The organism is Streptomyces sp. rh34, from assembly GCF_002551245.1.
Taxonomy (GTDB): domain Bacteria; phylum Actinomycetota; class Actinomycetes; order Streptomycetales; family Streptomycetaceae; genus Streptomyces.
On record NZ_NTGZ01000006.1, the window covers coordinates 1 to 82,156 of the forward strand.

At 69.4% G+C, this 82,156-nt stretch carries 63 protein-coding genes and 6 pseudogenes; 36 read left to right on the plus strand and 33 right to left on the minus strand.

Translation table 11 applies throughout. The features are described from left to right. The 6 genes from CR470_RS02750 to CR470_RS02775 all read right to left on the minus strand — a co-directional run. The coding region (locus tag CR470_RS02750; RefSeq protein WP_097866034.1) for a TIGR02677 family protein at nucleotides 1-1,384 on the minus strand (1,384 nt) is incomplete at its 3' end. A gap of 117 nt (nucleotides 1,385-1,501) precedes the next feature. Further along, nucleotides 1,502-6,046, minus strand: coding sequence for a sacsin N-terminal ATP-binding-like domain-containing protein (locus CR470_RS02755; RefSeq protein WP_097865985.1), 4,545 nt, complete (start codon nucleotides 6,044-6,046; stop codon nucleotides 1,502-1,504). After that, nucleotides 6,033-8,912, minus strand: a complete 2,880-nt coding sequence (locus CR470_RS02760; protein WP_097865986.1) for a pPIWI_RE module domain-containing protein — start codon at nucleotides 8,910-8,912, stop codon at nucleotides 6,033-6,035. The genes CR470_RS02755 and CR470_RS02760 overlap by 14 nt, the downstream gene beginning before the upstream one ends. A 68-nt stretch (nucleotides 8,913-8,980) precedes the next feature. Beyond that, nucleotides 8,981-12,427, minus strand: a complete 3,447-nt coding sequence (locus CR470_RS02765; RefSeq protein WP_097865987.1) for a signal recognition particle — start codon at nucleotides 12,425-12,427, stop codon at nucleotides 8,981-8,983. Beyond that, nucleotides 12,420-13,616, minus strand: a complete 1,197-nt coding sequence (locus CR470_RS02770) for a restriction endonuclease-related protein (RefSeq protein ID WP_097865988.1) — start codon at nucleotides 13,614-13,616, stop codon at nucleotides 12,420-12,422. The genes CR470_RS02765 and CR470_RS02770 overlap by 8 nt, the downstream gene beginning before the upstream one ends. Beyond that, nucleotides 13,613-15,238: a PD-(D/E)XK nuclease family protein gene (locus CR470_RS02775; protein WP_093436639.1), complete on the minus strand. Its 1,626-nt coding sequence runs from the start codon at nucleotides 15,236-15,238 to the stop codon at nucleotides 13,613-13,615. Before CR470_RS02775 ends, CR470_RS02770 begins: the two co-directional genes overlap by 4 nt. Before the next feature lie 139 nt (nucleotides 15,239-15,377). Here CR470_RS02775 and CR470_RS02780 point away from each other — a divergent pair, with 139 nt between their 5' ends. Genes CR470_RS02780 through CR470_RS02795 form a run of 4 tightly spaced genes read left to right on the plus strand, consistent with a single transcriptional unit; the run spans nucleotide 15,378 to nucleotide 20,303 of the window. Further along, a complete protein-coding gene (locus tag CR470_RS02780; protein ID WP_097865989.1) occupies nucleotides 15,378-16,277 on the plus strand; it encodes a hypothetical protein in 900 nt (299 codons plus the stop codon). A 53-nt stretch (nucleotides 16,278-16,330) separates the two neighbouring features. Next, entirely contained in the window at nucleotides 16,331-17,455 is a 1,125-nt protein-coding gene (locus CR470_RS02785; protein ID WP_097865990.1) for a hypothetical protein, read from the plus strand. After that, nucleotides 17,452-18,963, plus strand: a complete 1,512-nt coding sequence (locus tag CR470_RS02790; RefSeq protein ID WP_097865991.1) for a hypothetical protein — start codon at nucleotides 17,452-17,454, stop codon at nucleotides 18,961-18,963. The genes CR470_RS02785 and CR470_RS02790 overlap by 4 nt, the downstream gene beginning before the upstream one ends. Next, entirely contained in the window at nucleotides 18,960-20,303 is a 1,344-nt protein-coding gene (locus tag CR470_RS02795; protein ID WP_097865992.1) for an AAA family ATPase, read from the plus strand. Before CR470_RS02790 ends, CR470_RS02795 begins: the two co-directional genes overlap by 4 nt. Before the next feature lie 742 nt (nucleotides 20,304-21,045). Here CR470_RS02795 and CR470_RS02800 read toward each other — a convergent pair. Next, the gene (locus CR470_RS02800) at nucleotides 21,046-24,861 is read right to left on the minus strand and encodes a CHAT domain-containing protein (RefSeq protein WP_143663757.1); all 3,816 of its coding nucleotides are present in this window, start codon (nucleotides 24,859-24,861) and stop codon (nucleotides 21,046-21,048) included. 226 nt (nucleotides 24,862-25,087) lie between these two features. Further along, nucleotides 25,088-26,023 carry a hypothetical protein gene (locus CR470_RS02805; RefSeq protein ID WP_097865994.1) on the minus strand — a complete coding sequence of 312 codons (936 nt, stop codon included), beginning with the start codon at nucleotides 26,021-26,023 and terminating at the stop codon, nucleotides 25,088-25,090. A 982-nt stretch (nucleotides 26,024-27,005) separates the two neighbouring features. On the opposite strand from CR470_RS02805, the gene CR470_RS02820 reads away from it, so the two are divergent. Beyond that, nucleotides 27,006-27,755 (plus strand): transposase family protein, encoded by a 750-nt coding sequence (locus tag CR470_RS02820; protein WP_097865996.1) that lies wholly within the window; start codon nucleotides 27,006-27,008, stop codon nucleotides 27,753-27,755. A gap of 231 nt (nucleotides 27,756-27,986) precedes the next feature. Here the strand turns inward: CR470_RS02820 and CR470_RS02825 are convergent, their stop codons facing one another. Further along, complete coding sequence (locus tag CR470_RS02825) at nucleotides 27,987-28,490, minus strand: hypothetical protein (protein ID WP_097865997.1); 504 nt, start codon at nucleotides 28,488-28,490, stop codon at nucleotides 27,987-27,989. A gap of 340 nt (nucleotides 28,491-28,830) precedes the next feature. Between CR470_RS02825 and CR470_RS02830 the strand changes: the two genes are divergently transcribed. From CR470_RS02830 to CR470_RS02840, 4 genes are all read left to right on the plus strand, one after another. Then, nucleotides 28,831-29,469, plus strand: coding sequence for an endonuclease NucS domain-containing protein (locus CR470_RS02830; protein WP_257138369.1), 639 nt, complete (start codon nucleotides 28,831-28,833; stop codon nucleotides 29,467-29,469). After that, the gene (locus CR470_RS40255; RefSeq protein ID WP_257138370.1) at nucleotides 29,453-30,025 is read left to right on the plus strand and encodes a hypothetical protein; all 573 of its coding nucleotides are present in this window, start codon (nucleotides 29,453-29,455) and stop codon (nucleotides 30,023-30,025) included. The genes CR470_RS02830 and CR470_RS40255 overlap by 17 nt, the downstream gene beginning before the upstream one ends. A 130-nt stretch (nucleotides 30,026-30,155) precedes the next feature. Next, on the plus strand, nucleotides 30,156-30,725 hold the full coding sequence (locus CR470_RS02835) for a hypothetical protein (protein WP_107489437.1): 570 nt from the start codon (nucleotides 30,156-30,158) through the stop codon (nucleotides 30,723-30,725). A gap of 98 nt (nucleotides 30,726-30,823) precedes the next feature. Beyond that, nucleotides 30,824-31,642: a hypothetical protein gene (locus tag CR470_RS02840; protein WP_257138372.1), complete on the plus strand. Its 819-nt coding sequence runs from the start codon at nucleotides 30,824-30,826 to the stop codon at nucleotides 31,640-31,642. A gap of 20 nt (nucleotides 31,643-31,662) precedes the next feature. On the opposite strand, the gene CR470_RS02845 is transcribed toward CR470_RS02840, so the two are convergent. Both CR470_RS02845 and CR470_RS02850 read right to left on the minus strand, forming a co-directional pair. After that, the gene (locus CR470_RS02845; protein ID WP_257138374.1) at nucleotides 31,663-32,109 is read right to left on the minus strand and encodes a hypothetical protein; all 447 of its coding nucleotides are present in this window, start codon (nucleotides 32,107-32,109) and stop codon (nucleotides 31,663-31,665) included. 41 nt (nucleotides 32,110-32,150) lie between these two features. Beyond that, nucleotides 32,151-36,647 (minus strand): nucleic acid/nucleotide deaminase domain-containing protein, encoded by a 4,497-nt coding sequence (locus CR470_RS02850; RefSeq protein ID WP_097866035.1) that lies wholly within the window; start codon nucleotides 36,645-36,647, stop codon nucleotides 32,151-32,153. Nucleotides 36,648-36,937: 290 nt separating this feature from the next. Here CR470_RS02850 and CR470_RS02855 point away from each other — a divergent pair. The 17 genes and pseudogenes from CR470_RS02855 to CR470_RS39035 all read left to right on the plus strand — a co-directional run. Continuing rightward, nucleotides 36,938-37,312 (plus strand): annotated as a pseudogene (locus CR470_RS02855) (hypothetical protein); the annotation flags it as partial. 158 nt (nucleotides 37,313-37,470) lie between these two features. Continuing rightward, nucleotides 37,471-38,196 (plus strand): hypothetical protein, encoded by a 726-nt coding sequence (locus tag CR470_RS02860; protein ID WP_097865999.1) that lies wholly within the window; start codon nucleotides 37,471-37,473, stop codon nucleotides 38,194-38,196. A gap of 91 nt (nucleotides 38,197-38,287) precedes the next feature. After that, complete coding sequence (locus tag CR470_RS02865; protein ID WP_097866000.1) at nucleotides 38,288-38,953, plus strand: hypothetical protein; 666 nt, start codon at nucleotides 38,288-38,290, stop codon at nucleotides 38,951-38,953. Nucleotides 38,954-39,048: 95 nt separating this feature from the next. Continuing rightward, nucleotides 39,049-39,489, plus strand: a complete 441-nt coding sequence (locus tag CR470_RS02870) for a hypothetical protein (protein ID WP_097866001.1) — start codon at nucleotides 39,049-39,051, stop codon at nucleotides 39,487-39,489. Nucleotides 39,490-39,568: 79 nt separating this feature from the next. After that, the gene (locus CR470_RS02875; protein WP_257138375.1) at nucleotides 39,569-40,837 is read left to right on the plus strand and encodes a type IV secretory system conjugative DNA transfer family protein; all 1,269 of its coding nucleotides are present in this window, start codon (nucleotides 39,569-39,571) and stop codon (nucleotides 40,835-40,837) included. Continuing rightward, entirely contained in the window at nucleotides 40,834-41,064 is a 231-nt protein-coding gene (locus CR470_RS02880) for a hypothetical protein (protein WP_097866003.1), read from the plus strand. The genes CR470_RS02875 and CR470_RS02880 overlap by 4 nt, the downstream gene beginning before the upstream one ends. Beyond that, nucleotides 41,061-42,233: a DnaB-like helicase N-terminal domain-containing protein gene (locus CR470_RS02885; RefSeq protein ID WP_179892110.1), complete on the plus strand. Its 1,173-nt coding sequence runs from the start codon at nucleotides 41,061-41,063 to the stop codon at nucleotides 42,231-42,233. Before CR470_RS02880 ends, CR470_RS02885 begins: the two co-directional genes overlap by 4 nt. A gap of 152 nt (nucleotides 42,234-42,385) precedes the next feature. Then, a pseudogene (locus CR470_RS40260) lies at nucleotides 42,386-42,487 on the plus strand (DNA cytosine methyltransferase); the annotation flags it as partial. A 121-nt stretch (nucleotides 42,488-42,608) separates the two neighbouring features. Further along, nucleotides 42,609-43,514: pseudogene (locus CR470_RS02890) on the plus strand (DNA cytosine methyltransferase); the annotation flags it as partial. 93 nt (nucleotides 43,515-43,607) lie between these two features. Beyond that, nucleotides 43,608-44,207, plus strand: a complete 600-nt coding sequence (locus CR470_RS02895) for a DUF4913 domain-containing protein (RefSeq protein WP_097866004.1) — start codon at nucleotides 43,608-43,610, stop codon at nucleotides 44,205-44,207. Next, nucleotides 44,204-44,980 carry a glycosyl hydrolase gene (locus CR470_RS02900; RefSeq protein WP_097866005.1) on the plus strand — a complete coding sequence of 259 codons (777 nt, stop codon included), beginning with the start codon at nucleotides 44,204-44,206 and terminating at the stop codon, nucleotides 44,978-44,980. The genes CR470_RS02895 and CR470_RS02900 overlap by 4 nt, the downstream gene beginning before the upstream one ends. Further along, on the plus strand, nucleotides 44,977-45,453 hold the full coding sequence (locus CR470_RS02905) for a type II toxin-antitoxin system RelE family toxin (RefSeq protein ID WP_097866006.1): 477 nt from the start codon (nucleotides 44,977-44,979) through the stop codon (nucleotides 45,451-45,453). The genes CR470_RS02900 and CR470_RS02905 overlap by 4 nt, the downstream gene beginning before the upstream one ends. Continuing rightward, nucleotides 45,450-46,115 carry a hypothetical protein gene (locus tag CR470_RS02910; RefSeq protein ID WP_097866007.1) on the plus strand — a complete coding sequence of 222 codons (666 nt, stop codon included), beginning with the start codon at nucleotides 45,450-45,452 and terminating at the stop codon, nucleotides 46,113-46,115. Before CR470_RS02905 ends, CR470_RS02910 begins: the two co-directional genes overlap by 4 nt. A gap of 71 nt (nucleotides 46,116-46,186) precedes the next feature. Beyond that, on the plus strand, nucleotides 46,187-46,582 hold the full coding sequence (locus CR470_RS40265; protein ID WP_257138376.1) for a hypothetical protein: 396 nt from the start codon (nucleotides 46,187-46,189) through the stop codon (nucleotides 46,580-46,582). A 382-nt stretch (nucleotides 46,583-46,964) separates the two neighbouring features. After that, complete coding sequence (locus CR470_RS02920) at nucleotides 46,965-47,816, plus strand: winged helix-turn-helix transcriptional regulator (protein ID WP_097866008.1); 852 nt, start codon at nucleotides 46,965-46,967, stop codon at nucleotides 47,814-47,816. Between the two features lie 115 nt (nucleotides 47,817-47,931). Further along, complete coding sequence (locus tag CR470_RS02925) at nucleotides 47,932-48,882, plus strand: DUF317 domain-containing protein (RefSeq protein WP_097866009.1); 951 nt, start codon at nucleotides 47,932-47,934, stop codon at nucleotides 48,880-48,882. A 141-nt stretch (nucleotides 48,883-49,023) separates the two neighbouring features. Beyond that, nucleotides 49,024-49,242 carry a hypothetical protein gene (locus tag CR470_RS39035; RefSeq protein WP_143663758.1) on the plus strand — a complete coding sequence of 73 codons (219 nt, stop codon included), beginning with the start codon at nucleotides 49,024-49,026 and terminating at the stop codon, nucleotides 49,240-49,242. 109 nt (nucleotides 49,243-49,351) lie between these two features. Here the strand turns inward: CR470_RS39035 and CR470_RS02930 are convergent, their stop codons facing one another. From CR470_RS02930 to CR470_RS02955, 5 genes are all read right to left on the minus strand, one after another. Next, on the minus strand, nucleotides 49,352-50,545 hold the full coding sequence (locus tag CR470_RS02930) for an alcohol dehydrogenase catalytic domain-containing protein (RefSeq protein ID WP_097866010.1): 1,194 nt from the start codon (nucleotides 50,543-50,545) through the stop codon (nucleotides 49,352-49,354). Nucleotides 50,546-50,624: 79 nt separating this feature from the next. After that, the gene (locus CR470_RS02935) at nucleotides 50,625-51,182 is read right to left on the minus strand and encodes a type 1 glutamine amidotransferase domain-containing protein (protein WP_097866011.1); all 558 of its coding nucleotides are present in this window, start codon (nucleotides 51,180-51,182) and stop codon (nucleotides 50,625-50,627) included. A 108-nt stretch (nucleotides 51,183-51,290) separates the two neighbouring features. Then, complete coding sequence (locus tag CR470_RS02940; protein WP_097866012.1) at nucleotides 51,291-51,704, minus strand: GlcG/HbpS family heme-binding protein; 414 nt, start codon at nucleotides 51,702-51,704, stop codon at nucleotides 51,291-51,293. Between the two features lie 207 nt (nucleotides 51,705-51,911). Then, nucleotides 51,912-52,217 (minus strand): putative quinol monooxygenase, encoded by a 306-nt coding sequence (locus CR470_RS02945; protein ID WP_097866013.1) that lies wholly within the window; start codon nucleotides 52,215-52,217, stop codon nucleotides 51,912-51,914. Between the two features lie 644 nt (nucleotides 52,218-52,861). Further along, entirely contained in the window at nucleotides 52,862-53,125 is a 264-nt protein-coding gene (locus tag CR470_RS02955; RefSeq protein WP_097866014.1) for a hypothetical protein, read from the minus strand. 219 nt (nucleotides 53,126-53,344) lie between these two features. Between CR470_RS02955 and CR470_RS02960 the strand changes: the two genes are divergently transcribed. The 4 genes from CR470_RS02960 to CR470_RS02975 all read left to right on the plus strand — a co-directional run bounded on the left by CR470_RS02960 (nucleotide 53,345) and on the right by CR470_RS02975 (nucleotide 54,762). Further along, the gene (locus CR470_RS02960) at nucleotides 53,345-53,692 is read left to right on the plus strand and encodes a DUF317 domain-containing protein (protein WP_097866015.1); all 348 of its coding nucleotides are present in this window, start codon (nucleotides 53,345-53,347) and stop codon (nucleotides 53,690-53,692) included. Nucleotides 53,693-53,792: 100 nt separating this feature from the next. Continuing rightward, on the plus strand, nucleotides 53,793-54,005 hold the full coding sequence (locus CR470_RS02965) for a hypothetical protein (protein ID WP_097866016.1): 213 nt from the start codon (nucleotides 53,793-53,795) through the stop codon (nucleotides 54,003-54,005). Nucleotides 54,006-54,093: 88 nt separating this feature from the next. After that, a complete protein-coding gene (locus CR470_RS02970) occupies nucleotides 54,094-54,423 on the plus strand; it encodes an esterase (protein ID WP_179892113.1) in 330 nt (109 codons plus the stop codon). Nucleotides 54,424-54,525: 102 nt separating this feature from the next. Then, nucleotides 54,526-54,762 (plus strand): MarR family transcriptional regulator, encoded by a 237-nt coding sequence (locus CR470_RS02975; RefSeq protein ID WP_097866017.1) that lies wholly within the window; start codon nucleotides 54,526-54,528, stop codon nucleotides 54,760-54,762. A 335-nt stretch (nucleotides 54,763-55,097) separates the two neighbouring features. Here the strand turns inward: CR470_RS02975 and CR470_RS02985 are convergent, their stop codons facing one another. The 13 genes and pseudogenes from CR470_RS02985 to CR470_RS03045 all read right to left on the minus strand — a co-directional run bounded on the left by CR470_RS02985 (nucleotide 55,098) and on the right by CR470_RS03045 (nucleotide 68,105). Beyond that, the gene (locus tag CR470_RS02985; RefSeq protein ID WP_097866018.1) at nucleotides 55,098-55,502 is read right to left on the minus strand and encodes a hypothetical protein; all 405 of its coding nucleotides are present in this window, start codon (nucleotides 55,500-55,502) and stop codon (nucleotides 55,098-55,100) included. 106 nt (nucleotides 55,503-55,608) lie between these two features. Beyond that, nucleotides 55,609-57,075, minus strand: a pseudogene (locus CR470_RS02990) (mobilization protein); the annotation flags it as partial. Nucleotides 57,076-57,107: 32 nt separating this feature from the next. After that, nucleotides 57,108-57,617, minus strand: coding sequence for a topology modulation protein (locus CR470_RS02995; RefSeq protein ID WP_097866019.1), 510 nt, complete (start codon nucleotides 57,615-57,617; stop codon nucleotides 57,108-57,110). A 187-nt stretch (nucleotides 57,618-57,804) separates the two neighbouring features. Beyond that, entirely contained in the window at nucleotides 57,805-58,941 is a 1,137-nt protein-coding gene (locus CR470_RS03000) for a hypothetical protein (RefSeq protein ID WP_097866037.1), read from the minus strand. An 88-nt stretch (nucleotides 58,942-59,029) separates the two neighbouring features. Then, the gene (gene fxlM / locus CR470_RS03005) at nucleotides 59,030-61,099 is read right to left on the minus strand and encodes a methyltransferase, FxLD system (protein ID WP_097866020.1); all 2,070 of its coding nucleotides are present in this window, start codon (nucleotides 61,097-61,099) and stop codon (nucleotides 59,030-59,032) included. Nucleotides 61,100-61,120: 21 nt separating this feature from the next. Continuing rightward, nucleotides 61,121-62,386, minus strand: a complete 1,266-nt coding sequence (locus CR470_RS03010; RefSeq protein WP_097866021.1) for a lanthionine synthetase C family protein — start codon at nucleotides 62,384-62,386, stop codon at nucleotides 61,121-61,123. Beyond that, nucleotides 62,383-65,478, minus strand: a complete 3,096-nt coding sequence (locus CR470_RS03015) for a lantibiotic dehydratase (RefSeq protein WP_257138378.1) — start codon at nucleotides 65,476-65,478, stop codon at nucleotides 62,383-62,385. The genes CR470_RS03010 and CR470_RS03015 overlap by 4 nt, the downstream gene beginning before the upstream one ends. 109 nt (nucleotides 65,479-65,587) lie before the next feature. Continuing rightward, nucleotides 65,588-65,767, minus strand: coding sequence for an FxLD family lanthipeptide (fxlA, locus tag CR470_RS03020; RefSeq protein WP_097866022.1), 180 nt, complete (start codon nucleotides 65,765-65,767; stop codon nucleotides 65,588-65,590). 190 nt (nucleotides 65,768-65,957) lie between these two features. Further along, nucleotides 65,958-66,611 (minus strand): hypothetical protein, encoded by a 654-nt coding sequence (locus tag CR470_RS03025; protein WP_097866023.1) that lies wholly within the window; start codon nucleotides 66,609-66,611, stop codon nucleotides 65,958-65,960. Further along, nucleotides 66,608-66,811: a DUF5999 family protein gene (locus CR470_RS03030; RefSeq protein ID WP_097866024.1), complete on the minus strand. Its 204-nt coding sequence runs from the start codon at nucleotides 66,809-66,811 to the stop codon at nucleotides 66,608-66,610. The genes CR470_RS03025 and CR470_RS03030 overlap by 4 nt, the downstream gene beginning before the upstream one ends. Before the next feature lie 44 nt (nucleotides 66,812-66,855). Beyond that, nucleotides 66,856-67,092, minus strand: a complete 237-nt coding sequence (locus tag CR470_RS41235) for a DUF6302 family protein (protein WP_373561383.1) — start codon at nucleotides 67,090-67,092, stop codon at nucleotides 66,856-66,858. A 47-nt stretch (nucleotides 67,093-67,139) separates the two neighbouring features. Next, the gene (locus CR470_RS03040; RefSeq protein ID WP_097866026.1) at nucleotides 67,140-67,592 is read right to left on the minus strand and encodes a DUF6415 family natural product biosynthesis protein; all 453 of its coding nucleotides are present in this window, start codon (nucleotides 67,590-67,592) and stop codon (nucleotides 67,140-67,142) included. A 39-nt stretch (nucleotides 67,593-67,631) separates the two neighbouring features. Continuing rightward, the gene (locus tag CR470_RS03045) at nucleotides 67,632-68,105 is read right to left on the minus strand and encodes an ATP-binding protein (protein ID WP_097866027.1); all 474 of its coding nucleotides are present in this window, start codon (nucleotides 68,103-68,105) and stop codon (nucleotides 67,632-67,634) included. Nucleotides 68,106-68,280: 175 nt separating this feature from the next. Here CR470_RS03045 and CR470_RS03050 point away from each other — a divergent pair, with 175 nt between their 5' ends. Continuing rightward, nucleotides 68,281-69,672, plus strand: coding sequence for a helix-turn-helix domain-containing protein (locus CR470_RS03050; protein ID WP_257138379.1), 1,392 nt, complete (start codon nucleotides 68,281-68,283; stop codon nucleotides 69,670-69,672). After that, nucleotides 69,669-70,549: pseudogene (locus CR470_RS41240) on the plus strand (phosphotransferase family protein). The gene CR470_RS03050 and the pseudogene CR470_RS41240 overlap by 4 nt, the downstream one beginning before the upstream one ends. Nucleotides 70,550-71,491: 942 nt before the next feature. On the opposite strand, the gene CR470_RS03060 reads toward CR470_RS41240, so the two are convergent. Continuing rightward, nucleotides 71,492-73,036, minus strand: coding sequence for a recombinase family protein (locus CR470_RS03060; RefSeq protein WP_097866029.1), 1,545 nt, complete (start codon nucleotides 73,034-73,036; stop codon nucleotides 71,492-71,494). Between the two features lie 67 nt (nucleotides 73,037-73,103). Further along, complete coding sequence (locus CR470_RS03065; RefSeq protein ID WP_097866030.1) at nucleotides 73,104-73,526, minus strand: secondary thiamine-phosphate synthase enzyme YjbQ; 423 nt, start codon at nucleotides 73,524-73,526, stop codon at nucleotides 73,104-73,106. Nucleotides 73,527-73,680: 154 nt separating this feature from the next. Here CR470_RS03065 and CR470_RS03070 point away from each other — a divergent pair, with 154 nt between their 5' ends. Further along, nucleotides 73,681-74,811 (plus strand): NAD(P)-binding domain-containing protein, encoded by a 1,131-nt coding sequence (locus tag CR470_RS03070; protein WP_097866031.1) that lies wholly within the window; start codon nucleotides 73,681-73,683, stop codon nucleotides 74,809-74,811. Nucleotides 74,812-74,866: 55 nt separating this feature from the next. Here the strand turns inward: CR470_RS03070 and mltG are convergent, their stop codons facing one another. Continuing rightward, nucleotides 74,867-75,727 (minus strand): endolytic transglycosylase MltG, encoded by an 861-nt coding sequence (gene mltG, locus CR470_RS03075; RefSeq protein ID WP_097866032.1) that lies wholly within the window; start codon nucleotides 75,725-75,727, stop codon nucleotides 74,867-74,869. Between the two features lie 545 nt (nucleotides 75,728-76,272). Continuing rightward, nucleotides 76,273-78,090 carry an ABC transporter ATP-binding protein gene (locus tag CR470_RS03080; RefSeq protein WP_097866033.1) on the minus strand — a complete coding sequence of 606 codons (1,818 nt, stop codon included), beginning with the start codon at nucleotides 78,088-78,090 and terminating at the stop codon, nucleotides 76,273-76,275. Nucleotides 78,091-78,203: 113 nt separating this feature from the next. Between CR470_RS03080 and CR470_RS03085 the strand changes: the two genes are divergently transcribed. The 3 genes and pseudogenes from CR470_RS03085 to CR470_RS03095 form a co-directional block, all read left to right on the plus strand. Further along, nucleotides 78,204-78,692, plus strand: a complete 489-nt coding sequence (locus CR470_RS03085) for a MarR family winged helix-turn-helix transcriptional regulator (protein WP_179892112.1) — start codon at nucleotides 78,204-78,206, stop codon at nucleotides 78,690-78,692. Between the two features lie 33 nt (nucleotides 78,693-78,725). Beyond that, nucleotides 78,726-81,671 carry an FAD-binding and (Fe-S)-binding domain-containing protein gene (locus CR470_RS03090; protein ID WP_097866039.1) on the plus strand — a complete coding sequence of 982 codons (2,946 nt, stop codon included), beginning with the start codon at nucleotides 78,726-78,728 and terminating at the stop codon, nucleotides 81,669-81,671. 249 nt (nucleotides 81,672-81,920) lie between these two features. Beyond that, nucleotides 81,921-82,156, plus strand: a pseudogene (locus tag CR470_RS03095) (gfo/Idh/MocA family oxidoreductase); the annotation flags it as partial.

The following is an 82,156-nucleotide window of genomic DNA, read 5'->3' on the forward strand; positions in this document are numbered from 1 at the left end:
CGCCGGTCGTGGCCCGTCGCCGGCCACCCGCGTCCGGCCGGGCGGCCAGCGCCCGGCCCAGCAGATCGAGGAGACGGTCGAAGGCCGCGGGGTCGAGGGTGCTGAAAGAGGAGAGCCGTACCGGGCCGTCCGTCTCCAGCGCCTGCCAGGCGCGTGCCAGCTCCGCTCGCTCCGCCCGGGCCCGCTCGGCGCGTTCCGCCCTGACCGCCGCAACGTCCCGCACCGTGGCCGTACGAGTGAAGCGTTCGGTCCGTCCGCTGGTCCTCAGCAGGGCCGACACCTGTACCGGCGGCGCCTCGGACCAGGAGTGGGACGAGGGGATCAGCTCCGGGTCCGGGTGGGCGAGGTGGGCATGGCGGGCCGGGCCGAGGCCGAAGGCGGCCGACCACAGCCGGTGCAGGTCCTCCTCGTCGGGAGCCGCAGCGAACCAGCGCGCGAGCTCGCGGAAGTCCTGTACGGCGCTGGAGGGGCGGCGCCGGGACTCGTTGATCCGCTCCAGCACCTGCAGGAGGGAGACGATGGCGCGCCGGGCGATGTCGTGCAGCTGCTCGATCCGGGGGCGCGCCCCGTCGCCCGGCAGGAACCAGGCCCTCAGCCCCGCCCAGCGCGCCCGCCGGCTCTCCAGCCAGCCGGCTGCCGGGTCCTCTCCCGGGGTCGGAGGCAGCTCGGCACCGCGCAGGGCCCGCTCACGCAGCACCGCGATGCCCCGCTCCTCCACGCGGGCCACGGCGGCGGCCACCGTCTCGCCGCGCCGGTCGAGATTGACCAGGAACTCCTGGAGATACGCGACGGTGGCGGCCTTCACCTCACGGAACACGTCCAGATCCACTCCTTCGGTGCGAAGGAGCCTCTGCAACTGGCCGTTGAAGGCCTTGGTGTTCTCCACCAGGCCCTCGAGATGACCCTCCAGCTCCCGCAGGGTGCTGAAGATCCGTCGGTCGGCCGCGGCAGGCTCGCCGGACAGCACGGTCAGCTCGTCGAGCCGGTCGGCGATCGCCTCCAGCACCGCCGTCTGCAGCGCCCCTGTGGAGGCCAGCACCTCCAGGGCGTGTCGCACCCCGGCGAGCGCGGCCTCGCCCCGACGGGTCAGCGAGTAGTGCAGGTTGCGCCGCTCGTACTCCTCGGCCGTGCGGTAGTTCTGGGCGTGGTTGTGGACCACGTCGAGGAGTTCCCACTTCACCAGCCGTTTCAGCGTCTCGTGCAGTTCCTCGTCCTCGAGGTCCGAGACCCAGCCCACCGCACGCAGCCGCTCCCGTACGCCGTCGAGCCCGAGCGCGGTCTCCAGGTGCTCGCCGGCCACCCCGAAAGCCTCGAGCACGGCGCCGTTCAAGTCGGCCGTCTCCCCCGTGGTGAACCGGAACATCTCCGGCGGAACCCTGCGCATACTGGTACGTCCCCTCCGCCGCCACCCCTGCGGCACTTCGGCGCCCACGTTAAGGGGCGGTCCGAAATCACGTTCTCAAGTCGCTGTCATCATTCTCATGGCAGTCACGGCCGAGGATTACTCCGTGCTCTCGAACGGGTAGACAAGGCTCTGCGCGCCCCGGATGCCGGAGACGAGTACGTTGCTGCTCGGACGGTAGGGCAGGTGCTTCAACGGCTCCAGGATGATCCGTACGGTGACCGGTGCGGCTCCGGCCTCCAAACCGGAGACGACCACAAGGAAGAAGTCGTCGCTTTCGATCGCCCGCTGGAACTCCGCAGGGGTGAGCTGGATCGTGTCCGGCTCGGCACCGCCGTACGTCTTGAGTTCGTAGAACCGGGCCAGCTCGTCCACTGCGTCCGCCCCCAAACCGTGCTGAGCCCTCAGGTCACGCAGCTCGGTCTCGTCCAGCGCCAGAGCCCGGCGTACGAGGTCCAGTGCCGCCTTCTCCTGCTCCACGGCCGTATAAGGACGTGCGGCGGTGCGCTGCTGGGGGACGGCCGAGCCGGGCCGGGACTGGGGCAGGCCGGCCGGGCCCTTCTTCGGGGCGGTGCCCGTCGCGGGCCCGGCACCGGATTGCGGTGCCGTGAGGTTTCCCCGGTCCACGACGAGACGGAGGGTGGCGGGATCCACCAGTCGGCGGAACGAAGCGGGGGGCCGCACGGCCGGGACGGAAGGGTCCCGGCCGTGCGGGATCGCGGGTAGTGCGGGCGCCCGGCCACTGATCGTCGACGAGGCTCCCGCAACCGGACGCCTTTCCCGTCCGTTCATCCGGCCACGTCGGTCCGCCTCTTCCTGCATCTCCATGAGTCGGCGATCGCGTTCGGCGACAGCGGCTTCCTGTTCACGGCGGACCTGTTCCTCCGCGAGGCTAAGGTCCACGGCGGTGCGGCCCCGCTCCGCCCGGTCACACGCGGCGGTCCAGGCGAGGGCCGCCGCCCTGCGGTGTCCAGGGAACTTGGTGGCGATCGAAGCACCGCCCGCAGAGGGCCGGTTCACCGCTGACAGGTCACGGACGTACAGGGTGCTGGAAGCCCAGTCGACACCGGCGTCGACGGATACTTCCACCGGAGTGCCGGACAGTTCCACCCGGCAGATCAGGTCCGGTGCCACGCTCACCGTGAGTGTCGCGAGTCCGTCCCAGGAGCCGTCCAGGCCGCGGGCCACCTCCGGGGCGTTGCGTTGCAGGTCCTCGCGCAGATGGGTGACAGCCGCGCGGACCAGTTCCGTCGCGTCCGGATCGTGCGCAGCGACACTGGAGCTGTGCACACTGAGTTGCTCCACCCCGATCCACGTGAGGCGCAGGGCTCCGGCCAGTGGACGGAACTGCTCCAGCTCTGCTCCCGGCCGCCACACGGCGTGGTCGCGGCCCAAGCCGTCGGCGACCATGGGGTCCTCGACCGCGTACACAGGCCGCTTGCTCAGCCATCCCTTGCTCGTGACGAGGGGAAGTCTTCCCAGCCGCCCGGCTGTCAGCTCCTCCGACCGGACGGCAGAGGGGCGACGGAGCATCTTCAGGGTCTCCAGGACTACCGATTGAGTGGTTCCCTCCGGAACGTTCCGTCGCTCCCTCCTGTCCTGCTGCGCCAACTCCCTGATCACCTTCACAGCGTCGTCGACGGTTGGCCGACGCGCCCCGAGCCGCGTCCAGAACGCCTCGCCACCGGTGAACACGGGAGCAAAGGCCCGTGACGCTCCGAACAGTGGCTCGCCGATGAGGCACTCGCCCGGGCGCCGCCAGCCGGAGTTCGTGAGGACCAGCCCTTCGCCTGTGGTGAAGGCGCGAAGGACTTCGCTGAACGGCATCTCTCCCGATCCACCCGAAGTCCCGCTTCCGGTGACGCTCTCGGCCAGGGCCTCGTAGACGATCAGTGCGCCGGGGGCGTTTCGTTCAGCCCCGTCCTTCTCCTCACGACGGAGCCGCCGCAGGCACTCGACGAGATCGCGGGGGCGGGCGTCTCCGACGACGTCCAGGGCTCGGAGCACCTCGATACGCCGATGTGCCTGCTCCTGGATGTCCGGATGTAGGAACTGGGCGTCCCCGTCCCCGTAGACGGCCACGGTGCCCGCGGTGCGGTTACGGAGCCGGAAGGGGCTCGACGGAGTGCCGTTCCGGTCGTCCAGCCAGGCCACCTCGCGCAGTTGCCAGAGCCATAGGGCGGCCGTTCGGCCTCGGTCGTGCCATGTGTGGTAGTCGAAAGCCGCACCGACCTCGGCATGTGCGGAGAAGCGACTCCATGAGCGGCCGAGTACGTGGAGAAGCGCGGCTGCCCTGCGTCGGCGACGTGCAGAGTCGTCGTCTTTCGCGATATCGGTTGCCACGGCATACAGGTCGGGGCAGTCGTAATCATTGAGGGTGTAGGTCGCGCGAAGAGCCTCCAAGGCTTTCGTGCGTGCCTTCGAACCCGAGGCGAGGTATGAGGGAAGTCCTCTGGCGCCCCGTTCGAACCGTGAGTGCTGCCCGGGACAACTACGCGGCCTTGGGGCCGTCTCAGCACCGAGCAACCGGAGGAATCTCAGGGCTCCGGTGCTGCCGCCTTGCAACACCTTGGCGTAACGCGATCGCAGCCACGCCGGGCCGGAAGTCGAGCCGGCGGCGAAGGCGAAGCTCTCGTCGTGCTCGGCGCTGTCGATCCCGGACGGAAGATAGGCTCGGGCGGGTGCGATCTCCACGTCCTCCCGCGTTCCGTCGGTGGTGTAGCGGTGGCCTTGGAGCCGCACTGCTAGCCCGACCTTCCTGCCCCACAGCTCACGGCGGCTCTCCGGTACGTGTGCGAAACCGTCCCGCAGCGCCACGAGTTGCTCATCCGTGAGGACAAGCCCAGCTCCACCTCGCGCACCCCCGAAGTCTGCGAGACGCTGAATCACCGCTGCCGGGTCGTCGTCGTTGATCAGTACCCCTTGCTTGCCGAGCCATTCCCGGACCGACCGCGCGTCGTCGGTGTCGGCCAGAAAGTCCGGGTGGATCTCACGGGTGAGCCCCAGTTCGACTCCCAGCCCACGAGGAGTGGCGGCGAACAGCACGGGTACAGAGCCGCGCATGCCGTACTGCGTACCGGAACTGTCCACAAGCCAATCACGTGACGACAGGAGGTCGCTCCAGCCCGTTTCGATGACTCGCGCGACCAGCCGGACCGTCGCTCGTGCTGATCGGCTCCCGTCGCCAAGGAGGTCCAGCGTGTCGTACACCTCGACCCGGGCCGGTGCGCCGACACCGTTCTCCTCCCAATCCGACAGCACCTCCCGCCACCTGCCGTCCGGATCTCGCATCGCTCCGGGCAGCGCGGCGGGCACATCAGCCAGACGGGCGACCTCCTCCTCGGTCACGGCACCTTCGAGTTCTTCGTCCTCCACGGCAAGCGACTCGAGATCGAGGAGCCCCTCCCCCGGGACCTCCAGGAGCAGCTTCGCGGACACCAGACGCCGGGCGTGGTCGAGCAACCGCTGTTCCATCACGGCAGCCGGATTGTGCCCGTCACGGACGCGATCCGGCAGGGGAACAGCACTCCAGGCGTTCACCGGATCCTGCCGGAACTGCCGCAGAACGGCTGCCGTCCACAGATCGGCCACCAAGGGAACGAGCGCACGGTTCCACGGGGTTTCGTCGAGCGCCTGCCGGCTGGCGAGCGGGTCGAACTGCGCACTCGTCCAGAGGGCCGGCCCGATCTCCTGAACCGGCAGACCGACGTGGATCCGTCCGGGACCGCCGTGTCCGAGCGGGAGGGCGACGGCGAGAGTCGTGGTGGGTCCGGCAGCCTTGTGCGCCCTGTCGATGCCCGAGGGACTGGGCACTGTGGTACGGCACACCAGCCATCGAGTTCCAGTGGACGCGCGGGCGAGGTGCGTCCCCACCTCTGCCGGTCCACCGCCGACCTCGGCCTCGAAGCCAGGTCCGGGCTCCCGGGATAGAGCGAGCCGGTGCCGGACGCCGCCCTGCGTATCCAGGTGCGTGATGTCGGATACGTGGTCGAGGAAGAGCAGCGCGCCGGAGGTCCAGGCAGCGAGCCACCCGTCGACGCTCTCCGCGTCAAGCGCACCGGGTGCGAAGGGAACGCGGAGCACGGTCCAGGCGTCGTCCGCGAACCAGTCGGGTACGACAAGCGGTTCGGCGACGGAGACATAAGGATCGCCGATGCGCACCCGGTAGTGGCCACTGTGCACTTCCAGATGGGGAGAGAGCGACTGCAGCGTCATCAGCCCGATGCCGAACCGGCCTGTGGATTCGGCTTCGTCCGCCTTGCTGGACAGCCACGGCATGGCCAGGGCCACTACGTCCGGCAACCGCACCGGGGCACCGTTATGGGCAACAAGAAGGTCTCGCTCCCTGGTGAGGATGCGCACTTCTGAGGCACCGAGATCCTCCGAATTCTGCACGATCTCGGACAGGCCCTGCAGTGGATCACTCGAAAGGTTGCCCGCGTGGTCCCGGGTCCGGCCGAAGGCGTGGCGAACCATCCCGGGCAGTGTCGCGAACCGTTTGCCCAGGTGCTCGACGGCTGCGGCCGTCGCTTCACCGCCCTCCGGCTCCGGTACGGCGTTCGCGTCCCGCATTTTCTCCTGATCGAAGATGCGGTCGGCGAACCCGACGGCCCGCGCGGCCGCCTTCGTGTCACGCGTTCCCATGTGCCTGGTCCTCGTCGTCCTCATCGGTGTCGAAGTCGAATGCGAGCTGCCCTGGGCCGTCTTCGACGCCGGTCCCTACGACCGGCCCCGCTGTCGGGTCCACGGCCTCCTCCTCGTCGTGCGGCAGCGCGTACTCGTCCGCGAGCCGTGCGAGGTGAAGAGCAAGCGGCAGGCCGAGCACGTCCCGGTAGTCGTCCTTGCAGATGCGCTGTTGGTGGACGAACGCGGCCCATGCCTCGGGGTCGTCGCCGGGCTGAAGGCAGGCCAGGGTGAGCTCCAGTAGCTCGGGGTTCCACGCGTTCACCGTCGGCCGGTGGGCGCTCCGGCCGGCGGGGTTGACGTGAGGGGTCAGCTTCGCATCGTCGTTCGTCAACTTCGTCTGTGTGCTCGCCTTGTCCGCCGTGCTGTAGAAGACGCGGCCGGGGGCTCCGGGCTCGTCGGGCACCCACAGTCCCATGCCGAAGCCGCCCCGCTGTTGCCCGGCCAGCTCTTCCTCGCGCTCCTCCCGTTCCGCCCACCACTGGGGCGTCTCGTCACGGCCGCTGTCAGCGACCCTGACGACACGAAGGTGCTTGCCGTAGAGACCGATTCGCTGCGCGGGGCCCCCGTCGAGGCCGATCCGATCCACCTCGAGCCCGCCGTTGGTGAGCCACGGCCAGCGCTTGCGCACGTCTTGTGCGTGGGACAGGACCAAGGTCGGCGTGCCGCGCAGACTCGCCAGGGTCCTCCTGATGAAGGCAGCCGTGACTGCCGACTGCTGCGCCGAGGTCCTCAGGTCATTCCCCCGCACTCGTCCGGTCAGGATCCGGAGCAGGTCCGGGTAGGACATCCACTCGGAGGTGTCCGCGGTCCGTCCGAGGACACATGGTGCGTCCGGCCGGAGCAGCACGGCGATCGGGGTGAACTGTGCCCTGCCCGTGGGACCGTCGACCCGGCGCTCGACCAGATGGAAGGCCACCTGGTTCAGACCGGAAGGGATGCGATCGCCGAGAGTGTGCTGGGGCACCAGGCGCATCCCGGTCTGACGAAGGCCGTCCGCCCAGGCCGCTTCGGCCCGCAGGGCAGCGTCCTTCTCGGCGTCAGCCGTGTCCATTGCGGTGTCCAGTGGGCGGATGAACTGGGTGACCAAGCCTGCGTCCGCGCACCCGAGCCGGATCGCGTACTTGGGGTCGGTACGCCTCGCGGGACCTTGGAACGCTTCGCTTCCTTCCAGCTCGACAAGGGCGATCCGAGCCCCGGGCACCTGCTCCCTCAGGCGGGTCATCGCCTCGGCGACCCGTCCGCGCCGCTCACGGATGGCCTGGTCGTGTTCCTGTCCCGCGCGCGGCGGCCGGTCCTCCGCTCCGAGAGGGGATCCCAGCTCGCCCAGGGGGTGGGCGTGGAGCCGCACGGTGAGCTCCTCGGCCTCCCACACCCATGTCTCCGGTCCTCGTTCACGCCGAAACTCTGTGAGTCCGAGCGCGCTCTCGGCGGTGGCGACGAGCCTGTCCCGCTGGTCGTCGGTCTGGTGAACCAGAAAGCCGACGAGATCGGTGCCGTCCAGCGTCGCGGCGAGCGCCGCACGCCGCACCCGCGCGTTGTCCGCCGCGGTCCGTTCCGTCCGTTCCAGGAGGGCGGCGAGCTCTTCGGCGGTGCCGTTCTTTGGCATGGAGGGCCGCTTCGTGAGCTGTCTGACAGGCGGGCGACCGTACCGGCTGCGCTGGAGCTTCGGGGCGGGGACGAACTCGGGGGCCAGCGCTTGCTCGGCCCACTCGATGAGACGGCGGCGTTCGCTGGGCATCAGTCCGGTCCCGATGGGGTGTCTGCCCATGGCGGCCTGGTGGCCGACCGCCAGCCTGATGCCGTCCTTCCCGTCCCCGATCCAGTGGTCGGCCTCCTTGACCAGTCGATCCACCGACGGGAGCCCGTCGAGCGCGGCGACGGCGGCGAGCATGCCACTGGGGCCGCCCTGCCTCCAATCCGTGGTTCCGTTGCGCCACTGCAGCATGGCAACCGAGAGTCGCCGGGACACCGGTGCGTCCGGCACGAGCGAGATCTCTGGCAGTAGGTAGACCGAGACCCCCTTGCGGAAGGGCATCCAGACCTTTCCGGTGACGAACCGGCGGATTCCCGCGCTGAGGTGAATCCGAGGAACCGGCGAGAACGGGACGGTGCGCACGCCGACGCGAAGGGTGGCCGCGTAGTACGACGGCTTGCGCTCGCCGCCCCTACCCGCGGGTCGGTATTCGATCGGCGGCCACGACATCAGTTCCGCGCTGCTGCTTCCGGCGTCGTACCCGCCGCCGGCGCCGGCGACCTGGTGGAAGGTGAGTTGCCGGCCTCCGTGCTCGTAGGCACCCTGACGTGCGATGCGTGCGGCCAGTTCGTCGGGGAGCAGTCGGTACACCAGACGGGTGGGCTTGGCGGTGCCACCGGGAGAAGGCTGTTGTTCGAGCAGGTCGATGGTGTCTGCGCGCCAGGTCAGGCTTCCGGTGTCCAGCTCGCGGAAGCACTCCGCGAGCAGACGCCGTGCGTCCGGATCATCGGGATGGCGGGGGAGGTTTCTGAGCCAGGTGGCGGCGTAGAGGTTGGTCACCGGGGTGGGAAACGGCTCGGTGCAGTAGAGCCAGGGGGAGTCCGTTCCGAAGGTGGCGTTGGACGCCACGGTGACGACGTCCGGGGCGGTGGTGCGGATCAGCTGGTTGATCTCCCGGGTGGGGATGCGGCGTGGGCCGTGCCATCGGCCTTCCGGCCGGCCATGGTCACGCAGCTGGCCGAGCGGCTCCTCCCAGTGAGCGGGCAGCGAGAGGGTGTGCCGTAGGACGGGGAAAGGCCCCTGTGTCGGGTCAGGCATGTACGAGGCGGTCCGTACGTGCTGGTACGCCATCTTGTGAGTCTCCTGATCGGAGGAAGGTGCGTAAACAGGTTCGGGGTGCGGATGGGCAGCCGCGGGTCTCAGCCCATGTCGACGAGGGCGCGGTAGAGCGGCTCGTACAGCTCGCGGACGAGCGACTTGTCGATCAGAGAGGGTTCCGGCGGAGCTTCGGCACCTTGAGCGACGATGCCGGGCTCGTCGAAGTAGGGGGCCAGCACGGCGCGCATGCTCGCCAGCAGGCTGGTGTCCGGGGTGTCGACAGCCTCGAATCCCGCCTCGCGGGGTGAGAAGGCGGCGTCCACGAAGGCCACCCTGGCAGGCACACCGCCACGTACGAGGCGGCCGATCACCTGCCACATCACGACCAGCTGGTCCCAGGTGAAGGCGACCTTCTCGTCGTCCCGGAGACTGGACCAGGCCATTCGGCGGGTGAGGTACCGGTTCCACTGGCGGCGGGCGCGACTACGGAACCCGATGGCGGCCTGGTGCGGCGTGGCAGCCGCGAGCGTCGCCTGTGTGAAGACCCTTCCGGTGTCCCGGAGCTGGCGTACCGCCCAATCGTTGATCGACTGGATGGCGAGGGCGATGTCGTCGGGCCGCGGGTGGGGCCGGGCGAGGAAGTAGACGCTGCCGATCGCGGCCTTGCCCGTGCTCAGCACGATGTTGTGCCCTCGTTCCACCGCGAGCAGCGGCGCGATCAGGAGTTCGCCGCCGATCTTCGCGAAGGAGTGCACGTCACCTCGGGTGAGGGTGCGCACCGCGGGGTCCTCCGGCAGCCGGGCCCAGGCGGTGTCGGCGTCCGCGTCGTCCGAGACGAGCTGGACGACACGGCCGTTCCACTCGGGGATCCCGTTGAGGTACTCGGCCGCGCGCCGCGCCTCGTCGTAGCTGCCGACGAGGAGCAGGATGCGGCGTCGATCCTGGTCGGGGATCTCGTCCAGCTCGGTGTCGAGCATGCTGGACGCGCCGGGCAGGCTGCGGTCAGGAACCGCGAGCTGCCGGAGCATCTCGACGAGCGCCTGGGGCCGCTCCTTCGGGGGGCAGCCCGACAGCCGCAGGGGCCGCGGCCCTTCGCTGCCCGGCCAGTGGAGGAACTCCTTGCGGAACTCGGTGCCGAGGACGGCCTCGACCTCCTCGTCCCGCGGGCGAAGCACGGCTCCCACATCGGCGTGCAGGTGGTACCGGCTGGAAGTGCCGGCCCAGCTGGTCGCGGACATGAGCAGAACGTGGGGGGCGGGTCGACTGTCCACCCGACACAGGTCGCCCATTCGCATGAGGAGTTCGCGCCCCACACCGTTGCAGTGGAAGAAGCGCAGCTCACCGCTGCGGTCACCGTCGCGCTCCGAGTCCGTGAGGCGAAACTGGAAGCCGAGGACATTGCCCATCGGTGATTCGGGGATGACCGCCTCGTAGTCCTTCGGAGGTCTGCGGGAGAGGACGTTTGACGCATTCTCGAGGTGGAGTGCGGCCTCGACGCGCGGCCACAGGATGGTCATGAAGTCGAGTCGGCTGTGGAGCGCGGCGAGGAGCAGGGTGAACTCGAAGCGTCGGGCCTGTACGTCGATCCGGTCGAGGACTCCCGAGTCGTGGCCCACGACAGCCGTGAGGGTGGAGCGGAGCCGTTCCCGGGTGCGGGCGCCCTGGGGGGCGTGGAGCAGTTCGAGGGCCAGGCGGACGAAGGTGTTGACCAAGGGGGTCACCTGGTCGCCGTCACCAGTGCTCTCGTGTTCGTGCAGGGGGTCATCCCGGAAACGCAGCAACGCCTCGTCCAGCAGTCGTGCCGCGGGCGGTGGTTGGTCGCCCGCGTCCCGTCCGGGGAACCAGCTGTCGATCAGCAAGTTGTGCAGGGTGAACGCGCTGAAGTAGTCGACGCTGATCCACTGCCGCAGCTCCCCGTCCTTGACCAGGAGCGAATAGAGCCGGTCAGTGGCGGCGCTCACGGTGTTGACGGCGTTCGTCCAGTCGTCGACGTCGCGTTCGGACAGCTGGAGCCGCCCGTCTCGGGCCATCTGTTGGAACTTGTGGACGGCGACCTCGTCGAACCATGAGTTCGGGTAGGTGCCGACGAGGGTGCTGGCCGGGGCGAACACGGTGTCGAGCTGCATCTGCACGCGGTCCGCCTCGTCGACGATGATCAGGTCGCTGAGTCGGCAGGCGAGTTCCAGGTAACGGATCTGCTCGTCGTGCTGGTGCTGGGGCACGGAGCTATGCACCAGCCCGGCAGGGGTCGCAACCCAGACGCGGGCATCGACGAGGTCCCGGGCGCCGCGATGTCTCGGACAGCGGTTCCACAGCGGGCACAACTTCCGCTGGGGCTTGGGGCACGACCTTCGGCCGGCCGGGTTCTCCGCTTCGACCAGTGGATCGTCCGGGGTCTCTTCCTGGTCCACAGCGGGGTACAGCCCGAGGCACGGGGCTTCCCTGATGCCGAGGGGCCTGCGTGCCTCCATGCCGCGCAGCACGTCCACGGGGCAGGCACTGCTCAGGTATGCGAAGCCGGGGTGGTCGTGTCCCAGCATGGTGTCGGCGCCCGCCACCGCGGTGCGGCGGTGCAGGCGTCCGATGTTCCGCTCTCGCGTGGAGTGGCCGAGGATGGGTGCCGCCGCTACCCCGAGCCGCTTGAACAGCTCCACGACGGCCAGGGTTTCGGCGACGTCGCCGACGACCAGGGTGACACGGCGCGACGTCCGAGTGACCAGGTGGTAGGTGAGGATGTCACGGAGGGTCGACTTGCCCGCACCGACCATGCCGACCAGGTGGAGCAGCTGGTCGATCCTGAGGCGCTCGCCCCGCGTGAACCGACCGAGGGCCTCGTCCCGGACGAGTAACCGGACACGGCTCAGTCGACCGCGCCATCCGCTTCGGGAGCCACCGATGACCTCCTCCTTCGCGTCCATGGCTGCGGCCGCCGACTCGAGTTCTTCCCAGGTCACGTCCACGGGTTCCCCGCGCCCGGCGGGTGCCGCGTCGAGGGCGTGCGACCTGGGGAGGGCGCCGAGCAGCAGGTCGTCGGTGATCTCGACCGAGTGGAGCCGGTCCTGGGCCCGGAAGGTGTGCTCGCCCGACCCAGCGAGCGGAACACGGCGGGTCGCGAACTCGGGTCCTGTGGTGAGCAGCCCTTCGAACACCTCGAAACGACGCGCTGCCCGGGCGGGTACGCGTTGACGCGGGACCGCGTCGACGCTTTCGAGGTCGTATCCGCGCAGCTGCTGCGGCACGCGTAGGTACGACTCCAGCGCTTCAGACCAAGCGTGTCCGCGTCTGAGGACCCACAGGTGGTGGCGGGCGCGCAGGATGCGCAGCCGCTGTTCGTCGGAGCGGACGTCCCCGAGCGCTTCGCTGTGGGGGTATCCGCCGAGGAGGGGCCACACGTCGAGTGCGGCGCGCGTGGGCGCCACGCTCTGCAGCAGATAGAGGCCCAGTTCGACGTCGAGGAGATCGGCGACCCGGAACGCACCGAGGTCATCCGGCCATACATCGGTGAGCTGGCGGGAGCAGCGACGGTGCCAGCTGCTGCGATCACGCATGATGGTCTCCTTGGCGGCGAGGGGATCCGGCGGCTTCCGTCCGGTCGGCGATCTGCTCGGCCACGAGACGCAGGAAGGTCCGGTCGTCGAGCAGGGTGATGTTCCCTGCCAGATCTTCGGGAAGATTTCGGCGGAACTGTCGTCCGTACGCCTCGTTCTCGCGGAATCGATAGCGGGGCACGACCAGGAAGGCTCGGTCGAAGGGCGGGTCGGCCCGGAAGCGGGTGAGTGTGCGTGCGAGCAAAACCGGGTTCACCCGGTCCTTGACGTCCACGGCCCAGTACCCGCCTCCCGGCAGCGGGACGCGCAAGTCGTACGCGTCGAACTGGGGCCACATCTCGGCGTCGATGCCGAAGCGTCTCTTGAGGGTTGACCCGATGTCGTTCTCTGCCAGGCCCGGACTGGTGACGAACATCCGCAGGGGGCGGCTGAGCTGGTGGAGCCCGCTGCGGTCGGGACGTACCGGAACGGGGACAGCCGCGGTGGCGTCACGGCGGCAGCGGTCCAGCTCGCAGCGGTGACCTCCGCCGGGCAGTGGCACCATCAGGCAGCGGCAGCGTCCGCACTGCTGGTACCCGCCGTCGCGTCGATAGGTCGCAGGGACGGGTTCGTAGCACTGTCTGATGACGTGGTGGAGCAGGAGTCCGCACTCCGGGTCCCCGCCGAGCAGGGCGAGCTCCGCGCCGGTGAGTACGGGCCGGGTGGTCAGCAGGGACCGGAAGGCGGTGTACGCCGCAGGATCGCCTGCTGCCCGGCATACGGTGAGTGCCTCCAGCATGCGCTGGTTCTCGAAGATCTCCGCGGCGGGGTCCGCCGCATCCACCTCCCACTCGAGGCAGAGCTGGTGCGGCAGTCTCGTCTGGGGATCCACGAGCGTGCCGGCGGCCCCACGGGCTTCGGGAGGCAGGTCCAGCGGCCAGCCCGTCAGCGGTCGTTCGCAGGCCCAGCGCACCATCTCGGGAATGCTGCCCGGCGGTTCGACTCCGTGTCGCAGGCAGTGCAGGACGAGTCGGTTGTAGGCGTTCTGGACCTGGGCCGGATAGATCGGGTGGGGCACGCCGCGCTGCCGGGACAGACGGACCAGCGCACTGGCGATCTCCCGGAGCAGGGGTTCGTCCGAGCCCGCGGACGGTCGGGAGACCAGGCCGGATCGGGCTGCCCCGGAGTTCGGTGGGGTCTGGGTGATCATGCCTTCTCCTCCGCGTCGGCAGGGGCTTGGGCGCTCGGGCACCACCGCGAGACCGGGCACTGGTGGCAGTGCCCGCCCGGCCGTGCCTCCCACGCACGGTCCTCCCGCCAGGGGCCGGCGTACCGTTGGAGCACCGCTCGCGCCTTGGCCAGGCGCTCCGCGTCCATCGGGTCGATGACGTGGGGGTCGGATCCATCGGGACGGAGGACCTCCAGTTCCACCCTCGATCCGGAGGGGTCACCGCCCAGCTCCCCCTGGGCAAGCAGGACGACGGCCAGGGCGAGCTGCGGATACGCGTCCAACGGATCCTTGCCGATGCGGGCAGGAGTGCGGGTGGTCTTGAGCTCCCGCCATACCCAGGAACCGTCCTCCCTGTAGAGCAGGTCGGGTTTGGCCACGACCAGCGCCTGGGCCGCCGTGTCGTGAAACACCCGGGTCGGTTCGCATTCGACCCGCTCGATGGCCTCGGGGAGCTGGAAGGGGCACGAGTCCACATGCTGCAGGAGCATGGCGCGGCCCGTCTCCGCCTCCTCGTCCGGGACCCTCCACCGGCCGGCGGTCCAGTTCTCCCCCGGCGGGGGCATGTCGCCGCGCGTGCAGGGAATGGGGCCGGTGCGGCGGTGGAGCGCCTCGACCCAACCGTGCACGGCCTGGCCGAGCTTGGCCGCGTCGCTGTACTCGCCTGTTTTCGGCAGGTGCAGGAAGCGCAGCAGGGACTGCGCAGGGCAGGCGGCGTGGTACCTGAGGTCGCTGATGGACACCTTCCGCAGCGGTAACCGGCGGGAGGACAGTGCCAGTACCCCCGGAGACCGGGGCACCGCCTCACACCCGGTGAACTGCTTGCAGTCGAAGCAGGCCGCCCCGGGGCGCTCCGGACCGCCCCTGACCACATTCCTCACGTGGGGGCCGCCGTGCGCCTCGTAGTACGCCTTGGCCTCCTCCGCAGTTCCGTCGAACTGAACGGTCCGCGATCCGTCGCCCAGGCCGATCTCGATGATCCTGACCCTCGCGACGGGCCCGGGAGAGCCGTGGATCACGAACTCCTGGTTCCAGCGGCGCGGCCACGCCGCGTCGGCTCCGAACGCCGCGGTGTACGCGGCGACCGCGATCTCACCCCGGCTCGACGCACGGGCGTCCCCGTGTCTCAGCCGCCGGTACTCGCGCACCGTGCCGTCGGCCGACTGGTAGCGGCGCCACCATGCGTAGAGCTCCCAGCGCCGACCATTGTCCTTGCGCACCGCCCAGTACGGCTGGACGGGCACGAAGGCGTCCGGCCCCTGGCTCGTGTACTGCCGCACCGCGTGCTCCACGTAGGTCCGATGCCCCTCGTGCAGAGCAGGCCGGTGGCCGGACAGGGCTCCGAGCGCCTCGTCCACCGTGGCGCCGCCGAACTCGATCCGGTCCAGTGCCGCGCACACGGGACCGAGCGTGAAGGTCTCGTGCTCTTCCCGGGGAAGCTGCGACGGCACCCGCGCCCGAAGTCCTGGCCGGGCCTTCGCCGCGTCGCGGGCCAGGCAGACGTGCGGCTCGTCCGCTCCCCCTCCTGTGCCCGGCCCGATCCGGACCGGCCCCTCGTCCCCCGTCATCCACTGCGGCACACGCCACGGCACGTCGCACGTCATGTCGTTCCCCCTCCCGGCCGAAGCACGGAGTTAGACCGGCCGTCGTGAACCCCGAGGCCGTGCCGCCGAGCGTAGCGCACAACTTTGGAACTCTTTGGAGAAACTTGGAAATCAAAGGGATCGGCGGTACAGTGCGCCCATGACCGCATCGCTGGAGGAGCTCGAGGAACGCCTGTCGCGCCTGCGCGCCCTCCTGCGAGAGGCTCGACGCGCCCGCGACAACGCGGCCACCGCCCGCATCCGCGCCGAACTGCGCGAGGCGGAGGCCGCGTGGGAGCAAGCCCTCGACGCCGAGGAGGCGGAGGGGGCCGCGCCACCTGCCGCGGCTCCTTCCTCACCCGCCGGGTCCCCGGCACCTGCCACCACCGCCGGGACCGCATCCTCGTTCCGGCTCCAGGCCCACGGGAAGCAGTCCACCCACGGCGCCGTCCCGGTCCGCGAGCAGGTGCACCAGGCACTCACCCTGCTCGGCGCTCCCGCGTCGCCCAAGCTGATCTCATCCGTATACCAGGCCTTCTTCACCGAGCCGCTGGTCGCGACGAAACTCGCCTCCCTCCGCCGGGACGAGGAAAGGTCCTTCACCGCACAGGGCTACGCCCGCCCCTACTACATCTGTGCCGCCCTCACCCACGACCGGCTCACACCCGCCCGCGGTCTCCTCGCCGTATCCGTCTGGCCCCTGGAGCAGCGCATCGTCGGCCCACTGAGCCCGCGTGCCGACTTCCTTGTCCACGCCATCGGCACCGCCGAGCAGATCCTGCGGCTCGACGTCGCCGGGCACGCGCCCTCCGGCGCAGCCCGCCAACTGTTGCGCCGTTTCGCGCTCAACATCCCCGGCGCGTACGACGACGAGGAAATCGACCCCGAACGCGTGATCTCCGCAGCACGCACGGAGGCCGCAGTGCACCAGGAGGCGGACTACTCCCTACGTCGCACGACCGCCGACCGCGCACGCGGCCAACTCACAGAAGTACAGCAGCTCTTCGGGGCCCCGCCCCTGCACGATGCCCTGCGCGGTTCAGCCGGCTTCACCATCTGACCGACTACCGGATTCCTCCGGTGCCGCCACAGAATTCCGCGTAAGAAGAGAAGATGCCTCCGCAGCACCCCTCTCCCCCCTCTCCGGGAAGGCTCGCCGTCCTGCGCGGACCGCGGCCCCCGCAGGAGTACACGGCACGCAAGATCACCGCCCTCACGGCCAACCCGGCCTGCTCCCGCCGCGCCGTACTCGACGCAGCGGGCGTGGACAAGGCGTTGCTCGCCCAACGCCTTGGCCATGAGCCGCGTTTCGGCCAGTCCCCCTTCGCGATCCGGCGCGAGCAGAGCTTCGAGGCCCTGGTCAAATGGGGCGGCTACGCGGAGCTCATCCGCCTGCTCCGGGAGCAACTCGACGTCCCCGTCGAGGAAGCCGCGGTAGCCGATCTGACCGAGGTGGGCGGCGACACTTCGCTCGCGGTGCGGGCGGGCGAGAGTCGGCGGCTTCTGAACCGCCTGGCGGCCGGCGCCGACGAGCGGCTGATTCTGGACCGCCCCGTCCTGACCCTGGAGGTCGCCGGTCAGACCGCCCACGTGATACCGCAAGCCCTCAGCCACCGCACCGGCGGACGGTTCTACGTGGTGGAGATCCGCTCCTTCCCGGCCATCGACGGCCAGGCGAACCCCTCGGCGGTCGCCCAGACCACGAAACAGGCCGCGGTCAGCGTCCTCGCCCTGCGACAGACCTTCACCGAACTCGGCCTCGATCCCAAGGCGATCGCCCACAGGTTCCTTCTCATCTGCCCTAAGGACTTCTCCAACCGGCCCTACGGAAAGCTGATCGACCTCCGCCAGGAACTCGATGCCCTGCGGTTCCAGTTATCGCGTCTGCGCCGGGCCGAAGACCTGGCCCACGCCCTCTCTCCCGACGCGACGCTCGACGCCGAACGGCCGAAGGCCGAGATCGACGCCACGATGCGGGAGCTGGACGCAAGCTTCACCCCCGACTGCCTCTCGTTCTGCGAGATGTCCCGCTACTGCCGGGACGAGGCCACTGACTGCGCCTCCCCGGCCCGACTGGGTGGAGTGGTGCGCAACAGTCTTCCCGGCATCGACTCCACCCGGACCGCCCTCCGCCACCTCGACGGCACCAGCGCCCCGGGCCCCGCCGAGGAGGCGGTCATCATCCGGCTGCGGGCCGCCGAACGACTCCGTCGACTGCGTGGAGGTGCGACCGCGTGAGCGTCATCGCCACGGTGGCCGCCCTGCGGGCATCCACGTCGGAATACGCCGAGCGGCTGACGACCGTGCGCCACGAGCATGTGGACGACACCCCGTTCGTCCTCATCCCGCTCACCCTCGCCGGCGAGGCCTGCGCGCCACTCGCAGCTCTCGCCGGGACGGATCCCGACCACCCGGCGCTTCTGACGGTTCGCCGCCCCCACGACCGAACCGAGCGCTTCGGCTTCGTCGAGAGCCTCGCGGACCTCCTCCTGCCCTACTTCGAGGAATGCCGCGCCGCGCCGAAAGAGCCGTACACGGTCGGGCGCGGCAAGGATAAGGAGGAGCGGGAGCGGCCCCTGCGCGCACCCCAGCTCCTCGTCCCGAACGCTGGGGGGATCACGTACGTCCGGCTGCTGGGCCGTCTGACCCGGCTGCGCGCGACAGATGGTCCACATGCCGTCTCCCCATCCGTACCCCTGCTCGGAAAGTGGCTGACCTGGTTCGCCGACCGGGCCGAGTTCCCGGATTCCGCCCTGCTCCAGGCCATGACGCGGTCCCTCTCTGCCCACTGGGCCACCGGGCAGAGCCCCACCGAGAACGCGAACCTGGCGTCCCTGCTCGGCTGGATCGATCCCCCCGCCGGATGCACCGGGGCCGAGACCGCCCGGGAGCGCGAAGACCCCGCGGCGTGGCCGCCCGCCGGGCCGACGACCGACCCGGTCTTCGACCGCACGCTCGACGAACTGATCACGAAGTACAACGGCGCAACCGGAGAGCGGGCGCGGGACGCCGCCGCTCGCACCATCGACCGCGAGCTGCACGCCCAGATGCTGCCGACCTGGCAGCTGATGTGGCACGGCGTCCGCCTGTTGCGCGAGCTTCCCGCAGGGGACCACGTCGCCGAACGGCGGGCATACGACCGGCGTCTGTTCGGCGAGTACGCGACCTATCTGGACGATGACGGGCGCCCACAGGCCCGCCGCGATCACGCGGTGGGCGCAGCCCGCCGCCTCGCCCGTATGGAGGAGGCCCAGGAGCGGTACGACGCCGAGCGCGCGTATGACGATCCGCTGGTGATGGCGGAGTACGAACTGACGGGCGAGGCGTTCACGGGCGTGGTCACGGCCCGGGAGGAAGAGCGCACCATCCCCGGGGCGCGGCCCGGATCCCCTCTGTGGCGCCCGACGATCACCGTGCACTGCGAAATTCCCGTGTCCATGGCGGCGGGAACGGCGGTCAAGTCCCCGGCAAGACCGAGGCAGAAGGCCGAGATCCTAGACGTCGCCCCCGACGGAGCCGGGTCCGCCGTGCTGATCCAGCTGAACGGCGGCTTCGGCAACAAGCGCAAGCCGCCCGCGCCTGAGGGGACCATGGCCGACCTCGGCGAGACGATCACCTTCACGTCGATCGATCCCAAGAACATGCCGTCCTCGCTCCCGGCTGAGGAGGACACCCCCTGGACCCACGGCGGTCCGCCACAGCCGTACGAACCCACCGACGAGGACGCGGAAGAGGTCTGGGAATGACAGCCACTCCGGAACCCGACAGCGGCACGTCACCCGGCGCCCTCGCCGACCGGGCGGTCGCCGACGTGCTGTCCGGCCTGGACTCGACCACCGGACGCGGCATCGTGGTGGACTCTCCACCAGGCGCGGGAAAGTCCACGCTGGTCAAGCGCGCCACCGGCCACCTGACATCGGCCGGCCATCAGGTGATGATCGTCGCGCAGACCAACGAACAGGTCGACGACCTGGTCGACAACATCGCCCGGGAGTACTCGGACCTCCCCGTCGGCCGCCTGCACAAGAAGGACTTCGTCCTGCCCGAACGGGTGCGCCGGCACGCCAACGTGCGGGGCAGCAACGAGGCACCCGCCCTCCGCGAGCTGCCGGTCGTCGTCTCCACTGCCAAGAAATGGTCGCACGTCCCCCGCGAGAAGTGCGCGCCATGGCGCTGGGCCATCGTGGACGAGGCCTACCAGATGCGGTCGGACGCGCTGCTGGCGACGGCACCGCTGTTCTCCGAGAAGGACTCACAAGTCCTCTTCGTCGGCGATCCCGGGCAGCTGGATCCCTTCGCCACAGTGGACACCGACCGCTGGCAGGGACTGACCTGGGACCCGCTGCGCAACGCCGTCGACGTAGCGCTGGCGCACAACTCCGACCTGCTGCGGCACGAACTACCGGTCTCCTGGCGGCTGCCGGAGATGGCAGCCCCTCTCGTGCAGAGGGCATTCTATCCCTTCTACTCCTTCGTCTCCGGTACCAAGGCGGCTGACCGCGTCCTCACGTACGGCACCGCACCTCACCGTGCAACACCGTCGGACGCCGTCCTCGCCTGCGCGGCAGGGTCGGGCTGGGGTCTGCTGGAGCTTCCGGGTCGGCACACCCTCGACGATGACCCCGAGGTGGCCGAAGCCCTGGCAGAAACAGCGGCCCGGTTGTTGGAGCGAGGCGCGCTGGTGAACGGAGAGCCGCTCACCGAGTCCCGCATCGCGATCGGCGCCGCCCGCACGATCCAGGCGGACTCGGTACGGTCGCGATTGGAGACGCGGGGTCTCACGCGCATCACCGTGGACACCGCCAACCGTCTCCAGGGCCGCGAGTTCGACGTCACACTGGTCTGGCACCCGCTCTCCGGCCGTCAGGATGCATCCGCCTTCCACCTGGAGACCGGGCGCCTGTGCGTTCTGCTCTCCCGCCACCGCTTCGCCTGCATCGTCGTGGCCCGCGCCGGCATCACCGACCTCCTGGACCGACATCCCCGCAGCAGCCCGGTCTACCTCGACGTACCACCGAAGTTCCCGGACGGGTGGCGGGCGCACCAAGTGGTCATGAACTACCTGGAGAAACAAGCTCGTCCATAGCTGTGGGCCGCCCTTCAGCTCGCCCTGTGCGTAGGCGCAGCGCGCATCACGCACGCCAGTGGACAGGATGAGATGTCTACGCTGCCAACACCGGCTAAACGTCCACGTGGCACCAAGCTGCCAGCACTACCGAACGCGTCCGACTGCAAGGGCGTCGAGTAGCGGAACTGCCCGAACCGCCGGGCTGGTGAACAGGGTCGCCGATCGTGCCCTGTTTCCGGCCCTCAGTGAAGGCTCCCCTAACGGCGGGCGGGTGCATGCCCGAAACCGGCATACCCGAAGTTGTCTAAGTTGGTGACCCTCGACTCCACCAAACTCCGTTAAGGCAACCCCGAGGATAGCCCTCACCTGTCGGCTTCGGTGATAGAAGCCCTGGGCGGCGCGCGCAGGGGCGGGTGGCCTCGTTACCCTCGTCAGCCCTCTCACCTCCGCTGAGGAACGCAAATCGCCGCGCGACGAGAGACCCGGGCCGTGCGCCGCGACCGAGCCTCAACTTCGCTGCCTCATCACGAAGCCGGTGAACGGCAGCTATAGCGCACCGCCTTTCAGCAAGCGCGGGCAGTTGGTCGAGGACATGGCCCAACACCAGGACCCATCCACCAGGTGCGGCGACCGTCGCCGTAGCGCGACCGACCGGTTCCATACAGGCTCGATCACCGCGCACTCACGATCAGTCGAGACCAAGGTGCAAGCGGCATCGACAGCAGTATGCATGTCGATGCCGCGTTTCCACTGCCCGCGTTCAGATCCCGGCGTGCAGGTGGGCCGCCCAGAGGTAGGGGGACTTGGGATAGCGATCACGGACCTTGCGCACAGCGTGGTGCAAAGCACGGGCCGCCTCATCCGTGTCGAGGCCACCATGCTGGTCGGTGCAGCCGCCGAGCTCAGCGTAGAAGTCAGCTGCAATATGCGAGGCAACCTCGTCGTTTATCTCCCAGAGGGTGCCGATGACGCGGGGAAAGCCCGCGAGCTGAAAGGCCGATGTGAGATGGATGGCCTCGTCGATCAGCTCCGCGGATCCCATGAACGCTGTTCGGCACGCTGACAGGTAGGCCAGTTGAGCCGAGTCCATCTTCATTCCTGCAAGGCTCGCCACCGTGAGCGGATCACGTTCGTGGTCGTGCAGAAGCAACAGGCTCTGTGACGGGTCGTCGGGGTCGTGGGCACCGTGGCACGCGAAATGAACGATCCCGGAATCGGAGAGGGCCTTCAGGACCCGAGCCTTGGTCGGTCGTGCATCCGGCCCGGGGACGGTCATGCCGTCAGCCTCTGCACCCGGCGCCATGAGGAGCGTCGGCTCGGGCAGCAGGTCGCACAGCAATGCGGCCTCTTCCGAGACGTGGGCCAGGCGACCTTGAACGCCTGGAGTTGTGGGCATGGCCACGATCAGTGATCGGCTCACGGACGGCGCGGAGGTCTGATGACGGCGCGCGTGGTGCAGTGCGCGGATCGTGGTGGTGTACGAGGAGACGACACGGTCCATGACTGTCGGCGGTTCCCCGGCTCTCGAGTCCGCGCGGAGCGACTCGGAGTGATGGCCGGCAGCGTGCAGAGGTAGCAGCGAGAGGAGCCCGCCAGGCGCCCACCAGACGCGGGGCCACGACCGCCCGGGAGAGGGCTCACCAGTGAAACCAAGGCTACGCAAGACCGGTTCGGCCGCCGCGTCCCACAGCCACTCCAAGACAGCGTGGAGCGTCGCTTGCGCCTCCTTTCGCCTCAGGGGCGACATGCGCGGATCCGCAACGGTTTCCAGGGCTCTATGGAAGGTCTGTATCTGGTCGATGACGAGGTCGTACGTGAGATCGGGCAGGTTCAGGGACTCGATGCCATCGGATGTCAACAGCAGTGCATCGCTGCGGTAGCGGCTGACGTTGAAGCTCACCACCGGGCCGGGGGCGGCTTGTGCCAGGAGCTCACTGAGGGCGGGGTGACGAGCGAAGCTGGCGAATCCGTCCTGCGCTCGGATATTGCCCAGCGTGGCGTGAAGTTGGTCGGCGCGGCTGCGTCGTTGCTCCGCGGCATCGACCGCACGTAAGGTGGCGCTGGCTTGTCCGTCGGGCTCCGTGAGGGAAGTTGAATCCAGCGGCCGGTCCAGCTCGTCCCGAAGTACCTCGAAGCGATGGGCCAGGTCAGGATGGCGCTCGCGAAGCTCTGCGAGGTCACTCCGCATGTCCAGCGCCTGGCTATGGAGGACGCCGCGGCCCACCTCGATCAACTGCATTGCTCGCGATGACCGATCGGCGGGCGTGCCTTCGCGAGAAGCAAGAGCCAGTGCCGCCGCATCTCCGGCCAGCCCGGACCACTTGCCCATGGCGTGCTGCTGGTCACCACGGCTCAGTCGGCGGTCTGCCACTTCGGGCAGCAGGTGTACGGCGGTGGTCAAGAGATCGGCTGCGAGATCAGGATCCGACCGTCCGGTCATTGAGGCCGCTGCCTGAGCAGCACGAATCCGAATCGAGGGCCTGGACCCTTCGGCTCGCGCACCTTCCACGTGGGCAGCCAGGGCGTCATCAAAGTCGTGTCGTGAGTGAGTCCGCTGATACCGGCTGTGCAGGGCCGTCGCGAGCTGGAACAGGTAGTCGGCGCGCTCTGGATGCTCCGCGGGCGACATGTCGAGCGCGGCCTGGCACGCAACCACTGCCTGATCCAGGTCCGCTATAGACCCGGTCTGCTCGAACCTGCTGGCCAGCACACCTCCCAGCAAGGACAAGTACCTGGGGCGCTCGGGGTGTTGGAACGGGACAGTGGCGGTCGCATCCCGTCCCGCCACGACCGCGCCGTCCAGGTCCCCAAAACCTCCCGTGCGCTGGAAGCGGGCATGCAGGGCGGTGCACAGATTCGCGAGGAAACGAGGGCGATCAGGGTTGCTTGCATCCACAACCATGAGGACCTCGCGGTTACCTCGGATCACCTCGTCGAGGTCTTCAAGGTCCCCGTTCCGTTCGTAGCGTTGCAACAACACCGCGCCGAGATTGGACAGCATCGCCGCCAAGGCGGAGTGGGCGCGAGGTGCCGTCTTCACAGCTCCGTGTGCAAACTCGACCGCGGCATCCAGGTCCGACGACGCCCCGGTGTGCTTGAACCGAGTCCACAGCATCAGACCAACGTTGGACAGACGGGTCGGCCGGTCGACGTGACCTTCCGCGGTGGCCTGCGCAGAAGCGCGACTCACGCTGATCGCCTCGTCCAGATCGACCATATGACCAGTGCGTTCGAATCGCTGCCAGAGGGAGGTGGCCAGGTTGTTGATAACAGCGTTGAACTCGATCTGCTGCGGGGCTATTTCTCGAGAGGCGGCGCGGTTCGTTTCGATCGCCGCATCGAGGTCAAGACTGTCGCCGCCGAGTCGGTATCGTGCCAGGAGAGCTCGCCCAAGGCCAGAGAGACGAAGCCCGCGAGCCCGGTGCCCAGGCGGGAGTATCTCTAGCGCCTCCGCCAACACGTTGACAGATTGGTCCAGATGGACTGCTTCCCCGGTGCGCTCAAATCGAGTCAGCGCGATGTCGCCGAGCCCGTACAAGAACCTAGAGCGCCCAGGGTGTTCCTCGGGAGCAGTCTCGATTGCGGCCTGGCAGCACTCCATCGCGTTTTCCAGATCCGCCGAAGCACCGGTGTTTTCGTATCGGGCCCGCCAGGCGTTCCCAAGATTGTGGAGAACTCCTGCCTTCTCGTGGTCGTCAACAATGAGATCAGACGCTTCCTGGAGGGCTTCGATTGCCGCGTCCAGGTCCGATAGAATACCTTTCTCTGCGAACTTGCTCTGCAGCGCGGCGCCCAGATTGTTGAGTCCGCCAGCCCGGTGGGCGGGGGAGCCCGCGGCCGCTTGGACTGCCAATCGGGCGATCTCGATCGCATCGTCCAGGTCCGCCGCCGTACCGCGATGGGTGAAGCGCCCCCTCAACATGCCTGACAGGTTGGACAGCATGACCGGCTGGTTAGGATGCCCCGTCGCCACGCTCTCCACTGCGCCCAAGGCAGCGTCAATCGCCGCTTCCAAATCCGCTGATTCGCAACCTGTGTCAAAGTGGGATTTCAGGATGACGGAAAGATTGGACAGAGTTTCCGCGTGCTCGCTTTCTCCGCGGGGCACAGCTGCCGCGATGCGCCGCAGGAGATCGGCGAATCTTGAGCGCAGCTCCGGGCTCGGCGAAGCGTTCATCTTTTGCTGGATCCTCCAGGCAAAGCCAAGCGCTCGCTCAGCTACATCTGGAAGCAGCTCGTCCGGCAGGTCTTCCTCATCCGCGCCTAACACGAAACAGGGCGTGAACTTCGTGACGGCCTCCTGTCTGTCCCGTTGGCCGGCTCCTTCGGGAAGTGCTCGGTACCTGAAGGCGTGCAACCAACCGAGGGCGTAATGCCCTTCCAGGTCGGCCTCATCATCTCGGAGTATCGCGGCGAGTTGGCGAGCTTCCACCAGTGCTTCTGGCTCTAGCACCACGCCAAGGTCCTGCTCGCGAGAAAGCCGGTCCAACCGTAACCCGACTACGGCAATCCGCTGCTCCAGTTCGTGTTCCCTTGTGAAGTCCTGATCACGCCCCTGCGTGAACCGTCCTGTCACTTCAATTCTCCAATAGTTCTGAGTACTGGGGACAGGTCTACCGAAAGGCTGTCCCGTATCTACGGGTGCTACTCGGTCGAGTCCAGTGTGGGCTGATTAACCGAGGTCTCACTGCAGGTGGCAAGCCGGACCGCAATAGGGAAATCCGGCTCTCCGGCGGAACCCTGGCCAGCCCGAATCTGAGTTACGGAACAGCCTTGAAGCGAGCCTCTGAAATCGGCGGAGCTCACGAAGCCGGTTCCGTCGCAGGCACCGGGCTGCTCAGCCGTCGCATGACCGCGCCACCGAGCAGAGGCCCCATCGACTGTTCCTCGATCCGCAGCTTGTCGGCCAGGTCCGCCAGGTGAAGGCGCGCAGATGCTTCCAGCAACGTGGCGTAGGTATCCGACGCCGCGCGGAGACGACGTGCCGAAATGACCACCAGCGTGGCAGCGAGCGGTGCCGCGGGCCACCACCACCAGGCCAGCGCCAGATAGAGCAGGGCCCATCCACCGAGGACGGCCGCTCGCGTCAACGCGGTGCGGGCCCTGCCGATCTCACCGCGTATCTCTTCCGGCAGCACGAGCCAAAGGTGTGGCCAGAGGATGAGGAGATTGGCGTGTGCGTCTCGGTCCAGCCGGACCGCGGCGGCGTGGATCCGATCACCGCTCCAGGTCGGTCGTTCAGGCCGTTCAAGGGCAATCCGTTCGCGCCTGTGGGCCGCGCGGTGACGCTCCCGGGGCCCGGGGCGGTCGGCCGGTCGTGGAGCGAGTTCCAGAAGCCGTAGGGCTTCGTACTCCGCCTGTGCCGCGTCCCAGCGACGCTGTCGGCGTGCCACGTGACGCTCGACCAATGCACCGAACAGCCACGGCCAGGCTTGCCAGCCGGCGGCCAGGGCTGCACGCTCGACAACGGAGCCGAGGGACTGGGCGGCCAGACCGGTGGCGGCCGCACCGGCCAGGATGGCAGCGAGCAGCACAACCTGGCCTCCCACCGTGGTTACTTGGGGGGCCTGGGCCGCATCCGAGATCGTGTGAGTGAGCAGTTCCACGTCCAGCGCAGCGCTCTGCCCAAGGGTGTGCCCAGCTGCGGCGATCGCCAGGTAGAGCGCGCCTGGCATTACGAGAAGGGTCAGCCACCGTTCAGCCAGCTTCTTACTGAGTTCGCCGAGAAGCCCTCCCATTACGGAAGCCTCTGCCGGATCAGCACCGTCTCGGCGGAGGCGAACTTACAGCGTGGCAAGTCGTCATCCACCTCATGAGTGGATCGACCGATGCATAGCTGCAAGGGGCATCGGTACACGACGTCCACATCAGCGACACCGGCTGGCATCACACCGCGGCCCGTTCCGCCGTAGACCCCCGACGGGTCGCCTGCGCGTCGAACTGCTGCGTGCAGAGCGTCCAGAAGGGCGGTGAGCGGGACGTTGTCCGCGGCCGGACCACCGACTACCGCTCCGACAGCGCGCAAGGCAGCGTCGTCCTCATCGAGGAGCGCGGCGAGTTCGTCCCGATGGCCACACACATACGACAGCGCCTTGGCTACTCTCAGTCCGCCTACCTCCGCCTGGCTCGTCATGCAGAACCCCGCCCCCATCCTTCTTGATCCACCAGGCAGCCATTCTTGCTCCAGATGTGAAGGCGCACGCCCGGGTTCGCCAAACTGCCTCGGGCAGAGCTACGAAGGCGTCGAGGTCCCTGCAAGGACGGTTCAGCCGATCCGCTCTGCCCGATCGGTCTGCGGGCGGACGGCGCACCAGCTGCCACGCAGCGGTTACACCGCGCCACCTCACGCAAGTTCGCCTATCCGCGCAGCGACTCCGACTGAGGTCCCGCTGGGCGCCGCCTGGGAGCCAACCCGCTCCCCTAACGACCTCGTGCACGGTTAGCGGTGGGACGTCGAAGGGGTCGGCCTTGGTGCTCACGTCTGCCGAGCCAGGATCCGGTCTACTGCTGGGACAGCAGGCCGGCGACGGCTTGGACGGAGCCGTTCATACGCTCGCGGCGGCAAGTACGCCATCGCAGGAACCGTCACCCAGTGAGCGTTTTCAGCGTGGCCACTGATCGGGTGACGGAGCGGTGGGAAGGTCGGGTGCGCAACGGACAGGGCCCCCGTGCAGTTGAGGGAGGTGTTCGAAGTCTCAACTCAGCAGCACAGGAGCCCTGTTGGTTCCCTATCCTGCCGCACTCGACCTGCCGCACGCCCTGGTCGAGTGGGTCACGATGCTTATCGTCACCCGGGAGGGTGACCGGCGGTGCAAACTACCGCCGCACCGCCGAGCGCTCGTCGCACTCGTGTACCTGCGCCGCCACGACACCCTGGCCCGTATCGCGGCGGGCTTTGGGATATCCGTCGGCACCGCCCACACCTACGTCAGTTCCGTCACCGGCCTGCTCGCCGACCAGGTGCCCGGTCTGCTGAAGACGCTGCGGGCGCACGACCCGGCCTTCGTCCTCCTGGACGGCACGCTCGCCGAGTGCGACCGCGTCGGTGACGGCCAAGCCGACTACTCGGCGAAGCACAAGCGGCACGGGGTGAACCTGGAGGTCGTCACCGACCCAGCCGGCGAGATCCTGTGGATCTCGCCCGCCCTGCCGGGCCGGACCCACGACCTGACCGCCGCCCGCACCCACAAGATCCTCCGGATCTGCGAACGCCAGGGCGTCCCGGTCCTGGCCGACATGGCCTACATCGGCGCCGGCGACTGGGTCACCACCGCCAAGCGACGCCCGCCGGGCGGTGAACTCGCCCCCACCGAGCGGACCCGGAACCGGGCCCTGTCCGCAGCCCGGGCACCCGTCGAACGCGGCATCGCACGGCTGAAGTCCTGGCAGATCTTCCGTAGATCCCGCATCAGCCCCAACCGCATGACCGTCATCGCCAGAGCGGTTCTCACCCTGGAGAGGCAACACTGAAAACGCTCAGTGCGAGGTGGTCACGTGCCGGCAGTTCGGTGATGTGGTCCACCGCATGGTCGTCGGGGAAATCGTGGTGGGCCGCACGCCCACCAATCCCAGCCATCCGGAGATCCCTCAAGAACGGCTGGAACTACCCTAAAAGAAAATGCAGTTCAACGGAGCAGATCGCCTTCCTGACGAATGGGTGTGCCTACCAGAGAACAACGGAACGCACATCCCTCACCCTTGTCACGCGGATTCCGCCTCCGCTGCGGCCCGGCGGGCCAGTCGGTGCGCTTCGGGAAGGGCTTCGGGTGCCGTAAGAGGAAGACGCACCGCATGGGCATTGTCGGCTTGGACGTTGCGCGCGGCAGCAAAGCGACAGCCGTCCGCGGCGTGGCCGGGAAGACGGAAGTCCAGGTACGTACGGTCCGGACGTACGTAGCAGTAGGCGCCCACTCTGCGTGGCCCTGGAACGTACAGCTTCACATAGCTGGTCTTCTCAGTACCGAGTTCGGCGACGGCACCGTGATCGCGAACTTCCGTTTCTACGAACGAGATGAAGAGATCGGCGTGCTGGGAGGGGGCACGCGTGCGCAGCAGGGTGAGCACGTCGCGATCCAGCACAGGTTCGGTCCGCGCCTCTGCCGCCTGCGAAGTGCTGTGCAGACTGAAATCGGCCCCGTGAGCGGCCAACGCATCAATCAGCGCGGGCAGTTCCTCGAGGCTCGCGTGAATGCTTACCTTGATCATAGGAATCGGCTCCTTCAGCTCGTGCGGGTACCTTGCGGCAGCCAACCGAGAGCAGCATAGCGGCAGCAGATGGCTCACTACTAGCAGTTGACGGACTGCTGTTCGTTTACTCTTCGCGGCCGCCGCAGCTGCGATCACCAGGGCTGTCTGTCGTGTCCGATATCGCGTCCATGTGCGCAGCGTTTTGCGGCCAGGCGGGCGTAGCCGGCACCGGCCGGGACGCTGGGCCCGCGCCGGGGGCGGTGGACACGATGCTGCAGAGCCGCTCAGGTCAGCGCCCCTGACGTCGCTTCTCACAGGCCGACCCTGTGGAGAATCCTCTCCACAATACGGCGTCGCCGTGAATGCCCTGGAAATGAGCAAGCCAATCTCGGAATCGGCTCCAGAAGGTGCCGAGGCCGATCTGGTGCCCGGTAAGCAGGACTGTTTGAGGAGCGATCCGGCCCACGTAAGCTCTGAACGTCGAGCGTCGCGCTGCCGGTTGCACCAGGAGGCCATCGTGGATCACCTCTTCACCGTCATGGGCGAGGCGGCCACACCGATCGCGCGCACCGGGTTGGCTGCGGAAGGCCTCCTTGAGAGGCAGCACTTGCAGGAGTGGGTGATCGCGCACCCGCAGGTGCTCGGGGAGTCGGTGCTCGTCGTTACCGCGGAGTACGACCGATGGGCCGACACGGACGGCGTGCCGGCGCGCGACCGGCTGGACGTCCTGGGACTGGACGCAACAGGGCGCCTCGTCGTGGTCGAGCTGAAGCGCGGAACGGCTGATCGGGACGTGCACCTCCAGGCGATCACCTACGCCGCCCTCGTGTCCCGGTTCGACCTCAGCACCCTGACCCAGGCGCACCGCAACTTCCTGTCGCGCAGGGGACAAAACCTCGACCTCGATGCATGCAGGCAGCGCCTGCTCGATCATGTGGACGGGGAATGGAGCCCGGAGCTGCTCCAACGCCCCCCGACAGGTGATCATCGCCGCTGACTTCCCCAAGCAGGTTACCCACTCCGTGGTCTGGCTGTCGGAGATGAGCCTCGACATCGACCTCATTCAGGTGGGGCTGTGGAAGGTGGAGGGACACGTCGTCGCCGGCTTCACCAAGGTCTATCCGACCCCGGAGGTAGAGGAGTTCACACTCGCACCTGCCCGGGTCGAAGGCGAGGCAGCAGCCAAGAAGCTTCGGCTGCGCGGGATCGATACCACCCTGCTCCGGGCGGAGGAGCTGCGGCACGAATGGGACGGCGTCATGGCACTCATGGACGGTTCGCAGCCGAGCGTGCTCCACCTCTACCAGGAGCGCGCTGAGGAGCACCGCAACACCGAAGGATGGCACTACGCACACGAACTGTCCTACCAGGGACCGGCGTTGGTACGCGTCGGCGAGTACCTAGCTCACCGGGCGGACACCGAACGACCCGCGCAGACCGAACGGGCGCGTGTCGCCCTGACCCGCTCCACGCACGACACCCCTGCCGTGTCACCCGCTTCACCCCAGGTCCCCCCGGCTTCGCATCCGCCGACTCCCCGTCGCTCCCGGTGATCCCTAGCACGTAGTCACGGCAGCACCAAACCGCCCGATCACCGGATCCTCATGAACCACCACACTCCTTCAAGCTCCACGCCCCCGGGGGCTCACGCCGTCCGACAGGGCGTTCGCAACGGAGAACTCCATGCACCACGAAACCCCGCTCCCGCCCGCCGAGTCCGATCCGCGCCGTCTTCAGTCCTCCCTCTGTTCCGCGCTCGGGCAGCGCGGCCTGGAGTGCACCGTCGAGTACGGCCTCAGCGACTACATCGTCCACGCCGAGCTTCCCGACGGTAGTTCGCTGATCATCTCGCCCCCGCAGGAGCCGCCCTCCAAACACCCCGAGTCCCCGGAAAGCTGGCTGGTCACCCGCCACCGGTCCGCCGAGCCTGCCGTCTACGAGGTGATCTACGACTCCGAGCCAGACGGTCCGCATCCGCATGCTCACCACGGCGGCAGCGTGCCGGATCTCCTCTCCGCCGTCGACACCCGCCTGGACCAGCTTGACGTACCGCCACGCCAGGAGCAGGAACGATCTGGCAAGGAACGCGCCGCCAACGTGCTCCCGCCCGACGTCACTCCATCCCGGGCGAGTGTCGCTCTCGCCTCTTCGCCGTCGATCGGCCAGCACGTGCTGCCGACCGGGCCTCCGCCGGAGTTTTCCGCGCGGGCCGCGCCGCCGCCGGCTCGTCCCTCATCCGCCCTCGGACTCTGACCGACCGCGATCCAGGGAGTCCCCCGTGCACCGCATCCCCAGAACTGATCCGCCCGTCGCCCGCACCTGCAACTGCACCCGCCTCGGATGGATCTGCCATGCCCAGCCACTACGACGTGCTGCCCGACCTGGCCTTCGGCCACCACCCCGTCCACGGCATCGTCGCCGCGAACCCGAAGAACCTCGCGGCCAGCACCTGGATGCTCAGGGGATTCGACTTCCATCCCGTCCCCGACCAGCCGACGTTGTACGCGCTGGCCGACCAGAACCGTGACGGACACGGCCGTACGAGCCGGGCCATCGAGCTGCTGCGCAAGGCCGGCTACCAGGTCGATGTGGACGTCGCACTTGACCCTGCACCGGCGCCCGACACGGCACAGGTACGCGACCGCGGTCCGCTCGGTGAACCAGACGTCGCCTTCGCCAATCACCCGCAGCTCGGCATCGTCGCAGCCCTCGACGACCGTGTCTCCGGCCTCAGCGGGCTCGCGCTGGTGGAGGACGGCTGGCGGCACAACTCGAGCCTGGACATCTACCCGCTCCCCGCGACCACCGATCGCGACGAGGCGCTGGGGAAAGTCGCCGACGCCACGGTGGCCCTGCGCCGTTCGGGGCTCCAGGTCGCAGTGCAGCCCCGCCTCGCTCAAGAGGTGACGGCTCGGCCCCGCCCTGCTGCCACGCCGGCCGTCGGCCGTGAACGCGGTCGTGGTCCCGCCCGCGCGTCTCCGTTGAGCGCCGCCGCGCTCGCCGCCAGCCCGGCCCGTGCCGGTACCCCGGGCAGGGCGCCGGTCCCCGCCGCCGTCACCACAGCGGCGGTCCGGCCGGTCGGCCCTGCATCGCGTACTCCCGCGACCGCTGATCCAACTCCTCAAGCACGCGCCACCAGGACGATTCAGCAGGCTACGAGCTCTTGCTAACGTCGAGACTGTTAGCTCGATCAGGGGTTGACGCGGATGAGATAGGGGTTCATGTCGTCATCGGCGTCCACGGCATCGAACCCGGCGGACCCAAGAATCGCGATCAAGGTTGCACGCATTTGCTCTACAACAAAGCTGAAATGCCTGAAGATCGGTGAATCAATACCACCTTCCAGGGCGTTCTTTGCCGCGCTTTCATTCAGGGATGAACTTGCATTCCATTGGACGAAAACACCTCCCCTGGAGTCGCTGGCCGGATCAACCGAGACCATAGCACCCTGAAGTTCAGTTTCCTGATCCACGTTTCGTTGCACGACAAAACCGGCTGATGCCAACGCCTCGGCCACCTTGGCGGCTCGTTCGTTCCGTTCGGCGATCTCCGCCTCGCTTGCTCTCATAGTTTCGAACATCAAAGCTCCGTTGGTGTTGTTGTGAAGGGTGAGCGGGCGGCCCAGCAGGCCGCCCACTCACCTCTAGTATGTGCGATGCCACCTGATCAAGCTGGTGGCTATGGGCGTCCCTGCTTCTGGATCATGTCGGCCAGCAGTCCCTCGAATGCACGATTCATGGTGCCGTTCGATCCCCACTGAACCGACCACGTGATTTCCGCCCCTTCTTTGAGAAGGTTCTCCAGATTGGGTCCGCATACGGGACACGGCTGCCGTTCGGTATAGAGAGCACTGATCTGCTTCGGCGAGAACTCTTTCACCGCCAGCTGCTCAAGAATATGATCCTCGGCGTGAAATCCTCCGCCCTTACTGAAACCGACCACGAGATCTCCGGTTTCCGCGTCATTCCAACCGGGAACTTTTGCGACGGCCACATTTCTGCCGGCCCATACGCCGAAACCTGCTTCGATCCTCGATCGGTAAGCCATGTTGGAGAGTTCGGTGCTGTTGTACGCGATCAATCCGTCACAGGAGTATTCGGGAACCGGAGTTCCGATAGTTCCCATCGGGGCAATGGAGACAGCACGCGAATTTATACCGTGGGCGGCTCGCGAAACCTTCCGGCAAGAGGCGTAGAATTTTTCCGCCATCTTCCCGGCAATTCCGGTCAGAGCCTCGTCGGAAAGCCTGAGGACGCTCAGGGCCTTCCATGCGTCGAGAAAACCGATGCCGGTCCTGGCAGCGCCGTCCACAGCACGGATAGCATCGGCGATGGGGCGGAGGATCTTTCCGGCGAACAGAGACGCAACGTCCACCATGGCCCAGGCGCAGCCGCCCCAGCTTCCGTTCTGACCGCCGGGTGTGAGTTTCTGGGCGCAGCGGATCCAGCTGCCGAAGAGGATGTCGACGGGGTCGACGCCCTGCTGGTACTCCGCGATCGTGATGGTGTGGGTGACCTTGGTTTTCAGGGTGTCGGTTTTGGTCTCGCCCAGGTACAGCGTGTCGTTCGAGAAGCACGTGTTGTCGAAGACTTCCACGGCACAGAGGTATAGGTCGAGTTCGGCTTTGTAGCTGATCTCCTGGGTCATGGTGCAGTCGCCCTTGTAGGCGATCTGATCCCAGAAGCCGTCGCAGCCGTCGGTCTTGTTCAGGACCTTTGGCTTGCCGACCTGGTCGATCTTGTTGATGACGTAGAAGAGGCCGCCGATGGATCCGCCGGCTGTGTCCGGGACGGTGCCGGTTTCGACCTGGCTGGCGTTGCCTGCGTCCTCGGTCTGCTTTGCCGCTTCTTGGGCGGACTCGGCATGTTTCTGGGCGTCCTTGGCGGCTTCCTCGGCTGCTGTGGCGGCGGCGTCGGCTCGGTCGGCTGCTGCTCTGGCCTGGTCGGCCGACTCGTTCGCCCGGGTGGCCGCTGCGCGGGCGGCATCGGCGTCCAGGGCTGCGGCGTCCGCGGAAGTGCGGGCTGATTCTGCGTAGCCCTCTGCGCGGCCAGCGGCCTTGTCTGCGGCTGCTGCGTCGGCAGTGGCCTGGGACTGGTACCCGATGGTGCGAGCCAGTGACTGCTGCGCTTTCGCCGCTGCCATGGCCGCGCCGGCCGCGTAGTCCAGTGCCTCCTTGGAGTAACCGCGGGCGTCCGCGGAGTGCTTGGCAGCGTTCGCGGCGTGCTGGTAGGCGGCCTTGGCATCACCCTGCGCCTGATTGGCGATGCTCTGGGCGGCTGCGGCTTCCTGCGCCGCATTGAGGGCATGCGCGTTCGCGACAGCTTTCTGCTGCTCGGCGATGGTTTTCGCCGCCTGGCCGGACAGGACCACAAGGGACGCGGCGGAGTCCTTGGTGACGTAGGGCGAGCCGAGCTGGATGGCGTCGTTCGCGGGAGCCGCTACCTGCGCGGCAGCCTTCCCGGCATCCACCGCGGCCTGAGCGGTGACGTAGGCGAATCCGGCTGCCTTGGCCGCTGCGGCGGTGGCTTTGCTGGCCTCGGTCTTGGCCGCGTCGGCCTGAGCCTTGGCCGTCTTCGCCTTCGTCTCGGCCTCGTTGGCCATCTTGACCGACAGGGCGGCAGCGGCTGAGGCTCGCTCGGAGGCGTCGATGGCGTCCGCGGCGGCGCTGGTCGCGGTACTGACCGCGGCGTCCGCCCGCAGCTTCGCTGCCTTTGCCCCGTCCGCTGCGGCCCGGGAGCTCTTCGCCGCCGCCTCCGCACGGGTCGCCGCGGCGTCCGCGTCGGCCGCGGCCTTCGTGGCCGCGTCGGCGGCGGTTTCAGCCCGGCCAGCTGCTGCCTCGGCGTCGTCCGCGTGCCGGTCGGCCTCATTGGCCGCCGCCCGCGCGGCGTCCGCCGCATCGCCCGCGTCCAGGGATTCGGCGTAGGCGTCCTTGGCGGCCGCCTTGGCCCGGGCCGCTTGCGCCTTCTGCTGCGCGTCCCAGGCGTCGTCGCGCAATTCTTCGGCCCGGTCGCGGGCGGTTTCGGCGTCCTTCTTCCTGGCCACCGCGGTGGCCTCCGACGCCTCGGCCTTGCCCTTGGCAGTCTCGGCCTTGGCCGCTTCGGCATCCGCCGTCTTGCGGTGCTGTGCCGCTTCGGCCTTCTTGAGGTCGGCGGCTTCCTTCTCCTTCTTCGCCGTGGCCTCGTCGGCCTCGGCTTTCAGCCGTTTGGCATGCGCATCGGCCGCCGCAGCTTTGGCGTCCGCCTCCGCCGCCAGGGACGCAGTGAGCTTGGCCTCGGCCAGCTCCTTTTCCTTCTTGGCATTGTCACGGTGCGCCTTGGCCGCGTCCGCCGCCGCCTTGGCCTGCAGTTCGGCCCGGTAGGCCGCCTGCTTACGGAACTCAGCCTTGGACTGCGCGGCCTGCGCCAGCGCCCGCTGAGCGATCGTCTCACTGTCCGCCGCAGCCGCCCGGGTGGCCGCCTCAGCGGTCTCACCCGCCTTCGACAGTGCTGTGACAGCCGCAGCCGCACCCTGGGTGACCTGAGCCTTCTGCTGGCCCACCAGCAGACCACGGCCCCTCGGCGCCCCGTTGGCGTCCGCGATCGCATACGCCGCCTGCTCGGCAGTGACGCTCGCGCTCTGAGCGGCTGCCGCCGCCGTCACCTGACGCTTCAGCTCCGCCAGCTCGGCCTTCGCCCCCGCCCGCGCCGCACTGAGCCGCTGCGACGCCTTCGTGAACTCCGCCGCCGGGGGAACACTGCCGTTGTGGCCGTCATCTGGACCATTCGTGAGCAGCGTGAACTGCACCTGTTGCAAGGGATCGGTACTGCAAGTGGTCGTGCTCGCGTTTCCGGCCGCCTGGCCGAAGTGCTTCAGGCAGCTTCCGGAGCCCAGGTTCTCCAGGTTGGCGCTCGCCCGGACGCTGAACTTCCACGCCTGAGCGGCGGTTCCGTTGCAGGTCAGGATCTGGACTCTTCGATTGCTGGCGCGGTCGAGGCATCTCCCCGACTTCACGTGCTTGAGGCTGTAGCCCTCTCCGTAGTGCCCGTTGACACTCCACGTTTGGCCTTCCTGTGTGGCGCAGTTGATGCCCCCAACGCCCGTGCCGTTCGCAGTGCTGGAACCCACTGTGCCAAGGCACTTGCCGAACGTGCCCGGGATGCGGACGTTCATCGGGGAGGAGCCGACCCAGCCGATGCCTCCCGAGGACCAATAGTCCTGCCAACGGGTGATGTGGTCGGCGACCCACGCGTGGCCGAGCATCCGGCCCATCGACTCAGAGGCTTTGGTGAGTGCCTGGACGGCGTTCTTATTCGCAGTCAGGATGTCGTTGCGTTTGACCGCCTGCGAGCCGATCTCCTGCTGCCATTCCGTCGCTGCGGTCGCGGCGACTTCACTCAGGACCTTCTGCGGGTCCATCGGATCACGCCACGCACAGGCAGCGAAACGGGACTTGATGTCCTCGACCGCTACCCGGTGCTCAGCAGTACCCGGCGCCGGGGCCTTGTTCACGAAGCCACCAGAGCTCAAGAACAAGCGCGCGTTGTCCGCACCCATCGGCTCGCTGGAATCACCCAGGAGGTGCTCGTAGGCTTCGTTCAGCGCGACCTGCCGGCCCCAGTCCGGCAAAGACGGGTCAGGCTCACTGCCGTACAGCGGCTGCCCCAGAGCCTTGACCGCCGCTGCGGTCTTAGCGTCGGCCTGTGGGGTCCCGTCCTCGTAGAAGTCGCTCTGGCTCTTCCAGAACCGGTCGGCGATCCACGCCGTAAGGCCGGTCTGGGAGTGGAAGTCCTCACCTTCGTCGCCGCTGGTCCCGGGCGGCCACTCGAAGTCGGCGATAGACTTGAACCCGCCCGGCGTCTCAAGCCCGGTTATCTTCCAGCTGTCGTGAAGTGCGTTGAGCCGGTTCACTTCGGCAATAGCGGCGGCCTTGTCCGTCTCATACGCGGCCCCGAGCGGCGTGCCCCTCCAGTAGTTCCGGTCAGCAAGCTCGCGCAACCGCTCAGGACTCTGGTTCAGGCCGTCCTTCGCCGCGGCAGCCATAGCCGCTCCGCCCAGCCGCAGCGCGTCGCTCATCAGACACTGGTCTTGCCGCAGCTGCTCGGCGGGGGTGGTCTCGTTCCAGTCATAGTCGGCGGCCAACTCGACAGGGGGCGCCTCGGGGCTGCTGCTTGCGCCAGCCCCGGCCAGCAAAGCCATGGCCAGCACGGGCGGGAGCAAACGGCCGGTCAAACGTGAGACTCGAATCAGGGGTCCATACGACCCCGCGGGTCTGTAGCGCAAGAGAAAACCATCTCTGATAAGGAGTCGACCGCAGGATTCGCGAACGGCCGATATGGCCACACGGCCTCGGTCCCCCCGAACCAGACGGTCCCTCAAACTGCAGGCTGACTAGAACAAAAGCCCGGTCCGGGCGGAACGTTACACAGGGGACCGGATCTTGAACAGAGGGTTATAAGGCAAACACGGAAGCCCGGCAAGCCCTAAGCACCGACTGCTGGCGCGCCTCCAGGAAGGGCGACGAGCAGGACAAGGCCGCCTGGCTCAAGGCGAAGCGCGCCGAGGAGCAGGCGGCGTCCGAAGCCTGGTCCGAGCAGTACCGGATGCCTCCCCCGGAGGGGACCGAGCGGGCCGTTCCCTGGGGCGTGCGCTGTCGTCACCAGATCCTGACCAACGCCTACACCGCACTGGTCACCGAAGGCACGACCAGCGAAGCGGAGTGGGCGGAGATGGAGGAGAACGCTCGTACGGTGACCCGTGCCGGGTGGTGGATAGACCAGAGGTCGGCCGAGCCCGAAGACCTCACCGAACTGCTCCGAGCCGCCACCGGGGCCGACCGACCGACAGAGAATCCCTTCTCCTGACCGACCGCGTGCCCTGCTGCGGCGGGGCACCCGGCTGACCGCCACCGTGCGGCCTCTACCAGCGATTCCCGGCCGGACCAAACCCCGGATCTGCCGGATGCTCTGCCCACTGGCCCACCTCCAACGGGTCCTTCGCTCCCTCTGCCCCGGAGACTTCCGTGCCTACCTCGATCACCATCACGTCCGAGTTCAGCGGCAGCGTCGTTGCCAAGGGCGCTACTGATGACCTCTCCGCGCAGCTCCTCCGTCACGCCGGTTTCAAGCAGATCGACGACTGGCACGGCCGACGCCATCGCCTGCCCACCACCACTCCGCTCGCCGACCAGGTCGCCATCGCCAAGCATGCTGCCGAAATGCTTCGAGCCGCTCGCTATGACGTCACCCTTCCGCCGTCCCTCGACACGGCCCGGATGAGCCCTCCGGTGCATGCGCTGGGGCCCTACGCCGCCGGAGCCGAACTCCTCAGCATCACGGACCAGATCCGTGCGGCCGAAGACGGAGCCAGCCTCCAGCGAGCAGTCGACCACCTCCTTCACCCCGAGCACGGTGCGCTGGAGCGTGTCCGGGAGGCGCTGGAAGCAGCGGGAGAACAGGTCAACGACCTGGACGACGACGCGTATGCGCTCGCCGACCGGTTCGGCTTCGCCTCGGAGTTCGTCAGCTCGGCCCAGTCCGAACTCCTCGACTCCGAGGCCGAGCTACGCCGCGTCGGCGCCGCTTCGACGAGCTACTCCCCAGCACGGACCGTCCGTGATCACCGTGGTGCCGCTCTCGCCACTTCTCCTGCGGCGAACCAGGCCAAGGTCTCCTCGGCGTCCAGTTCCCAGACGGCGCCTTGCTCTGCGACGGGTCACCCACCGCGCGCCTCAACCCCCCGACGGTGACCCCGGCCGCCCTCTCCGCCGTCGGCCACCAGTACGTCGCGCGCCCCCGCTCGACTCACCCGTCAAGGACCACTCACCCGAAGAGGCAAACGTGCCCGAGTACTACTCCAGCATCGGCGAGGCCGTCGGTGCGGCCATGCAGCACAACATCCGGCTCGCCCACCGCAGCGCGGCACCGGGCTCCGACAAGCCGCTGCAGGTCAGGCACCTGCCCAGCGCTTCCGCCGATCCGTACTCGGTTCGCGGAATGATCTCTCGCCTCCACGAGGACGCCTCGCCCGATGAGGTGGCGGGCATCATCGAGGAGGTCAACGGCGCACTGGTCGGGGCTCTGCCCGAGCTGACCGAACTCGTCGCCTCTGCCGCCGACTGGACTCGCGCCCGTCTCGACTTCGACGACCCGCATCACCATCCGACTTTCGAGACGTGGACCCGACTGGCAGCCGCGTACGGGATGCTCCAGGACGTCCGTGAGCAGTTGGAAGTCGCCGAGGACGGTCTCGCTGCCTGTCCCGCAGAGCGCACGGACCCCCGGCACCACCAGATGGTCAACGTCTTGCGCAGCCGGGAGTTGCTCGACGATGTCCTCGGTGCCGAGGCTGCTCCTGCGCCGTCCGCTGCCCGGAACGTCGATTCAGACCGGCAGCGGGCGGCCCGCGCCTCCTCGCCACACGCCGGAACATCGCCGTCGACCGGCAGTCCGTCGGCCACCGCAGCACCTCCGCCCGCGCCTCGTTCTGCCGGCCGACCCCGCTGAAACGTTCCGCTTCAGACGTCCAGGAGTACCCCCGTGAGCTGCACGAGAGCCGGGCGCGCCCCGCCCCTGCCCGCTCGCACACCCAAGGAACCGCCGTGCCTTCCCCGCGCACCAGCGCGCCCTCGACCACCACCGGGTCGGACGCGCTCCTCTACCTCCTGTTCGGCATCCTCGGCTCCGCCATGGCCTTCGGCTTGCTGGCCTGGCTGACCGGAAATCTCACCAACACCTTTGTCGGGAGCGGGACATGGGCCCCCTTCCGCGTAACGGAAGCGCTGCTGCACCCGGAGGTGCTGTGGCCGGCCCTGAGCACCAGCATGCTGATGGTCGGCGCCCGCGTCGTCCCCGCCCTGTTCACCGTGGCCCTGGTCGTCACCGCTGCCGTGCTGTGGATGCGCTGGCGTGCCGGGTCCAAGTCCGGCCTCGCCCGCAAGGCGGACCTGGCGCCGCTGCTGGACAAGGAGATCGTCGCCAAGGCGAAGAGCCTGCGCCCGAGCCTGGGCGGCCGGGAGAGTAAAAGAGGTCCTGCCCGCTGACCGCGGCATCCTGCTCGGCACCCTCGACCCCGGCCGTGCGGAGGTCCGCGCGTCCTGGGAGGACGTGATCGTCGCGATCATGGCCCCGCGTTCCGGCAAGACGTCTGGGCTGGCGATCCCCGCGATCCTCTCGGCACCGGGCCCGGTCCTGCTCACCAGTAACAAAGCCGCGAACGACGCCTTCACCACCACGGTGGACGCCCGTGCCGAGGTCGGCACGATCTGGACCCTCGATCCGCAGCAGATCGCCCACCACCCGCGCGAGATGTGGTGGGACATCCTCGCTGACGCCCGCGATCTCGCCGGGGCCAAGAGGTTGGCGGGGCACTTCGTGACCGCGAGCGTGGACGAGTCCAGCGGCTCCGACTTCTGGTCCACCGCCGCGAGCAACACCCTCGGTGCCCTCTTCCTCGCCGCCGCGTCCCACCGGCGGCCGATCACCGACGTCCTGGCCTGGCTCGCGATGCCGGCCGACCGCACCCCGGTGGACCTGCTCACCGACGCCGGCCACCATGCGGTCGCCGCCCAGCTCCAGGGCACCGTCTCCGGCGCGACCGAAACGCGCGACGGCATCTATGAGACCGCGAGGCAGTACGCGAGCTGCCTGCTCGACACGGACGTCGCCGCCTGGGTCACCCCCAACGATGACCTTCCCGAGTTCCAGCCGTTCGCCTTCGCCACGTCCCGCGACACCTTGTACCTGCTGAGCAAGGACGGCGGCGGCAGCGCGTCCGCGATCATCGCTGCAGCGGCCGACGCCGTGATGCGCGCGGCCGTGATCGTGGCCGAGCGCTCCGGCGGGCGACTCGACCCGCCCGCCCTGTGCGTCCTCGACGAGGCAGCGAACGTCTGCCGCATCTCGGACCTCCCTGATCTCTACAGCCACCTGGGCAGCCGAGGCGTCATCCCGATGACGATCCTGCAGTCCTACCGTCAGGGCCAGCGGTGCTGGGGCGAGGCCGGTATGGACGCCCTGTACTCCGCCGCCACCATCAAGATCATCGGATCTGGCATCGACGACGCGGACTTCGCCGACCGGCTCAGCCGTCAGGTCGGCGATCACGACGTCCAGACCACCTCGGTGTCGACCAGCGAGGGCGGCAAGTCCACCTCGGTGAGCATGCGCACGGAACGGATCCTTCCGCCGGACGCCATCCGCGCCCTGCCCAAGGGCAAGGTTCTGCTGCTGGCCACCGGCATCCGGGTCGCCATGCTCAACCTCAAGCCCTGGTACAAGGAGCCCTCCGCCAAGGTGGTCGGCCCGGCTTCCGCTCGCGCCACGAAGGCCATCACCGAGCGTGCTCTCGCGAAGAGCATCGGCCAGGACGATCTCGGACAGCCGGCATGAGCGCGCCCACACCACAGCAGGGGCGGTTGGCCCACGCTCCGGTCGTCCTGCGCGGTGGCCGGTGGTGGCTTGACGGCGAGGCAGGCTCGGTTCCCGCCTCCGATCCCGCCTTCACCGCCGTCCTGGACGACTTCGCGCTGTCGGTGGCCGCTGCCGACCAGGCAGTCGCCAACCTCCTCATCCGGCAGGACGAGGCGCCCTGCGCTGATCCCGGAGGCCGGCGGTGAACCCGCTGATGAGTGCCGAGCAGGCGGTCCTCGGTGCCGCACTCCTCGACCCCGAGCAGCTCGCGCACCTGGAGTGGCTCGCTGCGGACCACTTCTATCGGCCCGTCCACCAGGCGCTGTTCGCCGCCCTCCGCAAGCTGCGCAACGACGGGCATCCCGCGCTCTCGGCCGATGGTCCGTTGCCACTGTCGTGGGTGACCGACGCGGTCGAGGAGGCCGGACAGCACGTGCGCGGGCTGACCGCGGCGTACGCCCACACCCTGATCCAGGCGTGTCCCCGAACAGAGCACGCCCCGGTGTACGGACGCATGGTGCTGGAGGGGGCGATTCACCGCACCGTCGCCCAGCACGCGATCCGTCTCCACCAGGCGGCTCGGGCCGACGCCGTCCAGGGCGAGGTCGAGGGAGCCTTGCGCACGGCGGACGTCCTGACCAGCGTACTCACCGACCTTGCACGACGCTGGGGAACCGACCCTCGACCGGTCCCACCCACCGCCGGGCCCTCTGCCGCCACGGACATCCCGCCTCCGGCGCAGAACGGCCAGGTCGCCGAGGACGAGCGGTTCCTCCTGGCCGTCCTCGCCGAACAGCCGGGGGCCATGGGCGAGGTGGTGGCCTGGCTGCGGCCGGGGGACTTCGCCGACCCGACCCACGGGCAGCTCTACCGGTGCCTGGGCGCGCTGCACCACCGGGGCGAACCCATCGACCGGATCACCCTGCTCTGGGAGGCCCAGCGACGCGGTCTGCTGGCCGACGGCACAGTGTCGAGCGAGCAGCTGACCGCCGTCTGCGAAGGCATGGTCCCCGGCAGCGCCGACTGGTTCGGACAGCGGGTGATGCGCTCCTCCGTCACCCGCACCGCCGCCGCCTCCGCGCGAGCCATCCGGACCCTGGCCCAGGACGAGTTTCTGGGGCCCGGCCGACTGATCAACCACGCCCTGCACGAACTCGGTCCGCTCGACGAGGTACGTGCCCGTTGGGCCACCGCGAACAGCAGTCCGGCTCCGAAGACCACGGCATCCGCTCCGTCGGCGGCCGAGCCGCCGCCCGACCGAGTGAAGGCCGCCCGCGCCCGCAGCACGCCCCGCCCAGGCGCTGCACCTTCAGCCCCGGCCAGCCATCTCCCCACGCTGTCGACGGCCCGACCACCCTCGCGCGGCCACCCTTGAGACCCCCTCCCCACCAGCCTCTTCTGCCCCTGGAACTCGTCTTGATCTATCCCATCTCCGCGCCCGCGCTGGACCTACGTCCCACGGCCCCGAGCCTCGCCGCCCCGTTGATCGGGTCTCTCTGCTCGGGGTACGGCGGCCTCGACCTGGGCGTGCAGTCCGCGCTCGGCGGCACGCTCGCCTGGCACGCCGAGGTAGACCCGAACGCCTCACGCATCCTGGCCCGCCACTGGCCTGGCGTCCCGAACCTGGGCGATATCACCGCCGTCGACTGGCGCACCGTCCCCCGGGTGTGCGTCCTGACGGCCGGCTTCCCCTGTCAAAGACGTCTCGGTCGCCGGCCGCCGGGCCGGACTCAACGCCCAGACCCGCTCCGGGCTCTGGCTGCACGTCGCCCGTGCGGTCGCAGCCCTCCGACCCTGCCTGGTTGTGATCGAGAATGTGCGCGGCCTCCTCACCTCCCCCGCCGGTTCCCCTGGCGACGTGGAATCCTGCCCGTGGTGTCTGGGAGACACCGCAGGTCAGCCTGCTCTGCGGGCACTCGGTGCCGTACTCGGATCCCTGGCCGACCTCGGGTACGACGCGAAGTGGCTCGTGCTTCGTGCCTCCGACGTCGGGGCCCCACACCGCCGCGAGCGGACCTTCCTCGCCGCATGGCCCGCCGGGCACCCTGCTGAAGACGCCGACCAGCAACATCGGGAAGAACGGCGGCAGCCAGCATCCATCGAAGCGGAAGAGCGGGGGGCACGGTCCGAACCTGGCCGACGAGGTCGAGTGGCTGCTGCTGCCGACCCCGAAGGCATCGGACGGAATCAAGGGTTCGCCGAACCAGCGGCACGGCAATGGCGACATGACCCTGCCCAGTGCGGCTGCGTCTCTGTTGCCGACGCCGAGGGCCAGCGACACGGGCACCCCGGCCCGCCGCCCCGGGAAGGGATGGCGACCTCCCCTGTCGGCGGTGGTCCTGCCCCTCTGGGCGGAGGAGACGCCGGAGGCGGGGGCGCGGACCGGCGATGGGGAGCGTACGGATCCGCCATCACCCGATGGGAGAGCCTCACCCGCCCGGCCCCGGCCCCCACGGACACGGCCGGTCGGCTCCGCGCGGACTTCGTGGAGTGGATGCAGGGCCTCGACGCCGGCTGGGTCACCGCGACTCCGGGGCTCGGCCGTCCAGCGCAGCTCACCGCGCTCGGCAACGGCGTCGTCCCACAACAGGCTTCGCATGCCTTGCAGTTGCTGGCACCACCCTTCCCCCGCTGTCCCCGCTGCGCCGACCGATAGCGCTCCACTACCGCGTTCTTCCGGCCGGACCAAACCGCTGATTCTCCGGATCCTCTCGGGCATGTCGCCGTCTCACAGATGGAGCACACCCCCATGGCCGACACCAGCCCGACCTCCCCCGGCCCCGAGCCGTACCGCGTCCCCGACGCAGACCTCGACGACCTCGCCAGCACCCTCGCCAAGACCATGGCCGAGGTCAGGCAGCACGGCGTCATCCTCGACCGCCTCGGCTCCGAGCCCGAATCCGGCGCCATCCAGCCGCCGGACGGCGCTCCGGAAGCCGAGGCGGCTGACGGGAAGACGCCCGACGGCCCCGCTTCGGTGTTCATCCTCGCCCTGGGCGGCAAGGAATATGCCGTCGAACTCGCTGCCCTCAGCGACTGGGTGAACTACCTCTTCCTGCCGGTGTACGGCCGGGAGATCAGCACGAGCCGTCCCTGGTGCGCGCACTGGCACGAACACCCCGAGGCCGTCGCCCGGCTCCACGCACTCTGGCTCGCCTGGCAGCAGTTCACCGACACGGAGGCCGGCCTGTCCGGCCCCTCGACCTGGCACCGCGACCACCTGGACCAGACCCTGGCGCACCTGCGTGCACCCGACGGACCCTTCGCGGCCTGCACGACCAGCGCAACTCGCCCCAACCACCGGGCGCTGGCCACCCCGGCGCCCGAGCAGGCGGGGGTGGCGGCGTGAACAACACCCTCGACTTCGACCTCGACGATCTCGCGCCGGTCGACGACGACTCCGAGGAGGCGATGGAGGCCCTCTGGTTTGGCGACTTGACGGTGCTGTCCCAGCACCACACCAAGCCCAACGGTTCGCACAGCTTCGTCCTCGCCCACGACCGATCGGTCACCTGGGGGATACCCGGCGAGCCACAGCTCGTTGCGATCGCGGTCGCTCGGGATCTGCGGCAGTCCACGTTCACCTTCGAGACGAGTCACCACGCCACGGCGTCCTTCGCCCAGAACTGGCTGGCAGAACGCGGCTGCCCGCTCGACCGGATCGCCCTGCGCGGTGGCGACTACATCGAGCCCGCCGACGACCTCACCGTCCAGGTGGAACAGCAGATCCAGAAGTCGGGCACCCGTTACGAGGTCCTCGACACCTACACCTCCGACGACAATCCCAGCGAGGCGTGGACACTCGTCAACGACTCCCAGGCCACCCAGGCACCGGTTCGCCTCTTCTTCGAGGAGTGGAACCACGATGCCGGCACGTACACGATGCGCGAGGGCGCCTTCCCCGACGTCGGCGTCGCCCAGACCTGGCTGGACGAGCGCAGCGAACCGCTGCCCGCTCCGGAGTACAGCGACCACAACGGTGCTGTCGTCCGGGCCCGCATCGCCCGCATCGCCCTCTCCCGGTCCGCCGGTACCTCTCTGACACCGCAGACCGGTCTCGACGCGCCCCGCGCGACAGCGGCGGTACCGGTTCAGCGCGCGGTCCAGGGGAGGCTGCTGTGAGCCGCGCCCGCTTCGCCTTCGCCGCGCACCCTGACGCCATCGCCGACCTGCGGAAACTCCCCTCTGGAATACGCGATTTGGCCTTGCTGGAGCTGCAGAACCTGGTCCACGGAAGCGATGACTGCTTGCCGTTGAAGGGCCGTCTCGCCGGCTTCCACAAGGTGTACGTCGACCCGGAGGTCTCTTACCGGCTGGTCATCCAATTCCGCCAGGCCCCGCCGACCTCGACCCACAAGCGCGAGATCTACCTCGTAGCCGCTGGCAGCCGGAAGGACTACGCGGTCTACCGCGCGGCCCACCTGCGGAACAGCCCCCAGCGAGAGGTCGGCCAGGACTCCGCCACGGAGGCCCGCGTGCAGGCCGCCCGGTCTCGCTCGACGCTCACCACCGAACGGCCGACAACGGGCCGCGCGACTGCCCCGTCACCAGCGCCACCCTCGGCCACTGCTTCTCGAAAGGTCGCCCAGCGATGACCAACGACCGTACTGCGCTCACCCGTTCAGAGCTGGCGGATCTCCTCACCGAGGCCGCTCAGAACGTCGGCGGCATCCCTGCCGCCGAGTACCCGACGGCTGCCGCCCGCTCCTACCTGCATCCCGTCTTGGGTCCGCTGGCCGCTGGGCCCCGCGTGATCACCGAGCTGAACGACCGGTTCGAGGGCTTCGTGGCAACCGAGCCACGCCCCGCTGGTTCGGCGGGCCTGTTCGCTCTGGCCTCCTACGCCTCCGCGCTGGGGTGGCTCACCGAGTCGTTCGCCGAGCTGACCTCCTCGGTCGATGAGATCTGTACCCGCGTGGGCATACCCACGGAGCCATGCGCCCCGATCGTCGCCGCGCCCGGTGGTACGGAGCGGGACGACGAGTTCGACTTCGGCTTCAGCGCGCTTGAGTTGGAGGCGGTCCGCAGCGCAGCCGAGGCCGCCGGCCTCGCGCCGGACTACTACGTCGAGGCTCTGTCCCAGTCGCTGCTCGCCGCGGCCCGGATCACCGACGCCTGCATGGAGATCTCCAGTGGTCTGCTCGATGACGCCGATCTCCTCCGCGAAGCTAGCGACCGCCCTCGGCTCGGTAACGATCCCGGGAGCCTGCCCGCTCTGGTCCGCTCCCTGCTCGCCCGGATGGAGACGACGGAGTGAACCCGTACGACGCAGACACACACCCTGGGCCTTACCTCGTCGTCGAAGTGCTCGGTGTCGGGGATGTCAGCGTGCACGCCCTCGCACATGGTCCGGAGGAGCCGCTGCACCAGGCCGCTACACGCGTCATCGAAGCCGCAGCGGCGTTGGACGAGCGACACGAGAGCGTGCGCGATGCGGTCCAGCGCGCTCAGCGGCTGCTCGAAGGCACTGGTCGGGGTGAAGTCGGCCGAGCCCAGGTCTCGTACGCGCTGCTGCGCACAGCTCTCCCGGACCTCGGAGACGGCCTGGCCCAGCAGGACCGGGCATACAGCCAGCTCGTCGAGTCCCTGTCCGCCTACCGCCGGCTTCTTCCCTCGTCCGAGCCTGCTCAACACGCGAGCAACAAGAGCCACGGGCAGGGCCAGAAGACGAGGCCCCACCGGGACGACGACTGGGCCGTCGCCGGGGAGCGGACGGGCTGGTAGCCCTCGAAGCGGTTGCGGCCGGAGGTGTTCGCTTTCGCCGCAACGCGATCGGCGAGGACCCGTACATCTCGCGGGAGAAGGCCCAGTGGCAGGAGCCGGCGGTCTTCCCGCAGACCGTGCAGCGGCTGGTCGCCGACGGGCTACTGCATCAGGACACCACCGAGAACGTGTACCGGCCCGGCCAGCTCCTCTCGCTCACTTCGCAGGGGGAAGCCGCCCTGCGTGATGGTCGCGCGACGACCTCCCGGGTGTCCGCCGCCCTCGGCCGCACCACCACGCAGACCACGTCAGGCACGCCTCCGACCCGGCCGCCGTGCCCATCGCCAGGACCTCCCTCGCGACCCCCCGCTCACGCTGACCTCATCCCGACAAGGACCCCACCATGGCTACCCCCGGCCTGCCTCCCACCTTCTCCATCGCTTCCATCGACGCCCAGCGCGTCGAGGAGGCTCTCGCCCGGATCGGGCCCAAGTGGACCACCTGGACCGCGATGACCCTGGCCCAGGTGAGGGGCCCCGTGCGCGTCCGCGACGTTGCTGCGCAGCTCCCCTTCGTCAGTGAGCAGTTCGTCGGCAAACGGCTGGCCACGATGCACGCCGACGGACTGGTGGTCCGCGGCTACGACCGGCGGGGCGCGCCGTACCAACTCAGCGCGCTCGGCACGTCTCTGGCCCCCGTCCTCCGCACGGTCTCGGACTGGTCCCGCACCCACCTGACACAAGAACCGATGGCCGAAGCCGAGCGTGTCGAGGACGCGCTGCGCCGCCTGCATCTTCGGCACTCGACTGCCGTGATTCAGGCCCTCGACTCGGCTGACGGCCAGATGCGGTTCGTCCACATCGCTGAGGCGGCCGGTCTGGACTACGGCCTCGCACGGCAGCGACTTGTCCGGCTTCAGGCCGATGGCCTGGTCACGCGGACGGGCTCCCGGCACGGAGACCCGTACGTGCTCACCGATGCCGGCCAGGCGTTGGGGGCCGTCTACGCGAGTGTCGAGCACTGGAGCCAGCCCTTCGCGCTGCGAAGTGGAACAGCGGCACCGCGTCCGGCAGCGGCAGCAACGCGCACCCACGTCGGCATTCCGCTGGGGGCGGGAGCCGACAGCGCCCGGACCGTGGCGGCCCTACGGCGTAGCACCGCCACGTCCAACGTCATGTTCAGCCACGCGCCACAGCCGCAACCGCGGGTGCCGGCGGCCGTGACCGCTCGGTCGGCACCGGGCCGGGGCCGGTGATGGGAGTGAGAACTAGAGGCCACCTGCCGCCGCCACGGCATCCGCGTGCGCTCCGGCGGCTCCCGCCGTTGCTCACGCAGATCCGTTCGCCTCCTTCGCTTCCGGAGACTCGACCATGTACGCCCCTGATGACCCGACCCGGTACCAAGAGGTACTGGTCAGCCCCATGTATCTGGCTGGTTCCAACGGGACCGGCGAGGCTGGCTTCGCGCCCGTCGCCCACTGGCCCCATCAGTACCTCGATGAGGGCCCCTGCCAGCTCCTCGTGACCTCTCCCGACCAACGGATTCGGATCGGCTGGCTCGGCGACGACTTCGAACTGTGGAAGATCAGCGCAGCCGAGGACGCCTTCTCGGCGTCTCGCTGGACGGCGACGTTCAACCACGTCACCCCGGCCGAGATGGTCGCCGGCCTCACCGCCGCACTGGTCCAGGACTACGACGAAGCCATCGCCTCCGACACCCTCGGCCGCTTCTTGGCAGGGCCAACCGTCCCCTGGAGGGACACCGTCCGGCCGCTGACCGATGCCGGCTGGAACCTTGACGGAGCTGCTGAACTCGGCACCGTCGAGATCATCGCTCCTGACGACCAAGCGGGCATCCTTATCGATCGGCGCGGATACGGCTCCGACCGCACGACCGTTGAGCTGTGGGCTGGCCCGCCGGGCTGGGGCACTCGTGCCGAAGCGACGTTCACGGCCCGCACCCCATCGCATTTGATCGCCGCAACCGCCGCTGTGATGGCGAAGTCGACCCCGGTGGTCCGTGAACGCCACCAGGTCGACCGGCGGATGCAACACCTTGTCACGATGACCCCTGTCGCTTCGGCCACGCCGATCGCCGAGGCTCAGGTTTCGCGCGCTCCGACTCCGCTGGACGTACGCCGCACCGCGGTCACCCAGGCCGTACACCGTGCCGCGCGGGCACCACGCACAGCAGCCGACCTCCGGGTGATGGCCGCGCAGAGTCGCTCCACGGGGGCGGCGCAGAAATGGACGGGACACCCCGCGCCCGCGACCCCTGCCCGGCTGCCGGCCAACTCGCCGACGCCCCGGCGCGGACGCTGAGAGCCCATCTTTGAACCCCTGTTGATCTCGTACACGCACAGTCCCGGCTCTGCGAAGGGCTGGTCTACGCTCACCGCGTGGGCCTGTGTTTGGAACTCCTGATCGTCGACTGCGCGTACATAGAAGCAGCGTCGGCCGAGAATGCGGGCAGACCTGGTGGAGACCGCTGCGTTCCGCAGTGGCGACGTCCGGGAGGCCCGACGGCCGGAGGGATGGTCCTGGCCTGAGGCCCACGGCAGCCCCTGGTACGCGCGCTACGAGTTCCGCAACACGCTCACCTCGTACAAGCCGCACTTCTGGGCCGGTGAACGCTGGGACACCCCCTCATCCGCCCCTGCGAACTCACGAGCGACGGCGTAGTGAGCAGGCCGTCGCCCGAGACGAAGCGACGGACTGCCCATTCTCACGCCTGCTCGGTGCGGCAACGTGAGGGGCGGCGAGGTAGGCATTGTTTCTCGGATCGCGGGCCTCAGGCGGGAATGAGGCCGTGGGGGTCGATGATGAACTTCTCGGACGCTCCCGCGTCGAAGGTCGCGTAGGCGTCGGGGGCGTCGTCGAGGCTGATCACCTTCGTGTTGAGCATGGCGCTCAGGTAGGGCATGCGGTCCCACAGGATCGCCATCATCAGCTCGCGGTTGTAGTGCATGATCGGTGCCTGCCCGCCGGCGATCCGCGGCGACTTGGTCCATGCCTTGCCGAAGTCGATCGGGTACGTTCCCTCTTGCTCGGCCTTCGACTTCGCGAGCGGGTCGGCGCCGTAGACGCCGATGACTCCGGTGGCTCCGCCCGCGCGGGTGGCGTCGATCACCTGGTTGATGGCGTGGGCCGGGTCCATGTCCTTGGCCTCGCTGCCGATGCCGTGTGCCTCGGTGCCGACGTAGTCGACTGCGCAGTCGACCATGGGTTCGCCCAGGATGGCCTCGATCTGGTCGGTGAGCGCTGTGTCCTGGCTCAGGTCGATCGTCTCGCAGCCGTTCTTCTTCACCAGTTCCAGGCGGTCCTTGTGGTAGTCGCCGACGATGATGCAGGACGCCCCGAGGAGGCGCGCCGCTGCTGCGGCGCAACGGCCGACCGGGCCGGCGCCGGCGATGTACACGGTCGAGCCCGGCTTGGCACCGGCCTCCATGAGACCGTGGAACGCGGTGGGCAGGATGTCCGAGAGCAGCGCCAGGTCACGGATCTTCGCCATGGCCTGGTCCCTGTCCGGGAAGCGCAGGAGCTGGAAGTCGGCGTAGGGGACGAACAGGTACTCGGCCTGGCCGCCGGTCCAGTCGCCCAGGTTGAAGCCGTACGCGCCGCAGGACACCTTGGGGTTTGTGGTCTCGCAGACGTCGGTCCGGCGCGCCCTGCAGTTGCGGCATCGGCCGCAGGCGACGTTGAACGGGACGGAGACGAGGTCGCCCTCACTGAGGAACTCGACGTCGGGGCCGACCTCGATGACCTCCCCGGTCATCTCGTGCCCCACCACCATGCCCTGGGGCACCGGGAAGGATCCGCGGTAGATGTGCAGGTCGCTACCGCAGATGTTGGTGGCGACGATCCTGAGGATGACTCCGTGCGGGGCCTTCTTCCCGTTCGGCATCTGAAGCTTCGGGAAGTCCAGGGACTCAACACGCATGTCTTTCGGGTTCTGAAAGGTGACAGCACGGTTGCTGCTTGCCATGACGATCTCCTCTGCTGATCCACGGCGACTCGGCCGTGGGGGTGCCGGATGTCATTCGGTGGCTTGCGACTTCTCCGGGTCAGGCGGGTTGCACTGCGGCGGCGAAGCGTTCGATGATCGCCTTGCAGAAGGCGGGGAGGTCCTGCGGGCTGCGGCTGGAGATCAGCTGGTCGTCGATCACGACCTCCTCGTCGACGACCTCGGCGCCGGCGTTGCGCAGGTCAGTACGAATGCTGGGCCATGAGGTGAGGCGGCGCCCGCGTAGCACGCCAGCCTCCGCCAGTATCCAAGGTCCGTGGCAGATGGTGGCAACGGGCTTCCCGCTCTCTACGAACGCCCTCACGAAGGCGACGGCGTCGGGGTCGGTGCGCAGCTGGTCGGGGTTCATGGTGCCGCCGGGCAGCAGGAGCGCCTCGTAGTCGCTCACGCGGGCGTCAGCGACCGTCTTGTCCACGGTGAAGGTTCCGGCCGGGTCGATGTCCATCTGGCGCGCGTTGATCTCGCCGGTGTGGAGGGAGAGGAGTTCGGCCTGCGCTCCAGCGCCCAGCAGTGCGCCGAGAGGCTGTTCGAGCTCGACGCGCTCAACGCCGTCCGTGGCCAGGATGGCGACCTTCCAGCCGTGCAGTTCGTTGGTCATGGTGCGTGGTTCCTTCCGGTTGTCGGCGGGGGACCGGTTCGGGTCCGCGCTGCCGTCGAGGTGGAGGAGGACCTTGGTCCAACCGTCCTCGCGGTGGTCGGCCAGTCGTCAGAAGGCCGTCGCCGCAGCCTCGGCCACGGTCTGGTCCTGCTCACCGCTGCCGCCGCTGACGCCCACGGCGCCGACGATCCGGCCGCCGTGCCGCAGCGGGACACCTCCCGCGAAGATCATGACGCGTCCGTTGTTGGATGCGTTGATCCCGAAGAACTGCTCACCGGGACCCGCGTTGGCGGCCAGGTCGGCGGTACTGATGTCGAAGGCCCGGGACGTGAATGCCTTACTGATGGAGATGTCGACGCTCCCGATCCACGCCTCGTCCATCCGGATGTGCGCGACGAGGTTGCCACCGACGTCGACGACGGCGATGTTGCTCGGCGAGCCGATCTCGTCGGCCTTGGCCTCCCCCGCAGCGAGGACTTGCCGGGCGTCCTCCAGGGACACGGACTCCATCTTGATGGTCATGGCAAGGTCCCTTCTGCTGTGGGTACGCGGTTGTCGCCTGGTGTATTCCGACCCCGCGCTCCGCCTACCGAGCCGAACCTCGCGTGCTCCGATGCGCACGGCAGGCCCACCCCATGACGGCCCAATCGATCACCGGTGCGGCAATTCGGGCGCCGACCGGGACCAGTCCGACGCGCTCGCCGGCGCGTGGACCAGGCAGTTTGGTCTTCAGGGGAGTTTGTGGGCGAGGACGTCGAGTTGCTCGACGGACGGCGGTTGGGCGAACAGCTCACCGGCTCGTTCCGTCAAGGCGCTGCCCAGACGGCCGGCGAGGTGGGCCTGGCGTGCGTCGTCGTGAGGGAAGGCGTCGAAGATGGCGAAGGTGGACGGGCTCAGGCGTACGGCGAACCAGGCGACGGTGTCGGGCTCCTCCAGCACGATGGCAAGACCGTCGCGGAGAAAGGCGGCGACCTCTTCCTCCTTGCCGGGCTGGGCCTCGACCTGTACGTGCAGCGCGACGTTGATGTTAGCCATGAGGGGGCTCCTTTCGGGTGCTCGGTCGCCCGGGAGCGGCCGGGCACTGCCGTGACCGGTTGGCGTCGAAACGGGTCTCCTGTACGGCCGCGCCGATGCCTGGCGGCGGATGAGGTGTGGCTCTTGCTGACCCCCGGCCCGCCCGCGGCGCCAGCCTGGTGACAACGCACGGCCCAGGACGCCCCACGATCGCAGCTGGGGCGGGCTCTCGCTCACCGAAGGTGCTCCTCGCTGGTGAGGCCGCCGAGCCGTGCCCTACCAACCCTCCCACTGCGGGCCGCGCTGTCAAATCCACGGCATACGCGATGGGTGAGAATGAACCGTCCACCAGGACCGTCTGCACGCCCTGTCCCGGCGTGGGTACGTGCCGGACTTCTACGAACTGGACCGGATCACCGAAACGGCAGTCAGCCTCCGCGTCGCCCACGCCGAGAGCCGTGCGTACCTCCAGGCGATCCGGCGCGTGGTGGAGGCTCGGGAGGCCGCCGCACCCGAGGTTGAGGCACCGGCGGTTCGGCTGGCTCAGGCCGCTGTCGCCCGCTCCGGGAAGACGCGGCACGCCCCGGGGGCCGCGCCCGAACCGTCCTCTCCGGCGGCGGTCGTAGGGCCGTCAGCGCCCACAACGGGGCCCCGACGTTGAAGGCTTAGCTCCGATTCTCGTCGCGGTGGCCCTCTTCGGCCCGGGGGCCCACCGCGCGGACCAGCTCCTCCACCGTCAGCTCCACGCGCCGGCCTTCGGCGACCCGGCGCTCCACCGTCTCCTCGTCCGGCCACCGGTCGGGCTGTGCGCCGACTCCCCACTGGCCGTCGGCGACCATCGCGATGTCGCCCACGGTCCAGGGCCGTCCGGCGGCGCGGATCTTGCGTTCCAGTCCGGCGCCGTCCCAGTGTCTGCTCGCCTCGGCCATCCCCTGCTCCCCTTCACCGACGTGCGGTCCCTCACCGCAACCCAGGTACGACAACCGCGGTCGCAGATCCATTCCCGTCCCGGCGACCGCTCGCTGGTGGTCTCCAGTTCGCCCACGGCAGACGGCATCCCCGGGGAAACGACTACGCACTTCGGCATGCCGCATGCCAACGTACGGGTGTCGGGAAAACCGCAGCTCAACGAAGGGATCCATCTAACCGTGAGCCCCTCTTCCACCCTCCTTCCGGCCGTTATCCGCCCCGCAGCGGATGCTCTCAACTGGCTCTCCGCCGACCACGGTGCGGGCGCGGTGCTCGATCTCCTGGACGCACTCGGGTGGGCGATCGTCGACACCCCCGAGGCCAACGTCCACGCGACCAGCCCCGACGGTTGTGTCTACGTCGACTGGCTCCCCGAGGCCCCGTCGGCCTGGCAGCGCAACATCGTCTGGCACGTCCGGGTGCAGCCCGCAGATGGCGACGCATGGGTCCAGGAGTTCGGTCTCCACACCCCCTCCGAGGCCGTTGCCGGATTCCTCGCCGCCTTGGTCACCAACTCCTCGTGCTGACTGCCAATCAGGCTCCGCTCATACATCCACCGACGGCTCGACGACTCCCCGTTGTCAGGCCGACCAGCCCTCTCAATGTCCACCGTTCACGGAGACTCCCTTGCCCCAGTACCTGACCGTCGGCCGCCTGCTCCGCCAGTTCCAGGAACTCGACCCCAATTTGCCGGTCCGTCTCGCCGTCAACCCCGACTTCCCCTTCGCCCACTTCGTGGGGGCCAAGGTCGTCGTCCGCGACGGCAAGGCGTACATCGCCGATGACGGTCAGGAGGACTACCTCCCGGTGGGGGCGCGCGATGCCCTCACCTGGGCTTGATCGCTTCCCTACCATCACGGAGGCTTCCATCTCGTCCCTCTCGCGTCCCGCGCCTCGTCTCGCGCTGCACGATGTCGCCGTGCGCCCCATGCCGTACGGCGTGCACAGCGCGCTTCTCCAGCGCATCTCCGCCCGCCCCGACGGCCCCATCGACATCACCTGGCTCGCTGCCGAAACCCCCCAACTTCCCCTCGGGCGCATCCGGCTGCGCTGGGAGCCCGCTTCGCGCAGCGGCTGGGACGTCACGACGTACCTGGGGCTGACCACGGCCGAGGTGCTCCTCGGTTCCTGGCCCGCCGCCCCGGACGACTGGCCGCGCCTGGTCCGTCCGACCCTGTACGAGGTGACCGGCCTGTGCGCCGCCCTCTCTTTCGCGACCGACGCCCTCGACCTCTCCAACCGGCTCTCCGGAGTGTGACCGAGGGTCGCCGAAGGCCGCCTCATGCCGCTCAGGCAGGGGCGGCCTCGTCGTGCGTCCACTCGTTCGTTGCGTACGCTCGACCTGACGAAGGAGAACACTATGGCCGACGACCAGAGGCTCTGGGGATACCCGGAGGTCGCCGCCCACCTGGGTATCAGCGTCGGCGCGACCCGCAGCCGTAAGAGCCGGGGCAGCCTGCCCTCGCCCGACGATGACAGCGTTCCGGACCGTCCCCGCTGGAAGCCGTCCACGTTCCAGAACTGGAGGCCGGTCGGCCGGGGATTTCGCAGCAACCTGCACAGCTCCCCCCGACAGGAGACCACGTCGACCGACTGACCGAGCGGGTGCTCGCCCGTAGGCTGCGGGCATGACGCCCGACTCGCAGATGCCCTCGCCCCGTTCCCCTCGACCGACAACGCCGTACTCGGGTTGATCGTCGGCGGAGCCATCGAGTCAGTCCGTAGCGGCGAGGCCACCGTGGAGGAGGCCATCCTGCATGCGGCGGTCCACGGCTGGTACGAGGGACACGTCCAGGGTGAAGACGAATGCCCGGGGTGCGACTTCCGGGGTGGGCTGGCGAAGGAAGGCGCACGCGGCTGAACCTCACCTGCACGCCAAGGGGCGCCACTGACATGCCGGTGGCGCCCTTCGGCGTTCCGTCTGGTGCTCGCCTACTCCAGGTAGATGCCGGCGAATACGCCGTCGAACCCGAGCGCGGTCAAGCCCGCCTCGACACTCGGGTAGGTCGTCCCGTGCGGGCCGCCGACCAGGGCATCGAAGTCGGCGCGCCTGATCTCGGGCTCGAGCCACTGGTTGCCGCACCGGCAGCGGACCCAGACGTTGCGACCATGGTTGATGAGCAGCCAGTCGCGTCGGGCACGGCAGGCGGAGCACATCACGGGCATGCCGTCGAGAGCGAGTTCGCGTGAGTGGCCGACGCAGCGAATTACCCCGGGGCCGTCGGCCGACCGCGTCTCGGCCTGGAGCTCCAGCAGGGGGTCGGTACCAGTGGGCAGGACGGGCAGGACGGGTGCCGGCTCCGTGGTGCGGGTGGTGGTTCTGAGCACGAGCGTCATCTCCCGGTTGTCGGTCCTGTCTTCATCCGTAACAGCCGGTGGAACCGGCTGTCCATACATTTCGCGGCGTCCGCTCGGCCGGTGGTCTCCGTCCGGTTCGACGTGGTCAGCGACGTGGCGAGCGGCGGTTGGGGTCTTGAGCAGTTCCGAGCGGTACGGCTGCCGTCGCGCTTCGTTCACTGGTGCGGCTGCTCGGCGTAGTGGCCTGTCGGGTGGCGGCCTGCGGACGACGGGCACTGTCACCCGGGTGTGCCGGGAGCTGGGCGATGCGCCGCAGACGCCAGACTAGGACGTCGTTCACGTCGTCGGCGCTGTCGAGTTCGCGCATGTCGATGGCCTGGCGCAGGAGGGCTTCGGAGTCATGGCCTGCCCGCTCGGCCTGGGCGAGGGTGGCGACCAAGGCGTCGGTCCTCGCTTCCGTGCCTCCTGCCCGTACGAGCTTCTCGGGCAGGACGGCGCGAAGGGTGGCCTCGTGCATGAGGCGCTGGGCGTCAGGAAGGGCGCGGCCTTGGTCGTGCAGCATGCGCATCGGGGTGGCAGCGGCCTGGCGGTAGGCGGTGCGTAGGTGCGCGGCGGCTTGTCGGGAGGCGTGGGCCTGCTGGGCGTGTCCGCGGGCGGAGTGCCAGCGGGCGGCGGCGAGGGTGACGAGGACGAGGGTGGAGACGAGCATGGCGGTGGTGCCGCCGTCCTCGCCTCGGCCGAGCGCTCCGCCGGCCTGGACAATGCCTCGGGCGGCTGAGCGGAGGGCTCGGGTGTCGGCGCGTTCGGCGCGGACATGACTGCGGGTCGCCCGTTCGAAGGCGCGAGCTGCGGCGGCCAGCTCGGTGCGGGTGGTGGCCGGTGAGGTCTGGGCCACTGCGTCGAGGAGTTCTCCGACGCCGACGAGCTGGGGGGCGGCCTCGCCGTCCTCGTCGCGTTCCAGGAGCACGGCTGAGCGCTCTGCGATGACGGTGGCGTTGCGTCGTTGACGGGCGGGCGGTGACCAGTTGGTCCGGTCAGCGCCGACCGCGGGCGCGCTCGGCTCGACGGCCCCGTCGGTGAGGCGTAGGCGGATCTTCGGAAGGGAGAGGTCGGGGGCCAGTTTGGAGCCGGGGTACCAGACCGGGGCTCCGTCGCGGTTGCGGTCGCCGGGCAGGGCCACGTTGTAGCCGAGCGCGTCACCGGACGGTGCGTGTCGCAGCTTCACCCGAACCCCCGCTTCTCGGAGCCGCGTGAAGAACTCCTCTTCCGAATCCGCTCCCGCCACGGCTCGACGAACGGCCTCGCGGAGCGTTTCGCGCGAGGTCTCCGGGCGGCCGGTGCGCTCAGCCTTGAACTTCTCGGCGCTGCTGGGATTCTTCGCTGCGGTTCCGTCGCCCGCGTTCAGGCGCCGCAGGCCCATCTCCTGCTCGATGCGGCGGCATTCGGCCTGGGCCTTGTTGAAGTCGTAGTTCAGGCGCGGGTTGCGCAGGTCGCCGCGTACGAGGGTGGCGACGATGTGGATGTGGTCTTCCGCGTGGCGGACGGCGATCCACCGGCAGCCGTCGGGGTCTCCATCCGGGGCGATGCCGGTGGCGTGGACGATGCGCTGGGCGCCCGCGCCCCCGGACCGGGGGCGCGGGCCGTTCAGGACTGCTCGGCGGCGACCTTCCGCAGCCAGCGGTGCGTCTGGCGCCGGTTGGCCAGGAGCACCACGTCGGTGCCTGAGCCGAACTCCTCGATCTTCGCCATCACACGGGGTCGCATCCTGCGCCGGTACGTGGCGACGTACTTGATCACGCCCCAGTGGATGCGGTTGTGCACTCCGTTGCCCTTGTGGCCGGCCCCGTGCCGGATCTGCCGGGAGAAGATCCCGTACAGGGCCGCCACGGTCGACACGTCCATGAGGACCACCGTGTCGCAGGCTTCGAGCCGTACCTGCAGCGTCGAGTTGTAGTTGCCGTCGATCACCCACCGCGGTTGCGCGACCAGCTCGCGCTGCACGTCGGTGAACTTGTCTATGGGCAACGCGTTCCACCTGTCGTCGTAGAACGCGGCGTCCAGGTGCGTCACCGGGGCGTCGAGGATCCTGCCCAGCTCGCGGGCCACGTGGGACTTGCCACTGCCTCCGCAGCCGACGACGGCGACCTTCCTCATGGTGCTCCAGCGTAGAGAGGTTGAGGTGATCGGCGGGCCGACTCGCGGGACGTGCTGTATCTGGCCTCTCTCCTGCCTGTTCAGTTCGTCGCTCAGAGAGCCCCTACCGACGGTGAGCGTCGCCACGCGCCCTGGCTCCCATGGTGCTCGACGCGGTGCAGGGTGGGCTGCTCTGGCTGCCCAGGCGTTACACCTCGGCCCGGTGCACCAGTCCCTCCTGCTGGGGGCGGGAGTGTCCGACGCTGGCGCGGATCACCTCGTCGCTGCCCCGCACCGCCTCTGTCATCCTTGCGAGCCAGGGCTCGGGGAGGCCGCCCCTCCCCAACGCGCATGTATGGACAAGCCGTCGGGCCGCCTCGACTTGGTGCGGCTCGGCGAGGCTGGTGAACCGGTGGTCAGCCAGGCACTCGCGTGCGGCGTAGCCGTCGGTCGCCACGGCGGCCCGGCGGTGGAGCTCTGCAACCATCCGGTGCGCTGCGTCTTCCTGGTACGGCTCCAGCAGGTCCAGAATCGTCAGGCCGAGGCGCGTGTCGAAGACGGTCATGCCCTGGTCGGGTTGGTGCTCGACGTAGTCCTCGACCAGCCTGTCGAGGAGGGGCACGGCCGGCCCGCGAAGGGCCTTTCTGCACATCACGTCGAGGCAGCCGGTGACGGCGTTCTCCCAGCGTTCTCCGGGTGTGGTCATGGTGATGAGCGCGGCGGCGTCGGTGGGGGTGTGGCTGAGTGCGGCCAGGACGGCGACCTGGCGGCCGTCCAGCATGCACTGCCCGATTCCCCGGTGTTCCTTGATGTGGGTCAGCGCCTCCGCCCAGCGGCCGGTCGTGGTCAGGGTGCGGGTGCCGTCGGCCAGGACGACCTTCCACAGCCAGGTGCGCACCTCGTGGCGGTCGGTGTCGGTGAGGGTGAGGTCGGCCGGGACGTGGACCCCCTCGAACTGAGCGCTGGTGCCGTTGGTGACGGCGTCGAAAAGGTGCAGCAGACGGTGGCGCCCGTCGTCGGCGGCGCCTGCGCGGATCTGGAGGCGTGCGAGGTTCACCACGGGTTCGAGTGCGCGGATCGCGCTCATGCCGGGCAGGGGGGCGGCGTGGAGGTAGGCGGCGGCGTGCTGGTGGCACATCTTCCGCGCGAGGTCGGGGAGCCCGAGGTCGGAGGCGATGAGGGCGGCCTGGTTGTAGACGGCCGAGGCGAGGCCCTGGTCAGCCTGTGCGGCTGCTGCGTCGGCGAGCTCGGTCAAGCCGTGCACGCGCCGGGGCAGGGGCAGGCACGCGGGTCGGAATCGGTAGATGAGCGGGAAGCGCTGAGCTATGGGTCCGTTCAGGTCCATGAAGTCCCCTGGGGTGAAGACGACGAGGAGGGGGAAGGGCCGCGTGGTGCCCGCGGGCCGGTCGGCGGGCACCACGCAGGCGGATGAGCTACTGCCAGGTGACGCGGACGCGGTTCAGCGGGGTGTCGAGGACGAAGACACCGGGCTGCTCGTCTGCGGGCGCGTCGAGCGGCAGGATCTCGAAGGTGGCGTCCCGGCCGCGGTACTCTCGGTCCCAGGTGCGGACCGTGTCGGCGACCTTCGTGGCCAGCTCATCGCTCCCGGGGCCGTGGCCGATGACGCCGAACTCCCATAGTTTGTCGCCCTCGGGGGTCTTCTGCTCCGAGGGACGCCGCGCGAGGTAGGTGATGGCACCCTTCTCGACGGCGGCCGTGGCCGAGGGGTAGGGGTCCTGGGTGAGCACCGTGCCCTTGACCGACTGGGGGAAGAGCATCCGGATCAGCCCGGATGGCAGGACGCAGGAGACGAACAGCTCCATCCACTCCGGGGACTCCCCCGCGCGGACCGTCATCCCGGTCCACTCCTCGACGCGCGGCTGCTCAAGGACACCGGCGAGGGCGTCGGCGTCGAGCGTCAGGCCGGCCGGGGCCTGGAGGCGCACGGCGCCGTCCCTGCTGAGCGGCACGGTGCGGCGGTCGTCGTCGGCGATGCCCCGGCGCAGCGGCATGAAGGTGTTCATCTCTGAGCCGGCCGACTGCCACCGGCCGTCGCGCTTCACGTAGATGATGGAGCGCGAGACGCTGCCCGTGAGTCGCTGCGGGGTGACGAGTCGGCCGCCTTCGGCGAGTTGGTCGAGCCAGGCGTGGGGGATGCCGTGCGCGCCGACGGTGGCGATGATCCGGTCGTACGGGGCAGCTTCGGCGTGACCGAGGGCGCCGTCGCGCGTCAGGGCCTCGACGTTGGTGGCTCCGGCGGCGGCGAGGTGGGCTCGGGCGCCTTCGACCAGGTCGTCATCGACGTCGATGGTGGTGACGTGTCCGCTCGGGCCGACGAGGTGGCCGATCAGGGCGGCGTTGTAGCCGGTGCCGGCGCCGAGTTCGAGGATGCGCTCGCCTGGCTGGGCTTCGAGCTGGTCCAGCATGAGGGCGACGACGGCGGGCTGGGAGGCGCAGGAGATCGTGGTGCCCTCGGGGTCGTACTTCACGTTGACCGGGTTGTTGGCGTAGGCGTTGGCCAGCGGGGTGTCGGGGACGAACAGGTGCCTGGGGACGGCGCGCAGGGCGGCTTCGACCGCGGGGGTGCGGGCGTGGCCGTCGGACTTGATCTGGTCCACCAGGGCGTGGCGGAGCTGTTCGGCGTCGGCCTCGGGGGTGGTGAGTGTGTCGGTGTTCACCGTGCTGACGCTATGAGCCGCGGAGCCCGATCCGGGTGCTGACGCGGTGTTTTCACTCGATCCCATGACTGCCTCTCGTGCGATGTGGAACAGGGTGTGCTGGTCGGCGGACGGCAGACCGGCACGGTTGGCGTGGAAGATGGTGTGGTGTGCGATGACGGCGCGCAGTCCGCGGGTCAGGTCGCCTTGAGCGGCGAGGTAGGCGAGCGTTGTGCCGACGCGCTCGAAGGCGGCGATCCAGTCGGTGTGGCCGTCCAGCGGCCCGTGCTCGCGGCACAGGCTGCGGGCCTCGGTAGTCATCAGGCTCCTCATCGCCGAGGTCAGGCGCGTGGACGCGGGCGTGCCGGTACCGGGACGTAGTGCGGAGGTCTTCGCCCACACGTCACCCTGCTCGAACCAGTCGAGACCCGAGGCGCGCATCAGGCTGCTCATCAGCAGGATGGCGGTCTCGCGCCGCCCCAGGTGCCCGTTCTTGACGGGATAGGCGAGCAGGTGGCGGCTGTCCTCGTGGAAGAGGGCGTGCGCGGCCGTCATGGCGCCCGCCCCGCCGAACGCCTCGGTCTCCGGCTCGTAGATGCCGGTCATGTGGGACTGCGCGGTGCCGTCGGCCACCCAGTCGTCCAGCAGGGCCAGCACGATCGGGGCGGGCTCGTCGGCGACGTACCGCAGGCGCCAGGGCTGCTTGTGCATGAACCACCAGCCGCTGAGCTGCCCGTCGGCCTCGGCGGCGAGCAGCGCCGGGGCGAGGCGTTCGGTGACGGCGCGCCGTCCCGTGTTCCGGTCGGGGAAGGTGATGTTGTGCTGCTGCCAGCGGTCGGGGCGCATCGAGAAGTCCTTCGGTCGGATTCAGGCGGTGAGTAGGCAGGCGTCCCAGGCAGTGCGGGGCGGGTCCGTGCTGTTCGCGGTGAGCAGTCCCAGCGCGGTTCCGGCGGCGCCGTCGAGGAGACCGGCGCCCGCCGCGTCCTTCAGCAGCAGGGCGGCGGCGTCGCCGGGGGCGGAGCCGGGCGGGACCAGCACGGTGAGAAGGGCGGGGGTGGCCGCGCGGAGCTGGTCGGCGGTGGCCCGGTCGGCGTCGGCGGCGGCACGCGCCGCGATGTGGACGAGTCCGGCGAAGCCGTGGCACAGGCCGCTGTCCGTGGTGGCGCGAAGCTGCGCTCGGTCGCTCAGCGCGTCCAGCAGGGCGGCCTCTGCCTCGGCCTGGAGGTCGCTGTCGCCGAGGGCGAGCGCGGCGAGCTGCTGGGCACGGGCCAATCCCGCGGTGCCGTAGCACCAACTCGGCCGCCGCGGTGCCGAGGCCGCGGGCCGGCCGCTGCGCAGTTCCTCGCGGGTGATCCAGTACGGCCAGGTCGTGCCGCGCCCGGTGGGCACCTTCCACCGCTCCAGCCAGGCCAGGATGGTGCGCATCGCCTGGTGGTGGCCGGGGACGGTGGTGCCGCAGCGAGTGGCGAGCGCCAGCAGGGTGAGTACCGCGCCGACGCCGTGCGCCATGCCGTGGTTGGCGTGCCCGCCGGGGAAGCGGTCGTCCGGACGGCCGGAGGGCCCGGTCGGTACCCACCAGCCCGGCAGGCGTTCGCCGCTGTCGATGACCGGGTCGGTCAGGCGCACGCAGTAGTCGAGAACGGCCCGGGTCACCGGGCCCGCCGGGTCGCGGCGCAGCAGGTGGGCGCCGTACCCGGTCAGGCCCCGGATGGCGTCGAACTCGGCGAGTGCCGGAAGCTGCCCGGCCTCGATCCGGCGGTGCGCGGCGTCAACGCGCCGCCGGGCGTCTGCCGCCACCTGCCGGTCCAGCACATCGAGGCCACGCCGGTAGGAGTCCGGAAGCTGGTCGGCTGCGCACGCCACGGCATGGGCGAGCGCCGGGGCGCCGTAGAAGGGGTGGCTGTCAGGGCCGCTGGTGAAGGGTTCGCGGGCCGCGGCGGACAGCCAGTCGTGGGCGCGCTGCCAGGGGGCGAGCCCGGCCGCGGCGCGCTCGATGTGCAGCAGAGCGATGCCGGTCGGGCCGTAGGCGAGGTGCTGCCGGTTGGCGTCGTCAGTGGCCGCCTTCGGCGCCTGGTCGGGGTGGGCGAGCCGGTCGGCGATGGCAGCGGCCACCGCGGCTGCGGTGTGGGTCACGGTCGCCTCCCGGCGCGGGCGGTGAAGGCCAGGGCGGCGGCGCGGGCCAGATACAGGCAGACCTCTTCCTCGGAGAAGTCCACCGCGACGTGTCGCACGAAGTGGACGTGCAGCAGGGAGGTCAGCACGCCGTCCACGGCGATGCCGTCGGCGTGCGGGCCGGACAGATGCGGCCCGTACGCGGCGAGCGCAGCGGTGCGCTCGGCCCAGGCGTCCACGATCGCGGCGCCGCCGGGCGCTGACCGCAGGGCCGCCCAGTCACCGCGCGGATCCGCCAGCCGCACGGCGTCGGTGAACTGCGAGCGGGGTACCGGGTTTGGCGCGGTCGGCTCGATGTGGTCGATCAGCCAGCGCGCGCCGGCGTCAGGGCTGCCGAGGAAGGCGGAGGCGATGGCGAAGAAGTGCGCGGCCACGAGCGTGCGCTGCGCGGGCCGGACAGGCTGGGCGAGCTGCGCCACCATGGCCAGTGAGTCCGCGCGGAACACGGCCTCGGCCGCGTCCCACGCCGGTCCGGAGCCCCACCGGCCCGTCTCGCGGTAGGAGGTGGGGTAGCGCAGGTCCGCCAGCAGCCCGGCAGTCCGCAACTCGTCGGCCCAGGCGCTGACCGCGCGGGTGGTGTCGGCGAAGTCGCCCGGGTCGGGCAGCGCGATCCGCAGGCGAAGGTGCTGCCGGGGGTCGCGGAATCGGACGTACCACCAGCGAGGAGAGCCGAGGCGCCGCATCAGGTCGGGCACGTGCCGGGCCAGCAGAGCGTCTTGACGCCGCGGGTCGCCGTACAGGGCCACGAGGAGCATTGGGGAGGTGGCCGGGGTCTGGATCTGGGCCGGGGACAGCGTGCGGGCGGTGGTCGGCGTGGGAAGGACAGGCCAGGCCGGAGGCCGGACCGCTTTGAGGGGCACCGCGATCTCGTGGGCCCGGCCCCCGGTCCAGCCGTCCGCCCCGGGAGGAGCGGCTTCCGTCAGCAGCGCCGTACCGGCGCGGTCGAGGTGCTGGCGCAGCAGGCTCCGGTGGCCGGGCTCATCGAGGTCGAGCGGCAGGCGCCGGTCGTCCTGGACGAGGTACACGTGCTGCGGAAGGCGGCGGCGCTCCCGCCAGCCGGACAACGCCGCGTCCCAGTCCGCGCCGGGGCGGTGACGGTCGGGGAGGTCGCCGGCCTCCAGCCGCCAGCGGGCCGCGACCAGCACGATGCGGCCGTACCGCAGGCGGGGCAAGAACGGCATCGACGCGGCTGCGCCCCAGTCGAACCGGGTGACCTGAGCGTTCTGCGCCCGGGACACCTCGGTGATCAACCGCGCCAGGGGCGGGGTGTGCTCGGCGAGATTCAGCGCGTTCATGCCGACGGCTTCGACCCGCACGCCGCGGCTCGGAGCGGCCAGGTACATCCGGCGGCCGTCGCACGCCAGCGCCAGGTCCGCCGGCGTGAGCACTGCGGCGTCGGGCGCGCGGTGCTCTTGCAGGCTGATCACCAGCGGCAGCACGCGCGGGGTTCGGGTGACGTGTGCGGTGTCGGGCAGCAGCGCGGGGAAGGAGAGCTGCGCCGCCACCGTGCCGTCGTCGGCCGTGGGAAGGTCAGCCAACTCCTCGTGCAGGCGCTTGCGTTGTGTGTGAGAGAGGACGCCGAGGAAGCGTCCGACGGTAACCCCGGATCCGCGTGACACGCTGGTCAACTCCACGGTGAACCACCCACGGCGGGCTTCGGCGAGGCTGGCCGCGTGCAGGCGCACACTCACCTCCAGGTGGGACGGTGTCCGCGGCTCCTGCGGGCCTCGGTCCAGGGCGGCCACGGTCTCGTCGGTCAGCACGACTTCGTCGCGGCCGTCGAGCGCGGCGGCTTGGGCGAGACGGAGCAGCACGTCGTCCCGCGGGGACAGGCGCCGCCGGCCTTCGTCGGTCGGCCTGCCCGGGTATCCGTCCGGGTAGCCGACGCCGCTGTCTGCGACGACTTCCATGAGCGGCACCATGGTGCCGACGCCGAACCGCTCGTAGAACCGCTGGTGGTACTCGTTCCACGGCTCGGTTCCGTACGGGCGGGCGCAGAGACGGGTGAGGATCGTGGCGGCGCGCTCGACCTCGCGGGCGACCAGATCGGGGAGCACCACGGTGGCGTCCAGGCACAGGTCCAGGGCGAGCGGGTGACGGCGGAGGCCCGGCACCAGATCGCGCATCCGGGTCGCTACGGCGTCCCGGCCCCCTGTGGTGCCGCACTGCTCCATCCCGGCGTGGACGGCGCGCAGCTCCCGGACGACGGGCGCCAGGAGACGAATGTCCTCGGCACGGACCGCGTCGAGTTGGGTGACGAGGTGACCGAGCGCGTCGGTCTCGGTCGCCGGCGCGTGGAGGTTGGTGATCAGCACGCGCCGCCGCACCAGGCCCGCGAGGAGCCGCTTGACGCGCTCCGGTGCCACGGCCGGGAACTCGGCCATCAGCTTCTCGGCGAGCTCCCCGATCCGGATCGGCGCGTCAGCCGCGCGGAGGATGAGCCGGACCGGCGCCGACAGCTCGACGGACGCCTCGACCGCTCGCCGCTGACCAGTCGGCCCGTCGTCCTGGTAGGGGACGACGAGACTGCCGTCGCGCTCGAAGGTGGTGTTGTTGACGACGACCGACAGGAGCGGCAGCAGCTCTCCGCTCCTTTCTAACTGCTCGATCAGCCGCCCTACCCACTCCGCACCGGCGCGGGCCACGACCGCGTGGTTCTGGCCCCAGCGGGAGCGGGGCTCGGCGTCGAAGGTGGCCGTGGTGACTCCGGCGAACAGTCCGAACGGTGTGGGCCGGTGCAGCGCGCGCAGGAGGTAGCGCGCCACCGACACTCCAACGCGGCGGACTTCGCGGGTAGACGGGGAGTTAGCACTCTCCAGGACCTCGACTTCGGCGGCGAGAACCGGGCTGGCGTGGCGGAGGGCCTGTGCGATGCCCGGGTCGTGCCAGATGCCGCGAATCCAGGCGAGGCGTCCGGTGGTGACCTCCTCCAACTCCTCGGCTCGGAAGGACCGGTCGTCGAAGTCCGGTAGGGGAAGCTGGGTCACCGACGGTCGAGCGGCTGCGCGCACCAGGGCGGTCGTGCCCGCCTTGAACGCTGGAGGTATGGCCACGTGACGTGTCCTTTCGTGCGCCTTGAGGAGCGGTCGGTGTCCTCGCGCCGGTAACGCGACGGCACCGACCGCGGTTCATGACCTGATGACCGGGTTCAGACGGTCAGGGTCAGTCGGTGAAGGTGACGCAGGCGCCGCAGGAGCTGCCGCAGTTGTCGTCGTTCAGGACGGTCAGCCCGGCCGCATCGGACACCTCCAGGAGGGAGACGTTCAGGTCGAACCCGTCCGGCTGGCCGCCGGCCGCGGGCTCCTGAACCTGAGTGGTGCTCTTGGCGATGGTTCGCGTCATGACAACTCCAGTCGTCTCGTCGGATGTTGCGAACAGGTGGTGCTTGCCAGCGCACTGACGACCGGAGCGCAGCCACGGGGCTTCGCCACAGGATCAGGTTCTGGCCGTCCCGGTTCGATGGTCGAGCCGAGAAGCTCTGGGATGCCGCTCGACGGTCCGGTCCTTCGCCCAGAACCGCCGAGCGGCCGTTCTAGGCGCCCGGCACGAGATCGTCCACGTTGACGACCTTGTACTCGCGCAGTTCGCGTACGAGTTGGGAGGCGAGGAACCAGTTGATCTGGGGGTGGCTGTAGGGCAGGGGAGCGTCCGAGCCGGCGAGGGGCTGAATGCCGTCGCCGGTGTACTGGTAGGGGGTGCCGATGACGCCGTAGAGCGGGAACCGCGTGGCCAGCAGGGCGACGTGTCCCTTGCTCCTGAGCCGGGGGCACCGCCGGGCCGCCATCCGGGCGTGCTCCAGACACACCGGCGGCTGCGCGGTCTTCACCGGCCCGGTGTAGTCATCGCCGTCGTCGGCCGTCTCTACGAAGAGGATGCCGTCGCTACGCTTCAGCGGGACCGTGCACACCTGGCAGCGCAGGAGCGCCATCGTGATGCGCTGGCGGAGCGGGTGCACCAGCCGCCACCTCGGGTTCCCGGTGGGCTGTCCCGCGAAGCCGAGTGACATGGAGTACCGGGCCCACAGCACGCCGCGGAGATCTCGGTCGGGCCCTGCCTCGTCCGTGTACCCGAGCCGCGGGCGCCGGTCAGGACCGATGCGTACGTTCAGGTTGAGGAGGGAGTCCGCCTCTTCGCCTTCGCGGGCGGTGATGTACGGAACGACCAGGTCGGCCGCGGTGATTGTCATGACGCGCTTCCGACCGTGAGCGCGAGCGGCCGGTGGGGGGTGACGATGCGGCCGTCGGGGAGGAGTTCTCCGGTGTCCTCGAAGACGAGCACTCCGTTGCACAGAAGGCTCCAGCCCTGCTCAGGGCGGTGCGCGACAGGTCGCGCGGCCTCTCTGTCGGGAGCCTTGGCCGTGGGGCACGGCGGGTTGTGCGCACGCATGGTGCTCGTCCTCTCGGGTGGGAAGTTGGGCCCTCTTCGCGCAGCTACGGTGCGGTGAGGAGACACGGTTCGGGCATGGCCGAAGAGGGGGACTTGTGGCATCGCCCCCCGAAGCACACACACGACGCCGGATAGCCCCCGACGCGCCCCGTGCCCCCGTCGGGAACTACGGGGAACGACACGCGCGTCGTGCGCATGGCGACGCTCTTGTCCAGGAGCCAGTTGTCGGAGATCCGCTTCTCGTAGTAATCAGAGTCGTACGCGTCTTGCGGGAGGACCATCGCCTCGGCGGTCACGGCCGAGCGCCGAGCGGAGTCAAGGTGGTGCGTCACTCCGCCTCCTTGATGTAGTGGGCTTCGATGAGCTCTTCGACCAGGTCAGAGGTGACGAAGGCCAGGCGACGAGCGAGGCCGACGGCCTGCTGGTAGTCGGCCGGCACGCACTCCTCCCGCAGGGGGACCCCGCGTACAACGAGTCGGAGCATCTCCGCAGTGGGCGGGTACTGCTCGTCCGCGACAGCGATGTCGCTGAGCTGCTTCAGATGGTTCCGAAGGCGGTCGACCAGGGGGTCGGTCACCGCGGCGGGCGGCGTCTGGTCGCCGATCGCCGTGTCGAGGTCGTCGAAGACCTCCTCCACGTCCAGCGGCTTCCAGTTCTTGATCCGTTCCAGGACGGACCACAACCCCTCTGCGTCGAGTGGAGGGCTCCACTGCGGTGTGCGGGGCACGTCGGCCGGCGGAAGAACCACGTCATTCTCCGGAACCAGAACGGTGAGGGACATCGGGACTCCTGGGAAGGGCCAAGTACCGGCCGCGGAGGGCTACAAGTGCTCAGTCAGTTCCGGGATCGCCATGAAGACCCACACCTCCTTGCCCGCTGGAGTCATGGACACGGACGTGTCGTCGGCCAGAGCACCCAGCAGCATCAGCCCACGCCCCTCCTCGGCCAGGAGGGCCGGCGACGAGTACACCGGCGGACGGCGGTCGTGGTCGCGAACGACGGCGGTGACGCCGTCCGGCACCTTCTGGAGGAGCAGGCCGGCCATCCGGCACCCGTCAGCATCCGCGGGAGTGTGCTGCAAGACGTTGGTGAACAGTTCGTTGACCACGGTCAGCATGCGGAACGCGGTGCCATCGTCGACGCGCCACCAGCGCAGGTGCGCTGCGACGATATCCCGCACGGTTCCCAGGTTTTCGGCCCGGACGTTGAAACTCATGTCGAGCTGACCGTCCACGCTCCTGGACGTGGCTCGAACAGAAGCATCCCGCTCTCGGGTGTCGACGAGTAGTTCCATCGCTGCTTCCTCCGTTCTGCCGGAACCCCTTCAGCAGGGGTGGGTTGCGGTGTGTACTGGACTGGAACCGATCAGCAACCATTTAGGCAGAGCGCACCGAGAACGTGCAGAGCCTGATGCCGAGAGGTGAAGAGTTCGGCATCAACGACTTCGGGGGCAGAACATGCCGCAGCCAATGAAGCAGCTCGATCCCGGGGCATCGCCCCAGGAGTGGTTCGGGAACGAGCTGCGCCGACTGCGCCTCGGGCAAGGACTGTCGGCCAAGGAACTCGGGCGGTTAGTGCAGGTCAGCGACGACATGATCCTGTCTATTGAGAAGGGTAAGTACCCGAGCTGTCGCCGCGATGTGGCGCAGCGGCTTGATGACGTCCTCGGCACGGGAGGACTCCTCGACCGGGCGTGGCCGATGGTCTTCGGCAACCGTGATGCCGACAAAAGGCAGGCTGATGCCGATAAGGCCTCCCCGTGCCGGGGCGAGCGACCTACACAGGTGCCGACAGGCCGCATCCTGGGCAGAGACGAACCAACTCTTCGCCCTGGGAGCCATGAGCCCGTGATTCGACGCTCGTTCCTCCAGATCGGCGGCCTCGCCGCCATAGCCCCTCTCAACTTCACCGAAGTCTTCGCCCCCGCCGAGCTGTCCCTCCCGACGCATGTGAGCCCCGGCCACGTCGACCAGGTCCTGGCCGTGGCCACCGCCATCAGCGGCATGGACAACGAGCTGGGCGGCGGGGGCGTGGTGCGAGACGTAGCCGCCCGAGCGATGCAGTGGTCAGCCGGCCTGCTGCAAGCCCAGTCCCCCGAACACATGCGAACCGACCTGTTCGCCGCCGTATCGCGACTCGGCATCGTGGTCGGCGCCTCCGCCTTCGACGCCTACCACCACGACGAGGCCACCAAGACCTTCCGGTTCGCGGCGGACTGCGCCGAGGAGGCCGGCGACTGGCATCTGCGGGCCAAGACCTACTCGTTCCTCGCACGACAAGCCGTATGGATCGGGGCACCCGATGACGGCCTCACGTACGCCGAGAAGGGGCTTGTGCGCTCCGACCGCCTGACGGCGACCGAGCAGGCGATGCTTCACACGGCAAGGGCCAGGGCCTTCGGGAAGATGGGCAACGTACGGGACACGATGGCGGCCGTCGGCGCCGCAGACGAGGCGTTCGCTCGGGCCCGGCCCACCGAGGAATCGCCGTGGATGGCCTACTACGACGAGGCGCAGCACAACGGGGACACGGCTCACGCCCTCTTCGATCTGGCGATTCTCGCCGGACAGGACCCGGGTCGGGCAGCGCGCCGATTCAACACGGCGGTGAACGGACACGCAGACGCCTACAAACGGTCTCGTGCGATCTCACGGACGAAGCTGGCCTCCCTGCTCATGGCCAAGGGTGACCCTCGCCAGGCGGCGGCGCTCGGGCACGCCGCCTTGAATGAGGTAGGCCGACTCACCTCCCGGCGTGCTGCCGACGATCTGCGGCAGCTCGGCCGATTCGCCTCCAAGCATCGGACTGTCCGAGAGGCTTCAGCACTGCGAGATCGGATCGCCGCTACGGTTTCCGCATGACTCCTTCGGCATCCGAACCTGCACGTCACGTCCTGAAGCAGGCTTGTTCGGCGGTCGGATTGGACTCCGACGGAGCCGAGCCTCTCCGCCTGGCCGAGAACCAGATATGGCGACTGCCTCGTCAGCGGGTGATCGTACGGATAGCCCGGGAGGGACAGAGCGCTGCGGCGGCCCGCGAGGTGCGCGTCGCACGTTGGCTCGCCCGGGAGAACGTGCCGGCCGTTCGCCTGGTCGACGTGGAGCAGCCAGTAGAGGCGGACGGCAGGCCCGTGACCTTCTGGGCGGAACTGCCGCCGCAGCAGCACGGCTCGGTCGAGGATGTCGCTGAACTCCTCGCGAGGCTCCACTCCCTGACCACGCCGGCGATCGAGCTGGGGTATCTCGATCCCTGGTCGGCGAACGGCTGCACGCGGCCACCACGATCCGCGACGACGACAAGCAGTGGCTGAACGCCCTTCACAGCGACCTCCTAGCGGCCTGGGCGGAGCGGCCGGCCGGTCTCCCCGATCGGGCCGTGCACGGTGACGCCTGGCCCGGCAACATCGTCCGCACGGCCGGTGGGGTCCTGATGATGGACCTGGAACGCTTTTCCGTCGGGCCCCCGGAGTGGGATCTCGTGTCCACCGCCGTGCGAGCGAAGACCACGGGCGTCGTCAGCGCACGCGAGTACGACCGCTTCTGTGCGGTGTACGGGTACGACGTGACGGCGTGGGAGGGCTACCCCGTCCTTGCGCACGCCCGTGAGCTGCGCATGGTGACGTACGCGGCGCAGCACGCAGCACGCAACGGGGAGTGGAGAAGCCAGGCGCAGTACCGGATCGACTGTCTCCGCGGTCGATCCGGCCCGCGACCGTGGTCGTGGAAGGGAATCCTTTGAAGTCAGACTGTCCGCTGTCTCATCTGGTCGGACGATTGTCACGCTTGGAGCAGAGGAAGCTATACGCCCTTCCCTCAAGTCTGCGAGGCTCGCGCTATGCGGCCAAGTCGAATAGCGCTGCGGTGTCTCCCCAAGAGAGGCGTTGCCCTACTGGTTGAGCAAGAGCCACCTCAACGCCTGACCGCGTGCGGATGTCCGCTCGACGAAGCTGAACCTGTGCCTCCACCACCCCATCCCGCCAAGCACCGCTGCGAACAAGATCTCGAAGCCAAAGACTCAGCGCCCAGGATGTCGACCGCATGAAAACAGGTCCGATCTCCGGCACGGCCTGAAGACTGAACAGGAATGCCGCCCGCGGAGCCTCTCCTCGACTGATCCGCATGATCGACTCACGGCATACACCGCCGAAGTGGCAGCCGCAGACGCATCCGTACCGCTCGCTCGATCCAGCGAATCCGCCACCTCGACAAGGACACGGCTCTCCCACTCCCTCCTCGATTCCCGCTCGGCCGATAAGCACGGCATCCGCGTCTGTGATTCGCACCATTACCTCGTCGACCAAGAGAGTCCGTCCCAACTCGCCCGATTCGACAGCACCGAGACATCGTTCCGACGGCAATGCCTCTGCGATCGCTCGGTCAATCTGCCGATCGCAGGACTTGATCAACCACTGCACACCGGAGGTGGTCTTCTCGACCTGCAGTTCTGCCACTGCCTTGTCACGCATCCACCGCTCCCCCGTTTGAGTCACATCACTCACCTCGTCGCTGTACATCACGCCCAGAGAATCCCGGAGAAGGTCGGCTTGCACCGGCCGACATCAGCCTGTAGGGATGCATGCCACTGCTCGACCGCCGACAGCCGACAGCCGACAGCCGACAGCCGACAGCCGACGATGACGCCCCCGGACAGCGCGCTCAGCGCCACCCAGGGGCGCCTTCCCTAAAGCAGGGCCATCGGGTCCTGTTCGGGACCGTGAAGGAAACCGGGCACCCAGCGAACGGGAGCACTGGCCGGGAAGAGCGTCACCCGTACGCCGAAGTCGATCAGGATTTCCTTTCGCGCCTGTACATCCGCAGCACGGAACCAACGGTCGGCGACCGTCTCGCCGGTCGGCCGCCGGACCATGCCAGGCGCCCGCCGAGGCTCAGCCTCCAGAGCGGCGAGCTCCCGCCCCAGCGCGGCATATCGGTCCCGGAACCACGCGGCGTCGTCCGGGGCGTCGTACAGCCCGGCTTCACGGTCGGCTCGCAGCCGTTCACGGCTGGCTCGGGTCTCGGCCACGCGCTCCGCGATGCCGTTGCCCGGGTCGTACACCGTCTCGTAGATCACGCCGTCACCCAGCTCTCGGAGGAACCACTCCTCGACGTAGGCGTCAAGAAGATGAGCGTTGATGAGCGGTGCGGGGCGGCAGTGCTGCGCCTGAAGCCAGCCCTTGTTCCGCGCCGTACACGTGTAGCGCGGTGGGGCGTCTTTCGACGTCTGGGTGTAGAGACGCGTATGGCACTGCCCGCACAGGGCGACCGTGGTCAACAGGTATTCGCGGTTGGATCGGCGGGTCCAGGGAGCCTTTCGGGACAGGATGGCGCTCCTGAGCGCCTCGTGTGTGGCCCGGTCCCACAGCCCCTCGCAGAGCCGTACGGGGCGCCCGTCCTCCCTCCCGAGGACGGGCTTGTTGCGGTGCATCAGATACCCGAGGGTGGCTTCTGACAGAAGGATGTTCTTCAGGCTCTGCGGGAGCCACGGTCGGCCGCCTGACGGCTTGCCATACATCACAGCCAGGTGATCCGCGGGTGACAGTTCCCCGGCACGATTGAGACGCGCGGCCTCACTACTGCAGGTGACGTTGTCCGGATCGGCCAGGATGCGGTGGGCGACGTTCCGCAGTACTTCCGAGGCATGCGGATGCAGTTCGACCTGATCGATCTTCCCTCCCATCACCTTCCGGACGTATTGGAAGCCGTACGACGGCTTGCCTTTCGGCCGGCCTGCGGCGCGGGTCTTGACGGTGGCGTCACGGTTCCTGCGCTGGATCGCGCGCAGTTCCATCTGCGCGCCCCAGGCTTCCATGGTGAAACGGTTCTCGTCGGCGGAGTCGTCGAGGTTCCAGGCACCGTCGTGCCCGTACGTGACGAGCATCTTCTTCTCGTCCCGCATCTTGTAGCCGGTGTTCAGGCAGTCGACGACGTTGCGGCCGAGCCGGTCCACCGCTGCCGCGACCAGGCCGTCGTACGGGCCCTTCTCGTCACGGAGCCACGGGCCCAGATTGGGGCGGGTCACGGGATCCGTGGCGCCGGAGACCTCCCAGTCGTCCGCCCAGCCGATGATGTGGGCCCCGACGGAGGCGGCGGCAGCGAGCACGTTCTCTCGCTGGCGCTCAGGCGACGACGTCGCCAGCTTCACGCGCGACAGTCGCCGCACTCCGAGCAGGCACTTGCCGCATCCGTCGTAGGGTCGTTCGATCGTGTTGAGGTCCGTACCGCGCATTTCTTCTCTCCGTTCGAGCGCGCATCGTACGGAGAATCGGCGGCCACGCCCCGCTGAACGATCTTGGTCAGCTGAGGAAGCTCAGACGAACCTGACGGTTGTCTTTAGAAACGTTCGTGTCCACCAGGCAGACCGACTGCCAGGTGCCCAGCTCCAGCCTGCCGCCGATCACCGGCAGCGTGGCCTGGGGCGGGACCAGGGCCGGGAGCACGTGGTCGCGGCCGTGGCCGGGGCTGCCGTGGCGGTGTTGCCAGCGGTCGTCGGCGGGGAGCAGGTGGTGGAGGGCGGCCAGCAGGTCGTCGTCGCTGCCCGCGCCGGTCTCCAGTACGGCGATGCCGGCCGTGGCGTGCGGCACGAAGATGTTGAGCAGGCCGTCGCGGCCGGGCGCGGTGCGGGTGAGGAACTCCTCGCAGGCGCGTGTCAGGTCCGTGACGCTCTCGGACGTGCCCGTGGTGATGTTCAGGACCGTGGTGGCGAAGGAATCGGACATGCCTCCATCTTCGCCCACAGGCGTGAGATGACGCGTCCACGCTCCGAGACGCGATGCGTCGTGTCCCATCGGATGACTCCGTCCAGGGACACCACGGGGCTCCGGGGCCCGTCCCTACGGGAAGATCCCGGAGCCCCGAAGAGTTAGTAGAAGCGTGAACATTTCTGGGGTGCGTGAGCTGGACGTGGTCGTGATCGGCGCGGGGCAGGCGGGGTTGTCCGCCGCCCACCACCTGCGCCGCGTCGGCCTGGAGCCGGACGTCGGCTTCGTCGTGCTGGACCACGCGCCCCGGCCGGGCGGCGCGTGGCAGTTCCGCTGGCCCTCGCTGACGTACGGCAAGGTCCACGGGATGCACGCGCTGCCGGGCATGGAACTGACCGGAGCCGACCCCGACCGGCCCTCGTCGGAGGTGATCGGCGCGTATTTCGCCGCGTACGAGGAGCGCTTCGGCCTGCGGGTCCACCGCCCGGTGGAGGTGAGCGCCGTACGGGAGGGGAGCGGCGGGCGGCTACTGGTGGAGACGTCCGAGGGGATGTACGCCCCGAGGGCCCTGATCAATGCGACGGGCACCTGGGACCGGCCGTTCTGGCCCCGTTACCCGGGCCAGGAGACGTTCCGGGGGCGGCAGTTGCACACGGCGAACTACCCGGGGCCCGAGGAGTTCGCGGGGCAGCGCGTCATCGTCGTCGGGGGCGGTGCCTCCGGTACGCAACATCTGATGGAGATCGCCGAGTTCGCGGCCGACACCTTCTGGGTGACCCGGAGCGAACCGGTCTTCCGTGAGGGACCGTTCACCGAGGAGTGGGGGCGGGCGGCGGTGGCGATGGTGGAGGAGCGGGTGCGCGAGGGGCTGCCGCCGCGGAGCGTGGTCAGCGTCACCGGGCTGCCGATGACCGATGCGGTGCGGCGGGCCAGGGAGCAGGGGGTGCTGGACCGGCTGCCGATGTTCGACCGGATCACGCCGAGCGGCGTGGCCTGGGACGACGGCCGTGTCGTCGAGGCCGATGTGATCCTCTGGGCCACAGGGTTCCGGCCCGCTGTGGAGCATCTGGCGCCGCTGAAGCTGCGCGAGCCGGGTGGTGGCATCCGGGCCGAGGACACCCGGGCCGTACGCGACGGTCGCGTCCATCTCGTCGGGTACGGTCCGTCCGCCAGCACCATCGGCGCCAACCGCGCGGGCCGCGCGGCGGTCCGGTCGGTGATGCGGCTGCTGAAGGAGACCGGCGGAGAGAGGGTGGACGGGGCCGCCGGGGCCGCCGTCGGCGTCCCGGCCTCCGGGGCGTGAAGTCCTGGGGGCCTGAGGCCCCGGCGGGTGCGTGAAGTCCTCGTCGGCAGACCGGTCAGCTCGTGGTGGCGGAAGCGCGGTTGCGGTTGAACTCCTGGACGTTCTTCTGCTGCTCGTCGTAGCTGTCGGTGAACCGGGTGTCGCCGGGGCCGACCGTGACGAAGTACAGCCAGGGTCCGGGCGTGGGGCTGACGGCCGCGCGCAGTGCCTCCTCCCCCGGGTTGCCGATGGGCGTCGGCGGCAGCCCTTTGATCCGGTAGCTGTTGTACGGGCTGTCCAGCTGGGTTTCCGCGGTCGTCGTGTCCAGGGTGGAGCGCTTGAGGGCGTAGTTGATGGTGGAGTCCATCTGCAGCGGCATGTCCTTGAGCAGCCTGTTGTAGACGACCCGGGCCACCTTGCCCATGTCGGACGCGGTGTCGGCCTCGGCCTGGACGATGCTGGCGATCGTGATCGTGTCGTAGACGGAGACGTTGTTGCGCTGGGCCCCCGCCGTGACGTGGTCCGCGCCGAAGTGCTTGCGGGCGGTGTCCGCCATGTACCGCAGCAGGCCGGCGGGTTCGGTCGCGGCGTCGATCGGATACGTGGCCGGGAAGAGGTATCCCTCGGGGTTGCCATCGGCCTGGGCGGGCAGAGCCAGGTCCGCCGTCGTCGCGGCCTTGCGCGTGCTGCCGGGCTTCAGGTCGAGCGCCCGGTCGACGGCCTCGTACACCTGCGAGGCGCGACGGCCCTCGGCGATCATCAGAGTGCTGTGCGGGCTTTCCTTCTCGTGCCCGCCCTCGTCCGATCCGGTCAGGGACAGCGGGATCAGGACGGCGGCCGACACGACGAGCAGAGCGCCGACGGCCACGACGACCTTTCCACGGCGGGTCGGGCGGAGTCTGCGACGGGGCCGGGCGTCCGGGGACTCGTTCACCATGCGGGCACGTTAACCCGGGGCACGAGCCACGGCCGGTAGCCCGACCACGGCGTCGACTCCGGCGACTCGAACGCCGTACCGGGCGACCGGAACACACAGCCCCGAACGCACACGTATGGAACGCACGAGCACGAAACACACGAACAAGGGATCGGGTGTTCGCTGGAACGTGTGAGCGTCAGGGGATTCGTTGGTGTTCACCCGTCCGGGGCGTGATGATTGCAGAGCGCAGTCAACGGGCTGCAGACCGCTACTGCGCAGTCCCACAGATGCACCACGTACAAGGAGAAAGACCAGATGAACTTCCTGACCAACCTGCTTGCCGGCGTCGTCCACTTCGTGGGTTGGCTCGTCTGACCATCGCTCCGCCCGGCGCCGTCGCTCCCCGTCCCACGGGAGCGGCGGCGCCGCCGTGTGTACGCGAGCCGGCCGGCTCAGCCGGTCGCCGCCGCCTGGGCCTTCGCCACGGTGCCGCACCCGGCGCGCGGCACGGTGAAGCCGTCGAGGGACGCCCGCCCGCCGGAGGCAGTCCCGCCGGGGCGGTGTCAGGGGGCCGGGACCGGGGCCGGGTGGGAGTCACGGCGGATCAGGGAGGCGTAGCGGCCGTCGCGTTCGAGAAGTTCCTCGTGTGTACCGCGCTCGGCTGCCCGGCCGTCCTCCAGGACGACGATCTGGTCCGCGTCGCGGACGGTGGAGAGGCGGTGCGCGATGGTGAGCGTGGTCCGTCCGGCGGACAGGGCGTCGATCGCTTGCTGCACGGCCTGTTCCGTACGGGTGTCGAGCGCGCTGGTCGCCTCGTCGAGGATCAGCACCGGTGGGTCGCGCAAGATGGTGCGGGCGATGGCGAGGCGCTGCTTCTCGCCGCCCGAGAAGCGGTAGCCGCGCTCACCGACCAGGGTGTCGTAGCCGTCGGGCAGGGAGGCGATGTGGTCGTGGATCTGCGCCGCACGGGCCGCGGCCTCGATCTCCTCGTCGGTGGCGTCCGGCTTGGCGAAGCGCAGGTTGTCGGCGACCGAGGCGTGGAAGAGGTAGGTCTCCTGGGAGACGACGCCGACCGCTCGGGCGAGGGTGTCGAAGTCCAGATCGCGGACGTCGACCCCGTCGAGCGTGACCCGGCCGCCGGTGACGTCGTACAGCCGGGGCACGAGGTAGCTCAGGGTGGACTTGCCGGAACCGGTGGATCCGACGACCGCCAGGCTGCCGCCCGCGGGAACGGTCACGTCGATGCCGGTCAGCGTCGGGCCGTTCTTCTCGTCGTAGCTGAAGTCGACGTCCTCGAAGGCGATCTCGCCACGGATCTTCTCCAGGCGGACCGGGTGTTCCGGTTCGGTGATGTCCACCGTGAGGTCGATGTATTCGAAGATGCGCTGGAAGAGGGCGAGGGAGGTCTGCATCTGCACACCGGTGGAGAGCAGGCTGACCGCCGGGCGGAACAGCCCCTGCTGAAGCGTGACGAAGGCGACCAGGGTGCCGATGGAGACGGCGGCGGCTCCGGACGCGAAGGTGAGACCGGCCGCCCAGTAGATGACGGCGGGCATGGCGGCCATCACGATGCCGATCGTGGACATCCGCCAGCGGCCGGCCATGTTGGAGCGCACTTCGAGGTCCACCAGGCGCTCGGACTCCTCGGCGAAGCCCTGGGTGAGGGAGTCGGAGCGGCCCATGGTGCGGCCGAGGAGGATGCCGCTGACCGAGAGGGACTCGGTGACCGTGGCGGCCATCGCGGCCATCTGCTTCTGGCGCTGGGTGGTGATCCTCTTGCGCTCCCGTCCGACGCGGCGGCTGATCGCGACGAAGACCGGCAGCAGGAGCAGCGAGACGACGGTGAGCCGCCAGTCGAGGGCGAGCATGGCGACGACGGTCGCGATGACGGCCGTGAGGTTGGAGACGAGCGAGGTCGCGGTGGAGGTGACCGTCGCCTGCATGCCACCGATGTCGTTGGCGATGCGGGACTGGACCTCGCCCGTGCGGGTTCGGGTGAAGAAGGCGAGCGGCATCCGCTGGAGCTGGGTGTAGACGGCGGTGCGCAGGTCATGCATGACCCGCTGTCCGACGGTGGTCGAGATCAGGGTCTGGAGCACGCCGAAGACGCCGGTCATCACGGCGGTGAGGATCATGCCGAGCGCGAGCAGGGTCAGCAGGCCCGTGCGCCCCTGGGGGATCGCGGTGTCCAGGATCTCGCGCAGCAGGAACGGGGAGGCGACCGACACCAGGGAGGAAGCGCCGACCAGCAGGCCGACGACGGCCAGGCGGCCGCGGTAGGGGTGGAAGAGGCGGAGGATGCGGCGCACCTCGGCGGGTGGCCGGTCGGCGGCGGCGCGGGCATCGGGTGGGGGCGTCCACGTGGGCTCGTCGGGTTTCATGGGCTCCTTCGTCGGGCGTGAGGCGTGGCCGGGCGGAACGGCCCTCGCACATGAAGAGCCTAGCTCATTGTTACCTATACTCACAATGAACGAGGTCCTGATATTGTTCCCGTATGGACGCCCCAGATTCCCCCGGTTCGCTCGGCTCCCCCGGCTCCACCGGCTCGCCCGACACCGACGGCATGCTCGCCGAGCAGTTGCTGCGGCTGACCCGCCGACTGCACCGCATCCAGAGCCGCCAGCTGGAGCCGATCGACATCACCCCGGCCCAGTTCCGGCTGCTGCGGACGGTCGCGAGTTACGACGCCGCCCCCCGGATGGCGGATCTCGCCCGGCGCCTGGACGTCGTTCCCCGCGCCGTGACGACGCTGGTCGACGCGCTGGAGGCGAGCGGCCGGGTGCGCCGCGCCCCGGATCCCGACAGCCGCCGGGTGGTCCGCGTCGAGATCACGGACGAGGGACGCGCCACGCTGCGGTCCCTGCGCAGCGCGCGCCGGGCCGCCGCGGAGGAGATCCTGGCCCCATTGACCGCCGATCAGCGCGAGGTCCTCGGCGGGCTGCTGTCCGCCCTGGTCGACGGCATGCCGGAACGCCACTGCTGACCACCGCGCCGAGCCGCCGAGGAGATGACCGACATGCCGCTGCTGGAGCCCGACCCGGAAGCCCTGCGCCCCGGAACGACACGGGAACCCGCCCCCGACCGGGTCACCGACCGCAGCGCGGGCGGCACCCCGGAGCCGCTGCGGAGCGAGCTGACGGCCCTGCTCGGTGCGGACAAGGTGCTCTGGAAGATCTCCGACCTCGTGCGGTACGCCTCCGACGCCAGCCCCTACCGCTTCCTCCCCCGGGTCGTGCTGGTCCCCGAGGACCTCGACGACGTCTCCGCGATCCTGTCGTACGCCCACGGCAAGGGCCGTGACGTGGTCTTCCGGGCCGCGGGCACCAGCCTCAACGGCCAGGCGCAGGGCGAGGACATCCTCGTCGACGTACGCCGCCACTGGACCGGCGTCGAGGTGCTGGACGACGGGGCACGGGCCCGGATCGGGCCGGGGACGACGGTGCTGCGGGCCAACATCGCCCTCGCCCGCCACGGCAGGCTGCTGGGCCCCGACCCGGCCAGTGCCATCGCCTGCACCCTCGGCGGGGTCGTCGCCAACAACGCCTCCGGCATGACCGCGGGCACCACCCGCAACTCCTACCGGACGCTCGCCTCGCTCACCTTCGTCCTGCCGAGCGGCACCGTCGTCGACACCGCCGACCCGGCCGCCGACGAGGAGCTGGCCCGCGCCGAACCGGAGCTGTGCGCGGGGCTGATGGAGTTGAAGGCGGAGATCGAGGCGGACGAGGAGCTGACCTCCAGGATCCGCGCCAAGTACACGATCAAGAACACCAACGGCTACCGCCTGGACGCCTTCCTCGACGGGGCGACGCCGGTGGAGATCCTGCGCGGGCTGATGGTCGGCTCCGAGGGCACGTTCGGCTTCATCTCCGAGGTCGTCTTCGACACCCTGCCGCTGGACCGGCGGATCTCCAGCGCCCTGCTGTTCTTCCCCTCCCTCACCGCCGCCGCGTCCGCCGTGCCCCGGTTCAACGAGGCGGGGGCCATCGCCGTGGAGCTGATGGACGGCAACACGCTGCGCGCCTCCGTCAGCGTGCCGGGCGTTCCGGCGGACTGGGCGGTGCTGCCCCGGACCACGACCGCGCTGCTGGTGGAGTTCCGGGCGGCCGACGAGGCGGGCCAGGAGGCGTTCGAGCGGGCGGCCGAAGCCGTCGTCGCCGGCCTGGACCTGGTCGTCCCGGCCGCGTCGGTGACCAACGCCTTCACCCGGGACGCCGGGACGATCGCCGGGTACTGGAAGGCCCGCAAGGCGTTCGTCACGGCGGTCGGGGGGTCCCGACCCTCGGGCACCACCCTGATCACGGAGGACTTCGCGGTGCCGCCCGCACGGCTGGCCGACGCCTGCGAGGCGCTGCTGGAGCTCCAGTCGCGCCACGGTTTCGACGCCGCCGTGGCCGGTCATGCCGCGCACGGCAATCTGCACTTCCTGCTCGCGTTCGACGCGGCGAAACCTGCCGACGTCGAGCGGTACGACGCGTTCATGCAGGAGTTCTGCGCGCTGGTGGTGGACCGCTTCGACGGGTCGCTCAAGGCGGAGCACGCCACCGGACGCAATATCGCGCCGTTCCTGGAGCGGGAGTGGGGGCCGCGCGCCACCGAGCTGATGTGGCGGACGAAGCAGGTCATCGATCCTGCCGGGGTGCTCGCTCCGCGCATCGTCCTGGACCGGGATCCGCGGGCCCACCTGCGGGGCCTGAAGACCATTCCGAAGGTGGAGGCGGTCGCCGACCCGTGCATCGAGTGCGGCTTCTGCGAACCGACCTGCCCCAGCGAGGATCTGACGACCACTCCGCGCCAGCGGATCGTGCTGCGCCGGGAGATGATGCGGCAGGCGGACGGTTCGCCGGTCGAGGCCGGTCTCCTGGACGCCTACGGGTACGACGCCGTGGACACCTGCGCCGGGGACTCCACCTGCAAGCTCGCCTGTCCGGTCGGCATCGACACCGGGGCGATGATGAAGGGCTTCCGGCACCGCAGGCACACTCCGCGCGAGGAGCGGATCGCCGCGCTCACCGCGAAGAACTTCCGGGTGGTGGAGGCCTCGGCGCGGCTGGCCGTGGCGGTGGCCGACGCGGTCGGCGACCGGGTGGGCGACGGTCCGCTCGGGACCGTGACGCGGCTCGCCCGCAAGGCCGTCCGCCCCGATCTCGTACCGGAGTGGCTGCCCCAGATCCCCGGGGCGGCGGCCCGACGGCTGCCGCGTACGGACCGCGTCGGGGCGAGCGCCGTCTACTACCCGGCCTGCGTCAACCGCATCTTCGCCGGTCCCGACGGCCGCCCCGGCCTTTCCCTGGCCGAGGCGGTGGTCGCCGTGTCCGGGCGGGCCGGGAAGCCGGTGTGGATCCCCGAGGACGTCGCGGGGACGTGCTGCGCGACGATCTGGCACTCCAAGGGGTACGACGCGGGCAACAGGATCATGGCGAACCGCATCGTGGAGGCCGCCTGGGGCTGGACGGCGGGCGGGGCGCTGCCGCTGGTCGTGGACGCGTCCTCGTGCACGCTCGGCATCGCCGAGGAGGTGGTGCCCTACCTCACCGAGGGCAACCGGGCGCTGCACCGTGAGCTGACCGTCGTGGACTCGCTGGTGTGGGCGGCCGACGAACTGCTGCCGGAGCTGACGGTGTTCCGCACCACCGGGTCGGCCGTCGTGCATCCGACCTGTTCGATGGAACACCTGGGTGACGTGGGGCAGTTGCGGGCGCTGGCCGAGGCGTGCGCGGACGAGGTCGTGGTGCCGGACGACACGGGGTGCTGCGCGTTCGCGGGCGACCGGGGCATGCTGCACAAGGAGCTGACCGACTCGGCCACGGCCAAGGAGGCGGCCGAGGTCGGCCGTCGGGCCTACGACGCCTATCTGTCGGCGAACCGGATGTGCGAGATCGGCATGGAACGGGCCACCGGGCAGCCCTACCGCTCGGCGCTGATCGAGCTGGAGCACGCCACCCGGCCGACCGTCCGCTAGGGCGCGGAGCGCCCCGTACGGTCTGCACAACTGAGCGTTTCGAGGCCCCGATTGGTTGCACCAGTCGGGGCTTCGGCGTGCCGTGAAGAAAGTCCATGGTTTGAGGACGAGAGTCCAAATACTTCCCTTGCGCACCAGCAGCCTCACCCTCCAGGGTCCTTACCGAGACCCGGCCCCCGCGCTCGCCATCCGCACGGTGACCGGACGTGCTCGCGCACCGTCTGAACCCCCAACTCACCTGGAGGCTCGATGAACGACGACGCCCGGCCCGCACCGGAACCGCAGGGCATACCCCCGCACAGCGGCACTGCCGACGAGGCGGCACGGCAGGATCCCAGCCGCCGTTCGGTGCTGTGGACCACGGCGGGCGTGGCCGGCGCCGGACTCGGCCTCGGCGCGCTGGGCGGGGGGACCGCGTCGGCGGCCGAGGCGACCGCCCCGCAAGTCCTCTCCACCGCGGAAGCGGCCGCCGCCGCTCCCGCCCG

Bases quoted from the DNA above. Each gene is read 5' to 3' on its own strand.
- CR470_RS02770 (WP_097865988.1), bottom strand. From the start codon at position 13,616: ATGATCACCCAGACCCCACCGAACTCCGGGGCAGCCCGATCCGGCCTG.
- CR470_RS03030 (WP_097866024.1), bottom strand. From the start codon at position 66,811: ATGCGTGCGCACAACCCGCCGTGCCCCACGGCCAAGGCTCCCGACAGA.
- CR470_RS02775 (WP_093436639.1), bottom strand. From the start codon at position 15,238: ATGACGTGCGACGTGCCGTGGCGTGTGCCGCAGTGGATGACGGGGGAC.
- CR470_RS02930 (WP_097866010.1), bottom strand. From the start codon at position 50,545: ATGGCAAGCAGCAACCGTGCTGTCACCTTTCAGAACCCGAAAGACATG.
- CR470_RS02755 (WP_097865985.1), bottom strand. From the start codon at position 6,046: ATGGGAACGCGTGACACGAAGGCGGCCGCGCGGGCCGTCGGGTTCGCC.
- CR470_RS41235 (WP_373561383.1), bottom strand. From the start codon at position 67,092: ATGGTCCTCCCGCAAGACGCGTACGACTCTGATTACTACGAGAAGCGG.
- CR470_RS03040 (WP_097866026.1), bottom strand. From the start codon at position 67,592: ATGTCCCTCACCGTTCTGGTTCCGGAGAATGACGTGGTTCTTCCGCCG.
- CR470_RS02805 (WP_097865994.1), bottom strand. From the start codon at position 26,023: ATGGGAGGGCTTCTCGGCGAACTCAGTAAGAAGCTGGCTGAACGGTGG.
- CR470_RS02955 (WP_097866014.1), bottom strand. From the start codon at position 53,125: ATGGCCGAGGCGAGCAGACACTGGGACGGCGCCGGACTGGAACGCAAG.
- CR470_RS02970 (WP_179892113.1), top strand. From the start codon at position 54,094: ATGCCGTACGGCGTGCACAGCGCGCTTCTCCAGCGCATCTCCGCCCGC.
- CR470_RS03045 (WP_097866027.1), bottom strand. From the start codon at position 68,105: ATGGAACTACTCGTCGACACCCGAGAGCGGGATGCTTCTGTTCGAGCC.
- CR470_RS03060 (WP_097866029.1), bottom strand. From the start codon at position 73,036: ATGCGCGGTACGGACCTCAACACGATCGAACGACCCTACGACGGATGC.
- CR470_RS03080 (WP_097866033.1), bottom strand. From the start codon at position 78,090: ATGAAACCCGACGAGCCCACGTGGACGCCCCCACCCGATGCCCGCGCC.
- CR470_RS03090 (WP_097866039.1), top strand. From the start codon at position 78,726: ATGCCGCTGCTGGAGCCCGACCCGGAAGCCCTGCGCCCCGGAACGACA.
- CR470_RS02925 (WP_097866009.1), top strand. From the start codon at position 47,932: ATGTACGCCCCTGATGACCCGACCCGGTACCAAGAGGTACTGGTCAGC.
- CR470_RS03085 (WP_179892112.1), top strand. From the start codon at position 78,204: ATGGACGCCCCAGATTCCCCCGGTTCGCTCGGCTCCCCCGGCTCCACC.
- CR470_RS02880 (WP_097866003.1), top strand. From the start codon at position 40,834: ATGAGCGCGCCCACACCACAGCAGGGGCGGTTGGCCCACGCTCCGGTC.
- CR470_RS02945 (WP_097866013.1), bottom strand. From the start codon at position 52,217: ATGGCTAACATCAACGTCGCGCTGCACGTACAGGTCGAGGCCCAGCCC.
- CR470_RS02760 (WP_097865986.1), bottom strand. From the start codon at position 8,912: ATGGCGTACCAGCACGTACGGACCGCCTCGTACATGCCTGACCCGACA.
- CR470_RS02995 (WP_097866019.1), bottom strand. From the start codon at position 57,617: ATGAGGAAGGTCGCCGTCGTCGGCTGCGGAGGCAGTGGCAAGTCCCAC.
- CR470_RS03065 (WP_097866030.1), bottom strand. From the start codon at position 73,526: ATGTCCGATTCCTTCGCCACCACGGTCCTGAACATCACCACGGGCACG.
- fxlA (WP_097866022.1), bottom strand. From the start codon at position 65,767: ATGACGCGAACCATCGCCAAGAGCACCACTCAGGTTCAGGAGCCCGCG.
- CR470_RS39035 (WP_143663758.1), top strand. From the start codon at position 49,024: ATGCGGGCAGACCTGGTGGAGACCGCTGCGTTCCGCAGTGGCGACGTC.
- CR470_RS02975 (WP_097866017.1), top strand. From the start codon at position 54,526: ATGGCCGACGACCAGAGGCTCTGGGGATACCCGGAGGTCGCCGCCCAC.
- CR470_RS02825 (WP_097865997.1), bottom strand. From the start codon at position 28,490: ATGATCAAGGTAAGCATTCACGCGAGCCTCGAGGAACTGCCCGCGCTG.
- CR470_RS02840 (WP_257138372.1), top strand. From the start codon at position 30,824: ATGCCCAGCCACTACGACGTGCTGCCCGACCTGGCCTTCGGCCACCAC.
- CR470_RS02785 (WP_097865990.1), top strand. From the start codon at position 16,331: ATGCCTCCGCAGCACCCCTCTCCCCCCTCTCCGGGAAGGCTCGCCGTC.
- CR470_RS02985 (WP_097866018.1), bottom strand. From the start codon at position 55,502: ATGACGCTCGTGCTCAGAACCACCACCCGCACCACGGAGCCGGCACCC.
- fxlM (WP_097866020.1), bottom strand. From the start codon at position 61,099: ATGCGCCCCGACCGCTGGCAGCAGCACAACATCACCTTCCCCGACCGG.
- CR470_RS02795 (WP_097865992.1), top strand. From the start codon at position 18,960: ATGACAGCCACTCCGGAACCCGACAGCGGCACGTCACCCGGCGCCCTC.
- CR470_RS03000 (WP_097866037.1), bottom strand. From the start codon at position 58,941: ATGGACCTGAACGGACCCATAGCTCAGCGCTTCCCGCTCATCTACCGA.
- mltG (WP_097866032.1), bottom strand. From the start codon at position 75,727: ATGGTGAACGAGTCCCCGGACGCCCGGCCCCGTCGCAGACTCCGCCCG.
- CR470_RS02780 (WP_097865989.1), top strand. From the start codon at position 15,378: ATGACCGCATCGCTGGAGGAGCTCGAGGAACGCCTGTCGCGCCTGCGC.
- CR470_RS02765 (WP_097865987.1), bottom strand. From the start codon at position 12,427: ATGCGTGATCGCAGCAGCTGGCACCGTCGCTGCTCCCGCCAGCTCACC.
- CR470_RS02935 (WP_097866011.1), bottom strand. From the start codon at position 51,182: ATGACCAACGAACTGCACGGCTGGAAGGTCGCCATCCTGGCCACGGAC.
- CR470_RS03025 (WP_097866023.1), bottom strand. From the start codon at position 66,611: ATGACAATCACCGCGGCCGACCTGGTCGTTCCGTACATCACCGCCCGC.
- CR470_RS02940 (WP_097866012.1), bottom strand. From the start codon at position 51,704: ATGACCATCAAGATGGAGTCCGTGTCCCTGGAGGACGCCCGGCAAGTC.
- CR470_RS03050 (WP_257138379.1), top strand. From the start codon at position 68,281: ATGAAGCAGCTCGATCCCGGGGCATCGCCCCAGGAGTGGTTCGGGAAC.
- CR470_RS02850 (WP_097866035.1), bottom strand. From the start codon at position 36,647: ATGGCTTTGCTGGCCGGGGCTGGCGCAAGCAGCAGCCCCGAGGCGCCC.
- CR470_RS02835 (WP_107489437.1), top strand. From the start codon at position 30,156: ATGCACCACGAAACCCCGCTCCCGCCCGCCGAGTCCGATCCGCGCCGT.
- CR470_RS02875 (WP_257138375.1), top strand. From the start codon at position 39,569: ATGGCCCCGCGTTCCGGCAAGACGTCTGGGCTGGCGATCCCCGCGATC.
- CR470_RS02910 (WP_097866007.1), top strand. From the start codon at position 45,450: ATGACCAACGACCGTACTGCGCTCACCCGTTCAGAGCTGGCGGATCTC.
- CR470_RS02895 (WP_097866004.1), top strand. From the start codon at position 43,608: ATGGCCGACACCAGCCCGACCTCCCCCGGCCCCGAGCCGTACCGCGTC.
- CR470_RS02920 (WP_097866008.1), top strand. From the start codon at position 46,965: ATGGCTACCCCCGGCCTGCCTCCCACCTTCTCCATCGCTTCCATCGAC.